Below are 102,454 nucleotides of genomic sequence, written 5' to 3'. Positions count from 1 at the left end.
CCCCCCAATGAGCCGATTCCTCAATCAGGAAAAGGGCTTCGCGACGCCGCAGCCGCGGCGTCACCATGGAACTTCGGGCTAGCGTCAAGCGAGCGCCCGCCCTCTCCCCCGGCCCCTCTCCCACTGCGTGGGAGAGGGGGAGCAAACCGAGCGATCCGCAAGCGTATAGCCTCAATCTCTCGCAGGCTTAGCTCCCCTCTCCCGCGTGCAGGAGAGGGGTTGGGGGAGAGCGCGGGCGCGAGCCGAAGCCGGCAGCGTTTACCACCACCTCAGCCCCCGTCAACCGGAAACACCGGCTCCCCCAGGTTCAGCATCAACCGGTTCGCCCACGCAAAGATCGCGATCGAGTGAATCAGGTCGAGGATCTCTGCGTCGCTCACGCCCACCTCGCGCAGCGCGCGCAAGGTGTCGGCGTTGACCGCATCCGGCCGCTCGGTCAGCGCGATCGAGAACTTCGAGATCGCCTGCTCGCGCGCGGTGGTGCCCGCCGTATGCGGGTCCTCGAAGACCTGGGTGATAACATCGTTGCGCTTGGCCAGTTGCTCGAAGCGCTGGGCATGCACCGACGCGCAGTACACGCAGCCGTTGATGCGCGACACCACCGTGCTGGCCAGCTCCCGCTCGGCGCGCGCCATGCCGCCGGGGGCGTACATGATGGCGTTGAAGGCCGTGGAGCGCTGGCGCAGGATCTCGGGCTGGTGCACCAGGAACAGGTAGTAGTCCGATACCTTGGCCTTGGGATGGCTTTCTTCCAGCACCGCGACCTGCTCGGGCGTGGCCTGGTCCACCTGTACCACGTCCAGCCAGGCCTTCCAGTCAAGTACTTCGTTGGTGAAGCCGTTTGCCTTGATGGGTGCGCTCATGCCGCGGCCTCCTGGGATTGCAGGGTTTTCAGGGCCTTCAGGCCGGCTACCAGGCGCACCTGGTAGGACAGGAATGCAATCAGCTGGGCCAGCGTCACCACGTCAGGCGTGGCCAGGCCGGCGGCGGGCAGGGCCTTGAGGGCGGCTTCGTCGCCGGCGACCGGGTTCTCGATCAGGGTGCGGGTGAAGGCGAGGATGGCGCGCAGGCGCGGATCGGCCAGCGATTCCGGATCGCCTTGCCCGGCCACGGCGACCAGGGCGGCATCGGCGCCGGCCTGCGCAAGGCGCGCGCTGTAATGCGCAACCAGTTCCGGCGCGGGTGTCAGGCGCGCGGCATAGAGCGCCACCAGCAGGCGCTCGGTCAGCGGCAGGCCGGGCAGGGCGGGATCGAACAGCGCGTCATAGCTGCCTTGCGTGGAGGCGGCGACTTTCTCGCGCTGATGGCGCAGTGCATGGGTGGCCGAGCCGGCGGCGAGGCCGGCTGCGTGGTCCACCACGTCGGCGGTGGCTGGGTTGGCTTGGGTCATGATGGGTTCTCGGTCTTGACTCAGTGATTTTGTTGTTCGGTCGTTCAGGCCTGGCCGGCATGGCTGGCGACCGCACGCGCCAGGAACTCGCGCACGCCGATCCACGATTGCTCATCCGCCACGGCATTCGCCGCCGGTGTGCCGCCCGTGGTGCTGATGCGCCTGGACACCGGATGCGCATAGACCATCTGCGTGGTCGGCACGTAGGGGAAGAGGATGGCATGGCCCGCCTCCTCGAAATCCAGGTGCCTGACCGCATGCGGATGCCCGGCCTCGGCCAGCTTGTCCGCCACCATGCGCGAATACAGGCTGGAAGGCCAGGAGCCGTCGTCGGTGCCCGACAGCAGCATCACCGGCCCGCGGATATCCTCGACCCGGATGCGGGCGCGCGCCACCGCGTCGGGGTCTTGCAGCGCGGTCAGGATGGCGCGTTCATGCCGGTGCGGCGCCGGGCCTTCGTCAAAGGGCGCCCAGCTTGCCGTACGGTTGTTCTCCCACACATGCGGCAGCGGCTTGCCGTGGTGCAGCCAGGCCGGGCCTTCGCGGCCGATGGCGGGGTCGGCGGCGTTCTGCGCGCTGTGCACCACCGCGCCGGGCACGTAGCCGATCACCGCCGAGACCAGTTCGGGGAAGGTCGCACCCAGCAGCAGCACAAGCTCGCCGCCGCGCGACTGGCCCGACAGCGCGATGAAATCGTGCGCCGGCCGGACGTGTTCGCGGATCCAGTGCAGGCCTCGCTCGAAGTATTCCAGAGGCGTATTGGAGATGTAGTCCGATAGCCCCGGCGCCTTGAAGTACGCCAATGCCAGCGCGGCGTACCCGCGCGAGGCATAGAGCGCGGCGCGCGGTTCGTTGATGCCGCCGCCCGAGCCGTTGAGCACCATCACCGCCGGATGCGGGCCGGGGCCCGCGGGCAAGTAAAGCGTGCCGACCAGGCCGTCCTCGCGTACTTCCCGGCGGGTCACACCGGCAGCCGCCAGGCGCTGCACCAGTTCGCCGTTTGTTTCGCCGCCGCCTGCCCGCACCGTGACCTCGGTCACGAGCGGCCGGGTGGCGTCGGCATGGAATTGCTCGCGGCTGTCGCTGTCGACCGGGCGCTGCGACCACAGCAGGCCCATGGCGCTCACGCCGGCGTAGCTGCCCGATAGCGGCGCGTCGCGCTCCAGGTCCACGGTGCCGGCGGCGTTTGCCACGAACACAGCTTCGCTGGCCCAGGGGATATCCCGGCCGCGCAGTGTGCGCGTGGCGATGGCGATGGTTTCGCCGGGGCGCAGGCCCGATACGGAAATCCGCCGCGCGACGTCGATCAGGTCGTCGGCCGGCGTGATGTGAAGCTGTGCCATGTTCGCTCCGCCTTACTTGCCGTCGCGCGTGACCATCATCGCCGCAGTGCGGTCGCTGGTCATCGGCGCAACCTTCAGGCCCTTCCTGGCGGCCCAGATGTTCTGGTAGTGGTAGAGCGGCAGCACGCCTACATCGTCCGACACCAGCTTGACCGAGCGGCGCAGGATGGCTTCGCGCTTGGGCACGTCGAACTCGGCGGTGGATTCGTCCAGCGTCTTGTCCACGGCCGGGTTGCTGTAGTGGCCCCAGTTGGAGGCGCCCAGGCCCTTCTTGGCATCCACGGTGGCCAGCACGTTGACCAGCGCATAGCTGGCCTCGCCGGTGCCGTTACCCCAGGCCAGCATGCTGACCGCGTATTCGTTCTTGTTGGCGCGGCCGGCGTAGACCGACCAGGGCACCACTTCCACCTGGGTCTTGACGCCGATGCGGGTCCAGAACTGGGCTACCGCCTGCGCGGTCTCGGGGCCTTGCGGATAGCGGTCGTTCGGCGCGTGGATGGTCAGCTTGAAGCCATCCTTGAACCCGGCCTCGGCCAGCAGCTTCTTGGCCTGCTCCGGATCGTAGGGAATGTCCTTGACCTCCGGGTTGTAGCCGAAAGTGCTCTTGGGCATCCACTGGTTGGCCACGCTGGCGGTGTTCTGCAGGATGCGGCCCACCACCGCCTGGCGGTTGATGGCCAGCGACAGCGCGCGGCGCACGCGCACGTCCAGCAGCGGGTTCTTGTCGAGCGGCTTGCCGGCGTTATCGGTGATGTACGGATTTGGGCCGGGCTTGAAGCTCGGTTGCAGCAGCATCACGCGCAGGCCGGCGTAGGGAAACACGCTGACGTTGGGCGATTGCTTGAGCTTGGCCAGGTCGGAGACCGACACCTTGTCGATCACATCGACGTCGCCGGACAGCAGCGCGGCGGTGCGGGCCGGGCCGTTGTTGATATAGCGGTAGTTGACCTGCTGCCAGGCCGGCTTGCCGTCCCAGTAGCCGTCATTGCGCGCCATCATCACGCGGTCGCCTGGCGTGTAGGAGATGAACTTGTACGGGCCGGTGCCGACCACGGCACGGCCGCTGTTGTAGTCCTCGGTGCTGGCCTTCTCGCCCACATGCTTGCTGACGATATGGATCGATGCCAGGTTCAGCGGCAGGTCCGGGTTCGGGATATTGGTCTTGATGACCAGGGTGTACGGGTCCTTGGCGTTCATCGACTCGATGGTGCGCAGGTAGCCCGCGTACGACGCCACGCTGCCCGGCACATTGCGCGCGCGCTGGTAGGAGAAGATGACGTCCTCCGCGCCGAAGGGCTTGCCATCCTGCCACTTCACATCGCGGCGCAGCTTGAATTCCCAGGTCTTGTCGTCCAGCGCCTTCCACGACAGGGCCAGCCCCGGTTGCAGCTTGTTGTCCTTGTTCTCGATCAGCAGGTCCCAGAAATGCAGGTCCACCGAACGGTCGCCGGCGTGGTTATTGAGCTGCGGGTCCAGCGACGAAAGCGGATCGGCAAAGGCGATCGACAAGGACTGCGCGCAGGCCGCGCCGGCGCAGAGCATGGCGGCAACGGTGGCGCTGATCGAGAGGGACAGCAGGCGTTTCATGGGCAGGTTTCCTCGGGGCGATGAGAGTGTTTGAGAAGCGTGGCGCGCATTAGCCAACCTCGTTCAGGTGGCAGGCGCTGAGATGGTTCACGGCGATGCCGCGCAGGCGCGGCACCTCGGTCCGGCAGCGCGCCATGGCATGCGGGCAGCGCGGATGGAAGTGGCAGCCCGGCGGCGGCGCCAGTGGGCTGGGAATCTCGCCCTTGATGGCGGTGAAGGTCTTGTGGCGCGAGTCCAGGCGCGGGATTTCCGCCAGCAGCGCTTGCGTGTACGGGTGGTTGGCCTGCCGGAAGATGTCTTGCGTCGGCGCGCTCTCCACCACGCGGCCCAGGTACATGATGACCACGCGGTCCGATACATGCTCCACCACGCCAAGATCGTGGCTGATAAAGAGATAGGTCAGGCCAAGCTGCTCGCGCAGGTCCATGAACAGGTTGAGCACCTGCGCCTGGATCGACACGTCCAGAGCAGCCACCGCCTCGTCGCACACCAGCAATTCGGGCTGCACGGCGAGCGCCCTGGCAATGCCGATGCGCTGGCGCTGCCCCCCGCTGAACTGGTGCGGGTAGCGCTGGCGCAGCGCCGGATCCAGCCCGGCGCGCTCCAGCTGCGCGCTAACGTAATCGTCGAAGCCGGCCGCGTCCACCAGCCCGTGCAGCCGCGCGCCTTCGCCGACGATGCGATCCACGCGCAAGCGGGGATTCAGGCTGGCGTACGGATCCTGGAACACCATCTGGATCTTCAGCCGCAGTGCGCGGCGCTCGCTCGCATCCAGGCCCTCGATGCTTTGGCCATCCACACGGATCTGCCCAGCAGACGGCTGCAGCAGGCCGGCCACCATGCGGCCAAGCGTGGATTTGCCGCAACCGGATTCGCCGACCAGGCCAACCACTTCGCCCCGGCGGATCTGCAGGTCCACGCCGTCCACCGCGTGAGTGACGGGCGCGGGCTCCGACCAGCCCATGCGCTGCAGCGCGCGGCCAAAACGGCCGGGATGCTGCTCGCCAAAGCGCTTGGCGAGACCATGAGCGTCGATCAGGGCGGGCAATTGTGGCGCCTCGCCGGCAGCGTGTTCAGTCGGCTTCATGCGAACTCCGCGGCAACGGCCGGCTGGCCCGGATGGAAACAGCGTACCTGGCGCATGGCTTGCGGCGAGGTGATGACGGGCGCCTGCCCGCAGGCACTGGACACGCGCGGGCAGCGTGCCGCAAAGGCGCAGCCCGGCGGCATCGTCAGCAGGTTGGGCGTCATGCCGGGAATCTGGCGCAGCCGCTGGCCGCGCTTGTTCAGGCTCGGCAGGCTGCCGATCAGGCCGGCGGTGTAGGGGTGCAGCGGATGGTCCAGCACGGCGTCGACCGGGCCCTGCTCCACGATGCGGCCGGCATACATCACGGCGACTTCATCGGCCAGGCCGGCTACGACGGACAGGTCGTGCGTGATCCAGATCAGCGCGGTGCCATGCTGGCGCGCCAGCTTCTGCACTTCGGACAGGATCTGCGCCTGGATGGTGACATCCAGCGCGGTGGTCGGCTCGTCGGCAATGATCAGGTCGGGCCGGTGCAGCATGGCGATGGCAATCGCCACGCGCTGGCGCATGCCGCCGGAGAGCTGGTGCGGGTAGGCGCGCAGGCGTTCCTCCGGGCTGGGGATGCCCATCATGCCCAGCGTGTCGCGTGCCAGTTCGCGGGCCTGCTTGTGGCTGGCGGGGCTGTGCGCGCGCACGGCCTCGATCATCTGCGCGTCCACCCGCATCACCGGATTGAGCGTCATCATCGGATCCTGGAAGATCATCGCGATGCGGTTGCCCTGCAGCTGGCGCAGCTCCGCTGGCCGCATGCTGGTCAGCTCCCGGCCCTGGAACAGGATCTCGCCGCCGACGATGCGTCCCGGCGCGTCGACCAGGCCCATGATGGAAAAGCCCGTGACCGATTTGCCGGAGCCGGATTCGCCCACCAGCCCGAGGATGCGGCCGCGCGGCACGGTGAAGGAGACGTCGTCCACTGCCGGCAGCACGCCCGCGCGGGTTTCGAAGTGCGTGCGCAGATGGCGGACTTCCAGCGTCGGCGCGGCGTTGTTGATGTCCGGCGTGGTCATTTCTGCAACCTCGGGTTGAGCACGTCGCGCAGGCGGTCGCCCACCAGGTTGATGGCCACCACCGTGACCAGCAGCGCGATGCCAGGGAAGAAGCTGATCCAGTATTCGTCGGACAGCATGAACTGGTAGCCGTTGGCAATCAGCAGGCCTAGGGAGGGCTCGGTCACCGGCACGCCCAGGCCGAGGAAGGACAGGGTAGCCTCCAGCGTGATGGCGCGCGCCACCTGCAGCGAGGCAATGACGATCAGCGGCGGCAGGCAGTTCGGCAGGATATGGCCCACCACGATGCGCCAGTTGGAAATGCCCTGGCCGCGCGCGGCTTCCACGTATTCCCGCCGGCTTTCCACCAGCGCCTGGCCACGCGCGGCGCGCGCATAGTAAGCCCACTCCAGGATCACCAGCGTCAGCACCACATTGGTCACGCCCTTGCCGAGGAAGGCCAGGATCATCATCGCGACCAGGATCGATGGGAACGACAGCAGCAGGTCCACGGTGCGCATGATCACGCTGTCCACGCGCCCGCCGGCATAAGCGGCCAGCAGGCCGAGCAGGGTACCGATGACGCCAGCGATCAGCGCCGAGCCCACGCCCACGCTCAGGCTGATGCGCAGGCCGTAGAGGATGCCGGAGAAAATGTCGCGCCCCTGGCCGTCGGTGCCGAGCCAGTAGCTGTAGGTGCCGGTGCCGCTCGGCGTGCCGGGCGCAAGGCGCGCGTCCATGACGTCGAGCTGGAGCAGGTCGTATGGATTCTGCGGCGTGACCAGCGGCGCGAAGACCGCGGCCAGCACCAGGATCACCAGCAGCACCAGGCCGAACACGGCGGTGCGCGAGGCGAAGAAATCCGCCGCCATGCGGCGCCACGGCGATTCGCGGCGCAGCGCCTGGGGCGCCGCCGCAGCGGCGGCAGCGGTGTTGTCGATGGCGCTCATGTGGCGGCCTCCAGCCGCACGCGCGGGTCGAGCAGCTTGTAGAGAATGTCCACTATCAGGTTCAGCGTGACGAACAGGCACACCACCACGATCAGGTAGGAAACGATCACCGGGCGGTCCAGCGCGTTGATGCTGTCGAGGATCAGCTTGCCGGCGCCGGGCCAGGCGAAGATGCTCTCGGTCACCACCGCAAACGCGATGGTCGAGCCGAACTCCAGGCCCAGCACGGTGACCAGCGGAATCATCGTGTTGCGCAGCACATGGCCCAGCACCACCCGGATCGGCGACAGGCCCTTGGCGCGCGCGAACTTGACCCAGTCCTGCGGCAGCACCTCGCGCACGCCGGCGCGGGTCAGCCGCAGCACCAGTGAGACCTTGAACAGCGACAGGTTGATGGCCGGCAGGATCAGGTGGCGCAGGCCGTCGGCGGTCAGCCACGACCACGGCACGCCCAGCCACTCGGCAGTGGCGCCGCGCCCGCCCGAGGGCAGCCAGCCGAGCCGCACGCTGAAGGCCATGATCAGCATCAGCCCGACCCAGAAGGTGGGCAGCGAGAAGCCGACGATGCTGCCGGTCATCAGCACACGCGAGACCGGATGCTCCGGGTACAGCCCGGCAAAGAGACCGCAGGGCACGCCCACCAGCACCGCCAGCAGCAGCGCCGCCACGGCGAGTTCCAGCGTGGCCGGCAGCCGCTGCAGGATGAGCTGGATGGCGGGCACGTTATAGACAAAGCTGTTGCCCAGGTTGCCGTGCAGGGCACCTTGCAGGAAGGCGAGATACTGGCGCCAGAGCGGCTGGTCCAGCCCCAGCCTGGCGATGATGCGCGCGCGCTCGACCTGGTCCACGTCCTGGCCGATCAGGGTATCGACCGGATTGCCGATCGCGTGCAGGCCGGCAAACACGATCACCGTCATCGCCAGCACTACCAGCAGCGATTGCGCCAGCCGCTTGGCCAGCCATCGGATCGGCCAGCGGCTCATGATGCGTTCGCCGCGTCGCTGGGCAGCGCCGGGGGCGGCCCGGCCGGAACCCACTCATCGCCGAATACTTCGGGCTCGGCGAAGGCTTCCATATTGGCGTAGTGCAGCGCCACGTCCTCCTGGTAGAGCAGGGCGGCGATGCCTTGGCCGAGGCGCCTGGCGCCGTCGCTGATGGCGGGGATGTCGCCGGATACGGTGCCATGCGTCAGCGCCGCCGGGTAGCAGAAGCAGTGGATGCGCGACAGGCCCGGGCACGCGTGTGTCGTCTTCTCGAGGAATTCGAAGGCTGGGCCAAGGTCCGGCGAGTCCGACAGCTCCTGGTCTTCCTGGCCCGCAGCCGGGGTGTAGCGGTCGCGCCAGTAGCGGATATGGCGGGCGAAGGCGCCGAACTCCTCCCGCGTGTCCAGCGCAATGCGAAAGCCCGTGGAAAAGATCAGGAAATCCAGCTCGAACGCGCCCTTGGGCGTCTGCACCAGCAGCGCGTCACCGGCTTGCTCGATGCGCTCGATCGGGCAGGCCAGGTTGAAGCGCGCGTTCTCGTGCTGGGAGACCCGCAGCGTGCTGCCGCGCGGCGGCGGCACCTGCTGGGCGTTGATGTAATGGCGGATGCGCCATTTCCAGTCATCCGGCAGGCCGGGATGGCCATGCGTGAGGCCGGGGTTGCCCGCGCCCTTGCCCTTGTTGACGCGGGGGATGTCGGCGCGCCGTATCAACAGGTCGACGCTGGCCGCGCCCGCTTCCAGCGCGGTGGCGGCGCTGTCCATGGCGGACGCGCCCGCGCCGATCACGCCTACGCGCTTGCCGCGCAAGGTGCTGTAGTCGAACACATCGCTCGAATGCGCCCAGCGCGAGCGCGGCAGGTCCTGCGCGAAGGGCGGCACGTGCGCGCCGCCCAGTCCGTCGCGGCCGGTGGCCAGCACCACGCGGCGCGCCAGCACGGTCTGCGCGCCGGCGGGCGAGCGGATTTCCAGCACCACCAGGCCATCGGGGCGGGGCACCACACGCTCGACCCCGTGTTCGTTGCGCACGTCCAGGTCCAGCACCCGGCGATACCAGCGCAGGTAATCCATCCATTGCAGGCGCGGGATCTTGTCCAGCGCTTCCCAGGCGTTGGCGCCGAACTGCGCCTCGAACCAGGCGCGGAAGGTCAGGGCGGGCAGGCCCAGCGCGGGGCCGGTGAGCTGCTTGGGCGAGCGCAGCGTTTCCATGCGCGCGGTGGTGGCCCAAGGGCCTTCGAAGCCTTCCGGCGAGCGATCGAAGATGCGCGCGTTGATGCCCAGGTGCTTGAGCGTGGCCGCCGCGGCCATGCCGGCCATGCCGCCGCCGATCACGGCCACGTCCAGCACCGGCTCGCCGTCGTGCGTGCGCGCCACGGTCCAGCTCTTGGCGGGCAGTTCCAGCCAGGACAGGTCCTGGCGCAGGCGCGCTTCCAGGGCGGCAAGGCCGGCGGCGTTGGCGGCGGCTGCCGGGAAGGTGTCAGCGGGCGATTTCATAGGTCGGTTTGTTCTGTGTCGTAGGGCGTGCCGGCGGCCGGCTCGGTGGCGGCGGCGTCGCCATACAGCGCTTGCAGCAGCGCGCCGTGCTGTTCCGGGCCGCGCTGGGTAAAGTCCGGCAGCAGCGCGCGGGCCGCGTCAGCCAGCGTGTCGATCAGCGCCAGCACCGCCGCGCTGGCGGGCCTGGCCTGCGGGGTGATCACGCCAAAGTAAAAGGGAATGTCGGCATCGATGGGGCGCACCACGATATCGGCCAGTGGCACGCCGCGCGCGGTCACCGGCTCCAGCACGGCAATGCCCAGCCCGGCGCGCACGGCCGTGAGCGCATTGAGCGAGGAGTTGGTGTCGATTAGCGCGGCCGGCTCCACCCCGGCGCGGGCAAACGCCTCGTCCAGGCGGCGGCGCAGCCGGTAGGGGTTCTGCATGGTGACGATGCGCCGGCCGCTGCAGGCGGCCAGAGGAATGGTGGCCAGCGCCGCCAGCGGATCGTCGGCGCGTACCGCGGCCACGCAGGCAGCCTGCCCGATCCAGTGCACGGTCACGCCGCGATGCTCCAGCGGCAGGCTGGTCAGCCCGATCTCGGCCGCGCCGGTGAGCACCGAATGCACGACTTTTTCGGGGGAAGCGCTATTGATATGGATGTGGCTGGCGCGGCCGGGGGAGCCTGCCTTCCCGGCCGTTGCGGCCGTCGCATGGTCCGGCTGGTGGCCGGCCAGGGCCAGGGGCAACAACCCGGCCGCCAGGGCCGGCGTGGCCGCGATCTGCAGCGAGCGGTTTTCCTCGCGGGCGATTTCGGCGGCGCGGGCGCGGATCTGCTGCAGGCCGACCAGCGCGTGCTCCACCTCCTCATACAGCAGGAAGCCACGCTCGGTAGGGCTCACGCGCGGCCCGCTACGGGCGAACAGCGCAAAGCCGATCTCGCTTTCCAGCTCCTGGATCAGGCGCGTGATGGCCGGCTGGGAGCGCCCCAGCAGGCGCCCGGCGGCGGTCACGCTGCCGCTGGTCATGACTGCCGCGAAGGCTTCCAGTTGCCGGATTTCCATGGGGGCCCGAGTTGCTGATGCTATGTATGTGTTTTGTGGATTCTCACCCCGCTAGCATTCGGATTGCAAATACTATTTTCATATGTGCTCATGCGGCACAAAGTGGGTGCGCGCCGGCGTCGCTGTCGAGGCCATGCAAGTATCATGTGATGAACCGGCCCGGCAGTCCGCGTGCCACGCACCATGCCCAGGAGAGCGCTTCATTTGACCTTGCAACCCGGAAGCCCGCGCCGTACCGAGCCTTGGCTGGCCATGCTCCTGTGCTGGGCGCTGGCCTGCCTGTCGCTGCTGGCCGCGGCCGGCACGGCCCGCGCCGATACCCTGCGGGTCGGCTCCAAGCGCTTCACCGAGTCCTACATCCTCGGGGAAATCCTCACCCAGGCCGCTGCCGCCCAGGGCAGCGCACAGCACACGCCGGGCCTTGGCAACACAGCGATCGTGTTCGAGGCGCTCAAGGCCGGCAGCATCGACCTGTATCCCGACTACACCGGCACCGTTTCCAGCGAAATCCTCAAGCTGCCCGCCGGCGCCAGCCTGGCGCAGATCAACCAGGCGCTGGCGCCGCTGGGCCTGGCGGCAGGGATTCCGCTTGGCTTCGAGAACACCTATGCGCTCGCCGTGGAGGCGCACAAGGCGCAGCAACTCGGGCTGGCGACGCTGGGCGACCTGGCCGCGCGGCCGCAGCTGCGCCTCGGGCTGTCGCATGAATTCCTGGGCCGGGCGGACGGCTGGCCCGGGCTGGCGCAGCGCTACGGCTTGCGCCAGCGGCCGCTCGGGCTGGACCACGGCGTGGCCTACGAAGCCCTGGCCAACGGGCAGGTCGACGGCATCGACATCTATTCCACCGACGCGAAGATCCGCAAATACGGGCTGCGCGTGCTGACGGATGACCGCCATTACTTCCCCCGCTATGACGCCGTGGTGCTCTACCGCCTGGACCTGCCGCAGCGCTTCCCGGCCGCCTGGCAGGCATTGACGGGGCTGGCCGGCAAGGTGAGCGCGGCGGACATGATCGCCATGAATGCCGCGGCGGAACTGGATGGGCAATCCTTTGCCGCCGTGGCGCGGTCTTTCCTGGCGCATGGCAATGCCGGCGCGACGGACGCAACGGCCGGCGCGCGCGCCGGCCTAGCCGGCACCTTGTTTGGCCGCGATACCTTGCGGCTGACCTGGCGCCACCTGGCCCTGGTGCTGGGAGCGGTTGGCGCGGCCACCTTGCTGGGCGTGCCGCTGGGCATCGTCGCCGCGCGCCGGCAGCGGCTGGGGCAGGCGCTGATGGCCGCGGTGAGCGTGCTGCAGACCGTGCCGTCGCTGGCCCTGCTGGCGATGCTGATCCCGCTGCTGGGGCGCATCGGCGTCTGGCCGGCGATGGTGGCGCTGTTCCTCTATGCGCTGCTGCCGATCGTGCGCAACACGCTGACCGGCCTGCAGCAGGTGCCAGCCGGCATGCGCGAGGCGGCGCGCGCCCTTGGCTTCACGCCCGGCCAGGTGCTGCGCTATGTGGAGCTCCCGCTGTCGATGCCGGTGCTGCTGGCCGGCATCAAGACGGCCGCCATCATCAGCGTGGGCACCGCCACCATTGCCGCCTTTGTCGGCGCTGGCGGCTATGGCGAGCGCATCGCCACCGGGCTGGCGCTGAACGACCATGTGCTGCTGATGGCGGGCGCCATCCCGGCCGCCGTGCTTGCGCTGCTGGTGCAGGCCGGGTTCGAGCTGGGGGAATGGTATCTGGGCAGGCATGCCCGGGGCGGGACGATAACCTGACGCGCCTTATTGCAATTGCGCCTTCGCCAGCTCGCCCAGCTTGGACACGGCGGCTTCCACCGCATCGCTCCACAGGTGGCCATAGTTCAGCCGGATGCAGTTGCGATAGCCTTGGCGCGCTGAAAAGATCGGGCCCGGCGCAATGCCGATGCCATGTTCCAGCGCCGCGCGATGCAGCGCCAGCGCATCGAATCCGGCGGCAAACTCCACCCACAGGAAGTACCCGCCGGCGGGCTGCGAGACCCGCACGTTCTCCGGGAAATGCCGGCCGATCGCCGCGATCAGCTGGCCCTGCTGCATCTCCAGCAGATGGCGCAGGCGCCGCAGGTGCTTGTCATAGCCGCCGTTCTGCAGGTACTCGGCCAGCGCCACCTGCGTGGGCACGCCCGCCGACAGCGTGGTCATCAGCCGCAGGCGCTTGATCGCCTCGCCATACCGCCCGGGCGCTACCCAGCCCACCCGGAAGCCCGGCGCCAGCGTCTTGGAAAACGAGCTGCAATGCATGACCAGCCCTTCCTGGTCGAAGGCCTTGGCGGGCAGGGGGCAGCGATTGCCGAAATACAGCTCGCCATAGACGTCATCCTCGATCAGTGGCACGCGGTGGCGTGCCAGCAAGGCCACCAGCGCCTGCTTCCTGGCCTCGGACATGCTCGCGCCCAGCGGATTCTGGAATTGCGTCATGAACCAGCAGGCCTTGATCGGATGGCGCTGGAGCGCGGCATCCAGTGCGTCCAGGTCGATGCCTTCGCGCGGGTCCACCGGGATCTCCACCGCGCGCAGGCGCAGCCGCTCCAGCGCCTGCAGCGCGGCATAGAAGCCGGGCGATTCGATCGCCACCACGTCGCCGGGCTGGGTCACCGCCATCAGGCACAGGTTGAGCGCTTCCAGCGCACCGTTGGTGACGATGATCTCGTCGGTGGGCTGCGGCGCACCCGCGCCGAGGTAGCGCAGGCCGATCTGCTGGCGCAGGGCCAGGTGGCCGGCGGGCATGTCGTTGACCGAATACCAGGGATCGAGCTCGCGTCCGGCCCGGGCCAGGGATTTGCCCAGCCGCTCCCAGGGGAACAACTCGGGCGAAGGGAAGGCCGAGCCAAGCTGGATGAGCTGCGGATCGCGCGCGGCGTCCAGCACCGAGAAGACCAGCTTGGAAATATCGACATCGGTCGAGACCTGGTGCGAGGGCCGCACGGCCGGTTGTGGCAGTGGCCGGCCGACCTGGCCGGTCACGTAGTAGCCGGAGCGCTCGCGTGCCCGCACCAGTCCGCGCTCCTCCAGCCGGTAGTACGCCTGGAACGCGGTGGCCGGGCTCACGCCGAACTGTGTCACGGTCTTGCGGATCGACGGCATCTTGGTGCCGGGCGGCAGGTTGCCGTTGCGAATGTCCTTGGCCAGCGTTTCCGCCAGTTCTTCGTAGCGCTTCATGGGGGCAGGGGGCGTTGCCGTGGAAAAGGATGGGCGCAGTATCAGGCGCTCAAACTGATACGCAAAATTATCGCAGATCTGATTCTGTTATTCCTTGTCAGCCGACGCCATAATCCCCCGTAACTACCAAAAGCCAAAGCGCCGCAAGGTCACGCGGCGGTTGGCAAGCATGTAAGGAAGAGCGAAATGAACCCCTTGAGATTGGTGCTGACGGTGTTGTGGGGATTTTTTGGCCTGCGCAAGGGCCAGGAACATATGCGCGACCTGCAGGCCGTGCGGCCGGTGCCGTTGATCCTGACCGGCGTGGCGCTGGCAGCGGGGCTGGTGCTGCTGCTCGTGTCGCTGGCCCATTGGGCGGTGACGCACGCCTGAAACGCGAGCCTGTCAATCCATCCCGTGCCCACGAGGCCATCCAGGCCCGCAACCACGAAGTACAGCCCGCCGCGTGCGGGCTGTGCACGTTCGCCGCACTGAACGCCAGCGCGGCGCTTAAAACGATAATCAGCCCCATGCGCTTTGCCATAAGGCGGTTTTCCGCTTCCGTTGCCTTTGCTGCCCTATTGCTGGCGCCATGCTTCGCGGCGGCGGCCGACGCCCCCGGCGCCGCGCAGATCGAGCGCGGCCGCTACCTGGCCAAGGTTGCCAACTGCGCGGCCTGCCACACCAGCGCCGGCGGCGCGCCCTTTGCCGGCGGCTTGCCAATGAAGACCGGCGTCGGCACCGTCTATTCGACCAACATCACGCCGGACGTGGACAGCGGCATTGGCGCTTACTCGTTCGAGGAATTCGACCGCGCGCTGCGCGAGGGCGTGGCCAGGCATGGCAAACGGCTATATCCCGCCATGCCTTACCCGTCCTACGCCAAACTCGCCGAGCCGGACGTGCAGGCGCTGTACGCCTACCTGCGCACCGAAGTGAAGGCCGTGCGGCAACACGCCGCCGAGCCCGAAATGCGCTGGCCGTTCGGCATGCGCTGGCTGCTGCGCGTCTGGAACTGGCTGTTCCTGGAGTCCGGCCCGGTTCGCACCGACGCGGGCCAGAGCGTCGAGTGGAATCGCGGCGCTTACCTGGTCCAGGCGGTGGCCCACTGCGGCGCCTGCCATACGCCGCGCGGCACGCTGATGGCCGAGAAGGGGCTGGATGAGCGCAGCCGGCACTTCCTGGCCGGCGCCAGCGTGGAGGGCTGGGCCTCCACCAACCTGCGCGGCGATCCGCGCACCGGGCTGGGCAACTGGTCGCGCGAGGACATTGCCGAATACCTGCAAACCGGCCGCAACGCGCACGCGACCTCCTTTGGACCGATGTCCGAGGTGATTGCGTCGTCCACGCAGTTCATGACACGACCGGACCTGGAGGCCGTTGCCGTGTACCTCAAGTCCGTGCCCGGCGCGCGCAGCGACGAAACGCCATATGTCTATGACGACAGCACCGCCGACACGCTCGCGCAGGGCCGTTTCGACGCCACCGGCGCGCGCCAGTACGCCGAGTTCTGCATGCCCTGCCATGGCGCCAACGGCAAGGGCTTTGCCCGCGTTTTCCCGCCGCTGGCGGGCAATCCTACCGTGGTGGATCCCGATCCGTCCTCGCTGGCCAACCTGCTGCTCGACGGCGCCGTGACCGCGCACGTGGGCACTGCGGCCACCGATTACCACATGCCCGGCTATGGCTGGACGCTGGACAACCAGGAACTGGCGAACGTGCTGACCTTTATCCGTACCGGCTGGGGCAACCAGGCCAGCCCGGTCAAGGAATCGACTGTCGCTGCCCGCCGCGCCGCGCTCGGCCGCCAGCGGGACGCCGCCGCATCCCGTTGAGCCCGCGCGCCACCCAAATCAAGCGAATCCTATTGCCATGACCATCACGCGCAGAGATTTCCTCAACGGCGCCGCACTCACCATCGCCGCGGGGCTGGCGCCTTCCCAGCTATTGCAGGCCGCCGAACGCGGCGCCGGCTACCCGCCGGCGCTGACCGGGCTGCGCGGCAACCATGCGGGCACCTACACGCTCGCGCACAGCCTGGCCCGCGAGGGCGCCAAATATCCCGCCGTGATGGCGCGCGAAGTCTTCGACCTGGTGGTGGTGGGTGGCGGGCTCAGCGGGCTGGCGGCCGCGTGGTTCTACCAGCGCCGCTTTGGCGCCGGCAAGCGCATCCTGATCCTGGACAACCACGACGATTTCGGCGGGCACGCCAAGCGCAACGAGTTCACTGTGCGCGGGCAGAAACTGGTGACATACGGCGGCAGCGCCGAGATGCCATCGACCGCGCTGGACAGCCGCGCGGTGGCCACGCTGCTGGCCGGCCTCGGTGTGGACGCGAAGCGCCATCAGGCCGCCGAGCGCGACCCGTACCGCGAGCTGGGCATGGGCCGCTCGGTGTTCTTCGACCAGGAGCATTTTGGCCGTGACCAGCTGCTTGCCGGCGATCCGTTTGCGGGCCTGATCGATGCCCGCAATGGCATGGGCGCGCAGCCTGCGGATGCCGCCGCCTTCAAGGCCTTCCTCGACCAGACACCGCTGCCGCAGCAGGACCGCGCCGCGCTGGCGCGGCTGGCCGATGGCGGCACGGATTACCTGGCCGGCACGAGCGACGGCGAGCGGCTGGCCTACCTGAAGCGCACCAGCTACGCGGCCTTCCTGCGCGAGAAGGCCGGCCTGGGACTGGACGGCCAGCGCTTGTTCCGCAGCCGCAGCAACGATGCCTATGCGCTCGACGCCGACGGCGTGTCCGTGTTCGACGCCTTGGCCATCGGCTTGCCGGCCGGCAAGAGCATGCCAGCGCCCGGCCTCAACCAGCGCCTTGGCAAGTCGCCCGCGTCCAAGCTCTGGTTTGCCGATGGCAATGCCACGCTGGCGCGGCTGCTGGTGCAGAACCTGATCCCGGGCGTGGCAAGCATCGCCAGCCCCGACGCGATCGGCGCGGCCAGCTTCGACTACAGCCGGCTCGATAGCGAGGATGCAAAGGTGAAGGTGCGGCTGAACAGCACGGCCATCGCCGTCGAACCCGACCAGCGCATCACGCGCGTGACCTACGGCTGGAAGGGCAACCTGCACAGGGTCGAAGCCGCGCACGTGGTGCTGGCCGGCTACAACATGATGATCCCGTTCATCATGCCCGGCCTGCCGGATGCGCAAAAGCAAGCGTTGCGATCCGACGTGAAGGCGCCCGTGGTCTACACCAAGGTGGCGCTGGACAACTGGCGTGCCTTCGAGGCGCTCAAGACCAGCCGCATCCACGCGCCCGCCATGGCCTACACCGACCTGTGGCTGGAGAAGCCGGCCGGCGCGCGTCCGGCCGATCCGGTGGTGCTGCATATGCTCTATGTGCCCACCGTGCCGGACAGCGGCATGCAGGCGCGCGAGCGCTTTCGCGCGGGGCGCGCCTTCTTGCTGGGAACGCCGTTCAGCGAGCTGGAGAAGGGCGTGCGCAGCCAGCTCGATCGCATGCTGGCGCCAGGCGGCTTTGCCGCCAAGGACGTCATCCGTGGCATCACGGTCAACCGCTGGGCGCACGGCTACAGCTACATGCCCAACAGCTTGTTCGAGGAAGAAGCGGCGGCGCAGGCCGTGCTGGAGCGCTCGCGCGCCCGCGCGGGCAACGTGGTGATCGCCAATAGCGACAGCGCCGGCAGCCCGTCGTTGACGTCCGCCATTGATCAGGCGTGGAGGGCGGTGGGCGAGCTGGCTGGCTGATCGACGGCCTCGCCGTCCAGGTTTTCGCAGATAAAGCGGCGCTCACGCTGGTCGTGCACGTGGCGGTCGTATAGCTGCAACAGCTCGGTGAAGGTTTCGTACGGTTCCTCGAACTAGTAACGCATGATCTTGGCGTCGTTGTTCAGGCTGTGGACGAAATGCAGGTGGCTGCGCTCCAGCGGGCGCAGGAGCGGGTTTGAGGCAGGGCGCCTCATGCCGCAATGCCAAACAGGCGGCGGCTGTTGCGGGTGCACTGCTCCGCCACTTCGCGCGTGGTCAGTCCCTTCAATTCGGCGACCGCCTGTGCGATCCAGGGGAGATTGGCGGGCTCGTTGTAGGGCCGCCGGTTCTTGTGGTTCTTAGGACCGAGATAGGGGGCATCCGTCTCCAGGTGCAGCCGCTCGAGCGGGATGGCCTGCACGGCTTCTCGCAGCGCCTGGCCGCGCTTGAGATCCGTGACCCAGCCGGTGATGCCGATGTCCAGGCCTAGCGCTACGAAGGCGGCGGCTTCATCGGCTGCGCCAGTGAAGCAGTGCACCACGCCGTGGGCGCCCGCGCGCACGGCGGGTGCCACCATGGCGTAGAAATCGTCGAAGGCGTCCCGGCAATGGAGGAACAGCGGCTTCTTCCAGCGCGCCGCGGCCTCAAGCTGTGCCTCGAAGGCATGGCGCTGGTCGGCGGGCGTCGAGAAGTTGCGGTTGTAGTCGAGCCCGCATTCCCCGATTGCCACCACGCCAGGGCTCTCCCAAAGGGCCTGGAGGGACTGCAGGACGGTTGGCAACCAATCCTTGGCGCCGTGCGGGTGGACGCCGGCCGTGGCAAAGAGGAGATGGGGATGCCGGCTGGCCAGGTCGCGAGCCTTCCGGCTCGATTCCAGCGAGGTGCCGGTGGCGAGGATGCCGACCACGCCCGCTGCGGTGGCCCTCTCAAGGATCGCGTCGGTGTGCGGGGCGATCTGGGAGGAGTGGAAGTTCACGCCAATGTCGATCAGGTGCATGTTTCTGGCTAAGGGAGTGGGGTGGCTGGCGATACACAGGCGTGCAGTCTAACCAGGACTGCGAGGCGGTTGTTTGCGCTGTTGCTCGTGAACTATGCATTGCGCAATGCAGGCACTTGAAAAACTTCGCAGTGGTCTATATCTCCCTAGAGGAAGTGGGAAGTGCGGCTGGCGCCGGTGTGCAACATTGTCACGGTGACGGCCTACCCCGAGTACCAGGCGGATATCCCGTGGTTGCCGCTGGCCGGCAAGCGGACCTGGGCATCCGGGCAGGGAAATCGGCATCCGCCCCGCCAAGAGAAGAAGTCGGCCTTTCCGGGCCTGGTAGCCTGGCTGGCAAGAAAAAAACAAATGTGTATGTAAATCCTGACGGTGCTTTCGGCCATAAATCTCGATGGGGCCATATCTGCCCTTTGCGTCACATTTGACGGGTAATTTGCCCGTTTTGTGCGTAAAGATGGGGCTATTGCCTAGCATGGAGTGGCCTGGCAACGCAAATTTAAGAGGGGCTGAAGGACCTCGGTGATGCGGTAAAACACTTTTAGCACGTGCTGCGTCGCACCAACGAAGGTAGAATATCGCCCTTTGGCCTAAACGAGCGCAGACCACCATACTGGGAGAACCCGGTAGTGGTGGCGTCAGCCATGCATCTTTCGACAGGTACCCATCCTGTGATGGGTCACAGCCAGAGGTGCGTTGGGTGTACCCTCGTACGGGCAACAGCAACAGTTAAGAAGTAATTCAGCAAGGGAGCAGCAGTTAATGGCGAGTGGCGCACAACGGACGGTGGCAGAAACAAAGACAGCATTGACCGGCAAAAAGCCTGTCGGCAGGGGTGCGGCGTCCACGACTCAAGCTGATCCCGCAACCGAAGCAACGGAGCGCAGCCAGCAACTGCGCGCACTGATCCAGCTGGGCAGGGAGCGAGGCTACCTGACGCACGCGGACATCAGCGACCATTTGCAGGGCAATTTCACGGACACCGCGGCGATGGAAAGCATCGTCAGCACGTTCGCCGAAATGGGCGTGACAATCTACGAGCAGACGCCGGATGCCGAAGCGCTGCTGCTGCGCGACAGCGCGGTCGCCGCCTCGGATGACCAGGCCGATGAAGAGGCGGAAGTCGCGCTCTCGACGGTCGACTCGGAATTCGGCCGCACCACCGATCCGGTGCGGATGTACATGCGGGAAATGAGCTCGGCAACGCTGCTGACCCGCAAGCAGGAAGTCGAGATCGCCAAGCGCATCGAGGATGGCCTGAACCGCATGGTGCACGCCATCGCTGCCTGCCCGTCCACCATTGCGACGATTCTTGAGCTGTCGGAGCGTGTCGCCCGCGACGAAACGCGTATCGATGAACTCGTCGACGGCCTGATCGAAGGCGAGGGCGAAGTCGCCGAAGCCGAAGACGACACCAGCCGCGACGAAGTCGTCGCCGAGGATGAAAGCGCCTCGGACGAGCCCGTCGACGAAGGTGCGGCTGCGCAAGCCAACGAAACCGCCAGCCTGGCCAAGCTGCGTGACGATTGCCTGACCCGCTTTGCTCGTGTCGCCAATCATTTCGAAGCCATGCGCAAGGCCTACACCGCGCACGGCGTGGAGTCGGAAGGCTTCCTCATGGCACAGCTCGCGGTTCGGGAAGAACTCAAGTCGATCCGCTTTACCGCAAAGACCATCGAGCGCCTGTGCGCCGATGTGCAGACGGTGGTGGAAGAAGTGCGCGTGGTCGAGCGCCAGATCCTGCAGCTGATGGTCGAGCGTTGCGGCATGCCCCGTGAGGAGTTCATCGAACGCTTCCCCGGCAACGAGACCAATCTCGCCTGGGGCCGCGGGATCGCCGGCGAGTCGCGTTCGTACAGCGACTCCGTCTCCCGTAGCCTGCCGGACCTCGAAGCGCATCAGCAAAAGCTGATCGACATCCACGCCCGCGTGGTGCTGCCGCTGTCGGAGCTGAAGCTGGTGAATCGCCAGATGCTGGCGGCCGAGCGGCAGATGCGCCAGGCCAAGCACGAGATGACGCAAGCCAACCTGCGCCTGGTGATCTCGATCGCCAAGAAGTACGTGAATCGCGGCATGCAGTTCCTGGACCTGATCCAGGAAGGCAACATCGGCTTGATGAAGGCAGTCGACAAGTTCGAGTACCGTCGTGGCTGGAAATTCTCCACCTATGCAACCTGGTGGGTTCGCCAGGCCGTGACGCGCGCGATCGCCGACCAGGCCCGGACGATCCGGGTGCCGGTGCACATGATCGAGACGATCAACAAGCTCAACCGGATCTCGCGCGAAATCATGCAGCGCACCGGCAAGGCAGCGGATCCCGCGGCCCTGGCCGAGCGCATGGAAATGCCGGAAGAGAAGGTCCGTTCGATCATGAAGATCGCGAAGGAACCGGTTTCGATGGAGACGCCGGTTGGCGAAGACGGCGACACGAGCCTGGGCGACATGATTGCCGACTCCGACACCGCGTCTCCCGCCGAAGCCGCGTTGCACGCAAGCCTGCGCGCCACCGTGCGCGAGATGCTCGACGACCTGACGCCGCGCGAAGCCAAGGTGCTGCGCATGCGTTTTGGCATCGACATGTCTACCGACTACACGCTGGAAGAAGTCGGCAAGCAGTTCGATGTGACCCGCGAACGGATTCGCCAGATCGAGAGCAAGGCGATGAAGAAGATGCGGCATCCCAGCCGCGCGGACCATCTGAAGGCGTTCCTGAAGGAAGGCTAAGCAGGGTTCTGGTCCTGGCGCGCAGGCCGCGCCAGGCGAAGAGAAGGCAAAGGGGGTTACGGCGAAGTAAAAAGCCGTAACCCCCTTCGTTGTTTCAGCCAGGCAAATACGTCTTCCACATGACGAGGGCGCCAAGGTTCAAGACAACGGTGCCCCAGAAAACCAGCTGGAACGGCTGCTTCCGATTCTTGTGGCGAAGCAGGCGCTGCGCGGCAAGCGCGCCCGGCCAGCCGCCGCACAGCGACAGGAAGTGCAGCCTGGCCTCGGGCGTGCGCCATGCATCGCGTTTGCCGCTGTTCTTGTCGAACGCGTAGGCAAGGAACGCAACGGCACTCATCACAAGGCTGACGAGGCCGGCATATCGTGGCAGGTATCCCCAAAGGGCGCCCCCCGCAATCGCCATCAACGCCACTGCCGCCATGAAGGCAGGCAACAGGGTCGCCCGGCTCGCCTGGCTCTGCCCCTTCGGCGCGCCCAGTATCGAGACGCTGGTAGCTTGCATGCGGCCGTCCTTGCCCTTGCCCAATTCAAACGTCACGCGGTCGCCAGGCTTGGGCTGGACGGCACGGCTGTGCAGCGCGGTGATGTGAAAGAAGATGTCTTTCAAGTCGGCATGGATGTCGATGAACCCATAGCCCTTGTCGGCATGCCAGGATTTGACGCGGCCCGCTTTTTTCATTTTTGTTTGTAGGTCTCTCGGCGGCGCACATTTTAACGCCACCCTTCTAACGCCAGCCTTCCAGCGCCACGCTTCGATGCGCAGGTCATCGCCCATGCTTTGTGCTCCAGCCCAGCCGGTGGCGCTCCTGCGTGCCCTGGTGCCACGCATCGTCCTCAGTATGTAGGTGGCTGCGTATGCGGCTGCAGGTATCAGGCGCGAAAGCGCTCAAAAAAACGCATGCCTAGCCTTGCAAATACGGGTGGGGCGATATTGAATGGATCGGGTCCGCCATGAACTGGCAATTCCCCCTCCTTGTCGAGAACGTCCGGGATCTCACGTCACTCATTCACGCTGATCTGGACCCTTGGCAATCGCACAAGCATGGCCGTCCGACGGCAGGTGCCGCGCACCCGGCCAATTTCAGGAGTGCATGATGAACCCATCTTCCCCCGAACAATTCACCGCCACACAACAGGCCAACGTCGCTGTGATGTTCGGCCTGGTGAACAAGGCCTTCGATAGCTTCGAGAGACTGGTTGAGCTGAATCTGCAAGTCATGAAGTCGACGATCGTAGAGGCGCAGGAGAACTTGCAGATGGCATTGTCCGCCAAGGGCCCGCAGGAGTGGCTCGCGCTGCAGGCCGGCCTGATGAAGCCCGTCGGCGAGAAGGTGCTCTCCTACAGCCAACGCCTGTGCGAGATCGGGGCGGCCACCCAGGCCGAGTTCACCAAGGTGAGCGAGGCGCAGTTCGAAGCGTACACGCGCCGCATGCAGGAGTTGGTCGATGATCTCGCCAGCAGCGCCCCGGCCGGCTCGGAAGGCGCAGTGGGCACCCTCACCGCGGTGATCGACGCAACCAATAAATTGTGCGAGTCGATGTACCAAACCGCGAAGCAAGCGGTCGAGGCCGCAGAGCAGAACTTCAGCACTGCGAGCCACACGGCATCCAAAACGGCTAAACAGGCCGTCGAGCACGCGTCGCGCACCGCCAAGGCTTGACCGCGAAGCAAGCCACCCGCAGCGGCTGATCTGCGCCCGTGCGATGCGGGGGAGGTGGCGCCTGCTTTCCTTGCCCAGCCTCGAACGCGTATTGGACGGTCGGCCCGGCGGGGAATTGCAGGCAAATGGCATGCATGGGCTGGCGCTGCTCTGATGTGGGACGGGAAGGGCGGGCCTCTCGCGCGCGTTGCCATCAGCCGTGCACCGGCTGGGCGGCCTCCACGCAGCGCTGTTCCGTTTCGTGGATGAGCTTGCGCAGCAGTGGATAGATCTGCGTCGCCCAGCGCCGGCCGGCGAACACGCCGTAGTGCCCGACGCCGGTCTGGACATAGTGGGATTTCAGGTTGGGCCGTAACGCGCTGCACAACTCCTGCGCCGCCTCGGTCTGCCCAACCGCGCAGATATCGTCGTTTTCCCCCTCGACCGTCAGCAGCGCCGTGTGGCGGATGGCGCGCAGGTCCACGCGCCGCCCAGCGACCGTCAAACAGCCTCGCGGCAGGGCATGCTGCTGGAACACCCGGCTCACGGTCTCGAGATAAAACTCGGCCGGCAGGTCCATCGTCGAAAAATAGTCGGTGTAGAAGGCCCGGATCGCCTCGGCCTTGGCCGTCTCGCCATCCAGCTTGTACTGGTAAGCCTGGATCAGCGAGGCAATATGCCGATCCAGGTTCATGGACAGGAAGGCGCACACCTGCACGAAGCCGGGGTAGACGCGCCGCATCGCTCCCTCGAAGCGTGCCGGCACGGTGTCGATCAGGTTGGCCTCGAACCACGCGAGCGGGGTGCGTACCGCCAGTGCATTGATGCGGGTCGGATTGATGCGCGTGTCGATCGGCCCGGCCATCAGCGTCATGCTGCGCGGTAGCGCAGGATCGCGGTCTTCGGCCATCAGCGCGACGGCGGCCAGGGTGGCCACCGCCGGCTGGCAGACCGCCACTACGTGCGTTCCTGGGCCGAGCCAGCCGAGCAAGCTGATCAATTGGGCGACGAAGTCGTCAAAGCCGAAGGACCCGCAGGACAACGGAATGTCGCGCGCGTTATGCCAGTCGGTGAGATAGACATCATGGTCTGCCAGCATTGTGGCCGTCGTGGCGCGCAGCAAACTGGCGAAATGGCCCGCCAGAGGCGCGATCAGCAGCACACGTGGTTGTCCGGGCGTAGTGTCCCGCCTAAAATGCAAAAGGGAGCAAAACGGCGTGGCGAGCACCACCTCTTCGCTCACCGCAACCCTGGCACCGCTGGCACCGCTGGCACCGTTACCTCGGACCGCGGGGATGTCAAAAGGGGGGCGCTCGTGGCGCAGGCGCACTAGCGAACTCCATTCCAGGAGCGCGCACCACTCCCGCGCGAATGCCGGCCCGGACGCAAGCATTGGCGACGCAGCGCAGGACGCGGCTGCATCGTCGGTCGCCGCCTGCAGTGGAGCTATCAGGTCGGCCAGCATCTGGTACGCCTGGTAAATCATGGGGTGACTCACAAAACGCACATCGGCAGCCACGCTGCGATACGCATGACGTTGCGTCGATATTACTAAGTCACTCCTTTATATCTCAGAGTTCGCCATGTCAAGGACAACCCTGACCATCAACAGCAGGAACTATGGCGCGTGGTCGCTGCGCGGCTGGCTGCTGGCGAAATTCAGTGGGCTGGGATTTGAGGAGATCCTGGTGCCGGTGACGGACGCGGCCAGCCGCGCGGAACTCTTGCTGCTGTCGCCCTCGACCCTTGTGCCGCGACTGGAACACGAGGGTGTCACGATCTGGGATACCCTGGCCATTGCCGAGTATCTGAACGAAGTGCGGCCGGAGGCTCGGCTTTTGCCCGAGGACCGCATTGCCCGAGCCCACTGCCGGGCGATTTGCGGCGAAATGCATTCGGGATTCAGCGCCATGCGCGCAGCCTTGCCGATGAACCTGCGCGTCCACCGCTCCGGTTTCAAGGTCTGGTCGCGCGCCCAGAGCGATATCGATCGGATCACCGCCATCTGGCGCGAATGCCTGTCGGCTTATGGCGGGCCCTATCTGTTCGGAGCGCGCACCATGGCCGATGCCATGTATGCGCCAGTTGTCACCCGGTTTCGCACCTATGAGGTCAAGCTCGATGTGGTATCGGAAGGCTATTGCCGCACGATCATGGCGTTGCCGGAGATGCTGGAATGGATGGAGGCGGCAGGGCGGGAGCCCGAAGAGATCAACGAGCTGGATATGGAGTTCTGAGCGGCCAGGATACCTGCCAGGCAAAGAAGGCCGAGAATCGCAGCACACGAGCGCAGCATGTGCGTGGAGTGCTGCGTCGAGGGACACGCCGACGTGGTCGGCGCGATCAATGTTTTAAGGGCGGGGCACGCCCAGTTTGCTTGTCGAGATACTTCGCCTGCCGTTGGGGCGTCGGCGCAGGAACCCACTGATGCGACTAGCCATCACATCGGGTTGTGCAGTAGGAATCTCCGGCCTCTTCAGGCGGGAGAAGAAGTCAAGCGCTCAGAGTTTAAACAGGCGCAGGCGCCCGGCGCGCGCCTCAATCTCCTTCGGTGCTACTTTCCAGTGTTGGCCCAGCGCCGCCCAGCCGCTGAAGACATCGACGGTGCGCTCGATCACGGCCTTGGGATTGGCCACATCGAATTTCTTGCCGAAGTCGACCAGGTCGTCCACGGTGAAATTGTCCGCCTTGCCGCCGATGGTCATCTGGTGCTGCAGCGTGTAACCAGCGCCTGCGGAGAACGTCAGGTCATAGGCGGGTGACAGGCTCCATTCGCCGGTGGGTGACATCAGGAAAGCGAAGTTCTTCACATGGTCGTCCTGGTTGCGTCCCACTACGTTGAAGATCATTCGGCGGTAGGCTTCCTCGATCGCTGTATGGGGCATCTGGAAGGCCCGGATCCAGCGGAAGTACTGGTCGTAGCTGTAGGCGCGCGGGATGTTGTAGTCGATGTGCGTGAGACCGGCCAGGCTGTGCATATGCACTCGGCCACCGCCTTCGCTGCGATCGAATCGCTTGGTCAGGAAGTGGAAGCGGCCGTTATCCTCTTCGATGAAGTCGACCGGCGCCATGTCGATGTCGAGTTCCTTCGTCAGGAGAGCGTAGGTGTACTCAACTCGATTGAAAGGCTGGGCGTGATGGTCATTCGGGTTGGCCGACTCGACGCCGCCGAACTTGATCAGCCAGCTTTCCTCGCCCTTGCGCGGTTTGACGAACGCGGAACGGATCTGCTTATCCCGACGGTTCCAAAGAATCAGCGCCTTGGCCCGCGCGCCGCCGGCGCTTGCACCAATCCGCATCAGTTCCTGGATCGCGCCATCCTGTTCCCCGGCCACGAGCTTGCGCGCGGCCTCCACGAGCGTGCCAACCTCAAGGGCTTCGCTCTCACCAGCCGTCGCCCGCCGGTCGATCCTTGGCCGGAACTCGAGCGCCCCCATTGCGCGGTCGCCGATATAGAGCAGGCGCTGCACGGGGCTCATCGCCTTGTCAGGCTCGCCTCGGTCCTCGAAATACTTCTTGATGATCAGGTTGCCGAAGGTGTCCGGCAGCGCGTCCGCCAGGGCGCCGGGCAGACCCAGAAACGCGTCGACCCGCCGCAGTTCGGGAAACTCGAACGTGCCTGACTGGGATGGCAGGAACTCAGGGGAAATGCTCGGTCCCCCGGTGCCCAGGTACTCCGGGTCATAGTTGAAGCCAATCCGGCCGTTATCGAACTCAGTGACGGCACCGACGGTCTGGCCGTGCATGAGGACATGGGCGCTCGCGAGAACGCCTTGTGCCGGACGGGCACGCTGCGGCGAGCGCGACTTCCTTTGCGTCACCAAACTATCGCTCCTTGGGTTTATAGGCGCGCTTGCGGACTTCGCCTCGCGCAGACAGCGCTTCGCTTGATGGCAAGGTATCCGGGAAGGCCGCATCTAGGCTGCCGATCATGCTCAGCGCTCGCATCACCTTCACCAGCGTGGATACGCGGACATCCCGTCCGGCCTCTAGATCGCCTAGAGCGGTCCGGCCGATCCCGGCGCGCTTCGCCAGGTCTTCGATCGTGAAGTTGCGTTCTAGGCGCTTGGAGCGCAGTCGCGCACCGATTTCAGCAGCGATTTCATCACCTGTCGATGTGCTTCGGATAGCAGGCATAACGTAGGTTGCTCGGCAAGTACGTCCGGAAAGGCGGATATACCGTATGGTCCGGTATCTATGTCGGTATGTCAATATAGACGTTGATATACACGCTATAGCAGGCGTATTATGCTATTATATAACATAACTACCGGAAAGGAAGGCGTAACGATGCCATAATGACAGTATGGCGTGGGTCAGCTGAGTTTCTGCGCGGTTGTTCTGTTCAAGGAACAGCGGGCAGAAGCCTGAACCGGCGCTTCGCCGGCTGATTCAAATCCTGTCGAAAAGCCCACCCGATGGCGGGCTACGATTTACTGGGTCGCGAAGCAGTGAATCCTTCGGCCTTGGCGCAAATTGTCCTGACCGCGCCACCAAACGCTCATTGTTTCTCGGGCAACTGTTCGTCGCACCACGGACATTGCGGAAGTACCCGTTCTTCGGCTGGTTGCCTACGTCACGCCACGTTCGCAGAATTAGTGGTCGCCATTCGCAGAATTAACGATCCTCGACAACCGCACTCGAAGATGGGCCCGGGCGTCTCCCTCCGCTTACGTTAGCTCCTCGATCAGCGCGTGGGCCTGTTGCAAGTCAGCGGTGTCGAAGCCTTCCGTGAAGGCGCCATAGATATCGGCCAGCCTCTGTCGGGCTGTCTCCGTCTTGCCCTGTCGTTGCCATCGCCGAGCCAGGCTCAGCGCCGCGCGCAGCTCCAGCGACTTGGCGCCCTGGTGGCGGGCTACCGCGATCGCCTTGTGAAAACACGCTTCAGCGTCTTCGTGGCCCGTGGATGCGTGGGTCTGGACGCTCGACGGATGGAGCAGCAGTTCTCCCTTGAGCCGATGCAACTCCGCTTCGTAGCAACGTTCTCCTGTTTTGTCCACCATCGCCAGCGCCTCGGCCAGCACGATCAGTCCCGCCTTGGCTTGCCCCGCGTTCCCATAGGATTCGGCCAGCAGCGCCAGAAAATACGACCGTGCCCGCTCAGCCCCCGTGGCCTCGTAGGCGGTCAGGCCTTGGCGTATCTGGGCGATTCCCTCCTCGCTGCTTCCCTGCTCGGCCAGCGCCCAGCCCCGAAGGATGGTTCCCCAAGCCAACCAGAACGGAAACCCTTGCTCGGTCGAGAGCGTGATAACGGCCTCGGCGCATGCTTGGGTTAGTTGCGCCTCCCGTCGAAGCTGATGGAGCTCGGCGGCAAACACCAGGGCGTGCGCCAGGCTATGGGGGTGAGACACCTCCTGGGCCAGGGTAAGCGCCTCCTGGCTTCGCTTGCGGGCCTGATCCGAATAGCCCAGATACCACAGGATCCAGGCCAAAAACGTAAGCCCACGTATGCCCGGGTCCAGCCCATACAGATAAGCATGGGCGTGATGCTGCTCCCGATCATAGAGGGCCAGCACCTGCTCCAGGTGGGCACGGGCGACTCTGAACTCGCCCAGAAAGAACAACGTCGTCCCCAATAAATTATGAGCCTCCACGAGGAACTCCGGGTCTTGCGCGTCCTGAGCCAAGCTGAGCAGCCGCTCACCCAGCTCATGTGCCGTTTCGTACTGCGCACGCAATTGATAAAACATCCGCAGTCCCAACAGCACTGAGAAGCGCTGCGGCGTCTCCCCAACCTGCTCGCACAATGCCAGCGCGCGGGTATAGGTCACCTCCACCTCCGGGGCGGCATAACCTCTGGCGGCCATCCAGGCCGGACCGAGGGTAAGCTGCAATGTGAGTTCCTGGCCAGCGCGTTCTGGTGTGTCGGGCAGGTGCTTGAGCAGCTCCAGGGCCGCGCCGAGGTGCCGGATCGCTTCGAGATTGGCGGAGCGCTGGAGGGCCTGTTGCCCCGCACAGCGCAGGTACTCCACCGCTTTCGGGATGTTGCCGCTGAGGCTGTAGTGGTGTGCCAGCTCGCCGCAGTGGTCCTTCAGCCTAGTGTGGAAGAGCGCCTCGATGGCCTGCGCCGTGCGTTCATGCAGCACGCTGCGTTGTTCCGTGAGCAGGGAGTTGCCGGCGACTTCTTGGGTGAGGGCATGCTTGAATGTATATTCCACCTCCGGGAATGCTGGCCGCTCGTAAATGAACTCTGCGGCCTGCAGGCCGGACAGAAGACGGCGCAGGTCGTCCTCAGGCTGCGCGACGACCTGCTGGATCAGGCCCAAAGGAAACTCCTTGCCGATCACGGCAAGGCTCTGCAGCAGCTCCTTCTGCGCGATGGGGAGCCGATCCATGCGGGCGGCAAGTACGCCGTGTACGGTGGTCGGGATATGCAGCGCAGGCGGGGTCTTCTCGATCCGGTAATGTCCGGGCTCGCCGAGCAGTGCTTTCTCCTCGGCCAGGGTTTGAACCACCTCCTCCATGAAAAAGGGGTTGCCCTCCGTCTTCTTGAGGATGAGCAGTTTGAGGGACATGAGTCCGGGATCATTGCCCAGCAGAGCAGTGAGTAATCCTTGGGCTTCGACCTGGCCCAAGGGATCCAGCCGCAGTTGGGTGTAGTCGTTTCGGTGGCCCCAGCCAGGCTGATATTCGGGCCGGTAGTTCACTAGGAGGAGAATCCGCCCGCTCGCCACGCGGTCGATGAGAAACGCGAGGAAAGCCTCGGTCTCGCTGTCGAGCCATTGCAGGTCCTCGAACAGGAGTTCGACGGGCTGCTTGAGGCTCTCGCGCACCAGCAGTCGCTTGATTGCCTCGAAAGTGCGTTGGCGCCGGATCTGGGGGTCCATGTGCGGCAATGCCGAACTCGGCGCGCTGATCCCCAGCAGATAGAGCAGGTAGGGCAACAAGTCTTCCAGACTGCGCTCCAGGGTCAGCACCTGGCCGGTGATTTTCTCGCGGCACCCTCGCTCATCGTCCTGGGCGGTGATCTGAAAATAGTTCTTCAAGAGCTCGATCAACGGCAAATAGGCAAAGGCTTTGCCGTGCGAAACCGAGAAGGTCTCCAGCACCAGACAGCCTCGCTGTGAGTGCGCCTTGAACTCATGGAAGAGCCGCGACTTCCCGACCCCGGCGTCGCCCACCACCCCGACGATTTGCCCGTGCCCCGCCTTGGCTTGTTCCAACGCCCCGCGCAATTGCTCTAGTTCGGCCTCCCGGCCCACAAACCGTGCCAAGCCGCGGCGCTCTGCCACTTGCAAGCGCGTGCGCGACGCCCCGAGGCCGAGGAGCTCATAGACGGCGAGCGGCGCGGGAATTCCCTTGACCTGGGTGGCCCCCAGGGCCTTGAACTCGAAATACCCCTCGGCCAGCTTATGGGTGGATTCGCTCATGAGGACGGAGCCGGGCGTGGCCATCGATTCCATCCGGGAGGCGATGTGGATCGTGTGCCCCACCGGGTCGTAGTCCGTGCGCAGGTCGTCCTTGCGGATCGAGCGCACCACCACCTCTCCGGTGTGGATTCCTACCCGGATCTGAAGCGGTATGCCTTGCTCCAGACGGATCCGGCCACCGTGGCGGCGCATCGCGTCCTGCATGCGCAGCGCCGCATACAACGCCCGCTGGGGATGGTCCTCGTGGGCAATGGGGGCACCGAACAAGGCCAGTATCCCGTCGCCCAGGGACTTGGCCACGTAGCCCTCATAGTGGTGCACGGCCTCCATCATCAGGGCGATGACGGGGTCGATCAGGCGGCGGGCCTCTTCCGGGTCCAGGTCGTGGATCAACGCCGTGGAGCCGGCCATGTCGGCGAACAGGGCCGTGATGGTCTTGCGCTCGCCGGCCGTTGCGCCCCTGGCTTCCAGGGCCGCCTGCTCGGCCAGGATGCGCTCGGCCAAGTAGGCAGGGGTGTAGTGAATGGGCGCGGGAACGGCGGGATGGGGGAGGGCGGACGACGTTTGGGATGACTCGTTCAGGGGCGAGCCGCATTCGCTGCAGAACTTGGCGGTGGGACTCAGTTCGTAGCCACAATTCGGGCAGATCCGTGCAAGCTTGGTCCCGCACGCCTCGCAGAATCTGGCTCTCATGGCACTCTCGAACCCGCAATTTGCACAGCGCATATAGCCTCTCGACTTCCTCGGCCTGCTTCTGAGCAATTAGACGCCTTATCGATTTCCGCATCAAGATCGGCGGCTTGCCGTGCACCCCGGTCCGAGCTCGGCCATCATTTTGACCACATCGCGGTACCACTGCTTATGGCGACAGTACCAGCGCACACACAGAATAGTGCTCTCGTTCTCCCTGCCGGCCGGATTCGACAAGGATGAACAGCGTGCGATCATTCAGAATTTCAATCTCGCCTTGCTGCTTGTGACCATGGCCATCTGAATGCGTCCTCGGGGCATGACCTGGCCGCTTTATCTTCGATACAGGCCGATCAGGTGGATCGAAAGATAGTCTTGAAAAAGGCCTTCGTCGCGAAGGCGATCAAGAGTCAAGGGCTCGCTCCGAAAACCATCACACTGGACGGTTAAGCGGCGTCTCATCGCGCGTGACGTTGCTGCCCGAGGACACGATGTTGCGATCATCGAAGTGCTTGAACAACTTGATCGAGCAGGATCATCGCAACATCAAGTCCAGGGTCAATGCGATGCTCGGTTGCAAACGCTTCAGGAATGCAGCCGTTACGATCTCCGGCATCGAGTTGATGCATCGCATTCGCAAAGGTCAATTCAACTTCACAGAGTTGCGCCTCAAAGATTCCACTGCGCCTGCTGTTAGGGAGGCCGTCCTTTCAGCACGACGATGTAACGGTGAAGACGCCGTTCTTCGCACGAGCCCGTAATTTGCAGCAGAGCCCTCCGCGCCAGGCATTATTTTTGGTTCGCCAAACAGCATTGCGACGATCCGGCGAGTCCAGCGTAATGCACCACATTGCTGTCGCCAAAATAAATGCCTTGGTGGCTGTAGCCATGCCGCGGGGTGACAGATGGGCGCCGAGCGGTGGTTCTGTGCCGACACCGGGATGCCACACCAAGTCGCGGCCCAGGCCGAGGGCCTGAATATGCTCTCGAGGCGGCGACGCGCCACGCCGGCGACACAGCAAGATTCATACAGCAAGCTCGACGGCCCTCTCCTGTAGCTGCCGTTGGTACATTCACCGTGCCCTTGCCCCGCATGAGGTGCCGATGGCACGACGGCCGCCTCAGATTGTGGTTGTGGCCTCCCGCGATGAAATATAGTATGTGATATATCAATACGAACCAGCGGGAGACAGCAATATGAAAGTGTGCATCTATGGTGCCGGCGCCATCGGCGGGTATATCGGCGCACAACTGGCGCGCGCGGGGGCCGAGGTGAGCTTCGTGGCGCGGGGTCCACACCTGGCGGCCATGCAGGCCAACGGTGTCACGCTGCAGATCGACGGTGAGCAGCGAGTGGCGAAGGTCAACTGCACCAGCGATCCAGGCGAACTGGGGCCACAGGATTACGTCTTCATCACGCTGAAGGCACATTCGGTGCCGGGGGTGGTGGATCTGATGCAGCCTCTGCTGGGGCCGGATACGGCGGTGGTAACTGGCGTCAACGGCATTCCCTACTGGTACTTCTATCAACACGGGGGCCAGTACGCCAGCACCACGCTGCAAAGCGTTGACCCGGGTGGCCGCCAGTGGCGGGGCCTGGGGCCGGAGCGGGCGATCGGCTGCGTGCTCTATCCGGCTGCGGAAATCGTCGCGCCCGGCGTCATCCGCCACGTCTACGGCAAGAAATTCCCGCTCGGGGAGCCGGACGGCTCGAAGTCCGAGCGGGTGCGGCGCCTGAGCGAGATGATGGTGGCCGCCGACCTCGATGCACCCATCCGAGACAGTATCCGCGACGAGATCTGGCTCAAGCTTTGGGGCAATCTGTGCTTCAACCCGATCAGCGCGCTCACCCATGCGACCCTGGATGTGATTACCTCGGACCCCGGCACGCGAGCGCTTTCGCGCGAGATGATGCTGGAAGCCAAGCAGATTGCAGAACGCTTTGGCGTGCACTTCCGTGTCGACGTGGAGCGGCGTATCGACGGCGCAGGGGCTGTAGGGGCACACAAGACCTCGATGCTGCAGGACCTGGAAGGGGGGCGGGCCATGGAGATCGATCCGCTCCTGACGGTGGTGCAGGAAATGGGCCATCTGGTCGGGCAGCGCACGCCGATGATCGACGCGGTGCTTGCCCTGATCAAGCAGCGCGAGCGGATGGCGCAGGCGGCCTAGCAAGCGGGAGCCAAGCGAGCTGCCGGATGCCGTTGTGCCGGCCGCGAGTGAGTGACTCATGCGGCGCGGTGGCTGCCGCGACATCACCCCGACGGCACGGAGGGCCGCGTCGTCGGGCCGACATTGCAGTCGTTGTGATATTCCCATGTTGAAACTCGCCCATGCCCCGACTTCGTGATTCATGACAAAGGCGGATTGCGCTGTGCTTTGCGCTGATGAGGCGTTGTTCTTGGGTAAGTTGTGCGGGCTCGTCGGGGGCAGTCATTCCGATTGCCACGGCCCCGGTCCGAAACAAGTTCATTCATGTCTGCGCAAAGCCAAATCGAGGTTCAACCCGCTGCCCTGACCCTGTCGCTGCAGCCCATCAATGCCGGGGCTAGCTTGCGTGACCGGGCCTACGCGATGCTGCGGCAGGCCATTGCCGACGCCGACATCTACCAGTCACACGAGGAGATCCGGCTCGACGAACGGGTCCTCAGCGAGGCACTGGGCGTGAGCCGCACGCCGATTCGAGAAGCCATGACGCTGCTGGAGCAGGCGGGCTTCCTGCGTACCGTGCCGCGGCGCGGCATCTACATTGTGCGCAAGACCAAGCGCGAAATCATCGAGATGATCCAGGTGTGGGCGGCGCTCGAGAGCATGGCGGCCCGCCTGGCCACGCTGCGCGCCACCGACGACGAGATCGCCTGGCTTCGGCATATGTTCGACCGTTTCCGCGATGCCACCCCGGCCGAGCATATCGAGGAATACTCGGACGCCAATATAGTCTTCCATCAGGCGATCGTGCAGTTGTCGAAGTCCCAAGCCATCATGGACGCGATCAAGAACATCTTCATCCACGTGCGCGCGATCCGGAAGATGACCCTCTCGCAGAGCGAACGCGGAGTGCGCTCGATCATGGACCACCTGCGCATCATCGAGGCGCTGGAAAAGCGCGATACCGAGCTGGCCGAGAAACTGGTACGGCAGCACTCGCTCAACCTGGCGGAATACGTCGAGAAGCACGCCGATTTCCTGTAATGAGCTGGGCGGGCTGAAGCAGAAGCGGCAGACCTGTCCGCCGCTTCTGCTTACTTAGCGATGGCTTTCTTGCCGCTCGCGCGGGCGTCGTTCAGGGACCGGGCCGCATCTTCCTCGGCCGAGTCGCCGATCTTGCCGAGCATGAAGATGCCCCTTGGTGCCGTGGTCGGCCTGGAACACCTTCAGGCGATCGATGAAATTCGTGCCACTGACCGGATCGCCGCCGATGCAGGTGCAGGTGCAGGTCCGCAGGTCCCCTTGTCCTGATCCGTGAATGTTCACAGTCTCCTCGCTTTTGGTGCTGCCGGGCGCAGCCGAGCCGCGAAACCGGATAACCCGGACGATTTGTGAAATGTTGTATGTAATATATATAAAGCGGATAAAGTGATTTTAAAAACGCTTCTTTGGTTACCTGAAATCTTGTGCGGAACTGGAATGAATCGGTCAAATTCAGTGATTTCGCTCAGTTAACGGCACAAAACAGCTATCTGCTGCACCGCATCGTGAATTTTTAGATCAAAGATGCAAATTTTTCTTGTGGCCTTTTGATATATCACATACTGTATGTCAACAAGGCGGTCAGCAGATGATCGAAGCCACGAGACCGGCAGCAATTGCCAGTAGGCGAACAAAGGGCGAAAGGGCATCGAGATACCAGTAACGCTGGTTCACCCCAGTCGCAAAAGTCAACGAGGAGACCAAAACATGTCTGCAGTCGTATCCACGGGGCCCGAGACCACCACGGCCGAAGACACTCTCAAGCAGAAGACGCGCGATGCCGGCGTCGTTTCCGGCGGCCACCTGGTGGCGCGCGCGCTCAAGAACGAGGGGGTGGACACCATCTTCACCCTGTGCGGCGGCCACATCATCGATATCTATGATGGCTGCGTGGACGAAGGCATCCGCATCATCGACGTGCGCCACGAGCAGATCGCCGCGCATGCGGCCGACGGCTATGCACGCCAGACCGGCAAGCTCGGCTGCGTGGTGACCACGGCCGGCCCCGGCTGCACCAATGCCGTCACCGGGGTGGCCACCGCCTTCCGTTCGGAAAGCCCGATCATCCATATTGGCGGGCAGGGCGCTTTGTCCCAGCACAAAATGGGCTCGCTGCAGGACCTGCCGCACGTCGACATGATGTCGCCCATCACCAAGTTCGCGGCCACCATTCCGAGCACGGAGCGGGTGGCCGACATGATTTCGATGGCCGCGCGCGAATGTTTCAATGGCGCGCCCGGCCCGGCCTACCTGGAGATCCCGCGCGACGTGCTCGACCGCGAAGTCGACCTCGCGCGGGCGGTGATTCCGCGCCCGGGCCACTATCGTGCTTCCACCAGGTCGATCGGCGACCCGCGGGACATCGAGCGCCTGGCCGACATGCTGGTCAATTCGGAGCGGCCGGCCATCCTGTACGGCCAGCAGGTCTGGACCGCGCGCGGCCATGAGGAAGCGGTCGCGCTGCTGCGCGGGCTCGACATCCCCGGCTACTTCAACGGCGCCAGCCGCGGCCTGCTGCCGCCGGGCGACCCGCATCACTTCGATCGCACCCGTTCGCAAGCATTCGCCAAAGCCGACCTGATCATTATCGTCGGCACGCCCTTCGACTTCCGGATGGGCTATGGCAAACGCATCAGCAAGGATCTCAAGCTGGTGCAGATCGATATGGATTACCGCACGGTCGGCAAGAACCGCGACATCGACCTGGGCCTGGTCGGCGATCCGGGCGCGATCCTGGGCGCGGTGCTGCAGGCCGCCAGCGGCCGCATCAAGCACGACAAGCGCCAGGTTCGCCAGGCCTGGATGCGCGATCTGGCCACAGCCGAAGAAGTGGCAACGGCCAAGCTGATGCCACTGTTCAAGTCCGACAGCACGCCAATTCACCCGTACCGGGTCGCTTATGAGATCAACGAATTCCTCGCCGACGACACCATCTATATCGGCGACGGCGGCGACGTGGTGACGATCTCGGCGCAGGCAGTGCGACCGCGTCGTCCGGGCCAATGGATGGACCCGGGAGCGCTGGGTTCGCTCGGCGTCGGTACCGGTTTTGCGATCGCGGCCGGGCTCGCCAATCCCGAAAAGGAAGTGTTGTGCTACTACGGCGACGGCGCTTTCAGCATGACGGCGTTTGACATGGAGTCCGCCAACCGTTTCAACGTCCCGTACATCGCGGTCATCGGCAACAACTCGGCAATGAACCAGATTCGCTACGGCCAGCTTGCCAAGTACGGTGACGAACGCGGCAACGTCGGCAACCTGCTCAGCGACGTGCCGTTCGGCAAGTTCGCCGAGATGCTTGGCGGCTATGGCGAGGAAGTCCGCGACCCGGCGAAGATCGCCGGCGCACTGCAGCGCGCCCGCGAGTCGGTGCAAAAGACGCGCAAGAGCGCGGTCATCAACATCTGGGTCGATCCCTCGGTCTACGCGCCGGGGACGATGGCACAGACCATGTACAAGTAAGGCGTGGTGCCCGGAACGGGGCGCAGCGAACATTTCTGCATCAGCGCATAACCAACGATAGCTATTCAGGAGTCACCGATCATGAGCATGCCACTCGAAGGGATCAGAATCATCGACTTTACGCACGTGCAAGCCGGTCCCGCTTGCACGCAACTGCTGGCCTGGTTCGGCGCCGACGTGATCAAGGTCGAACGTCCCGGTTCGGGCGATGTGACGCGCAGCCAGTTGCGTGACATCCCGGATGTCGACGCGCTGTATTTCACGATGCTCAACAGCAATAAGAAGTCGCTGACCCTGGACACCAAGAAACCCGAAGGCAAGGAAGTGCTGGAAAAGCTGGTGCGGGAATCCGACGTGCTGGTGGAGAACTTCGGCCCGGGCGCGCTCGACCGGATGGGTTTCTCCTGGGAGCGCCTCAAGGAACTCAACCCGAAGCTGATCGTGGCTTCGGTCAAGGGCTTCAGCGACGGGCACCACTACGACGATTTGAAGGTCTATGAGAATGTCGCGCAGTGCGCCGGCGGCGCGGCTTCCACCACCGGCTTCTGGGACGGCCCGCCGACCATCAGCGCCGCGGCGCTGGGCGACAGCAATACCGGCATGCACCTGGCGATCGGCATCCTGACCGCCCTGATCGGGCGCGATAAAACCGGCAACGGCCAGAAGGTGGCGGTGTCGATGCAGGACAGTGTGCTGAACCTGTGCCGCGTCAAATTGCGCGACCAGCAGCGCCTGGACCGGCTGGGCTACCTGGAGGAGTATCCGCAATATCCGCATGGCACATTCAGCGATGTGGTGCCGCGTGGCGGCAATGCCGGCGGCGGCGGCCAGCCGGGCTGGGTGCTGAAGTGCAAGGGCTGGGAAACCGATCCGAACGCGTACATCTACTTCACCATCCAGGGTCACGCATGGGCGCCGATTTGCAAGGCGCTGGGCAAGCCCGAATGGATCGAGGACCCGGCCTACAGCACGGCCCAGGCGCGCCAGCCGCACATCTTCGAGATTTTCAAGACCATCGAAGACTGGCTGGCCGACAAGACCAAGTTCGAAGCGGTGGATATTCTGCGCAAGTTCGATATTCCGTGCGCGCCGGTGCTGACCATGAAAGAACTCGCTAACGACCCGTCGTTGCGCGCGAGCGGCAGCATCACGGAAGTCCCCCACAAGGAGCGCGGCACCTATCTCACGGTAGGCAGCCCGATCAAATTCTCCGACCTGAAGCCAGAGATCACCGCTTCGCCGTTGCTGGGCGAGCACACCGAGGATGTGCTGGCCAGCCTCGGTTATAGCAAGGCGCAAATCGAGCGCTTGCGCGACCTCCAGGCTGTTTGAAGACGGCAACCGCGGATCCGGAGCTTCGGCTTCGGCGCTGCCAGGTACGGCGGCCCGTCCGAGCGCTGTACTGAGTCGGTTCATCGCTTGAACAGCAGTTTTTCAAACGCCCGGCGGAACTGGAGGCCACCTCCAGCGCATGACTCGCGCGCGTATGGGCCGGGCGCGAACCAGCAGACGATATATAAGTTAAGCCGGGAGACTGAAGTGGGCAAAGCATTGGATGGTGTTCGCATCCTTGATTTCACGCATGTGCAATCCGGGCCGACCTGTACGCAGTTGCTGGCGTGGTTCGGAGCGGATGTGATCAAGGTCGAACGGGCGGGCGTGGGGGACGTTACGCGTGAGCAATTGCGCGACATCCCGGATGTCGACAGTCTTTACTTCACGATGCTCAACCACAACAAGCGCTCGGTCACGATCGACACCAAGCATCCGGAAGGCAAAAAGGTGCTCGAGGCGCTCGTGAAGGGGTGCGACGTGCTGGTCGAGAACTTCGCGCCTGGCGCGCTGGATCGGATGGGCTTCACCTGGGAGCGCATCCAGGAACTGAACCCGGCGATGATCGTCGCGTCGGTCAAGGGCTTCGGCCCGGGCCCCTATGAGGATTGCAAGGTCTACGAGAATGTCGCGCAGTGCGCAGGCGGCGCCGCGTCGACCACCGGCTTCGACGACGGCCCGCCGATGGTCTCGGGCGCGCAAATCGGCGACAGCGGCACCGGTCTGCATCTCGCGCTCGGCATCGTCACCGCGCTGTACCAGCGCAAGACCACCGGCCGTGGCCAAAAGGTGCTTGCCGCCATGCAGGACGGCGTGCTGAACCTGTGCCGCGTGAAGCTGCGCGACCAGCAGCGGCTCGAGCGCACCGGCGTAATGAAGGAGTATCCGCAGTATCCGAACGGCACCTTCGGTGATGTGGTGCCGCGTGCCGGCAACGCATCGGGCGGCGGCCAGCCAGGCTGGATCCTCAAGTGCAAGGGCTGGGAGACGGATCCCAACGCGTACATCTATTTCATCACGCAGGCGCCGGTATGGGGCGCGATCTGCAAGGTGATAGGCCGCGAGGCGTGGGTCGACGACCCCGAGTACAAGACGCCGGCCGCGCGCTTGCCGAAGCTGCAAGAGATCTTCGCCGAGATCGAGCGCTGGACGATGTCGAAGACCAAATTCCAGGCGATGGAGATCCTGAACAAGTACGACATCCCGTGCGGCCCGATCCTGTCGATGACGGAGATCGCCGCGGAGCCGTCACTGCGCAAGACCGGCACCGTCGTCGAGGTCGACCACCCGACCCGCGGCAAGTACCTGACGGTCGGCAACCCGATCAAGCTGTCCGACAGCCCGACCGACGTTACGCGCTCGCCGCTGTTGGGCGAACACACCGACGAAGTGATGGCCGAACTTGGCTATACCCCGGATCAGATTGCTCAATTGCGCGCCGCCGGTGCCATTTGACCGCGCACTAAACGGTGATCAACCGCGTGTTTAGCATGCGGGACAAGATGCGACGGCCCGCACCCTCTCGGCACGGCCCGAGCGCACCCCATAATCGTGAAGGAGACATTGCGATGAAATCGTGGATACGCTTTCGGCTCGCCGATGGCAATATCGGCTTCGGCGTGCTGGAGAACGATCGCGTCACCGAATACGGCGGAGACATGTTCGGTGAGCCGGTCCCAACCGGCATCGTGCTGGACTTGGGCGAGGTGACGCCGCTCAGCCCCTGCGAGCCAGGCAAGCTGGTAGCGCTGTGGAACAATTTTCATGCGCTGGCCAAAAAGCTGGAAAAGCCCGTGCCGCTACATCCGCTGTTCCTGATCAAGCCCGCCAGCTCGGTGGCGGGGCCCGGCGATGCGATCGTGCGGCCCAAAAGCTATGCCGGCAAGATCGTCTATGAAGGCGAACTGGGCATCGTGATCGGCAGCAAGTGCTGCAATGTCTCGCCGGCCGAGGCTGCCGACCATATCTTCGGCTACACCATCGTCAACGATGTGACGGCGGCCGACCTGATCGCGGCGGACCCCAGCTTCCCGCAATGGTGCCGCGCCAAGGGCTTCGATACCTTCGGCTGCCTGGGGCCCGTCATCGTCGCCGATTTCGACTGGCGCTCGGCCAGCGTGGTGACGCGGCTCGATGGCGTGGAGCGGCAGAACTACCCGCTCGCCGACATGATCTTTTCCCCGCAGGAGCAGGTCAGTCGGATCTCGCAGGACCTCTCGCTGATGCCCGGCGACGTGATCGCCTGCGGTACCTCGCTCGGCGTCGGCTCGATGAAGGACGGCGCGGTGGTGGAGGTGGCGATCGAAGGGATCGGCGCGCTGGTGAACCATTTGCGCGGCTAGGCAGCCGGCGCGGCAGGGTCTCAAGCCCCGGCAGGCCGCGCACATCCAGGGAACGGTGAACAAGATGGCAATGACAATCGGTGTGCCCCTCGAAGTACACGCCGGGGAGCGGCGGGTCGCCGCGACGCCCGATTCGGTCAGGGAGCTGATCAAGCTCGGCTATAGGGTGGTGGTCGAGAGCGGCGCCGGTGCACAGGCGGCGTGCCCCGACCAGGCCTATCGTGCGGCTGGTGCTGACATCGTCGATGCCGCCAGCCTGTGGGCCACGGTCGACGTCGTAATCAAGGTGCGGCCGCCACAGGCCCACCCCACGCTCGGGGTGGAAGAGGCGGCCCTGCTCAAGAAGGGTGCGACCCTGATCGGCTTCATCTGGCCGGCGCAGCAGGCCGCGCTGCTGCAACGCCTGTCGCAGCGCTGCGCCACCGTGCTGGCGATGGATTGCGTGCCGCGCATCTCGCGCGCGCAGAAGCTCGATGCGCTCAGTTCGATGGCCAATATGGCGGGTTATCGCGCGGTGATCGAGGCCGCTCATGCCTTTGGCCGGCCATTTGCCGGGCAGATCACCGCCGCCGGCAAGATCCCGCCGGCGCGGGTTCTGGTGATCGGCGCCGGCGTGGCCGGGCTGGCTGCGATCGGCGCCGCGCGTAGCCTGGGCGCGGTCGTGCGCGCCTTCGATACGCGCCCGGTAGTGCGGCAGCAGATCGAAAGCCTGGGCGCCGAGTTCCTCTCGGTGGAAGTGGAAGAAGACGGCAGCGGCAGCGGCGGCTACGCCAAGGAGATGAGCACGGCCTTCATCGAGGCGGAGATGCAGCTGTTCGCCGAGCAGGCATGCGAAGTGGACATCATCATCACCACCGCGCTGATCCCCGGCAAGCCCGCGCCACGGCTGATCACGGCGGCCATGGTGGAGAGCATGCGCCAGGGTAGCGTAGTCGTCGACATGGCGGCGGAGCAGGGCGGCAATTGCGAGCTGACTGCGCCCGGCGAGATCGTGCAGCGCGCGGGGGCGACGGTGATCGGCTACACCGACCTGCCCAGCCGCATGGCCGCCCAGGCCAGCCAGCTTTATGCCACCAATCTGCGCCACCTGCTGGCGGAGCTGACGCCAGGCAAGGATGGCGAACTGGCGGTCGACATGGACGACGACATGATCCGCGGCGCCACCGTGCTCCATCGTGGCGGCATGTCGTGGCCGCCGCCGAAGACGGTGGAAATTGCTCCTGCTGCGCCGGCTGAAACGCCGGCGCCCACCGCGGCCGCGGCCACGGAAAGCGGCAAACGCACCGGCTGGAAGGTCGCGCTGCTGGTGCTGGGGGCAGTGGCGCTGCTGGCGCTCGGCGCGGTGTCGCCGCCGGCCTTCCTGGCGCACTTCACGGTGTTCGTGCTCGCCATCTTCGTCGGCTACCAGGTGGTGTGGAATGTCACTGCGTCGCTGCATACGCCGCTGATGAGCGTGACCAATGCCATCAGCGGCATTATCGTGGTCGGCGCGCTGGTGCAACTGGGCAGTCCTTCGGCGGTTAGCAGCGTGATCGCGGGCATCGCGGTGCTGATTGCCACCATCAACATCGCCGGGGGCTTCCTGGTGACCCAGCGGATGCTGAAGATGTTCCGGCGCGATTGAGGAGAAGGCCATGCCATCGGGAATCAGTGAGATCGCCTACGTGAGCGCCAGTGCGCTTTTCATCCTGAGCCTGGGCGGGCTCAGCCACCCGGCCACGGCGCGCCGGGGCAACCTGCTCGGCATCGCTGGCATGGTGATCGCCATCGTGACCACCGTGCTGGTGTCGGGCCGCGACGGCATCGGCGTGGTGCTGGCGGCGATGACCGTGGGCGCGGCGGCCGGCGCGCTGCTGGCACGCCGCGTCGAGATGACGCAGATGCCGCAGCTGGTGGCCGTGCTGCACAGTTTCGTCGGCCTGGCGGCGGTGCTGGTGGGCTATGCCAACTATCTCGGCGCGGCGCCGCTGGCCGGTGCGGAGAAGAGCATCCACGAGATCGAGACCTATCTGGGCATTCTGATCGGCGCGGTAACCTTCACGGGCTCCCTCATTGCCTTTCTCAAGCTGCAGGGCACGCTGGGCGGCAGGCCGCTGCTACTGCCGGGCCGGCACTTGCTGAACGCCGCCGCCCTGGGCGCCTGCGTGTGGTTGGGCTACGCCTTTCTGGCGGCGCCGTCGGCGCAGGAGGGCCTGGTCCCGCTCACCGCCATGACGGCGATCGCGCTGCTGGCCGGAGCGCACCTGGTAATGGCCATCGGCGGCGCAGACATGCCGGTGGTGGTGTCGATGCTCAACAGCTACTCGGGTTGGGCCGCGGCGGCCACCGGCTTCATGCTGGGCAATGATCTGCTGATCATCACCGGCGCGCTGGTGGGGTCGAGCGGCGCCATTCTCAGCTACATCATGTGCAAGGCAATGAACCGGAAATTCCTCTCGGTGATCCTGGGCGGCTTCGGCACCGCGCCGGCGCAGGCTGGCGCCGCCGTGGAAGGCGAGGTGGTGCCAGTGTCAAGTGAAGAGGTCGGGGCGCTACTGCGCGACGCGGCCGATGTGATCATCGTGCCAGGCTACGGCATGGCGGTGGCGCAGGCGCAGGGCACCATCAGCGAGATCACGCGGCGTCTGCGCGCGCAGGGCGTCAAGGTGCGCTTCGGCATCCATCCGGTGGCGGGGCGCCTACCCGGCCATATGAACGTGCTGCTGGCCGAGGCAAAGGTACCGTACGACATCGTGCTGGAGATGGATGAGATCAACGAGGATTTCGACAAGGCCGATGTGGTGCTGGTGGTGGGTGCCAACGACATCGTCAACCCCGGCGCGCTGGAAGATCCGGGCAGCGCGATTGCCGGCATGCCGGTCCTCGAGGTATGGAAGGCGAAGACAGTGGTGGTGTCCAAGCGCAGCATGGCTGCAGGATATGCGGGGGTGGACAATCCGCTGTTCTACAAGGACAACACGCGGATGTGGTTTGGGGATGCGAAGGGCAGTGTGGATTCGTTGTTGAGGCAGCTGGAGACAGTCCAGGCCTGAGCCGGGTACGACGGCTGGCGCCATCGCTGCCACGTCTGCCTGGTCCGAATGCGCGCGAAGTTGTGAGAATCCACAGCTTCGCGACCTGATCTATCAGCACGTATCGCACGATTGCCGACGCGGGAAACCAACGCCCAGACGAGAGTCCAATGTACGGCAAAAAAGCGCCTGTCAGCGCCCCTCTCACCGACGTGAAACCGCAGCCTCAGTTGGCTTGCCGCCCCCTCGCCCGCAGGTACTCGTTCTTCTTGTCGAAGATTAGCTGGCTGAGGAAGTCCGCGTCGTAGGCCTTCAGAAAATGGGCGTGGTATTCCTCGTTTAGCGGGCGACGCGCGTCTTCTCGCATTCGATCCCGCACAGCCAGTGGTACATCCCGGCGTCCCAGCGAAAGCGCAGGCCGAGTTCGGTGAAGGCCGCGTTGTAGGCGGTCAAATGGTCCTCGTCATCGCTGCGCGAGGCCGTGGTGCCGGCCGGCAGGGTGTTGTGCGTTTCGGACTGGACCTGGTTCGTGATCGGATTCCTTGCTCTCCGGAAGAGGTGGGCTTGAGCGCAGCATAGGTGTGCCGAACGAATTACGATAATTAAAGTTATATAGAAAGACCATAAATCATCGCTTATGTTTTATCAGGCCCTCCACACTCTTCGCCGCCCGGGAGAAGCTCAGGTGGCGCGCGACTGTCTCGAAAACCTTCAGCTGACGCAGCGTGGCGTTCCTCATCGTGCCGTCCTGTGCAATATATAAATGATCAGTAATGATAATGGTAAAAAACTTTATGTTTTGCTGATACCGAGATGGGCTAGCATCAATTCACGTGCCGCAATGTCTGGCGCGCCCAATAGACCAAGGGCTCCCCCCCGCAAGAGAAGCCCCGCTATCCGTGCCATAGAGCGCCAAACGCACCATCCAGGAGACTACACATGGCGCACTTTAACGCGGCAGGCCCTGCCGTGAGTCACGGCGGCTGGCTGCACAACCGATGGTTCCAGCTTTGTATCGGTGTGGTCTGCATGGGACTGGTGGCGAACCTCCAGTACGGCTGGACGCTGTTTGTCACCCCCATGAATGCCAAGCATCACTGGGGCGAATCCGCTATCCAGGTCGCCTTTTCCATCTTCATCGTGACCGAGACCTGGCTGGTGCCGCTGGAGGGCTGGCTGGTCGACAAGCTAGGGCCGCGCCCCGTGGTGGCGGGCGGCGCGCTTTGCGTCGGACTAGCCTGGGTGATCAACGCCTATGCCACCAGCCTGCCCCAGTTGTACTTCGCCGCAGTGGTGGCCGGCATCGGCGCCGGGGGCGTCTATGGCACCTGTGTGGGCAACGCGCTCAAATGGTTTCCCGACAAGCGGGGCCTCGCCGCCGGCCTTACCGCGGCGGGCTTCGGTGCGGGATCGGCGCTGACGGTGATTCCGATCGCCAATATGATCCAGCGCGCCGGCTACGAGCAGGCCTTCCTCACCTTCGGCATCCTGCAGGGCGTGTGCATCTTCCTGATGGCGCTGCTGCTGGTGAAGCCGCGACCGCCCAAGGGTGTAGTCGCAGCCAAGGCTGTGCTGACCAACCCGGTCGAGTTCACGCCAGGGCAAATGGTGAAGACGCCGGTGTTCTGGATCATCTATGCGTCATTCGTCGCGGTGGCGGCCGGCGGCATCATGGCCACCGCGCAGTTGGGGCCCATTGCCAAGGACTTCGGCTTCGCCTCGATGCCAGTGACCATGCTGGGCTTCACGCTGCCGCTGCTCACCATGACGCTGTCGATCGACAACCTCTGCAATGGCTTCACGCGCCCGCTGTGCGGTTTCATCTCCGACCGCATTGGCCGCGAGAACACCATGTTTTTCATCTTCATTGGCGAGGGCCTGGCGCTACTGGGCCTGATGACGTTCGGCCACAACCCTTACTGGTTCATGGGCTTCGCGGCGTTGACCTTTCTCTTCTGGGGCGAGATCTTCTCGATTTTCCCGGCCCTGTGCGCGGACACCTTCGGCAGCAAGTTCGCGGCCGCCAATGCCGGCACGCTCTATACCGCAAAGGGCACCGCGGCGATCCTGGTGCCGCTGGCTTCGGTACTATCGGCGCGGGGCAGCTGGGACGCGGTGTTCACGGTGGCGGCACTGGTCACCATTGCCGCCGGCCTGTCCGCCAAGTTCGTGCTGGCGCCGATACGAAGGCGCTTCATTACCGGCCATGCCGCAGCGCTCACGCCCGTCACCGACAGCCAGGCCTGCTTGGCCCGGTTATCCGCGCGCAAGGGGAAGTAAAGGCAGCAGAAATGGACCGGCCCGTGCGACGCGGGCGGCCTTTCGTGACGCCACCGGGCGAGTTCGCCGCAGCCGCAAGAGGAGACAGCCCTTGCCCATGCCCATGCCCATCCCGCTGAAGCAAGTGCATAGCCAACCCGGCGAAAGGGAGGGCCAACCATGAATATCTCACAGCGAGCCGGCAAGCTATAACGCTCGAAATTCGTCTGCAACGGCTTTCCAATGGCACCAGACATTGGTTTGCGGATAGTAGGTGCCGATACAGCGAGTGGTCCGCGTTCTTGTCCGTTCTTAAAGAAACGAACGACGAGCACCGCCTGGTCCTGTGCAATCACATTCACGCGATCTCTAACCCGAAGATGGTTGTTTGCACTCGCGTTGATACCGGCGTCGACCTGGCAAGCGCGATTCGGCACATCAACGCATTAGTTAATCAATTTATTAAGGGGGTTTTATGCCAGGCCCGGTTTCTCGATCAACGCCCAGGCGGGAAACCACACCAGATCCTCGACGGCACCATCGCCCTCGAAGCGAGAGTCGAACGTCTTGCGCGCAGATGTTCGCCCCGGTAGATGAAGTAAGGCACCGGAAACATGAAGTTGGCGCGTTCGTCGCGATCCGCGCTAGTGCGGCAACGTGATGCCCCCGACGCCAAGGCCGGCTTCCCATAGCGGCCGCTCGATGTCATCGAAATCCTGCGCCGCGCACGTCGTCCCGAACGTCGCGGCCGCGACCGCCAATGCACCGCAGCGCTTGCGGAACCTCATATCGCCTCGGGCACGGAATGCCGAAGCCCGTGGCAGGCGTCGCGGCTCCTCCTCTCGATGCGCATGCGTCTTATCCCTTCGTGAAGATTTCCAGAAAATGCTTGCTCGGATCCTCGAAATAGATTCTGCGGCAGCCATCGTCCGTGCTGACCTCGCCGGGGCGGCGGCGGTATGGGTCCGACCAGTACATCAGGTTGCGCGCGCGGATTCGGGCGAGGCTTTGCTCGAATTCGACGTCGCTGATCAGGAAGGCATAGTGCTGCAGGGCAACATCGCCTTGCGCATCCATGAAGTCCAGGGTGACATCGTTGTCCAGCCTTACGGCAAGAAACGGCCCGAACGGCACGGCCGCGGGACGTCCGAGGATCTCGCAGAAGAAGTCGGCGGACACCTTCTTGTCATGAGAAAAGACGATGGTGTGGTTGAGCTGGATGGCCATGTCGCAATCTCCTGGAAGGGGCATGTGCAAGGACCGGCATGCGAGCCGGCCGGGAACGGCCAACCGGCCGTCACGCAGAGGCTGACGTGCGCCACCCTCGCAGGGTACATGGATTTCGGCGCGCCGGGCGGGCGTCACCGGCCAGCCTCCATGCGGTCGAAGTCTCCGTGATGCCGGCGTGAACCGGCGGCGAGGTAACGCTGGATGCCAGAAGCAGTATGCCCGTCGCCTCGCGCCCTGGGGCGTCGACCACGCCCACGCCTTCCCTCTCACGCAGGCAAAAAAAAAGCGCACATCCGGGTACTGGCGACTTCGGCCGCCCGCAAGCCACCGAGATACAACACGGTCAGCAGCCAGCGGCACCGCGCCGCGTGAAGCCTGTCGCGCTCGGTCCAGTCCGGGAGCGAGGTGCCGTCTTGCGCCACGCCCGGCTTTTGCCATTGGCTTTCCGCGCTCTGGAGAGAGGGCCGCGCGCTAGGAAATGCGGCGCACACGATCCTCAGCATGTACCTGTATCCCGGCCTGAATGTGACGGTAGCGTGTTGCGGCCAGCGTTACAAAGCCCGCCGGGACTATCGCCCGGTCCGGGCCTATCCTTTTTACATCCCTACTGCCGCGACGAAAGGAGTTAGAAATGACGACAATCTGGACGCTTACCGCAGATGGCAGCCGAGCCCGGATCTTCCAGGCGCACGGGATGGAGCGGGATCTCGAGGAGATCAAGGGCTTCGTCAATCCACTGGGACGTGCCAAGGATGGCGAGTTGCGCGACGATGCGCAGGGACGCTTTGCCGGCAAGGGCGAACCGATGCATTCGATGGCGCCGCGGATCGATCAGGCCGAAAAAGAACGTGTCGAGTTTGCCCGCATGCTGAGCCAATATCTCGGACAGGCGCGCGTGGAGCAGCGCTACGACAAGCTCCGCCTCGCCGCCGCGCCGAAGTTCCTAGGCATGCTGCGCGAGCACCTTGACAAGGAAGTGCAGAAGGTGGTGTTCGAGGAGCTCAACGAGGATATCTCCAGGCTGGGCGCGCGCGAGGTGCAAAGCCGTCTCGCCGCCCGCTGAGCTTGGCCCCGGCTTCGGCTGCGCCGGCAGCCTCAACGCCGTAGATGTGCGATTCATGGCCGCAGATCATTTCGTCACCCGGACGGGTATGCGCCAGGATGGCGACGAGATTGCACATCGTGCCGGACGGCATGAAGACACCCGTCTGTGCAGGCATGGCATCAGAACCCGGCGACGTCTTCCAGCGGCAGGTCGGCCGCGCGGGGCGCCGCCGGCGGCGCCATCAAGGAGCGGGCTCGAGAGCTGTGCGATTCACTTGCAGGCGGAATACAGCGAAGCGGTTGTAGTAGCCAACGACATCGTGAAACGGCTTGGTGTCCCGGATGCAGCCGACGCCAACCTTGGACGCTTCGTTGATGCCGACCGACACTACGATATCTTGTTGACGCGCGACGCGCCGGATCCGCTCGGTGGCGGGGTGGTCAATGGTGACGGCACTCTAGGCTATGCGCACAAAGAAATCGCGGTTCTCGACCTGCGCGCGAACACCGGACCATACCGGGAAGGCGCAGATGTGGGCCTCCGGGAAGGCGACAATCCTCGCGCCGTTTTGGGCCGCCTCCGCAATGAGCGCGCAAGTCTTGTCAATGGTCCGCCTCAAGATCGAAGTGGATCGGAGAAACATGGCATGCGCCGGCTTTGCATCGTGTAACTGACATAGTGATTGGTTTCCATTGAAAGATCTCAGTTTGCATAGGCACAGCCATGCGTGAGTAGAGGCAGTTGCAAGGATTTTCAAGCCGCTGCTTGACCGTTCCGTACACCATTAGCCACAAACAGCGCAATATCAACCTCATCGATCTGTTCCGGGCGCATGAAGCGCTCGGCATAGCGGCGATAGACGCAAGAGGTCAGGAACAGAGCGAACAAGTCCGGATCAAGATGGTGCTGCGCCGTGGCCATCGACATGATGCGCACCGACTCGGACAGGGTCTTCGCCTTCTTGTACGGGCGGTCCGCCGCCGCGCCGTTGCGATCAAACGCCACGGCGGCGTTCAACGTTTCGCCATCCGCCAGGTACAGCACGCCTGCGTCTCCCCCGGCCGCGTTGAGCAATTTCCGCAGGAGCACAGGCGGGAGCTGATCGAGCCGGCTTTCAGCAGAGATTGCCTGCACGATGATCAGGAAGCGTTGGATGTTCTGCCGCATCTGTTCCGCGGCGATGCCGAGCGCGCTCACCTCGCTGATCCGGGACCGGACGGCAATGGGCTGCAGGAAGTCGAACCGACGGTGCCGAGGAAATTGAAATGGCAACAATGATTGTATGCCGAACGAGCCGAAACTAAGCGAGAGATCCGGCTTGACGTACGCTGGCGATCGGGGGGGGGGCTGGCCTGTCAGTCCTTGCGCGGTTCCTGCCCGGACAGTTCGGCTAGCTCCCTAAGCAACGACTCGGCACGTGGCCACTCGCCATATCCCGAGGCGGGGTTGAGATGACCTACGTTACCCAGGTCGACCAGCTGGCTGCCCCATGCACGGGCGAGGCCTGCGGCTTCCTCGAAGCGGCTGAGCGGATCGTTGCGGCTGGCCGCTACGATGCTCGGGAAGCGCAATGTTGTGCGCGGTGCCGGCGTCCAGCCGTTCAGGCGCAGCGCATCCTGGTCCGGATAGCCGTCGGGCAGCGGATGATCGAAGTCGGGCGGCGCGGCCAGCAAGGCGCCGCGTACCGGGCGCGCGGAACGGCGCGCCCAGTGCACCGTAATCATGACGCCGGCACTGTGGGCCACCAGCAAGGCCGGCTCCCGCAGGCTCGCCAGCGTGCGTTCCAGGGCCGCGACGCGCACGGCGCAGTCAAGTTTGTCGTGCTCCAGCGGGGGCACGATGCAGACCTGCCGCCCGGCGGTGCGCAGTTTCTCGGCCAGCAAGGTCTGCCAGTGTTCCGGCACGTGCTCGCGCAGTCCGGGAACGATGACGATCGGGGGCATTTCCATGTGATGCATCTTGTCTACTCAACGGATAAAGGAATTGTCGGAGGGCTCAGGTTCCGGCGTTGTCCGCTTCATTGCGCGACTCGGCAAGCCGCAGGTCCCGCAGGTAGCGCGACCGGGCAATGAAGAACACCGCCGCAGCGCCCAGGGACATCAGCGGAATCCACTGCAGGGCACCCAGCAAGCCGATCCTGTCGGCGAGCACGCCCGTCAGGTAGGGCGCAGGCGCGGCACCAAGGAGGTTGTTGGCCAGCGTCAGCATCGCCAGCGCGGTTGCGTGGGTCGTGGGGCGGGTGAGATTCGCCACCATGGCGCCGGCCGGGCCCCAGGTACCCATTGCCAGCAGCAAGCCGCAAGCGATCAGCAGCAACTGCGCGCTACCCGGCGGCAGGCGGAAGCCCGCCAACAGCAGCACGCACGATACGAGGCAGAAGGTGATCGCGAGCGTTAGCTTGCGGCCCGGTGCCTTGCGGCTTGCCCAGTCCGTCAGCATCCCGCACAAGGTCATGCCAACGCCGCTGACGATCAGCAGCCCCGCGGCGAGCAGAGCGGCCTTGTCGGCTGGCATGTCGTAGTAACGGTTCAGGTAGCTTGGCATCCAGGCCATGATCGCGTAAGCGATGAACAACTGCAGGCCGCTGCCGACATAGGCGCATACCAGCGATGGTGCCCAGAAGAGCCCACGCAATGTCGCCAGCAAGGGCGTACGCGCATGGCCTGGCACCGCGGCACGGCGCGTGGCCGGTGCCCCCGCCGCACGGCGCGCGAGCCTGCCTTCGGTAACGGTCACGCAGTAGATCAGCACGACGACCAGGCCGAATACGGCCATGGCCATAAACGCCGTGCGCCAGCCGAAGCGCGCCGCCACGACGCCGCCCAGCCCCATGCCGAGCACCGCGCCGAACATGCCGCCGGAAGTAAAGGCGCCGGTCAGGGTGGCACGCATGGACGGCGGGAAGATGCTCAGGATCACGGCCAGCCCGACGCTGCCATAGGCAGCCTCGCCAATGCCGACGAAAAAGCGGGCGGCCAGCATATGCCCGTAGCTGGCGGAGAGCGCGCATGCCAGCGTGCCGCAGCTCCAGAGCAGCGCCATCAGGGCCAGGCTCTTGACGCGGCCCCAGCGATCGGCCACCAGCGAGAACGGGACCGTGAACAGCCCGACCATCAGCGCGACGATGCCGCTGAGGGAGCCGAGCTTGGCGTCGGACAGGCCCCACTCGAGCCGCAGGTGAGGAAAGACGGCATTCAGCACCTGCCGCGACATGTAGTCGGACAGCAGGAGCGCAAAGATAAGGGCGAATACCAGCCACGCGTAGGCATGCGAGCGTGCCGGCTTGGCGGTGAGATCCGTGTCCGCGGGGGCGGTCTCGGAAAGGTACTGTCCCATGAAAGTCTCCTGCGGTCTGATGCCGCTATGGTGTCGCGAATGAGGCGCAGATTCTGCGGTCTGTGGCAAGCGGACGGGCATCTTCGCCCACCCGCTTGCCCAGGCTGGCGTCAGGCTGCGCGCAAGGGCAGGTTCACCTGGCCCGGTTTGCGGTTGGGCGCCATGCCATGCACTGCCAGGGTTTCGTCGGCATCCTTGTACTGCACGCCGATCTTGTAGATCTCGCGCGCTTCCTTGCCGTTGGCCACTTCGCGGCCGAGTTCGCGGGCGACGCGCACGCACTGCTCGATCTGCTGCACCGAGGTCATGCGCTTGCCATGCTGGTCGATGATGGTGTCCTCGATGCCGCAGCGCGGGTGCAGGCCCATCGCCATGGCCATCATGTTGAACGGCAGGACGTTCTTCAACAGCGATTCGGCGGTCAGCGTGCAACCATCCGGCGCGCGATGGACGAAGTTGATGAAATTGAACGGATTCGGACCGTCGAAGCCGCCACCGATACCGATCCAGGTCAGGTTCAGCGGTCCCGTGTATACGCCCTTGCGCACCAGGCGCTCAAGCGTTTCGAGCGCATGGATGCCCGTCAACTGGAAATGCGGCTGGATGCCGGAGGCCTGCAGGCGCCTCAGGTGCTCCTCGACCCAGGCAGGGCCGGCCGGCACGGTCATTTCGCTGTAGGCGGCCTGGAAAGCCGGGTTGGCCAGCGAGGTGCCCTCCAGGTATTCCGGATAGAGCAGCTCCATGATGTTCATTTGCGTCGTATTGATGGCTACCGTCACTTGATCCGGCTTGGGGTCAAGGTCAGCCAGCATGTGGCGCGTATCGTCCGACAGCCACTTGGCGGCCTGGCCGTCGTCTTCCGGCGCAAACGAGATCGAGCCACCGACCTGGATGATCATGTCGGGCACCGCGGCGCGCACGCCGGCGATCAGCTCATTGAACTTGGACAGGCGCTTGGAGCCCTTGCCATCGAGTTCGCGTACGTGCAGGTGCAGCACCGTGGCCCCCGCGTTGTAGCAGTCAACGGCCTTCTGCACCTGTTCTTCCATGGTCACCGGAATGTCTTCGGGGAAATCCGCCGGCATCCACTCGGGGCCGTAGGGCGCCACGGTGATGACTACTTTGTCCTGGTTTTCGGGATGCAGGGAATCGTCGAGAAATTGCATTTGTTACTCCTTGTCGGATTGGGGCAGATTCAATTGCGCTAAGCCTGTTGACTGCCTAAAACGTGGTGTTGCCAATAATTCCGGCGCGCTCCATCTTGCGATGGCAGGGCGGGTAATCCATGACGGCGTAGTGCTGGGTCGAGCGGTTGTCCCAGATCGCCACGCTATTGGGCTGCCAGCGCCAGCGCACCTGGTACTCGGGGATATTGGCCTGGCTGATCAGGTAGTTGAGCAGCAGGCTAGCGCCCGGATTTCCGTCCTGGCCGTAGCGAACACGCTGCGGCGTGTGGAAGTTGGCGAAGTGCGTGGTGAAGCCATTCACGAACAGCACCTTCTCGCCGGTCTCCGGGTGGGTGCGCACGACCGGGTGCTCGGCATCCGGGAACTGGGCCTTCAGCGCAAGGCGCTTCTCGATCGGCATGGCGGCGCCGAAGCTGGCTTCGATGCTGTGGCGCGCGCGCAGGTCGGCGATCTGGCTCTTGATGTGGTCGGGCAGGTTTTCATAGGCCAGGACCATGTTCGCCCACATGGTGTCGCCGCCTACCGGTGGGCACTCCACGCAGCGCAGTACGCAGCCGAGGGGCGGGGCTGGGCGCCAGGTGGCATCCGAGTGCCACGCGTTCTCGTAGCGATCGTTCGGCTGATCCGGATTCTTGTAGATCCGCACCAGGCCGGGATGATCGGGGTCGCTGCCGGCTACCGGGTGGTCTTCCAGCTCGCCAAAGAGGCGCGCAAAGGCGACGTGTTCGGCGCGCGTCATGTCCTGGCCGCGCAGGAACACCACGCGGTGCCGGATGAGCGCAGACCGGATCTGCGCAAACAGGTCGCCATCGTGGATGGCATCGGCCAGCTTGACGCCGGTCAACTCGGCGCCGATGGCGCAAGTCAATTGTTCGACACGCATGATGCCCTCCTAGACCGCGAAAATCGAGGATCCGGTGGTCTTGCGCGACTCCAGGTCCCGATGGGCTTGTGCCGCGTCCTGCAGGGCGTAGCGCTGGTTGATTTCAATCCGGATGCGGCCGGCCGCGACATGGGCGAACAGTTCATCCGCCAGTTCTTTCTTTTCGGCGGGATCGGCGATGTAGTCGGCCAGTGCCGGGCGGGTCAGGTAGAGCGACCCTTTCATTGCCAGCAATTGCGGGTTGAACGGCGGGATCGGGCCCGAGGCGGTGCCCACGCAGACCATCAGGCCGCGGCGCTTGAGCGAATCCAGCGAAGCCTCGAAGGTGTCCTTGCCGACGCTGTCGAAGACCACGTTGACGCCGACGCCGTCGGTCAGTTCGCGCACGCGCTTGGCCACGTCCTCACGGCTGTAGTCGATGATGTGGTCGCAGCCGTGGGCGCGGGCGACGGCCGCCTTGGCCTCGCTCGACACGGTGCCGATCACGGTGAGGCCGAGCAGCTTCGCCCATTGCGAGACGATCAGGCCGACCCCGCCGGCGGCGGCGTGCAGCAGGATGGTGTCGTTGGGCTTGAAAGCGTAGATGCGGCGCATCAGGTAGGCGCAAGTCAGGCCGCGCATGGTCATGGCGGCTGCTGTCTCGCAGGCGATGCCGGCGGGCAGCTTGATCAGCGCCGCAGCCGGGATCAGGCGTTCGGTGCTGTACGCGCCGAGCGTATTCAGAAAGCCCGTATAGGTGACGCGATCGCCCACCGCGACCTGGCTGACGCCGGCCCCGACGGCCTCGACCACGCCGGCGGCTTCAACGCCCATGCCGGCCGGCAGTGGCATCGGGTACAAGCCCGAGCGAAAGTAGGTGTCCGCAAAGTTCAGGCCAACGGCTTCATGGCGCAAGCGCACCTGCCCGGGACCCGGATCACCCACGGCGACCTCTTCCCATTGCAAGACTTCCGGGCCGCCGGTTTCATGGATTCGAATGGCGTGTGGCATGTTGACTCCTCCTCGTTATATTCAGTATGTGGTTGATTCGGTTTAGCGGTGATCCGCCGGGATGCGTTCAGGCATCCGGCGGTGCGGCTGGGGCAAGCGCGGCCAGCAGCTGTGCAAACGTGGCGTCGGAGCGAATCCCGGCGCGGTGATCGACGGCCTGGGTCAGCGCGACATGCAGCGCATCCCAATCGGCCTGAGTGAGGTAGTGGCGCGCCGCCGGCAATACCACGCCTTCTTCGCGGCCCCTGTACTCCCATACCAGGCGGGCATACTGCTCGACCACCCGGGCGAGCGCGGTAAATGCGGACGCGCTGGCAGCGGCTTGCTCCACTTGCACGGCAAGGTCGTCAAGCAGATTCTCTTGGCGCAAATGCTGGCGGGACAGCTCTTCCAGTTCTGCGCGCAGGGCTTCGCTGCGCTGGCTCAGGCGGCGAAACAACGTGGCCTCCTTGCGCCGTTGCAGCGGATGAATCGTCTGGTGCACATATTCGACGGCTGCCAGCATGGGAGCCGCGACAATCGGCGCGCCCGCCACCGGCGGCGCCTCGACGAGGCGCAGCCAGGCGTCCAGCAGCGTGGCCAGGCGGCTGTACGCGTTGTGCAGCAAATCGATTGCTGCAATGGGCGCGGGTGTGCATGCAGCCCCGATCGATAGCACCGGAATGCGGGCTTGCATCAGTATGTCCCTGGCAGGTGACGCCGGCTCGGCGAGATCCCCCGTGCGATGGGCGAGGACAATCGCGTCGCAACCGGCCTGGTCCGCCGCGGCCAGCAAGGCCCGCGCCGGATGTTCGGCAACGAGACTGGCGAACGTGCTCGCTACGCCCTGCGCACGTGCCGCCGCATCTGCCCGGACCAGCGCCTCGCGGACCTGCGACTGGCCGCGCGTACAGCTATCCTGCGCATGCCGGAAGCTGATGCGCGCACCGTGGCTGCGGGCCAGTGCGATCGCTTGCAGCGTTGCTTTGGCGTCGTGGTCGCGGGGGTCGACAGGGACGAACAGATGGCGGAACATGGTCTGGGCCGGTTTCGGGTTAGAGCGGGGCAGGGCGGGTTAGGGCGACGTTGGTGCATGGACGCCGGGCGTCGTAGCGATTGGGTTGTCGGCTGCAGGCATTGCGTCCCTTGTTTGATCGTCCTGATTGTGGATTGAATGGTAGGAGCGCGCCGGTGGGGGGCTCCCCCCAGCAGCGGGGGGGATAGGGCACAGGGATATCCCTGAGAGCGACCAGCAATGCACCCGGCGTGGCTATAATCCGCGGCATTGGCCGTGCGCTTCGGCTGACCCGCCGGATACGCTCAACCCACTTGATCGGCATAGCCTGCCGGGCTTACTTGATGACAAATCCCACCAGTGGCACTGGCATCACAGCATCGGAACTGCTGCTCAAGACCAGTCCACCGCGCGCACCGCGCCACCTGCTAGCGCGGTCGCGCCTGCGTTCGGATAGCGAGCGGTTCGTTGACCGGCCCGTGACGATCGTGCAAGCGCCTGCCGGCTTCGGCAAGACATCCCTGCTGATCCAGTGGCACCGCGAATACATCATGCGCGGCAGCGCCGTGGCCTGGGTGTCTCTGGATGAGGGCAACGATCCCCGCCGGTTGCTGATGAGCCTCACGAGCGCGATTCGCTCAGGCTGCGGGCGTGCTGCATTCGGCGGACGGCTGCTGGAAGGAGAGAGGGCGACCGATGGACCGTTGGAGGGGTTCACGGCATGGCTGGGCGAGGTTGCCCACCTTGCGCTGGATGTCGTTCTCATACTGGATGAGGCCGAGCGGCTGCCGGACGCCAGCCGCGATGCGCTGATCTACCTGCTTAACAACTTGCCATCCAACCTGCGCATCGTGGTGGCGGCCCGCGGCGGCTTCGACACGGTCGTGGAGCGGCTGGGCCCATATGGCCAGTGCGTGAAAGTCGATACCGGCTTGCTGCGTTTCCGCCTGGACGAGACGATCGCGCTGATCGGCAGGCATTTTGAGACTAGCGTGGAGGCCGACGCCTGCGCCAGGTTGCATGACGTGACCGAGGGCTGGCCGCTCGGCCTGCAACTCGCGCTGGCGGCAATCACCCATGCTCCTGATCCCGTTGCCGCCATTGATGCCTTCGCCAGCAGTACCGGAGGCATGCGAGAACACTTCGTTACCGCGCTGCTCGCCAGGCTCTCCGATGCGGATACCGGGTTCCTGACGCGCATCTCGATCGTTGAGCTGCTGCATGCCGATCTTTGCCACGCCGTGACGGGGTTGCCGGATGCGCAGGAGCGCTTGCAGCGTCTGATGCGTGACACGCCGCTGTTTGTCGTCTCGGACCAGCATGGCGAGTGGTTCCGCCTGCATGCGATGGCACGCGATGCGCTGCGCACCCGGCTGGCGGACCTCCCGGCTCAGGAACTCGCCGGGATGCACGATCGTGCGATGCACTGGCTTGCCGATCATGGCATGACCGAGGCTGCCGCGCGCCACGCGCTCGCCAGCGGCCAGCGCGAGACTGCCTATGGGCTGGCGCAGCGCTGCCTGCATGACGCCGCCACGCGCGGCCAGTTGTCCGCCGTGCTCGAATGGCTCGAATGGCTGCCCGAGCCCGAGCTGGACCGGCATCCACGCCTGCGCCTGGCGGCGGCATGGGCGCTGGCGCTGAGCGAGCGCCACCAGCAGGCCGAGGCGCAAGTGCGGCAAATCCTGCGCCATGCGACGCCGGACGATGCCATGCGCTACGAGATCGACCTGATCCTGAGCGCCGCGGCCTACTACGCGGACGAGCCGGACCGCGTCGCGGCACTGTTTGATCGCTGGGGGGAGGCACCACCCGTCAACGATGCGTGGCTGCAGCAGGCGCATGCCAACCGCCTGGCCGTGCGCGCGCTGACGGCAGGGGAGTATGCCAAGGCGCGCCGTTACGAACAGAACGCGCCGCGCGGCGACGCCAGTCTTGCCTACCGTTATGTGATCCGCTGGCGCGATTACATCATCGGGCTGGGGTACCTGTTCGAGGGACAGGTGCTATTGGCGGAGCGCACGCTGCGCCCGGCACTGGCCCGCGCCGACGAAGAGTTGGGCCGGCGCCACCCGTTTTCCTGCATGATCGCCGGCTTGCTGGCCGCCGCCGCTTATGCGCGGGACCAGATAGACGAAGCGGCAGCGCTGCTGGCCAATCGCCTGGATGTCCTGGAGCGTGGCGGGACGCCGGACACGGTGCTGCTGGCTTACCGCACGGCGGCCCGCATCGCCGCCGCCAGGGGCGTCGAGCATCGCGCTCTCGACCTGCTCGAGACCATGTATGCGGTTGGCATTGCCCGCAACCTGCCCAGGCTGTGCGTGGCCAGCCTGACAGAGCAGTTGCGGCTGCATAGCGGGCGTTTTCGCTCCGAGACGTGCCGGACCCTGCGGCGGCGCATCGATGAGATCGTTGCAGACAACGCCGCGCCCGAGTCTCCGATCCGGCAGCGCAACCTGGTCCTGCTCCAGGATCTGGCGCATGCCTATACGTGCATTGCCGAGCAGGACTGGCGCGCGGCGCAGCAGCAGCTGACGCGGGCGGAGGCAGGGGCCGAGGCGATGAAGCGCGAGGTCGTGCGCATCGAGATCATGGCGCTGCGGGCGCTGGCCATGGACCGCAGCGGGGAGAAGAGCCTTGCCTTGCTGCGTGAAGCCATGAACCTGCTGGAGGCATACGGGGTGACGCGCGGCGTACGCGACGTCCATCCCGCGCTGGCGGACTGGGCGCGCGATATCGAGACTGAATCCACAGCTGCCCGGCGTCTTGATCCCGCCACGCCGGCGCCGGCGGCACGTCCCCTCGCCGCGACTGGCGCAGACGGGCCGCGCGCGGCGCCCAGCATGGTGCTGACGCCGAAAGAGCGCAATGTCCTGGAACTGCTGGCCCGGCACCTTGCCAACAAGGAAATCGCGCTTGCCATGGGCATCGGGCAAGAGACCGTCAAATGGCACCTGAAGAATCTGTCCGCCAAGCTCGATGCCGGCACGCGCAAGCAGATCGTGCGCAGGGCGCAACTGCTAGGCCTGCTGCGCGACGTGTAGCGGGAATGACAGCACGATTGTCAGGCTCGGCATCAAGATCCATGCTTGTGTTTGGCGTGTTCATGGGCAAGCGTTCCTGGCTAGCGGTATTGTGTACGAGCGGCTGTGGCTAGTCAGGCTTGAAGTCAATCGCCTTTAGCAGTGCGCCCTGACGATCGTGCGCCGTGCGCAGCGAGGCGCCCAGTTCAGCCTGGCTCCTGGGAACCCCAACGTCCAGGCCGAGTTCGGCAATGCGATCCCGTACCGATGCCGATTCGAGCACCTTGCGGGTTGCCGCACGCAAGCGGTCCTGGATCGCTTCGGGCACGTCAGGTGCTACCCAGACGCCGATCCATGCGAGCTGGTTAAGCGCAGGGTAGCCAAGTTCGGTGAACGTAGGTACCTGCGGGAGCGTCGCAAGGCGCTTCGGCGAACTGACGGCGAAGGCGCGGAGTTTGCCAGCCTTGATGAGCGGCAGCGAAGTCGCTGTCCCATCGAACATCAGGGGGACATGCCCTCCCATCACATCCTGCAACGCCGGCGGAGATCCCTTGTAGCCCACATGGCTCATGTCGATGCCGGCAAGCTGATTCAACTGCAGACCCATGGTATGCCCGAGCATGCCTGTGCTGTAGGACGCATAGTTGACCGAGGCGGGATGGGCTTTGACATAGGAGATCAGTTCGCCAAGAGTCTTGGCGGGCAAGGCGGGATTGCCGACGAGCACTAATCCGCCGCGCGCCAGTTCCGCAACCGGCTTGATGTCCTTGAAGGGGTCGAACCGCTGCTTGGCCAGGAAAGGGGCTTCGGATGCAATACCGTCCTGGATGACCAGTAGCGTATAGCCGTCATGCGGCGCTGCCAGCATGTCTTGCACTGCAATGGCGCCGAAGCCACCCGGCTTGGAGTCGACGATAAAGGGTTGGCCAAGTTGCCTGGTCAGCCCGTCAGCCAGGCTACGGGCGAGCATGTCGGCGGTGCCGCCCGCGGGCGCAGCTGTGACGATGCGAACCGGCTTGGCAGGCCAGGTTTCGGCGCCGGCCTGCTGGCCAGCGAGGCACAGGACCACGGTGCCTGCGGCCATGAGTGCACGACCGCCCCGGTCAAACCACTTGATGCATTCCACGAGTGTCTCCTTGTTGTTGATAGCGGCCCTGGCTTGGTGGCTGCGTACTGCAAGAAACGCAAAAACGTGCGCAACGCACACCAAGCCCAACAGCCGCTTGCCAGCATTCTTACCCTGGCGCCCGTGGCATCGCCCCCCTGCCTTGGGGGGGGATGCGGAGTGGGACTAGGGCAGAATCCAGCGCATCAGGCCGGCGCGCGACGTTCACAAAGGACGGACGTCGCATCGCTGGCGGAGCATGCTACTCACAAACACTACACGGAGACTTCCTATGCAAGCATTTGAACCGTCCGCGCGCCATGCGTCGGCAACTCCATCCGCCTATGACTATCCGTTGCTTGTTGGGCAACTGCTTCTGAATTCGGTCAGCCTCTATGGCAGCCAGGAGATCAATTACTGCGGGGAGCGGCGCTTTACCTTCAGCGAGTTCCGCCAGCGTGTCGGGCGGCTTGCCTGCGCACTGGATGCACAGGGCGTCGTACAAGGGTCGACCGTTGCGGTCATGGATTGGGACAGCCACCGCTACCTGGAGAGCTATTTCGCCATCCCTATGATGGGCGCGAGGCTCTTCACGGTTAACGTGCGCATCTCTCCCAAGCAGATTGCCTATACGCTGAACGACTCGGGTGCCGATCTAGCCCTGGTCCATGCCGACTTCCTGCCCCTGGTGGAGCAGATACGCTCGGAATTGCGCTACCTTCGCAAGATCATCGTGATAGCAGATGGTCAGGCGCTGAGGGAGATCAGCCTGCCGGTCGCGGGGGAATACGAGGCACTGATCGACCAGGCACCGGCCGAGTTTGCATTCCGGGATTTCGACGAGAGGACCACGGCGGCTATCTTCTATACGACGGGCACCACTGGCGATCCGAAAGGCGTGAGCTACAGCCACCGCCAGATTGTCTTGCATACGCTCGCCACGGCGACCACGCTGTGTGCTCCGCGCGATGGCCAGCGGCTTCACCGTGAAGACGTCTATATGCCCATCACGCCCATGTTCCATGTGCTGGCGTGGGGCATGCCCTACGTTGCCGTCATGCTCGGACTCAAGATCGTGCTCCCAGGGCGCTACTTGCCGGAGAACCTGCTACGCCTGCGCAAGGCGGAGAAGGTGACCTTTTCCCATTGCGTGCCCACCATTCTCCAGATGCTGCTGCAAAAGGCCGGCGAGCAGCAGACGGATCTTAGCGGATGGAAGATGATCATCGGCGGCTCCGCGCTATCGGCCTCGCTTTGCAAAGCCGCTGTCACGCAAGGCATCGATGTGTTCGCCGGCTATGGCATGTCGGAGACGGGGCCAATTGTCGCGCTGTCGCAATTCCCGCCCGGAGGCGCTCCCGACGATATCGATGAGAGCGTTCGCATGCGCTGCATGACCGGCAGGCCGATTCCCCTGGTGGATTTCCGCGTGGTCGACAACGAGATGCGCGATGTGCCGCGCGACGGCAAGACGCAAGGGGAAATCGTGCTGCGCTCGCCGTACCTGACGCTGTCCTACCTTGGCCAGCCCGACGCATCGGAGGCACTCTGGGCCGGTGGATACCTGCATACCCAGGATGTGGCGGTCATGCGCCCGGACGGCTACGTACAGGTGGTGGATCGTCTCAAGGACGTCATCAAGACCGGCGGCGAGTGGGTGTCCTCGATCGAGGTCGAAAACCTGATCTGCGAGATGCCCGGCGTGCGTGAATGCGCGGTGATCGGGGTGCCGGACGACAAATGGGGCGAGCGGCCAATGGCCGCGGTATGCGTCGACGACAGCGCACTGACTGTCGAGCAGATTCGCCGTCACCTGGAGCGCCACGTGGAAACCAGGCGCATCAGCCGGTATGCCGTGCCGGATCCGCAGCGGATCGTCTTTGTTTCCGAGATCCCGAAGACCAGTGTCGGGAAAATCGACAAGAAGCAGCTTCGACTGGATCTGCTGCAGGGGGAGAGTGAATAGGGGTAAAGGGCAGGCAAGGGAAGTGGGCAGCCGCGTGATTGCAAAATAACGTCATTGCCGTTTCCCTTGCCTTTTCCGTTGCCTTCTGTGTGCTAGCGCCTATTGCTGCAGACACACTGGGCTTCCTCGCGGGTAATCTTCAATCTAGCTTCAGGCCAGTCTGTCCGACCGGGAAATCAATATGCTTTACCAGTTGCATGAATTTCAGCGCTCGTTGTTACAGCCACTCACCGCGTGGGCGCAGGCAACGGCCAAGACCTTGACCAATCCGTCGAGTCCGCTTTCCCTTCTACCCGGCGCTACTCGGCTGGCGGCCGGCTACGAACTGCTGTACCGGCTCGGCAAGGCCTATGAGAAACCGGCCTTCGATATCAAGTCGGTCCGCTCCAATGGCCGCGAGATCCCTATCATCGAGCAGACGATTCTCGAGAAGCCATTCTGCAGGCTGGTGCGCTTCAAGCGCTATGCGGACGATCCTGAGATCATCAGGCAGCTCAAGAACGAGCCGGTGGTGCTGGTGTGCGCGCCGTTATCGGGCCACCACGCCACGCTGCTGCGCGACACCGTGAAGACCTTGCTGCAGGACCATAAGGTCTATGTGACCGACTGGATCGATGCCCGCATGGTGCCGCTTGAGCACGGCGCCTTCCATCTGGCTGACTACATCCATTACATCCAGGCATTCATCCGCCACGTCGGCGCCGAGAACCTGCATGTGGTGTCGGTGAGCCAACCCACGGTGCCGGTGCTCGCGGCCATTTCCCTTCTGGCCTCCGCTGGCGAGAAGACGCCCAAGACCATGACCATGATGGGTGGCCCGATCGACGCGCGCCGCAGTCCCACCGCAGTGAATTCCCTGGCCAGGGAGAGGTCGTTCGCGTGGTTCGAGAATCATCTGATCCACACGGTGCCGGCGAACTACCCAGGACACGGCCGCAAGGTCTATCCGGGCTTCCTGCAGCATGCTGGCTTTGTGGCGATGAATCCCGACCGTCACCTGATGTCGCACTACGACTATTACCTAAGCCTGGTCGAGGGCGCCGCAGACGACGCGCAAGCGCACGTGCGCTTCTACGATGAATACAACGCGGTGCTCGATATGGCCGCCGAGTATTACCTCGATTCGATTCGTGACGTCTTTCAGGAGTTCCGGCTCGCAAACGGCAACTGGGAGATCGACGGCATGCCGGTTCGGCCGCAGGACATCACGGCCACCTCCCTGCTGACCATCGAAGGCGAACTGGACGACATTTCAGGGGCTGGCCAGACCGCGGCCGCGCACGAACTGTGCACCGGTATCGCGGACGGGCGCAAGCAACATATTGTCGCTGCAGGCTGCGGGCACTATGGCATCTTTGCCGGCAGCCGTTGGCGCGAGAGCATATACCCGCAAGTGCGTGCATTCATTCGTAGCGCCTAGCGCCCGCCAGGCGGTTCGGCAGGCAGGGGAGCGGTCAGTCTGCGCGTGCGCTGGCTGCGTATCGGCATCGAACCCCCATGAACCCAGCGCGTTCGCATTCGACCCGGTACTGGCCGGACGCAATAGGAGGATGCCGTGGTGCCAGATGCGCCGCGCATCGCCCCCCCCCCTCGCAAGCCAGGAGTAGAGCGTGACCAAGCATGTTGTCCATGTCGGTGATCTGTCCGATAACCCGCGCAGGCTTGTTGCTACTGTGTGAGCACCCAGCTTGCCAGGGTTTTCAATTCGGCCTCGCTTAGCTGCGGGAACCCGGGCATGGGAACGGCGCCCCATTTCCCGCTTCCGCCGGCACGGATGCTCTGCATCAATTGCGTGGTGGCATCCGCTTTTCCGACGTACTTCGCCGCGACATCGTGCAGCGCTGGCCCGACCAGCTTCTTGTCGACAGTGTGGCAAGCGGTGCAGTTGTTCGCACTGAGCAGGCTCCTGGCATCCTGCGGCGCTGGGGATGCTTGCACGGCCGGATGCGCGCCGGCGGTTCCCGGGCTGTCCTTGCCCCGTTCGGCGCCGTAGGTTTTGACCAGATAATCGATCATGGCCGGCATGTCCTCGTCCTTCAGCGGTGCGCCAAAGGGCTTCTTCATCTTCTTCACCGTGGCATCCCAATAGGCGCGCGTAGAAGAAGGCGGCTGGCTTTGCACGTACTGAGCGGAGTGGCAGGTCATGCAGTTCTGCTGCACCAGGCGGTATCCGGGGAGTTCGCTAGCGCGATAGCTGGCGGTTTCCGCGGGTAGCGTGACTTCCAGTGCAAAGGCAGCGGGAATGCCGCTCACGACTGCCATTGCGGCGGCGAGGCTGGCGCGTACCAGTTTAGGAGACATCATGCTGTACCTCATATTGCGCTGACGCGGGTGGTTTCCACCACGTTGCGCATATAGCCAGCCGGATTCCAGAGCGCATTGAGCGGCTGGCTTTGGCCGATTCGATTGGTGGCGCGTACGCGCAGATCGTAGCTGCCCTTGCGCGAGGGGCGGAAGGCCACGCTCCACTCCCGGAAGGAGTAGCGGCCGAGATCCTTGCCCATGCGCGCTGCGTTCCAGGTCTGCCCGCCATCGGAGGAGAAGGCCACCTCGGAAACACCGTACCCGCCGTCAAATGCGATGCCGCGCACGACCGTCTCATGGCCGGCCAGAACCTTGCTGCCGGTCTGCAGGCTGGTGATGAAGGAGCGCACGTTGAAGCGGCCGATCGGCGTTGTACGCGCGGGCGCCGTGCCCGGCGCCACACAAGCGCAGCCATTGTCGGGCGTACGATATGCGGCGCTCATCCAGAAACCATCGAAGACGCTGTCAAGTACCTGGATCTTCGAAAGGTGCTTCACCCAATAGGTGCCGTAGTGGCCCGGCACCACCAGCCGAAGCGGGTAGCCGTTGAGTAGGGGAAGATCCGCGCCGTTCATACCCCACGCCAGCATCACCTCGCCATCCAGCGCGTGATCGATCGGCAGCGCTTTCACAAAGTCCGGACTGCTGTCCAGCGGCGGGTGATCCAGTCCGTCAAAGCTGACCTGCACGGCGCCGGGTTGCACGCCAGCCTTTTCCAGTACCTTTTTCAGCGGAATCCCCATCCATCTGGCATTGCCCATGGCACCGTTTGCCAGCTGGCCGCCGTTGACGCGCGGGGTGAGAAAGCCACGGCTATTCCCCGAGCACTGATTGACCGCCACCAGTTCGACCGGGTCGGCCATCTGCTTCAGGTCCGCAAGCGACAACGCCAACGGGTTGGCAACCTTGCCGCCCACTTGCAGCCGGTAGCTGTCTGCATCGATGGACGTGGGAATGCCGCTCCAGTGGTATCGCACAAAGAACGCATCGTTTGGCGTGACGGCGCCTTCATTGAATACGCTGAAGGGCGTCTCGAGTTGCGGGGGACGGCTGGTCAGAAGGATCAGGGGGCGTTTCTGGGGGAATGCCACCAGTTCGCGCGTGCCGTTATCGAAAGGCAAGTCCACCGTGCTTGCGCTTGCGGCTGCCATTGCGTCGAACGCGAAGCCGCCAAGCGCGGCGTGTGCGCCAATTGCAGCCGCACCCCGCAGGAATGTGCGCCTCGCAGGCAATATCTGATCAGGGTTCTGATGGTTCTCCACTGCTTCTCCTCTGGGGTTGGTCTTTTTATCTGCCGGCGCTCAGGCGGCGAACCAGCACAAGGCCGCTCCGCCTGCGATCAGGAACACGAACAACATGCCCGCCAGGATCATCGGCGCGCGGCCGGTGCGGACCAGGTCGATCAAGCGTGTTTGCAGGCCGATCGCGAGCATGGCGGTGGCAAGCAGCCAGTTGTCCAGTGCGATCAATCCGGGTTTCCAGGCATGTGGCACCATGCCGGCGGAGTTGATGGCCATCACGGCAACAAAGCCAAGGGCAAACCACGGTACCGAGCGCAGGAGACCGGACCAGCCGGCGGCCCCGGTATCGAGGCCTTGCTTGCGCTCGCTTGTGCGGGTCCACAGAGCCATGATCAGCAGCAGGGGGCCGAGCGCCAGCACGCGCACCATCTTGGCGACGACGGCGGCATCGGCCGTCGCATCGCTGACCATCTTGCCGGACGCGATGACCTGCGCTACCTCATGCAGGGTGGCGCCGGTGAAGATGCCGAAAGTGCGTTCGCTGACCGCCATGTGCATGTGACCCACGGCGAGGTCGAACAGGTAAGGGTAGAGCACCATGCCGACCGTCCCGAACAGCACGACCGTAGCCACGGCAACGGCGGTCTGGCGATTGTCGGTCTTTACCACGGAGGCCATGGCAATGGCGGCAGCGGCACCGCATACGGCGCTGCCCGCGCTGACCACAAGCGCTTCGCGCCGCTCTAGCCCCAGCAGCTTGACGCCGATCCAGGTGCCCAATAGCAGGGTCGAGACCAGCATGGCAAGTGGAATCAGGACGCCGGCCAGACCCAGCGCAACGATCGCGTCGAACGTCAGGCGCAGGCCGTACAACGCCACGCCCAGGCGCAGCATGTGATGCCGCGCGACTTGCATGCCGGACGCCAGCGGCGTGAGCCAGCCGCGCGGCAACGTGTTGCCGGCGAACATGCCTGCGAACATGGCAAGTGTCAGGGCGCTCAGGCCCGTCTTGGCGATGGCTGGGTGCTCTGAAAGCTGCAGCGCTAGCCAGGCGATAAATCCAAGGGGCAAAAGCGTAAGCAGCCGGTTCCACCAGTTCAGGGCGGTGGAGAGGGTGGGGCTGCTGGCTTGAGCGATCGAAGACATGGAGGGGGCTTTCCTGTGTGGATGAGCGAGCGTAGAGCGCTCGGCCTAATCGGCATAACGGGAAATTTGGATATCCCTTACCAGTTATGTCGATAGGTGGTAGGAATGTGGCATCGCCGTTCCGTAGTTCGCGTGCCTTGAATTGACCAGGGACGTTCGGGCCACCGAGAGTACGAGCATCGGAAACCCCAATGCGAGCCTGAATGCCAAGATCCCGACGCCGAGTCTAGCTTCCGCAAGGTCGATGAATGCCCCCCACTGCGGGGGGCACAGGTTGCTTAGTCTGCGCGGCTCAAGTGCCGGCACGTCGCTTGCGGGCACGGACACACAAAGCGGGCCCGCTGGCGGCCGCTGCGCGGGATTAGCGCGCCCATGCCCCTGGCCGCGTTGCCCCGTAGCGGGTCGCATACTCCCAGCCCAGTTCTGCAAGCGGTTTCGCCTTGCGGCCGGTTTCCAGCGCATCTGCTGCTGCCGCATTGCCGCCTTCCGCGCGCCGCGCGATACCGTTCATGATGGCCGCCAGCCGGAAGAAGTTATAGGCGAGGTAGAAGTCCCAATGTTCCATCTCCTGCATGCCGTTGGCGTTGCCGTACCACTGGATGTAGGTGGCCTCGTCCGGAATGCCCAGAGCATGCAGGTCCAGCCCGCCGATGCCGCGCCAGAGCGACGCCGGGATGTGCCAGCCCATGCACTGGTAGGCAAGGTCGGCCACCGGGTGGCCTAGCGTCGACAATTCCCAGTCCAGGACCCCGAGTACGCGCGGCTCGGTCGGATGAAAGAGCAGGTTGTCCATGCGGAAGTCGCCGTGCACAAGGCTTGTCTGGTGTTCCGGCGGAAGATGGCGCGCAAGCCAGTCCGCCAGGGCTGCCAGCGCGGTATTGCCGTCCGTACCGGTTTCTTCGCACTGCCGCGACCAGCGGCTCACTTGCCGTGCGATGTAGTTTCCGCTTTTGCCATAGTCGGCGAGGCCTACCTTGTGATAGTCCACCCGATGCAAGGCGGCGATCACGCGATTCATTTCCCGATAAATCGCCGTGCGTTCTGCGCGCGACAGGCCGGGCAGCGACTGGTCGAACATCACCCTGCCTTGCAGGAACTCCATGACGTAGAAGGGGCTGCCCAGGATCGACGTATCCTCGCTGTAGAGGAAGAGCCGCGGGACGGGTACTTCGCTGCCCTGCAGGGCACGCATCACGCGATATTCGCGGTCGATGGCATGGGCGGACGATAGCAGCTTGCCCGGCGGCTTGGTGCGCAGCACATATTGTTGCGCTTCGCACCAGATCCGATAAGTGGGATTGGACTGGCCGCCGGCCAGCCGTTCGGCCGTCAGCGAGGGCAGCTCGATCAGGCCCTGTCCGTGCAGCAAGACTGCCAGTCTGGTGCAATCCAGGTCCAGCGTGTGTTCATCCGCCGGGGCGGTCTCGCTTTGCGCGCAGGCATGCGTCATTGTGTCTGTCTCCTGGATCCCCGATCCACTACGAGGTCTCTTCGATTGGTTGTGTCGTGCGTTTCGTGCTAAAGCCTGCTAAAGCGTGCTGACCATGTGCCCGCCATCCACGGGCAAGACGGCGCCGGTGATGTAATCCGAGGCGTCCGACGCCAGCAGGAGCAGCGCGCCATCGAGTTGCTCCGGTTGCCCGAGCCGGCGTTGCGGGATCCGCTTTACCAGCGCCTGGCCGCTATCGGTCTCGAAAAAGCTCCGATTGATGTCGGTTTCAAAATACCCCGGCGCCAGCGCATTGACGCGGATGCCATGACGCGCCCATTCCAGCGCAAGCGACCGTGTCAGGTGAATGAGGCCAGCCTTGGCCGCGGTATAGGCGGGCACTTGCTGGGCGACGCGCATACCAAGGATCGAGGCGATGTTGACGATGCTGCCGCCTTTGCCCCCATCGCGCATCATTTTCGCCGCCTGTTGTGCCACCCGCCACGCGCCGCTCAGATTGGTGTCGATCACGCTCTGCCATTCGTCCTCCGCCACCTCGATGGCGGGACGCGTGACAGCAATGCCCGCGCTGTTGACCACGATATTGACCGTGCCCAACGCGCTGGCCGCACCCGCGAAGGCCGACGCCACCGAGGCCGGGTTCCTGACGTCGAGCGAAACCACGCAGCCTTGACCACCTTCGTCGCGGAGCGCGGCAAGCAATGCCTCGCCTTCGCCGACGCGCCGTCCGGCCAGTGCAACCCGGCATCCGGCACGCGCCAGGGTCAGGGCGAAGTGCCGGCCCAGGCCGCCGAAGGCGCCGGTCACCAGCGCTACCTTGCCTTCCAGGTCGGCAAACGGGTTAGGGGCGGGATGCGCTTTCATGCAAAATCTCCTTTGATTGCCAGAATGGATGCGGGTGTTTCCCGGCCACCGCTCGCCAATGGGCGCAGGCGGCCAGCCAAAGCTGCCTCAGGCCGCCTTGCCCATGTCTTCGACCACCTTTTTGGCGTCGCCGAACACCATCATGGTCTTGTCCATGTAGAACAGTTCGTTATCCAGGCCCGCGTAGCCCGCCGCCATCGAACGCTTGTTCACGATGATGGTCTTGGCCTTGTAGGCTTCCAGGATCGGCATGCCGGCAATCGGCGAGTTGGGATCGGTCTTGGCCGCCGGGTTCACCACGTCGTTGGCGCCCAGCACCAGCACCACGTCCGCCTGGCCGAACTCACTGTTGATGTCTTCCATTTCGAAGACCTGGTCGTAAGGGACCTCGGCCTCTGCCAGCAGCACGTTCATATGGCCCGGCATGCGGCCGGCCACCGGGTGGATGGCGTACTTCACCGTCACGCCCTTCTCGACCAGCTTCTCGGTGAGTTCCTTGAGCGCATGCTGCGCGCGGGCCACCGCCAGGCCGTAGCCCGGGACAATGATCACGGTCTCGGCGTTGCCCATCAGGAAGGCCGCGTCGTCCGCCGAGCCGGCTTTGACATTGCGCTGTTCCGCACCGCCGGCCGTGGCGGCTGTCGCTGTGTTGCCGAAGCCGCCCAGCAGCACGTTGAAGAACGAACGGTTCATCGCGCGGCACATGATGTACGAGAGGATGGCACCGCTCGATCCCACCAGCGAGCCCGCGATGATCAGCATCGGGTTGTTGAGCGAGAAGCCGATGCCGGCCGCCGCCCAGCCCGAGTACGAGTTCAGCATCGATACCACCACCGGCATGTCCGCGCCGCCGATCGGGATGATGATCAGCACGCCCAGCACGAAGGCAATTGCCAGCATCAGCAGGAACGGCGACCAGTCCTGCGACAGGAAGAAGAGCACGCCGAAGCCGATCATGGCCACCGCCAGCAGCAGGTTCAGCATATGCTGCCCGGCGAACGACACCGGCGCGCCCTGGAACAGGCGGAACTTGTAGCGCCCGGCCAGTTTGCCGAAGGCGATCACCGAACCGGAGAAGGTGATGGCGCCGACGAAGCAGCCGATGAACAGCTCGATCCGGTTGCCCAGTGGGATGTCGTGCGATCCCGTTGGCGCAATGCCGAAGGCGGCCGGCTCAGCCACCGCGGCCACCGCGATGAAGACCGCGGCCAGGCCGATCAGCGAATGCATGGCGGCCACCAGTTCAGGCATCTTGGTCATCTCGACCTTCTTCGCCACATAGGCGCCGATGCCGCCGCCGACCACCAGCGCGCCGAAGATCAACGCCAGGCCTTCGGCGACCGACGACTGGCCAGCGCTTGCAGCCACGAAGTCGTTCTTCAGTTTGGCGATCAACACCAGCGTGGTCACCACCGCGATGGCCATGCCGGCCATGCCGAAGGCGTTGCCGCGCCGTGCGGAACTGGGATGCGAGAGGCCCTTGAGCGCCTGGATGAAACACACCGAGGCCAGCAGGTAGAGCAGGGTGACGAGGTTCATGCTCACGAGATTGCTCATGCCGTGGCCTCCTTGCCATGGGCACCCGCCGGCTTGGCCTTGGGTTCCTTCTTCTTGAACATCTCCAGCATGCGCTGCGTTACCAGGAAGCCGCCGAACACGTTGACCGCGGCCAGCGCCACCGCCAGCGCGCCCATGGTGCGGCCGACGGGGCCCTCGGTCAGGCCGGCCGCCAGCATGGCGCCGACGATGATGATGGCCGAGATTGCGTTGGTCACCGCCATCAGGGGGGTGTGCAGGGCGGGCGTGACCGTCCAGACCACGTGGTAGCCCACGTAGATCGCCAGTACGAAGATGATCAGGTTGATCACCGTGTGGTTCACCATTTCCATCGACTTCTCCTCAGCTTGTCAATTCCAGTTCACGGCGCTTGGTCATCAGGCATGCCGCTACGATGTCGTCTTTCATATCGATGGCGAGCTTGCCATCCTTGCCGATGATCAGTTTGAGGAAGTCGAGCACGTTGCGCGCGTAGAGCGCGGACGCGTCGGCCGCAACCATGCCGGCCAGGTTGGTGTGGCCGATCAGCGTGACGCCATGGCGCTCCACCACTTCGTCGGCCACCGTGAGCGGGCAGTTGCCGCCCTGCGCCGCGGCCAGGTCAACCACCACCGATCCCGGCTTCATCGCCTGCACGGTCTGTTCCTTGAGCAGCACCGGCGCCTGGCGGCCAGGGATCAGCGCGGTGGTGATGACGATGTCGGCGGCCTTGGCGCGCTCATGCACCAGTTCGGCCTGGCGCCGCATCCAGTCCGCCGGCATCGGCCGGGCATAGCCGCCCACCCCTTGGGCGATCTCGCGCTCTTCGTCGGTGACGAAGGGCACATCGAGGAATTTGGCGCCCAGCGATTCGATCTGCTCCTTGACGGCGGGGCGCACGTCGGAGGCTTCGATGACGGCGCCCAGGCGCTTGGCAGTGGCGATGGCCTGCAGGCCCGCCACGCCGGCGCCGAGGATCAGCACGCGCGCCGCCTTGACGGTACCGGCGGCGGTCATCAGCATCGGCATGAAGCGCTGGTAATGGTGGGCGGCAACCAGCACCGCCTTGTAGCCCGCGATATTGGCCTGGGAGGAGAGCACGTCCATGCTCTGCGCGCGGGTAGTGCGCGGCGCCGCCTCGAGCGCGAAGCCGATAATGCCGGCGGCGGCCATGCGGGCCTTGTTCTCGGCATCGAAGGGGTTGAGCATGCCGACCAGCACCGAGCCCTCGTTCATCCGGGCCAGCTCGGCCGGGGTCGGGGCGCGGACCTTGAGCACCAACTGCGCGCCCAAGGCGTCGGCGGCGCTGCCGATGCGGGCGCCGACCGCCTCGTAGGCGGCGTCGGGCTGGCTGGCGAGCAATCCCGCACCGGCTTGCACGGTAACCTGGTGGCCCTGTGCAACATATTTCTTGACTGTCTCCGGGGTGGCGGCAACGCGTGCTTCGCCTGCCCGAACTTCTGTCGGGATACCCATCTGCATTGTGTATTCTCCTATGCTCTTGTCTTGTCTTGTCTTGTCTTGTCTTGTCGCCCGGCGGCCTCGTGACCGGGCTGCCGGGCACCTTCAGTTCAAGAAGCGCTTCCCCACGCGGGGCCTTGGCGGGGCACTGGAAACCCGCGTAGCGCGCGTGAAGCCGTGACTAGCATCTGGGGACAGGGATTCGATCCGGACCGGCGGGAAGGAAGCCGCCGGCAACCAGGGCACCGGCCGCGCATGTTCCGCAGCCGGGCCCGCTGCTTGTCAGCAGGGGACTTCGCCTTCCAGCGTCACCCGGTTCAGGATGCGCTCGGCCTCGCCGTAGTCGTGCACGGCATAGTGCATGGTGCAACGGTTGTCCCACATCACGACATCGCCCTGCTGCCACATATGGCGGTAGACGTTATCGGGGCTGGTCGAGTGTTCGTAGAGAAAGTCGAGCAGCGGACGGCTTTCGGCGGGCGTCATGCCTTCGATGGAGTGCGCCGTGTCGGGATGCCCCACATAGAGCGCCTTGCGGTGTGTCTCCGGATGGGTGCGAACAAGCGGGTGGACCGCCGAGGGCACCGAATCCGACCCCGTCATCCTGGCGAGCCGCAATCCCGTGAAGCGCACGCGCAGGCCTTCGAGCATGCGTTGCATTGCGGGAGACAGGCGCTCATAGGCCAGATATTGATTGCACCACATCGTGTCTCCGCCGCGCGGTACCACGACCGCGGAGAGAATCGAGATCTTGGGTGGCACCTCGGTATAGATGGAGTCGGAGTGCCAGGCCTCGGTAGATGCCGTCTCCTTGGGAATCTTGGTGACCTGGGCGAGTTCCGGGAAGTCCGACAGCCCTCTCAGCAGCGGATTGTTTTGCACCGGTTTACCCCAGCGCCTGGCAAATGCGATCTGGGCCTCGGGCTGGAGCCTTTGGCCGCGGTAGACCAGCACGCCATATTCAAGGAACGCCTGATGCAACACTTCGAAGGCCGCATCGTCAATCGGTTGGTTCAAATCGATGCCTTCCACCGACCCGCCAACCGAGCCGGTGAGCGGTGTGACCTGGATACCCATGAATGTCTCCTGTTCGTTTTTGAAAACTCAAAAGGATGAATTAGTCCGCGACCAGAACGATCTTGCCGACGTGCTGGTCAAGCTGCATATAGGCGTGCGCTTCGCCAATGGCGTCCATTGCAAAGGTGCGGTCGATCGGCAGACGGATCCGCCCAGCCGCCAGGAAGGGCAGCATGTCGCGCGCGCAAGCCTGGATGCACTCCAGCCGTTCCTGCTCCGAGCGCGTGCGGAATGTCACGCCAACCAGCGTCAGCCGCTTGAGCCAGAGCAGGCTCAGGTCGATCTGCGCCGTGCTCGAACCCAGCCGGGCAATATTGACCAGCCGTCCCTTGACCGCGAGGCTCTGCATATTTGCCTCGAAGACCGGGCCGCCCACGGTGTCGATAATGAGATCGACGCCATGATTGCCTGTGGCAGCCATGACGGCATCGACCTGCGATTCGCTCGATGCATTGATGCCCACGTCCACACCGAACTGGCTCAGGCGATCGAGTTTGGCGGCCGAGCGTGAAGTGGCGATCACTGGTTTGGCGCCAAACAGCGACGCGATCTGGATCGCGGCCATGGCCACGCCGCCTGATGCGCCGTTGATCAGTACCGCTTCGCCGGCACGCAGGCGGCCATTGGTCATCACCGCGTCGTGGGCCGTGATGAAGACATTGGGGAATGCCGCGGCGTCGATCCAGGAAAGACCATCGGGCACCGCCATCAGCGCCAGTGGATCGGCAATCACATACTCGGCCTGGCACGCACGACCGTGGCCCATGACCCGATCCCCCTTGCGCCATCCGCTCACGCCGTCGCCGACTGCTGCCACCTCCCCGGCAAACTCGACGCCCGCGGTGATCGTATTGCCTGTGCGCAACTCACGCGCCTGGTTGATTTCGCCCCGGTTGAGACCGGCGGCTCGCACCCTGACCAGAACCTGGCCGGCGCCAGCGACTGGAACGGGGATGTCCTGTATTTCCACTTTGCCGCCAGTAGGGCTCGGTACGACACGTACTGCTTTCACTGCTGTCTCCTTTTCATATGGTGCTGCAGTAGTTTGATCACTCGCTGGCGAGGGCCTTCGTACGGATCCGCGCCAGCAATTCGAGGGCGCGCTCGGCGGCGCGCTCGCCGCCCGCCAGGTTGCCGCGGACAAAGGGCGGCCGGATATCCTCGATTTCGGCCAGCATCTGCATCAACTCGCCGTCCGCGATGCTGAGCCGTCGGAACTCGTTGATGGTCAGCAGGTAAGTGTGAAAGACGTCGCTATCCGGCCGGTTCGCACGCACGCGATGGAGCGCAGCGTTCAACCAGTGCGTGCCCGCCAGCATGGCGGCCTCGATCTTGATCTCGTAGTCGGCTGGGCCGCACTTCTGCAGCGAGCGCTCGATCCGGCGCGCGATGGCGATGTGGGCGTCAACGTGCATCTTTGCCTCCATTCATCCGGCAGGCCAATAGCTGCAGGCAACGGCCAAGGGCAGCATCGCATTCCCCGGCAATGGCCGCCGTCGGCGCCAGCCCCTCGCGCAGGCACGGATCCCGATGGCGTTCGACGATCTCCATCTCATGCATCATCGCCGCCACATCGTCCGGGACGGGGGCGTCGATCTTGGGCCTGCCCACGTGCAGCACATCGCCGAGCGGGCGGAATGCCGCACGCAGCGAGCCGTCCGGTTGCGGCACCAGGTAGGCGCCTGGCTGCGTCGGGAACACGTCGTCGTCCAGCGTGACGGCGGCATGATGGAGTGCCGCATTGACGGCGTGCGTGCCAGCCGTCATCCCGGTCCAGAACCACAGTTCGAAGTCCTGAAGAGGATCGAGGCGTTCGCGCAATGCTTCCAGCTTCGCAATTTTCTCCATGTGGGAAGCCACCTTCATTCTCTGTCTCCTGAATTCGCGGGCACTGCTGTGCCGCCCTTGTTGTGAAGATAGGCACAGTGCGTGTCGCTGTCAAGAACTTCTATATAGGACTTACGTTGTCGAGTAGTGGATTGCCCCAGTAAACCTTGACATTCTTGCTTTCGATTAACTACAGTACATCAAACACCTATATAGGAATCCAGCAAATGCCACGTGCCATCGTACTCAACCAGGCGGACAACGTCGCCACGCTGCTCGATGCCGGCCGTGCCGGCGAGCCCTGCACCCTTCAAGGAGAGGCATCGGGACAGATGACGCTGCTCCAGGATGTGCCATTCGGCCATAAGGTCTGTATCGCGGATACCCCGCTGAGCGCCAGTGTCCTGAAGTACGGGCAGGTCATCGGGCGGGCCAGCCGGAACCTGAAGGTTGGCGAACACATGCACGTGCACAACATCGAGTCGACCCGCGCCCGCGGCGATCTGGAAAAGAGGTAAGCAAATGGCAATGACATTCCTTGGCTACCGCCGCGAGAACGACACAGTTGGCGTACGCAACTGGGTGGCGGTGATTTCCGTGATGGACAACTGCAACCCGGTTACGCGCACCATTGCGCAGACCGTGAGCGGCTGCATCCCGGTCACCACGTTGTTTGTGCGTGGGCAGTTCGGCGCCGACCTGGATTTCGCTTATGAGTCGCTGGCAGGACTGGGACGCAATCCCAATGTCGCCGCAGTCCTGCTGGTGGGGCTCGAAGATTCGTCGACGGAGGAGGTGGCGCGCCGTATCAGGACCACGGGGAAACCCGTGGAAACGGTGCATCTGCAACCGAACGGCACGATCGACTGCATTGCCGCCGGCACCCGCAAGGCCTTGAGGCTTTCACTTGCGGCCTCGCGTGCAAGGCGCGAACCCTGCCCGGTGTCGTCGCTGGTCCTGGGCGTCGAGTGCGGCGGTTCGGATACCACCTCCGGCCTGAGCTGCAATCCGACGATCGGCCGTCTGGCCGACCGGGTGATCGAAGAGGGGGGCACCATCATCATTTCCGAGACCTCCGAGTTCATTGGCGCGGAGCACCTCTTTGCCGAACGCGCCGTCGACGATGCGGTCAGGGATGCCTTCGTCAGGGCGGTCCGCGGCATGGAGAGCCTCGCGATTACCCGTGGCGTGGATATGCGCGAATCCCAGCCCTCGCCCGACAATAAGCGCGGCGGGCTGACCACGGTCGAGGAGAAAGCCCTGGGCGCGATGGCCAAGGCTGGCTCGAGCCCACTGGTTGGTGTGCTGCGCTATGGCGAAGCCCCGGGGAAAAAAGGCCTGCATTTCATGGACGCTCCGGCGGCGGCAGTGGAAAATCTCAGTGCACTTGCCGCCGGCGGTTGCCAGCTCACCTTCTTTGGCACGGGGGTGGGCAATCCGATCGGCAGCATGGTCGCTCCGACGGTCAAGGTCTGCGGCAACGTCAATACGCTGGAGTCCATGGCCGATAACATTGATTTCGACGCAAGCGGGATCCTCGAGAAGGGACAAAAGATCTCTGATGTCGGCGATCGGCTGTATGCCTACGCCATGGATGTGGCGTCCGGCACCCGTCTCAGCAGCGAGGTACTGGACATCAGGGAAACCGCAATCAGTCGATTTGCACTTAGCCTCTGAGCCAACATGACAAAGCTGATCAGCGTCTCCGACGCCATTATCCGTTCCATTGAATCCGGCGCGCTGCGCGAGGGTGACAGGTTGCCTTCCGAGGGAGAGCTTGCCACGGCGCACGGCGTCAGCGTGGGCACCATTCAGAAGGCGCTGGCGCGTCTTTCGCACTCCGGACTGATCACCCGCGAGCAGGGCCGCGGCACCTTCGTCTCGGGCGCCAGGGTCGCGCCTGCCGATGTGCGCTACCTGCGCTTTCGCGATGCCGAGGGCAACGAGCTGCCTTCCTACGTCCATGCGCGCTCGGTCAAGCGGCTCAAGCGCAAAGGGCCGTGGTCGGAGTTTCTCGAGGGCGAAGCCTTCGTTCGCATTGAACGCATCATCAATGTGGGCGGGCGCTTCGACCTGTACAGCGAGTTCTGGCTGCGCGAGGAGGACTTCGCGCAACTGGGCGGTGTTGAACGCGATGATCTCGAGAAGAATCTGCGGGAGCTGCTCGGGCAGCGCCTGGCGCTCCCGACGTTGCGCGTGGACCAGTGGATCCGATTCGACGAAATCCCGTCGGTAGCGGCCCGCGAGCTTGGTCTCGAAGCCGGGCAGCCGGGCTTCGTCATGGAACTGCGCGGCTATACGCTGCGCGACCGGCCGCTGTACTACCAGACGGTTTATTCCGGCCCGTTTTCCGAGCGCCTGATGGTGGTGCGGGAGAAGGCCTCATGAGCACGCATTGGAACGTTCAGGCGCTTGAGCAGTGGACGACCCGGGTTTTCGAAGGCTGCGGCGTGCCGCCTGGGCAAGCGGCCGAAGCCGCCGCCATCCTGGTGCGTAGCGAGTTGCGGGGCTATAAGACGCACGGCATGACTCGCCTGGCGTCTTATGTGGAGCGGCTGCGGGCGAACGAGTTCAATCCCAGGCCGGAGATGGCATATCGATCCTTCCCCGGCGGCATCGTGCTGCAGGCCGATGGCGCCATGGGGCAGATCGCCGGTCCTTATGCGGTGCGCCTGGGACTGGAAGCCCTGGAGACCAGCGCTTCCGTACTGATCGTGCTGCAATCGTGCGGCCATCTGGGAGCGCTCGGCATCCACGCCCTGCTGGCGGCGGAGGCCGGTGCTTTCTCCATGATCGGGCAACGCACGCCGCCGGCGCTCGCCATGGAGGGATTCCCGCGCGCGGCAATCGGGCACAACCCGATTGCGTTCGGTTGCCCGCTGCCGGGGCAGGCCCCGATCGTATTCGATGTGGCGTGCAGCGTGGCCGCACGTGGCCATATCTTGCTCGCGGCACGCGAGGGAAAGCCGATCCCGCAAGGGTGGGCGCTGGATGCGGACGGCCGGCCAACCACCGATGCAAAGCGCGCGCTGGGCGGGTCACTGTTGCCCATGGGCGGCCACAAGGGCATCGGCATTGCCATGATGGTGGAGTGCCTCGCCGGTGCCCTGGCGGCCACCGCGGCGTCTCACGCACCGGCGCCGGGCAATCTCCTGCCTGGCCGTGCCGCCGCCATGCAGGACGGGTTCCTCTGGATGGTAAAGCCGGAATCCTTCGCCGGGCAGGCGCCCTTTGGCGAGTATATGAGTCAATGGACCGAGACCTACCTTTGCGCAGGCGGCGATGAAGCGCGGCTGCCCGGCAATCGTGGCGACGCACTGGAGCGCGAGGCACGCGAGCACGGGATTGCGCTGCCTGCCGCGATCGCGCAGGAGTTAAGCGTGCTTGGCGAACGGCTCGGCGTGCGATTTCCGACATCAGCACCAGAATAAGCACCGAAGCGCCACACGTACCGGGTCCTTGCGAGCCCGGCGGACGCTGGTCGCCCTCCCCACAACACAATTGGCGAGTACCTGCCCTATGAATGCCCCTCTCTCAGACGCCTCACGCAAGGCCATGGAAATCGTCACGCTCGACGACAAGTACGCACTGGACACGGGGCGTGCTTTCATGAGCGGCGTCCAGGCACTGGTGCGCCTGCCGCTGCTGCAGCGCAAACGCGATGCACTGGCCGGCCATAATACCGCCGCGTTCATTTCCGGCTACCGGGGTTCTCCGCTCGGCGGATACGACCAGGCGCTGTGGCAGGCCAAGAAGCACCTCGCGGACAATCATGTCGTCTTCAAGCCCGGCGTCAACGAGGAACTCGGCGTGACCGCGGTGTGGGGCTCGCAGCAGCTCGAGTTCGATGCCGAGAGCAAGAAGTACGACGGGGTGTTTGGTATCTGGTACGGCAAGGGCCCGGGGGTGGACCGCAGCGGCGACGCGCTCAAGCACGCCAATCTGGCGGGCACAGCGCCGCTGGGTGGTGTGATCGCACTGGCCGGAGACGACCACGTGTCCAAGAGCAGCACGCTCGCGCACCAGAGCGACCATACGTTTATCGCCTGCGGGCTGCCGGTGTTCTTTCCCGCCAGCGTGCAGGACATTCTGGATCTGGGTGTGCATGCCTTTGCCATGAGCCGCTTCAGTGGCTTGTGGGCCGGCATGAAGACCGTGCAGGAGGTGGTGGAGGCGGGCGCGTCGGTGGTCACCGATGCCGACCGGGTGCGCATCCTGCTGCCCGAAGATTTCGCCACGCCGCAGGGCGGCTTGCATATCCGCTGGCCCGACGATCCGCTGGCGGCGGAAGCGCGGATGATGGAGATCAAGTGGCCGGCGGCGCTTGCCTATGTCCGCGCAAACCGGCTCAACCGCAACGTGATTGAAGGGTCGAATGACCGTCTCGGCATCATCGCCAGCGGCAAGGCCTACAGCGATACCCGGCAGGCGCTGGCCGACCTTGGCCTGGACGATGCCTTGTGCCGCGCGATTGGCGTGCGGCTACATAAGGTGAGCGTGGTGTGGCCGCTCGAGCCGACGAGCGTGCGCGAATTCGCGCACGGCCTGCGCGAAATCCTCGTAGTCGAGGAGAAGCGCCCGATCATCGAGCAGCAGGTGAAGGATGAGCTGTACCACTATCGCGCCGACGCACGGCCTGCCGTGATCGGCAAGTACGAGCCGGCCGACGGTGAAGGCGCCGGCGGTGAATGGAGCCACCGCAAGCCGGCAGAAGACTGGCTGCTGCGCGCCAAGGCCGACCTGACCCCCGCGCTGATCGCCAAGGCCATCGCGGGCCGCCTGAAGAAGCTGGGCGTGCCCCCGGATGTCGCCGCGCGGATGGACGTGCGCCTGGCGCAAATCGAGGCCAAGGATCGCCAGTTCCCCTCCGGCGACAGCCGCGGCACCGACCGTCTGCCGTGGTTCTGCCCAGGTTGCCCGCACAACACCAGCACCCGTGTGCCGGACGGATCCATTGCCATGGCCGGGATCGGATGCCACGGCATGGTGGTCTGGATGGACCGTTCGACCACGTCGTGGACACAGATGGGCGGCGAGGGCGTGCCCTGGATGGGGCAAGCGCCGTTCAGCAAGCGCGCGCACATGTTCGCCAATCTGGGCGACGGCACGTACAACCACTCCGGGTCGCTGGCGGTGCGGCAATCGATCAATGCCGGCGTCAATATCACCTACAAGATCCTCTACAACAGCGCCGTTGCCATGACGGGCGGGCAACCGGTCGACGGGCAGCTGGACGTGCCGGGCATGACGCGCGAACTGGCGTCGGAGGGGGCGAAGCGCATTGTCGTGGTGACCGACGACCCGCAGAAATATGCCGTCGTCAAAGACCTGGCGCCCGGCGTCACTGTACGCCACCGGGATGAGCTGGATGCCGTGCAGCGCGAGTTGCGGGTGGTCGAGGGTGCCACCGTGATCATCTATGACCAGGCGTGCGCTACCAAGAAGCGGCGGGAACGCAAGCGCGGCACCATGTCCGATCCGGACAAGCGCGTCATCATCAACGAACTGGTTTGCGAAGGTTGCGGGGATTGTTCGGTCGAGAGCAACTGCGTAGCAGTACAGCCGCTCGAAACCGAGTTCGGCCGCAAGCGGGAGATCAACCAGAACACCTGCAACAAGGACTTTTCCTGCGTCAAGGGCTTCTGCCCGAGTTTCGTCACGGTGGAGGGTGGAAAGCTCAAGAAGCCGGAGGCGGCGCGCAAGACGAAGCTCTCCGATATGCCGGCGCTTCCCGAGCCGAAGCTGCCGGATGCCGCCAAGGCGCAGCGCATCGTGGTGGCGGGCGTGGGCGGGACGGGGATTGTGACCATCGGCCAGGTACTCGGCATGGCGGCCCACCTGGAAGGCAAGAGCGTGATCACGCAGGATGCCACCGGCATGGCGCAAATGGGTGGCGCCACCTGGAGCCACATCCAGATTGCCAACGAAGCCGACGCCCTGCACGCAACGCGCGTCGATGTTGCCATGGCGGACCTGGTGATCGCCTCCGATACGGTGGTCGGTGCCAGCAAGGCAACGCTGGCGACCATGTCGCACGGCCGCACCTTCGTCGTGCTCAACAGCCACGTGACGCCGACATCGGCCTTTGTCCGCGATCCGGACTGGCAGTCTCACAGCGATCAGGCCATTGCGGCGATCGCGCAAGGCGTCGAGGCCGGCCAGATCGGCATCTTCGATGCCGAACAAGTGGCGACGCAGTTGCTCGGGCAGTCGATCTACTCCAACCTGATGCTGCTCGGCTACGCCTGGCAGAAGGGCAGGGTGCCGCTGTCGCGTGAAGCGCTGATGCGCGCGATCGAACTCAATGCCGTGCAGGTCGACAACAACAAGGCGGCCTTTGAGTGGGGCCGGCACTGCGCGCACGATCTGGCCAAGGTGCCCGTGCGGTCCGCCGATGCCCAGGTGGTTCAGTTCGTCAGGAAGCCTTCGATCGGCGATGTCATCGGCAAGCGCGCCGAGTTCCTCACCAGCTACCAGAACCGCGCCTATGCCGCGCAGTATGAGGACTTTGTTGCCAAGGTCCAGGCTGTGGAGTCGCGCTTTGGCAGCAGCAAGGTCACCGAAGCGGTCGCACGCTACCTGTTCAAGCTGATGGCCTACAAGGACGAGTACGAAGTGGCGCGGCTGCATACCGACCCGGCCTTCATCGGCAAGGTCGCCGCGATGTTCGAGGGCGACTTCAAGCTGGTCCACCATCTGGCGCCGCCTTTGATGGCAAGGAAGAACGAGAAGGGCGAACTCGTCAAACGGCCATTCGGCCCGTGGATGCGCACCGCATTCCGGGTGATGGCCAAGCTCAAAGGCCTGCGTGGTACCCCGTTCGATGCGTTCGGCTACACCGAGGAACGCAAGGTGGAGAGGGCACTGATCGGGGAGTACTGCAAGAGTATCGAAGAGCTTCTGCAAACGCTGTCGCAACGGAATCTCGACCTGGCATTGGAAATCGCGCGCCTGCCGGAAGACGTTCGCGGCTACGGCCACGTCAAGGCGCGAAATTTGGCCGCAGTCCGGGCCAGATGGGAGCGCTTGATGACCGAGTGGCGTAGCGCCCTTGGTGCCCAGAGCGAAGACGGGCCGAAGCGCAAGGCCAAGGCTTGAGCCAGAGGCAACATACCGGCGCGCACTCGGGGCGAAGCAAGCAAGTTTGTGTGTAGAGCATCTTCAAACTATAAAGACTGGAGACCGTGATGAACTTCGTACTGCGCCGTGCAGGCCTGTTTCTGTCTGCCATTGCACTGGCTGCTACCGTCCCCTGCGCGTGGGCGCAGGGTGGGTACCCAAACAAGCCGATCCGTATCATCGTACCGTGGCCGGCCGGCGGCGGCGTCGACTCCGTCACCCGTACCGTGGCGGAGAAACTCTCCATCAGCCTTGGCCAGCAGGTCCTCGTGGACAACCGGCCCGGCGCCACCGGCAATATCGGTGCGGGCATGGGCGCGAAGGCAGCACCGGACGGCTATACGCTGCTGGTGGCAAGCGCACCGATGACGATCAACCCAAGCCTCTACAGCAACCTGCCCTTCGACACGAGCAAGGATTTTGCACCGCTGAGCCTGCTGGCCAGTTCACCCTATGTGCTGGTGGTGAATCCGACGGTGGCGAAATCGGTGAAGGAACTGGTGGCCAGCGCTAAATCGGTGCCGGGGCGCATGAGCTATGCGTCGCCAGGGCCGGGAACCCAACAGCACCTGATCGGCGAGTCGTTCAAGGAAGCAGCCCACATCAACGTCATCCATGCCCCTTACAAGGGCGGACCGCAGGCACTGACCGACATGGTCGGCGGCCATATCCAGATGATGTTTCACGGCCTTCCCGCGGTGCTGCCGTTCGTGAAATCCGGCCAGATCAGAGCCATCGCGGTAGCCAGCAAGCAGCGCCTGAGCATGCTGCCGGATGTGCCAACCATGGCGGAAGCGGGATTCCCCGGGATCGAGGCGAGCGAATGGTATGGCCTGGTGGCACCTGCCGGGACGCCGAAGGAGATCGTGGTTCGCCTCAGCACGGAGATCGCGAAAGCCCTGAACATGCCAAGTGTCCGCGATCAGTTGGTCGGCAGAGGCTATGAACCGGCCGGCAGCACACCCGAGCAGTTCAGCACGTTTATTGCCGCTGAGCAGAAGAAGTGGGCCATCGTGGTCAAGCAATCGGGGGTGCGCCTGGACTAGCGGATACCGGTGCGGATGCGTAAATCCCATCCCCTTAGTAACGACTACCGGCAGCGAGCCATGTACTTGCTGATCCACCGCCGCAAGGCAGGAGACACCAATGCCCTCTGATCCGACTGCGATGGGAGCCACATCCCCACGCGCCATGCCGAACACCTCCGCGCCCAAGCCGCTATCCAAGGTTTCGGCCGTTTCCGCCATTACCATCGGTGGCGCACTGGAGCTGTATGACTCAGGTGTCTACAACTTCTTCGCCCTCCTGATCGTTCCCCTGTATTTTCCAGTCGGCAATCCTCTCGGCCAGTTGCTGCTGTCCTTCGGCACATTTGGGGCAGGCTATCTGATGCGGCCTTTGGGCGGTCTGGTTATCGGTGCGTATGCCGACCGCGTAGGGCGCAAGCCGGCAGTGGTGCTCTCGATGTGGCTGATGGCCTTCAGTGCGCTGATTCTGGTGGTGACGCCACCCTATGCGGAACTTGGCGTCCTTGCCCCCGTGCTGATGATTCTTGCCCGCCTGATCCAGGGCTTCGCCATCGGCGGCGAGATGGGCTCTGCCAGCGCGATGCTGCTCGAGTATGCGGATGAGCGATCGCGGGGCTTCTACACCAGCTGGCAGGCGTCCAGCCAGGGCGTTGCCGCTGTCTTCGCTGCCTTGGTTGCACTGGTGCTCAGTCATGCGCTGCCGCCTTCCGCACTCGAGTCCTGGGGGTGGCGCGTCGCCTTCCTGATTGGCATCCTGGTCATTCCGATCGGTCAGATCATCCGGCGCCGTCTGGAAGAGACGCTGGTGCTGGAGCCGAAGAAGGCCACGAAGAAGGACGGCGGCCGCAAGTTGCTGAAGGCACATTGGCGTGAACTGCTGGCGAGCGTGCTGCTGATGATCGGCCTAGCGGCCTCGGTCCACGTCATCGCCTTCTACCTGGCCAACTACGCCACCTTCCAGTTGCGTATCTCGCGCGGTGACGCCATCTGGGCAGGCTTCGTCGCCTCGCTGGTGCTGGCGGTGTTCGCACCGCTGTCCGGCTGGCTCTGCGATCGCATCGGGCGCCGGAAAGTGGTCTGGTGGTCCCGGGTGGCGCTGCTCGTCATGATCTATCCTGCCTTCTCGCTCCTGAACCGCTTTCCATCCCTAACGTGCTTGCTAGTCGTGGTAGGGCTGCTGGCCGTACCGATGGCGATGACCTCTCCCGCCACGATGGTACTGGTCAGCGAGGTGCTGCCGCAGCGGCTACGCGCAACGGGCATGTCGGTCACGTACTACGTGGCGATCGCGGTGTTCGGGGGCTTCGCGCAGTTGTTCTCGACGATGCTGATCCAGGTCACGGGGAACCCTAACGCGCCGGCTCTCTATGTCATTGGCTGCGGCGTTGTCTCGCTGATCGGGCTCGCCATGGTGCCCGAGACGTTGGGGCGGCGTTTGTCGTGAGCAGGGGGTCTTTTCGACCCGGTAGTTGCACAGTGATCTGTGTCGGCTGCGTCAGTGCAAAAAAAAATGCCGCCGAGGCGGCACAAAGAGCATGAGCGGGGGCTGCATGCATGTAAGCGTATCGGCAGGCCTGCCAGGACCGCTGCGCAAACAAGACCTTGTCACAGCCGTTGGGCTGCCTTTAGAACTTGTGGCGAATACCTACGGCGACACCGAGCATATTGCTTTGGCCGCTGGCAAGCGTGTAGCTATTGCCAAGGGATAGGCTGTTGGCAAAGCCGATCATCGGGGAGTCCAGTCCCAGACCCGCATTCTTTGCATATGCCGTGGTCAGGTAGATGTCAGTCCGCTTGGAAAGCGTGTAGTCCGCGATAAACGCAACTTGCCATGGGTTCGGCACCGACGTGCTGGCGAGGAAGTTCTTGACGTTGTCGTAGTTGTACTCGAGCGTCAGGCCAAGCGCCGGCGTCACCTGGTAGGTGGCGCCGATCCAGTAGAAGTCGTCGCGCTCGATCAGGCTGCCATTCTGGTCCTTGTTCTGGCCCCAGCGATAGCCGCCCATGATCTTTGCCGGGCCGAACGCATAGCTTGCCGCGACCGTCGCCTTCTTGAAGCTGCCGCTACCGAGGGCAGCAGCGGTCAATGGGTTGGAAATCGTCGGGTTGAACTGGTCGTAAGCAAGGGCCACACCGACAGGGCCGGAAATGTAGGTCAGAGCCGCGCCATAGGCGGTGTCGCGGCGGAACTGGCCCGGCACCTCGCCGTTGCCACCGAGCAACGGACCGTTGGCCACCGTCGTGGGCAATGCCAGGCCGGTACCGAAGGACCAGTGTGCCAGGGCGGACACGGCACCGAACTGGCCGGAGTACTTGATGGTATTGTCCTCGCGGAAGTTCGCGCCGGTCAGCATCACGATCGGTTCGTACTGGGTGGCAAAGGCAGCCGGCACGAAGTTCGCGATACTCTCGAACATCGAGGTGTACTGACGGCCGAAAGTCACCTGGCCAAACTGCGTGCTTTGGATGCCCACGTAGGCCTGGCGACCGAACAGGCGGCCGCCTTGCTGCGACGTGCCGGTATCCAGGTTAAAGCCGCTTTCCAGTACAAAAACGGATTTCAGGCCGTTGCCAAGATCCTCCGCGCCGCGCAAGCCCCAACGCGAGCCGGACAGGCCGCCGGAGTTCATGCGGTAAACATGGTTGGACGGGCCGGCATTGAATTTGTTGGCGGCGGTGGGAACGGCGCCAACATGGTTGGCGTATTCCACGTTCATGTCCGCCACGCCGTACAGCGTCACGCTGCTCTGTGCGTGTGCGCCGCCGGCACAAATTGCACCCACAGCGGCGAGTGCAAGATTAAGCTTGCTCAGCTTGCTGGATGATTTCACTACCTTTTCTCCTCGTGTCTATTTTATTTACGGCCATCACTACGCCGCCATCATGCTCAGAGCCAGGCACCGTGTGCCCCCCAATGGCAGGGGGGCGGGATTGTCCGGATTGCAGGAAGTTCTCAGCGCATGGATGCCAAGTGACCTCGGAGGTGCCGCAGCAAGCCAACGCGGAAAGAGGAAGCACAGGGAAGGCGAAGGAGGCGGGCAGGGTCCTCTACGCCACGCAGGCCCCAGCGGGAACCGGCCAGGCCGCCGGAGTCCATGCGGTAGACCCTGTTGCCCGACCCCGGATTGAATCCATTGGCGGCCGACGGTACCACGCAGGTTTCACCGGACCGCTGAAGCCCTCCCTGCTGCTTGCAACTCCTGAATCAACACCTCGGCCATCGGCCACGTGCCATAACCATCAGCCGGCGAAAGATGACCGACGTCGCCGGCGTCGACGAAGCGGCTGCCCCAGGTGTCCCCGAGCTCGCGGATTCGCTCGAAGTTGCCGATCGGGTCATTGCGGCTGCCGACGACGATGCTTGGAAACGGCAGGCGCTCGCGCGGCACCGGCGTCCAGCCGTTCCTTGCCAGCGTCTGCGGATCGGAGTAGCCGGCCGGCAACGGCGCGTCGAAATCGGGGGGCGCGGCTAGCAGCGCGCCCTCGATTTCGCGCTTCGTTTGCTGCGCCCAGTGAACGGTGATCAGGACTCCGACGCTGTGGGCAACCAGGATGATCGGGCCATCGATTCCGTTCGCGGCCCGATCAAGGTTGGCCACCCGTGCGCTGCGCAGGATCTTGTCCTGGTCAATCTGGGGCACGATGTGTACCGCTCTTCCGATTTTTCGCAAACGCTCAGCCAGCAGCGTTTGCCAGTGATCCGGCATGTGATCGCGAAGGCCAGGGACAATCACAACCGTTGGCGGCTTTCTAGTGGGCATGGAATTCGAGTTCCTCGTTAGCATTGAATGTCTTGCCGAAGCGGTCATCCAGCAGTGGCGAGCCGTTGAGCGTGAGGACGCACTGGCTGGCCTTGGCGCGGCGACGGGTTGCCGTGCCTGGTCAGCGTCTGGTGGCAACGCGGTTGCGCCCGGCAGCGTCCGCGCAGTGCCTGGCGCGCACCGTCCTTGGGAGGCTCAGAAGGGACGGTCGCCCATGATGGTCGCGCGCTCCATCCTGCGCGGCGCCGGCCAGTAGTCGCTCACGGCGTAGTGCTGTGTCGCCACGTTGTCCCAGATCGCTACGCTGTTCGGCTTCCAGCGGAAGCGCACCTGGTATTCCGGAATCGCCGCCTGGCTGAGCAGGTAGTTCAGCAGCAGGCTCGCGCCGGGGGTCTTGTCCTGCCCGACGCGCACATTCTCCGGCGTGTGGTAGTTGATGAAGTGTGTCGAGAATGGCCCCACGTACAGGATCTTTTCTCCCGTCTCAGGGTGCGTCCTGACCACCGGGTGGTCCACCAGCGGGTTATTCCTCACCAGCTTCTCGCGCTCCTCCGTCGTCATGATCGCGCCAAACGAATGCTCGATCCCGTGCTTCGCACGCAGGCCGGCAATCTTCCGCTTGATCTCTTCCGGCAAGTTCTTGTACGCGTCCACCATGTTCACCCAAATGGTGTCGCCACCCACCTCCGGACAGGAAATGCAGCGCAGCACTGCGCCCTTGGGCGGAGTCGCCCGCCACGACGCATCGGTGTGGTAGGTATTCTCGAAGTGGTCCCGCTTGTCACTCTTGTAGATCTCGATCAGGCCCGGATAGCCCGGCACCGTATTGTTGACAGGATGGTCTTCCAGGTCACCGAAGCGCCTGGCGAACGCAACATGGTCGGCGCGCGTAATGTCCTGGTCGCGGAAGAACAGCACCCGGTGTTTCAACAGTAGTGCCTTGATCTCGGTGAACAGCGAATCGTTGCGCGCCACATCGGCGAGATTCACACCCGACAGTTCGGCACCAATCGAGCAGGTGAGGGGGTTGATTTGCATAGCGACTTTTCCTTTGACGTAGGAAGTTGACAGGCCCGCCAGCGGGTAGCGGATAGCTTGGATTCCATTGTCGGCACTAGCCTCCCCATGCGCTTGACCCATCGCGCCACAATTTGGCGGGTCACGCCAAACCGCTCCACGGGTGCAAGCCCGCGCACCGGACTTGTCATCAAACCTCTGATCGCTGCTCGGCGTTGCGTCGCAACGAGACTGGCCACGGTTCGCACGGGTGGGGAGGATTCCGGGTGCGAGATGTCGTGGCCGGGTTGTCGGATGCAGCGGGTCAGCTTCAGCAGTTAGTCGGCAACGAGCACGATCTTGCCCATGTGCTGGCTGCTCGCGATGTACGCATAGGCCTCGGCGATCGAATCCATCGGGAAGGTGCGGTCGATCGGGAGGCGGCCGCATCGATCCATGAGACATCCTTCGGGACCGGCATCAGCGCCAGCGGGGCAGCGACAACATATTGGGCATGGCAGCCGCGGCCATGGCCCATGACCCGGTCGCCTTGGCGCCAGCCGCTGACTTGCTCGCCGACGCGGACGACTTCGCCTGCAAACTCGACGCCAGCGGTCATCGGGTTGCCGGCCCGGTGCTCCCGCATGTACTTGATCTCGCCAAAGTTGATGCCCGACACAAAAATTCGGACCAACACTTCGTTGGGACCCGGATTTGGATCGGGAAGATCCTGCACCTCAAGCCGGCCACCGTCGGCGCCTGGTATAACGCGTACTGCCTTCATCCTGTCTCCTGTTTAATGGCTCAGGAGATCTGACAAATGGACGACCGGTGCTCCTGAGCCGTGACGCTTAGGGATTCTCGGCAGTTCCACCCGCCGCCGCTTGGCAGGGCACGCCACAACTTGGCCAATCGCGTCAGGCACGAATGCATTGGTCGGAATCGAGCGAACGGCGCGCTACGGTCAGGTGCCGGCAGACGAAGGATGCCGGCAACAGCCGTGAATGAGGCCGCCGTCAGTCAGACTGGGGGTATTGATGGGTTGTGCCGGGCCCTGGATATCGATGCGGATCGCCCGGTCGGGGCGAGGGCCGTGGTATTGATGAGGCCAGCCCACTCACTGGAGCAGGTCACCTCGCCAGCGAGTCGGCGACTTGCCAAATTGCGCGCTGAACCAGCGGGAGAAGGTGCTTACCTCGGAGAACCCAACCAGGATCGCGACCTGGGACACGGGATATCGATGATCCCCAAGGTAGCGGCTGGCCAAGCCACGCCGGACGTCATTCACCAGGGAGGAGAACTCTTCGCCTTCCTGCTCAAGCCGTCGTTGCAGCGTGCGGGCGCTCAGTCCGAGCTTCTCGCCAACCTGGTCGATACCGCTTCGCCCCCGCGGCAAAAGCAAGTGGACCGTGCGACGCACATTGGAGGCCATGGAAACCTGCCTGCCGACCGAGCTATGGTCAAGAAACTCCTTGGCGTAGCGCGAGAGGCTCACGTCGCCCAGCGGATTGGGCCGGTCAAGGTCCTGGCGGTCCAATACGATGCCGTCAAAGTCGCAGCCAAATTCGACCCTTGTGCCAAACAGTCGATGGTGAATATGGAGACTTGCGGGCGCAGGATGCGAGAAGTGTACGCTCCGCGGCTTCCACCGTCCCCCAAGCATCGATTTCATCAGCGACAGAAGCGCGCCGACCGAAAGCTCGACAGGCTGCCGTCCCGGATTCGGCCTCTCCGTAATCAGCTGCTGATGGACGACGGCGATCTCATCGCTTTCTTCAACGTGGACAGTGACGGACTCGCTGAGGAGATGACGGTATGTCTCCACCTGCCCCAGTGCATGACGCAGCGTCGGCTGGTGCTGGAGCAGCAGGCTGATGGGGCCGAAATCGGACAGCCGCCACGCCTCAGCCATCAGCAGGCCTACGGAAGAGCAGCTGGACGCCTGCTCGGTGGATTCAAGCACCTTCGCCAGCCATGATTCCGGAACATGCAGGTCCGGCGAAAGGATGCATGTCCGGTCGGCACCGACGTGGTGGATCATGCGCTCCGGGTCGACGCCCAGGGTCCGGGCAATCTCGGAGTACTTGACCAGGAGGGCGCTGCGAATCAGGGTACTCATATAATCACTCGGGCGAATCTTTTGGCAACTGAATCCATCGCCGCGTCGGCGAGGAGCAACGGCGCATGCAATTCGTCACTGGGCGGCGGCGTTGCTGAAGCTGAAGGTATTTAAGAGCACGGGCTGTGTCAAGACTCCTATATAGAAGTTGGGGTAAACACCTGCGCCTGGCAGATGTCACCTGCTTCGCCCGGTCTGCGTTCCACCGCCAGTTGGCAACGCCCGTCGCCCGTCGCCCGGATCAGCGCTCAGAACGTCTTGCGCAGGAAGCCCTGGTTGCCGCCGTTGCGATTGGGCGCGAAGCCGTTCTCCTGCAGAGATTCCTCCACCGTGTCGAAGAAAACGCCGATCCTGGAGATCTCGCGCGCCTGCTTTGCGGTGGCGATCTCGCGGCCGAATTCGCGCGAGATGCCCACCAGCTGCTCGATCTGCTTCACGGTGCTCATCTTCTCCGTGCGCGACTGGTTCCACAGACAATCCTCGGTGCCGCAGCGCACGTGCAAGCCCATGGCAATGCCCATCATGTTGACCGGCAGTACGTTGCGCACGTTGCTTTCCACCGTGACCACCGCGCTATCGGGCACTGCGCGAATGAAGTTGGCGAGACTGTAGACACTGGGCGTGTCCATGCCGCCGGCAATTGCTACCCAGTTCATGACCAGCGGGCCTTTGTAGAAGCCGCGGCGCATCAGCCGCTCGACCGACTCAAAGCTGTTGAGGTTGTAGCACTGGAATGCACTCTGAATGCCCTTGGCCGTCAGGCGGCGGACGTGCTCCTCTACCCACCCTGGCTGCGCAGGCACTGTCATTTCCTTGTAGGCGTCGAAGATGGCGGGATTCGCGCGCGACGTGCCCCTGAAATCCGCATCTTCGGCCTGATCGGTGACGTTCATCTGCGAGGTGTTGACGGTCACCGTGACCTGGTCCGGCGTCGGTTCCAGCTCGGCAAGCATGTGGCGGGTATCGTCAGCCAGCCACTTGGCGGCCTGGCCTTCGTTCTCGGGGGCGAAGGAGATGGAACCGCCGACCTGAATGATCATTTCAGGCACCGCCTTGCGTACGCCGGCGATCAGTTCGTTGAACATGGACAGGCGCTTGCTGCCCCGGCCATCGAGTTCGCGCACATGCAGGTGCAGCACCGTGGCACCCGCGTTGTAGCAGTCCACCGCCTTCTGGATCTGGTCTTCCATCGTGACCGGGATGTCCTCAGGAAAGTCAGCAGGCAACCAACCAGGTGCATAGGGCGCAGCCGTAATGATCAGCGGTTGCTGGTTTTCGGGAAAGAGGTGGCCGTCGAGGAAATTCATGGTGGTTCTCCAAGGGGAAGGGCTGTTGTCGGTTCGGTAGGAGATGTCGCCCGGCTGGTATTCGCCGGGCGCCTTGGCGGGGCCCGGCCCGCCAGCGTCATGCAGGCGCCGGCCATCCGCTTCATGCGTATGTCTGCGTCATCCGGCTTTGATCCGGTGGCTTGAGTATCTGGGGCAGCCGCAATCAACGCTTGCTAATCCGGGACATTCATTTGCTTATTCGGGACAAGGTGCCAGCGCCAGCGATGGAGCCATCCCTGGCTACGATGCCCAAGGTCTGGGCGATCTCGGCGTACCAGATCAGAGGCGCGCTGCGCGCCAACGCGCCCATGAAGTCACCTTGTGAAGTCTGGACCGGGTGGTGCCGGGCACCTCAATTGTCGCGATCCGCAAGATTCTGTCGTGCGAAGCAAAGCGCCCGGAGGAGTGAGCCCACAGAATCTGGTCGAAGGCCATTTCAGAGCCGGGCCGCTGCATCAAAGCAAGTTGGCCCTGGAACCAGGAAACGCAATCAACACCTGGAGTGAGACATGCAGCTTCCCGACGACTCTCTGCTGCCCCGTGCGCGCCGTTGTTCCCACCCCGGCTGACGCACCTGTTCGCCCCGGGCTGATCCCGGGGGCATTGCCGCCCGAAGTACCCAGTCGCCACCACAGCCGGCAAGCCGCTGGCACCACGAAAGGAACTGCGATGAAGCGCGTCCCCCTGATTGCACGCCAGACCCTGGCGCTCACGATTGCATTTGTTCCACTGTTGTCGACCGCGCAAGCGGCGAATGCCGCCGAATGGCCGACCAGGCCCGTGCGGATCATCGTTGGTGCCCCTCCGGGCGGCACGGCCGATATCGTGGCGCGCCTCTTTGCGCATGAGTTGCAACGCCCGCTTGGACAGGCTGTGATCGTCGACAACAAGGCCGGCGCAGCGGGAACCATCGGCGTCCATGGCCTGCTGTCGGCGCCACGGGACGGATACACATTCCTGTTGATTCAAAAGGGTATTGCCTCGGAAGTGCCCCACACCATGCAGACGTCTTACGATCCGTTCAAGGACATAGTTCCAATTACACAGCTTACCCGGCAGGGCCTCGTACTCGTCGGCAATCCTGGCCTGCCCGCGAAAAACCTGGGCGAACTGATCACGTATGTCAAGGCGAACCCGGGTAAGGTCGACTATGCGAATTTCGGTGTCGGCTTGCGTGGCCAGACCATCGGTGTGCAATTCAATCGTCTTGCCGGACTGACTACGGGCACCGTGAGCTACAAGGGATCGCCACCTGCGCTGCAAGACGTAATGGGGGGACACGTTCCGCTCATGTTCGACGGTCCGGCAACTTCGCTTCCATTCATCAAGGCAGGGAAGCTCAAGGCATTTGCCATTGCCTACCCCAAGCGGATCTCCGCGCTTCCTGATCTACCGACCTTTGCCGAGCTGGGATTTCCCGCCCTCAAGGAAGTCAGCTGGATGGGGCTCTGGTCAGCGCCAGGCGTACCGTCAGCCGTGGTGGCCAGGATGCGCGACGCCACGCTCAAGGTGATGCAATCGCCCGACATCCGGAAGAAGATCGAAGACCTCGGTATGGAGATCGGTTCGCCGGCAACCAGCGAAGAGCTTTCCGCAGACGTGCGTGAATCCTCCGAACGTCAGGGCGAGCTGTTGCGCTCGATCAACTTCAAGCCCGAATGATGATTCAGACGCCGAAGCGATGGCCGGGGCTCAGACAGAGCGCCAAGGACGTGGGGGAGCAAGCGATGTTGCACACAAGGCAGGACTTTCCGCCGGCGCACGTAGATTCCGGCAAGGGATCCACCGGGATTGTGTCGCCGGAAACGTCCCTCTGGTACAACCTGGAAGTCACTGCGCAGCGTTTCCCGCACAAGACCGCAATTCACTGCTATGGCTATGCGCTCAGCTTTCGCGATCTGCATGCGCAAGCCTTGGCGATTGCCGGATGGCTTCAGCATGAAGCCGGCGTCGGGAAAGGCGATCGGGTGTTGCTGTATATGCAGAACTGCCCGCAGTTCATCGTTGCCTACTACGCAATCCTGCGCGCCGGGGCGGTTGTTGTGCCGGTCAACCCAATGAACAAGGCCGACGAGTTCCATCATTACGTGACGGACAGCGAGGCTCGGATGGTCGTGTGTGCAGCGGACGCCTTCGAAACGGGCATTAGCGCGGACCTGCTGTCGGCTGGCCATCTTCAACGCGTGCTGGTGACCCGCTATGCGGACGAACTACCCGATGTCGATGCTGTGCCCGGGCCTTCGCTGCCGGCGTGGATGACGCAGGCGTATGAGCTGCCTGTGTGGGCTGCCGGCAAGGTATCGCTTTGGTCCGATGCGCTTGCGGCTCGGTATGTCCCTGCACGGCATGACGCCGAAGTCGATGACATGGCTGTCATGCCCTATACCTCCGGCACCACGGGCGCTCCCAAAGGTTGCATCCATACGCATCGATCCGTCATGCATAACGCGATCGGCAACTGCCTCTGGTCGGCATGCGGGGCCGAATCGGTTGTGCTTTCGGTACTGCCGTTGTTTCACGTGAGCGGCATGCAACATGGCATGAACGCACCGATCTACTGCGGGGCCACGATTGTGATGCTGCCCCGCTGGGACCGCGACGCTGCGGGCCAGCTCATCTCGCAGCATGGGGTTACCCACTGGATGGGCAATCCGACCATGGTGATCGACCTCCTTGCCAGCGCGAATCTTGAGCGATTCAATTTCACGACCCTGCGCCACGTTGGCGGGGGAGGGGCGGCCATGCCGCAAGCGGTTGCGGAACGTCTGAAACAACAGTTCGGGCTCAGTTACCTGGAAGGATACGGCCTGTCGGAAACAATGGCCGCCACACACAACAATCCGAGCCATCGGCCTAAGCAGCAATGTCTCGGTCTGCCGACCTTCAACACTGAAGCCCGCGTGGTCGACCCGACGACGCTCACGGTACTGCCGGTCGGGGAAGTCGGTGAAATCATCGTCAGCGGACCGCAGGTATTCAAGGGTTATTGGGGCAAGCCAGATGCTACCCGGGACGCTTTCATCGAACTGGAAGGACGGAGCTACTTCCGGACAGGCGATCTGGGCACCGTGGATGAGGACGGCTACTACTTCATCACTGATCGCCTGAAGCGGATGATCAACGTGTCCGGCTTCAAGGTATGGCCCTCCGAAGTCGAGAACCTGCTTTACAAGCACCCCGCCGTGCAGGATGCCTGCATCATCGGCTCGCGCGACACCTACCGCGGGGAGACTGTGAAAGCCTTGGTGGTGCTCAAGTCCACCGCGAAGGAAACCACACCGGAAGAGATCATCAATTGGGCCAGGAGCAACATGGCGGCCTACAAGTACCCACGGGTGGTGGAATTCGTCGACGCATTGCCCAAGTCCAGCACGGGCAAGGTGATGTGGCGACAGCTGCAAGATCTGGAAAACAGCCGTGCCGCGGCCAATCTAAAGTCATAACGGAATTGCTCTGATTTGCAGCCCGAATCGCAAACGCATTCCGCTTGCCTCCATGCCCGCCTCGATGGGCGGAAACGTCCGCGTAGGGCTCGAGGACTCGCTCTGGGATGGGCCGGGTCGGCTCGCCACGGGCAACGCGCAGCAAGTGCAGCGCATTGTCTCGATCCTGAGATCGCTGAATCTGGAAGTCGCGACGCCTGATGAAACGCGCGACATGCTGCAACTGAAAGGAAAACATGCCGTCGCGTTTTGACCCGCCTGTGTGCGTGCCCGCGCACCGTTCCTCGTCCTCGCTCCCAGTCGTCGTGGTGCTCCGGGGCGTTCGCGGAACCTATGCAACACGTCGGTAAACTGATTCGCAGTGCGAGCCTGAACGGCTACATCGAGTTGATGGAGTCGCTCGGGCGCGATCCCTGCGCTTTCCTGCGAGCAGTGGGGCTGTCAGCACGGCTGCTCGAAGACCCTGAGACGCTCATCCCCAGCCACGCCGTGCGCGAATTGCTCGAAGTCACCGTGCGCGCTACCGGCGTGGAAGACCTTGCCCTGCGGCTGGCGGCGCGGCGCACCTTCTCTAACCTGGGGCCCATCAGCCTGGTGCTGAAGGAAGAGCCTACCCCACGGCAGGCGCTCGATACCTTGCGCCGCTACCTGAAGCTGCTTAGCGCCACGCTGATCACCAGCATCGAAGATGCCGGGCAGGCCGTCATCATCCGCGAAGATCTTCTGCCCAGCCCGGGGCTGGCCACGCGGCAGGCAATGGAATTGGTGGTCGGCGTGAAGTTCCGCACCCTGCGCGAGCTGATCGGACCCCGGTGGCGGCCGCTGGAGGTTTGCTTCACGCATCGCCCGCCGGTCGACGTGTCGGCGCACCGCGCCTTCTTCGGCCGCAGCCCGAAGTTCAATCAGCCATTCAACGGGCTGGTCTGCGTGGCGGCCGATCTGCAGTTGCCGCGCACGCCTGACAATCCGGGCGCCGCGCGTTTCGCGCGGGACTACCTTGAGGCGGCGCTGCGGCGCCGCGACGAAGGCCTCCGCGAATCATGCCGGGAACTGATCCTGGCCTTGCTCCCGGGAGGACGCTGCACTACTCAGCAGGTGGCACTTCTTCTTCGCATCGATCGCCGCACGCTGCACCGCTACCTCAGTGCGGAAGGGCTGACATTCTCAGCCCTGCTTAGCGAGGTGCGCTCGGAACTGGTGATGCGCCACCTGAAAGAGAGCGACCTGCCGGTCGCCGAGGTCGCCAGCCTGCTGGGTTTTTCGGCGCAAAGCAGCTTCAGCCACTGGTTCCACACCGCTTTTGGCTGCAGCGCCACGGACTGGCGCAAGCGGATGGCATGCCAGGCTGCACCACCCTTGATGGACCGTGACGGAGCATGAAGAGAAATGGGCATATGCGCTGGACGATGCCGGGAGCCAATGCTTGGCTGCAGGTGAAAAGTGCCGTCTCAGTGGTGGCCCGGGGGCAGCACTAGCGCTTCCCCCCTATTCTGTAATCAGGATGCCCGCGCGCCAGCGCAGACGTACGAGTTCAATGAGGCTGTCATCGAACATGGCCGCTATCTGTAAGCGATTGTTAGGCAGCCCCCATGATGGCGTTTGAAACAAAAAAAGCCCTTACATGCGAAGGGCTTTTCTGGATTGTTGCTTATGCGCGCGAGCGACTAAAGGGCACGAATCTTGGAAGCCTGTAGACCTTTCGGACCCTCTTTGACTTCGAACTCGACTCTGGCGCCTTCTTCCAGCGATTTGAATCCAGTGCCCAGGATTTCCGTGTGATGTGCAAACAAATCCTTGCCGCCACCATCCGGCGTGATGAAGCCAAAGCCCTTTTCGTTGTTGAACCACTTCACGATTCCCGTCGCCATCTCATCCTCGCATCGCTGAATAGAAGCCATTGCAGAACGTGAGAATAATGTGAGCAACATTACTCTTCCGAGTGCGTTCTGCGACGACAAGCATAACTGAATCTGGCGACTATAGCCAAGATGCGCTTGCTGGGGTTTTCCACGAGAGTCGCGCGCTTCGTGGTCCAAGAGGACGAGGCAAGAGCGAAATGTTTGGCCGCGGGTGTCCTGGCTGGTTGCCTTCGAACCCATCCCGCCCAATCAGCACTGGGTTCATTCGAGAGCGTAGGTGGTGGTCCTCGTGTCAGGCGGCGCAATGACGTCTCTCTCCTCGGATTTGGGGTGTATCACACTGTGATAGCTATGCGGGCACTTGGGAACGCGCGTCCCGTGTACGGCAGATGGACGAGAAACTACCTTAGGTATTTTCATATGTGATTTCGAGGTATATTGAACCTAATGTGGTGTACAGGTAAGATTGCCTTTCGACGCGCGATGACAAGCGTCGCACCAGCCAGAACTCGCGTTCGCGAGATAAGAGAGTCGGGGCACAAGCCAGGCTTGCTGCCACAGACTGCAGTCGTAGTCCCCAGGAAACATAGACGTTTGTCTAGGAGACGATGATGCTGAGTCCCCATGAGTTCGCCACACTCGTACTGGTAAACGAGACCCCCGACCAAGTCGACCTGGATGTCGAAGACGTGGCGGCGCTGCTGGAAAATCAGCTCGTCACCCTCGAGAAGCTTGGCCCAAGCTGCAGACGGCCGCGAGTTGCCCTCCAAGGGTATGTTGTCCTCAAGGCCTTCGGGCGTTCCCGTGGAAGAACTTGTCAGACAGCGCCTGCCTCACGATGAGACCTGACGCGGCGCTCGTCGGAGGTGCCTGCCGAAACGGTCGCGCTTTCAAGCTTTAGGTAGTCGAGATGCATCACAAGACCGCCTACCATGCAGCGGTCGTTTTTACCGAACTCGGTCTCAAATGTGCTGTCGTCGGACGGCGCAGGGCTGGGGTCGCACTAAGGAGATGAAAGATGAATCAGTTTTCCCCAGAGAAAATCGTGGAAGCGCAAAAGGCAAGTCTCGAAACCTTCGTTGGTCTGACGAGCAAGGCCTTCGATGGCTTTGAGAGATTGCTTGAGCTGAATCTCCAAACCATGAGGTCCACGTTAGCAGAGACACGGGAAGGCATGAAGCGGGCCTTGTCGGTCAAAGACCCACAGGAGTTGATGGCATTGCAAATCGAGCTGCTGCAACCCGTGGCCGAAAAGTCCTTGTCGTATCGCCGCCATTTTCTTGAGATCGCGGCGTCTACAAGGGCCGAGTTCGACAAGGTCGCCGAAGCCCACTACGAGGCCAACAAGCGTGGAGTCCAGAGCCTAGTGGAAAGCGTTGGAAACGCCGGGCCCGCGGGCTCCGAGGCGGTGTTCGCTGCCGTGCAAACCGCTATCAATGCAACTACTACGTTGTACGAAACCGTGCAGTCGACGACCAAGCAAGCGGTGCAGGTTGCTGAGAACAGTTTCGATACCGCCGCAGATGCAGCGGCCAAGGTCGTGCAGCATCGCATGGCGCAGACATCCCGGGCAGCTAAGGCGTAACTCGCTATGGAAGCCGCAGTGCCGTGCATCATTGCGGTGCTGCGGAACAATAAAAGACTTGCGACACGCTGTTGGCTGGCCGCGCGGCGGGCAACGTCGCAAGCGACATAGAGGGATGGAGATGACTAAGAGGATTGCCGTGGTAACGGGAGGCATGGGTGGGCTGGGCGAGGCTATCAGTACCAAACTACAGGACGCAGGTTGTACGGTGGTTGTGACCCATTCCCCGAGCAACGCCGGCGTCGCAAGCTGGCTGGAGCGGATGGCGGCGGAAGAGCGCCGATTCCATGCCTATCCTGTTGACGTTGCGGATCATGAGTCGTGTCAGGAATGTGTCGGGCAGATTCGAGAGGAGATAGGTCCAATCGATATTCTGATTAACAACGCAGGGATTACGCGAGACGCGAGTTTCAGAAAGATGGAGAAAGTCGATTGGGATGCGGTCATGCGGACCAATCTCGATTCGGTGTTCAATATGACAAAGCCGGTGTGCGATGAGATGGTCAAGCGCGGCTGGGGGCGCATCATCAATGTGTCATCCATCATCGGCTCGAAGGGCGGTTTTGGCCAAACCAACTACGCTGCAGCCAAGGCCGGCATGCATGGCTTCACGAAGTCGTTGGCGCTCGAGGTCGCCAAGAATGGTGTGACCGTCAACACCGTTTCGCCCGGATTCATCGCAACAAGGATGGTGATGGCTGTACCCTAGGAGATCCTGGACACCAAAGTTATTCCACACATCCCAGTTGGCCGCTTGGGTGAGCCTGAGGAGGTCGCAGCGTTGGTCGTGTATTTGTGCTCGCGCGAAGCAGCTTTCTTGACCGGCGCAAACATTGCCATCAACGGTGGGCAGCATCTCCAGTAAGCTGGTTTGCCCGGGCCCAAACAGGGCCGGGCATCATTGCATCGCCGCGCCGATCGCTGCTTAGGTTGCTATCGCGCTAGGCCAATTGCTCCGCGCCCTGGTTGCGCGAGGGAATTGTGCGACCCAACCCTATCGGGTGCTTATGTATGCAGCAAATAGCGCCGGCTGCAAACCGCGCAATTCCTTGCGCCGTTCAACGAGCTCATGGTGGCGACCGTGCCGCTCCAGGTTCAGCAGTTCGAGCAGCAGGCGCATCGCACGCTCAGGCGAGCTTTGAGTCGACTGTTGTGTCTGACGCAGCAGGTTCGCGAGGCCAGGCTTCTCGATCAACGCCCAGGCGGGAAACCACACCAGATCCTCGACGGCACCATCGCCCTCAAAGCGAGAGTCGAACGTCTTGCGCAGCATAGTCAGACAGGAGTCCTTTAGGCGGTGCACCAGTCCGTCAAGACGGCTTGCCGAAAGCCACGCGAGCTCGGCCAACAGCGGCCAGATGGCTTCCAGTCCGTGCTGGTGATATTGCGCCTCTGCCATCCAGCAAAGCGTCGTTGGAATGCGGCGCCACGATGCAATACGTGCGACGGCTTCTTGTGCCCCGACCCAGTCCCCGACCTTGATCCACAAGGGCGCTGCATGGGCATCGTGCTCGTTGCGGCACAACGGCAAGTGCTCAGCTGCGTGCGCGAGCGCTCGCCAAAGCGGCACGAGCCATGCGCTGCCGGCAGTGTCACCAAACACGCGGGCAGCAGCCGGCACGACCTCGCGGGTTATCTCGCCATGCGCACGTCGTAGTGCATCGTGGTCGCTAAAACGCGCTGGCCTTTGATCCTCGAGGGCCCGAGTCAGCGTACTAAGGGCAGGGAGAAGATCGTCGGAAGGACACTCGCTGAGCAATAGCTGCAACGCACCACGCGCAGCAACCGCATCGCGGCGCTGCAGGGCGTCGGCAACATCATTGCGTAGCATCACATCGCGGCTGTGAGCAAAGATATCGAGTTGCATCGACTTCAACACCCAGAATAATGTGACCGTTCACGGCATGAGGAGGAATTCTAATCCATCCGGCGGCTCAGGAGCAGGTGGGGAGTGGCCGCATCAGCGGCGACCAGGCGGAAACCTCGCCGGCGCGGCCAATGTATGGATACGCGCTGGGGTAGCCAATGGGATGCCAGGGGGGTGTTTACTCTGTCCATACCGAATCCACTTCCCGCATCAAGCGCCCGGCGAGAATATAGTCGCCCAGCTTGGATGCCTTTGCCTCGAGGGTCTTCCTCATTCTGCACTTGGTAACTCGCATTGATTTCACCCATTCAGCTGCTATCGCGCCTTTCGTGACGGGAGAAGAATAGGCCGGGAGGGTTGTATTCACAGAAGCTATCTCTGTTCCGGCTAAGATCATCCGGGAGTCGTATCTGGGTTTTCCCGCTATCCACTAGCTTGGCGGAAGTGTTATCCTAGAAGCCGCAATCTTTAGGAATCGAATTGCTAAACGTTTTCTGCGTTCAGCTCGCGTACGACACGAGGAGATGCCGGAAATGATGAGAAGCGTGCAGATTCGAGTGGCAGGAGAAACGGATTGGCCTGCTATCGTGGATGTTCTTGAGTGTTGTGGATTGCCTAACGATGTCGTCGATCAAGCATTGCGCTTCTTTCATCTCGCCGTATTAGATGAGCGGGTAGTCGGTTGTGCTTGCGCCGAGCAATATGGAGAGACGGTTGTTGTGCGGTCCGTTGGTGTGCTTCAAGAGTATCGTGGTCATCAAATTGCGACGCACCTTGTCGGCAGCATACTGACGCGCGCTCGCGCGGATGGATGTACCAAGGCGGTACTCATCACCGCTGGCCGGCTCGGCCTCTCTAATCACTGCGATTTTTCGCTCGCGGAGCTCGAATCCATGCCGGAGGAAGTTCGGCTATCCAAGACGTTCGTGGGAAGATTTGGCGGGGGGAGGACATTCAAGATTTCCATGGGCTAGCTTCGTGCACGACTTGCCGGGAGGAGTCAATATCTCGCGCAAGTCAGCGCGGATGGTTAGCCAGGAAGCCGCACACTCAAGCGAGATCCACCACGTCGCCAAGCACCACGCGCAAAGCGGGGCCGGCTTCGAAGTCAGCTCGGCTTTGCCTCTGAATATCAGGACCCAAGTCCGACGCTCGGCGGACGGGCTGCAGTGACTGAAAGCGAAGCGGGCGCTGGAGAGCGATTCGTCCACCACCAGTCCAGTCTCGCGAGCGCTTGTGTGCGGGGCTTAGTGGGCGGGTTCCTGAAACTGGGATCGGAACGTCAGAGCGTGAGTCTTGCGGCTGCAAGCCCAGGGCCGTCGAAGGTTAGGATCGTTCCGAGGGCATTCAGCATAGAAAGAAGTGCGGGCGACAAAAGCCAGGCGGGCTTCTCTGGGCCAAGGCTTGGATCGCGATCAGGTTGGTTCCAACTCGACCGTGACTCGCTTTCCAGCTGCCCTTGCTGCGCTAATCAAGGGCTCGCGTTAGGCGGGGGCCAAAAACAGGAGACAAAGCAACTGCTCTATCGGAAGAGCCGAGTATCCCTTGCGAGCGTCTGCCTGATTGTTAAAATGCAATTAATCGCCAAATTTCTGCCCCAACAAGAAACCGGCGCTTGGCAACCCAGGGGCGCAGGCCGGCCAGCGCGCGCTGCAGGCACTTGGTGGTCGTCGGGTCGTTGACCCGGTGGTCTGCCGTCGACGGGTTGAGCATGATGAAGCCCAGGGCTGGCTGCGTACGGTCCCACTCGCGCCAGAGGCGATAGCGGTACTGCTCGCAGTCGGAGAGAATCGCGCCGGCCTCGCCGTCGATGGTCTGCGTGGTCAGGTGCTTCATGCTAGGATTTCCTCCATATGGCTCTCCGACATCCATACAGGGAGGCGGAAATGGCGATAGTCGAGGACGACAACCAAGAAACCGAGTTTTGGGAGGCCGTGCGCATAGCGGCGGACGCTCGTTACCAGGCAGAGCAGGCTGCGAAGATGCGACGGACTATCGGCTGGGCCTTGGGACTTTCTATCGCAGGTCTGTGCTTGGCGCTTGTAGCTCTCCGACGACACCAGAACACTGTGCGGCTGTTTGGCTTGGGTGAGGGAAAGGAGAATGAATAGCGGCTTTCTGCTCACTCCACGATCCATCTGAAACGATGGGAGGTTGCTATGTCGAGCCATATCTTCGTCGAAGAAGGGGATTACCACTGCCATTGCACGGTCTGGGAGTCGCATACCGGCATCTGGCAGGCATCGGTATTGTTCGAGCGGAAGATCGATCACACGAATGAGTTCATCCCTGGCTTGCGGCACAAGATCAAAGCCCAATTCAGTAGCAGGGAAGAGGCGATGCGCGAAGCCATTGCCTACGCAAAGGCTTGCGTCGAGAACACTCAGACAGGGCTGTAATATGGTGTCGCCGCTCATTGCAGGACCTCCTTGGCAGCAGCGGGGCGGCGCAATACGGCCGGGAGCCAGCGACGGCCCTCCAGATGCTGCTCAGCAGCTGAGACCATGGCCTCTTTCTTCATCGTGGCAATGCTTGCGGCGGGTTCCTGGTTGACCGCCTCGCGAACCGCCTCCATCCGTCGAGCCTTGGGTACGTTGGCCAAGTAGGAGCCGGCGGTGGGTTGCCACCAGTCCCCCATGTCCAATTCGACGGCCGCAGCGAGCTGATGCGCATTCTCGTGCACGGCCGATTCTTCGCGCGTGGCCTGGTGATCCAGAATCAGACTGCCAAGGAGATGGGAAAAGTCCTTGGCATTAGCTCTCGAACTGTCGAGGTCCTTCTGAGCAAAGCTTTTGAAAAAGCTCAACGCCCCGTCGACAGCTGTTCTGATCAAGTATCTTCCCGCTTAGGCGCAATACTGTTAACAAATTCGAATTTGTGTTAACTTTCAAGCCTCTGCAACAACAAGAAGAGCTTGAAGGATGGCAAG

General features: G+C 63.9%; 86 protein-coding genes and 8 pseudogenes. 37 read left to right on the top strand and 57 right to left on the bottom strand.

Going from position 1 to position 102,454, the window contains the following annotated elements:
- Positions 1-269: 269 nt before the first annotated feature.
- From ACGLHR_RS09450 to ACGLHR_RS09405, 10 genes are read right to left on the bottom strand one after another with little or no spacing between them, the layout of a single operon-like run.
- On the bottom strand, positions 270-863 hold the full coding sequence (locus ACGLHR_RS09450; protein ID WP_400093419.1) for a peroxidase-related enzyme: 594 nt from the start codon (positions 861-863) through the stop codon (positions 270-272).
- Positions 860-1,390, bottom strand: a complete 531-nt coding sequence (locus ACGLHR_RS09445; protein ID WP_267603058.1) for a CMD domain protein — start codon at positions 1,388-1,390, stop codon at positions 860-862. Before ACGLHR_RS09445 ends, ACGLHR_RS09450 begins: the two co-directional genes overlap by 4 nt.
- Positions 1,391-1,434: 44 nt before the next feature.
- Entirely contained in the window at positions 1,435-2,733 is a 1,299-nt protein-coding gene (locus tag ACGLHR_RS09440; protein ID WP_400093418.1) for an acyl-CoA thioester hydrolase/BAAT C-terminal domain-containing protein, read from the bottom strand.
- 12 nt (positions 2,734-2,745) lie between these two features.
- On the bottom strand, positions 2,746-4,320 hold the full coding sequence (locus tag ACGLHR_RS09435) for an ABC transporter substrate-binding protein (protein WP_400093417.1): 1,575 nt from the start codon (positions 4,318-4,320) through the stop codon (positions 2,746-2,748).
- 49 nt (positions 4,321-4,369) lie between these two features.
- Positions 4,370-5,407 (bottom strand): ABC transporter ATP-binding protein, encoded by a 1,038-nt coding sequence (locus tag ACGLHR_RS09430; RefSeq protein WP_400093416.1) that lies wholly within the window; start codon positions 5,405-5,407, stop codon positions 4,370-4,372.
- Positions 5,404-6,414, bottom strand: coding sequence for an ABC transporter ATP-binding protein (locus ACGLHR_RS09425; RefSeq protein ID WP_400093415.1), 1,011 nt, complete (start codon positions 6,412-6,414; stop codon positions 5,404-5,406). The genes ACGLHR_RS09430 and ACGLHR_RS09425 overlap by 4 nt, the downstream gene beginning before the upstream one ends.
- Positions 6,411-7,343: an ABC transporter permease gene (locus ACGLHR_RS09420; RefSeq protein WP_318236115.1), complete on the bottom strand. Its 933-nt coding sequence runs from the start codon at positions 7,341-7,343 to the stop codon at positions 6,411-6,413. Before ACGLHR_RS09420 ends, ACGLHR_RS09425 begins: the two co-directional genes overlap by 4 nt.
- The gene (locus ACGLHR_RS09415) at positions 7,340-8,326 is read right to left on the bottom strand and encodes an ABC transporter permease (protein WP_400093413.1); all 987 of its coding nucleotides are present in this window, start codon (positions 8,324-8,326) and stop codon (positions 7,340-7,342) included. The genes ACGLHR_RS09420 and ACGLHR_RS09415 overlap by 4 nt, the downstream gene beginning before the upstream one ends.
- Positions 8,323-9,819, bottom strand: a complete 1,497-nt coding sequence (locus ACGLHR_RS09410; RefSeq protein WP_400093411.1) for an NAD(P)-binding domain-containing protein — start codon at positions 9,817-9,819, stop codon at positions 8,323-8,325. The genes ACGLHR_RS09415 and ACGLHR_RS09410 overlap by 4 nt, the downstream gene beginning before the upstream one ends.
- The gene (locus tag ACGLHR_RS09405; protein WP_400093410.1) at positions 9,816-10,862 is read right to left on the bottom strand and encodes a LysR family transcriptional regulator; all 1,047 of its coding nucleotides are present in this window, start codon (positions 10,860-10,862) and stop codon (positions 9,816-9,818) included. Before ACGLHR_RS09405 ends, ACGLHR_RS09410 begins: the two co-directional genes overlap by 4 nt.
- A gap of 252 nt (positions 10,863-11,114) precedes the next feature.
- Between ACGLHR_RS09405 and ACGLHR_RS09400 the strand changes: the two genes are divergently transcribed.
- Positions 11,115-12,626, top strand: coding sequence for a glycine betaine ABC transporter substrate-binding protein (locus ACGLHR_RS09400; RefSeq protein WP_400093430.1), 1,512 nt, complete (start codon positions 11,115-11,117; stop codon positions 12,624-12,626).
- A 6-nt stretch (positions 12,627-12,632) separates the two neighbouring features.
- On the opposite strand, the gene ACGLHR_RS09395 is transcribed toward ACGLHR_RS09400, so the two are convergent.
- Positions 12,633-14,048, bottom strand: a complete 1,416-nt coding sequence (locus tag ACGLHR_RS09395; protein ID WP_400093408.1) for a PLP-dependent aminotransferase family protein — start codon at positions 14,046-14,048, stop codon at positions 12,633-12,635.
- 186 nt (positions 14,049-14,234) lie between these two features.
- Here ACGLHR_RS09395 and ACGLHR_RS09390 point away from each other — a divergent pair, with 186 nt between their 5' ends.
- From ACGLHR_RS09390 to ACGLHR_RS09380, 3 genes are all read left to right on the top strand, one after another.
- Positions 14,235-14,420 (top strand): DUF2970 domain-containing protein, encoded by a 186-nt coding sequence (locus ACGLHR_RS09390; protein WP_150990214.1) that lies wholly within the window; start codon positions 14,235-14,237, stop codon positions 14,418-14,420.
- 137 nt (positions 14,421-14,557) lie between these two features.
- Positions 14,558-15,862, top strand: a complete 1,305-nt coding sequence (locus ACGLHR_RS09385) for a c-type cytochrome (protein WP_400093406.1) — start codon at positions 14,558-14,560, stop codon at positions 15,860-15,862.
- Positions 15,863-15,899: 37 nt separating this feature from the next.
- A complete protein-coding gene (locus tag ACGLHR_RS09380) occupies positions 15,900-17,738 on the top strand; it encodes an NAD(P)-binding protein (protein ID WP_400093404.1) in 1,839 nt (612 codons plus the stop codon).
- Between the two features lie 2 nt (positions 17,739-17,740).
- Here the strand turns inward: ACGLHR_RS09380 and ACGLHR_RS09375 are convergent.
- Both ACGLHR_RS09375 and ACGLHR_RS09370 read right to left on the bottom strand, forming a co-directional pair.
- Positions 17,741-17,953, bottom strand: a pseudogene (locus ACGLHR_RS09375) (hypothetical protein); the annotation flags it as partial.
- Positions 17,950-18,735 carry a TatD family hydrolase gene (locus tag ACGLHR_RS09370; protein ID WP_400093403.1) on the bottom strand — a complete coding sequence of 262 codons (786 nt, stop codon included), beginning with the start codon at positions 18,733-18,735 and terminating at the stop codon, positions 17,950-17,952. The pseudogene ACGLHR_RS09375 and the gene ACGLHR_RS09370, both read right to left, overlap by 4 nt.
- Positions 18,736-19,497: 762 nt before the next feature.
- Between ACGLHR_RS09370 and rpoD the strand changes: the two genes are divergently transcribed.
- Positions 19,498-21,459, top strand: a complete 1,962-nt coding sequence (rpoD, locus tag ACGLHR_RS09365) for an RNA polymerase sigma factor RpoD (protein WP_318236123.1) — start codon at positions 19,498-19,500, stop codon at positions 21,457-21,459.
- A 94-nt stretch (positions 21,460-21,553) separates the two neighbouring features.
- Here rpoD and ACGLHR_RS09360 read toward each other — a convergent pair whose 3' ends face one another.
- The gene (locus tag ACGLHR_RS09360; protein WP_400093401.1) at positions 21,554-22,234 is read right to left on the bottom strand and encodes a DUF1294 domain-containing protein; all 681 of its coding nucleotides are present in this window, start codon (positions 22,232-22,234) and stop codon (positions 21,554-21,556) included.
- 319 nt (positions 22,235-22,553) lie between these two features.
- Here ACGLHR_RS09360 and ACGLHR_RS09355 point away from each other — a divergent pair, with 319 nt between their 5' ends.
- The gene (locus ACGLHR_RS09355; RefSeq protein WP_400093428.1) at positions 22,554-23,120 is read left to right on the top strand and encodes a phasin family protein; all 567 of its coding nucleotides are present in this window, start codon (positions 22,554-22,556) and stop codon (positions 23,118-23,120) included.
- 193 nt (positions 23,121-23,313) lie between these two features.
- Here ACGLHR_RS09355 and phaZ read toward each other — a convergent pair whose 3' ends face one another.
- Positions 23,314-24,585 carry a polyhydroxyalkanoate depolymerase gene (gene phaZ, locus ACGLHR_RS09350; RefSeq protein WP_400093399.1) on the bottom strand — a complete coding sequence of 424 codons (1,272 nt, stop codon included), beginning with the start codon at positions 24,583-24,585 and terminating at the stop codon, positions 23,314-23,316.
- Between the two features lie 97 nt (positions 24,586-24,682).
- On the opposite strand from phaZ, the gene ACGLHR_RS09345 reads away from it, so the two are divergent.
- Positions 24,683-25,336: a glutathione S-transferase family protein gene (locus ACGLHR_RS09345; protein WP_400093398.1), complete on the top strand. Its 654-nt coding sequence runs from the start codon at positions 24,683-24,685 to the stop codon at positions 25,334-25,336.
- A 264-nt stretch (positions 25,337-25,600) separates the two neighbouring features.
- Here ACGLHR_RS09345 and ACGLHR_RS09340 read toward each other — a convergent pair whose 3' ends face one another.
- From ACGLHR_RS09340 to ACGLHR_RS09330, 3 genes are all read right to left on the bottom strand, one after another.
- Complete coding sequence (locus ACGLHR_RS09340) at positions 25,601-26,920, bottom strand: type II toxin-antitoxin system HipA family toxin (RefSeq protein WP_400093396.1); 1,320 nt, start codon at positions 26,918-26,920, stop codon at positions 25,601-25,603.
- Between the two features lie 4 nt (positions 26,921-26,924).
- Positions 26,925-27,236, bottom strand: coding sequence for a helix-turn-helix transcriptional regulator (locus ACGLHR_RS09335; RefSeq protein ID WP_318236126.1), 312 nt, complete (start codon positions 27,234-27,236; stop codon positions 26,925-26,927).
- A gap of 533 nt (positions 27,237-27,769) precedes the next feature.
- Entirely contained in the window at positions 27,770-31,195 is a 3,426-nt protein-coding gene (locus tag ACGLHR_RS09330) for an adenylate/guanylate cyclase domain-containing protein (protein WP_400093394.1), read from the bottom strand.
- Between the two features lie 470 nt (positions 31,196-31,665).
- Here ACGLHR_RS09330 and ACGLHR_RS09325 point away from each other — a divergent pair.
- The 10 genes and pseudogenes from ACGLHR_RS09325 to ACGLHR_RS09280 form a co-directional block, all read left to right on the top strand.
- Positions 31,666-31,920: pseudogene (locus tag ACGLHR_RS09325) on the top strand (DDE-type integrase/transposase/recombinase); the annotation flags it as partial.
- A 436-nt stretch (positions 31,921-32,356) separates the two neighbouring features.
- Positions 32,357-33,331, top strand: coding sequence for a 2-dehydropantoate 2-reductase (locus tag ACGLHR_RS09320; protein ID WP_400093392.1), 975 nt, complete (start codon positions 32,357-32,359; stop codon positions 33,329-33,331).
- 303 nt (positions 33,332-33,634) lie between these two features.
- Entirely contained in the window at positions 33,635-34,351 is a 717-nt protein-coding gene (locus ACGLHR_RS09315) for a GntR family transcriptional regulator (RefSeq protein WP_400093390.1), read from the top strand.
- Positions 34,352-34,492: 141 nt separating this feature from the next.
- A complete protein-coding gene (locus ACGLHR_RS09310; protein ID WP_400093388.1) occupies positions 34,493-34,618 on the top strand; it encodes a hypothetical protein in 126 nt (41 codons plus the stop codon).
- A 438-nt stretch (positions 34,619-35,056) separates the two neighbouring features.
- Positions 35,057-36,811: a thiamine pyrophosphate-binding protein gene (locus tag ACGLHR_RS09305; RefSeq protein ID WP_400093386.1), complete on the top strand. Its 1,755-nt coding sequence runs from the start codon at positions 35,057-35,059 to the stop codon at positions 36,809-36,811.
- Positions 36,812-36,892: 81 nt separating this feature from the next.
- A complete protein-coding gene (gene frc / locus ACGLHR_RS09300; protein WP_400093384.1) occupies positions 36,893-38,143 on the top strand; it encodes a formyl-CoA transferase in 1,251 nt (416 codons plus the stop codon).
- A gap of 207 nt (positions 38,144-38,350) precedes the next feature.
- Complete coding sequence (gene frc / locus ACGLHR_RS09295) at positions 38,351-39,598, top strand: formyl-CoA transferase (protein ID WP_400093383.1); 1,248 nt, start codon at positions 38,351-38,353, stop codon at positions 39,596-39,598.
- A gap of 113 nt (positions 39,599-39,711) precedes the next feature.
- Entirely contained in the window at positions 39,712-40,485 is a 774-nt protein-coding gene (locus ACGLHR_RS09290; protein WP_400093381.1) for a fumarylacetoacetate hydrolase family protein, read from the top strand.
- Between the two features lie 64 nt (positions 40,486-40,549).
- Positions 40,550-42,109 carry a Re/Si-specific NAD(P)(+) transhydrogenase subunit alpha gene (locus ACGLHR_RS09285; protein ID WP_400093379.1) on the top strand — a complete coding sequence of 520 codons (1,560 nt, stop codon included), beginning with the start codon at positions 40,550-40,552 and terminating at the stop codon, positions 42,107-42,109.
- A gap of 10 nt (positions 42,110-42,119) precedes the next feature.
- Positions 42,120-43,517: an NAD(P)(+) transhydrogenase (Re/Si-specific) subunit beta gene (locus tag ACGLHR_RS09280; protein WP_400093377.1), complete on the top strand. Its 1,398-nt coding sequence runs from the start codon at positions 42,120-42,122 to the stop codon at positions 43,515-43,517.
- A gap of 205 nt (positions 43,518-43,722) precedes the next feature.
- On the opposite strand, the pseudogene ACGLHR_RS09275 reads toward ACGLHR_RS09280, so the two are convergent.
- Positions 43,723-43,994, bottom strand: a pseudogene (locus tag ACGLHR_RS09275) (LysR family transcriptional regulator).
- Between the two features lie 157 nt (positions 43,995-44,151).
- Positions 44,152-44,235 (bottom strand): annotated as a pseudogene (locus ACGLHR_RS09270) (LysR family transcriptional regulator); the annotation flags it as partial.
- Positions 44,236-44,435: 200 nt separating this feature from the next.
- On the opposite strand from ACGLHR_RS09270, the gene oxlT reads away from it, so the two are divergent.
- Positions 44,436-45,776, top strand: coding sequence for an oxalate/formate MFS antiporter (gene oxlT, locus ACGLHR_RS09265; protein ID WP_400093376.1), 1,341 nt, complete (start codon positions 44,436-44,438; stop codon positions 45,774-45,776).
- 623 nt (positions 45,777-46,399) lie between these two features.
- Here oxlT and ACGLHR_RS09260 read toward each other — a convergent pair.
- The gene (locus tag ACGLHR_RS09260; RefSeq protein WP_400093374.1) at positions 46,400-46,543 is read right to left on the bottom strand and encodes a hypothetical protein; all 144 of its coding nucleotides are present in this window, start codon (positions 46,541-46,543) and stop codon (positions 46,400-46,402) included.
- Positions 46,544-46,613: 70 nt separating this feature from the next.
- Entirely contained in the window at positions 46,614-46,982 is a 369-nt protein-coding gene (locus tag ACGLHR_RS09255) for a VOC family protein (RefSeq protein WP_267603031.1), read from the bottom strand.
- A gap of 634 nt (positions 46,983-47,616) precedes the next feature.
- Here ACGLHR_RS09255 and ACGLHR_RS09250 point away from each other — a divergent pair.
- Positions 47,617-48,048, top strand: a complete 432-nt coding sequence (locus ACGLHR_RS09250; protein ID WP_400093372.1) for a host attachment protein — start codon at positions 47,617-47,619, stop codon at positions 48,046-48,048.
- On the opposite strand, the gene ACGLHR_RS09245 is transcribed toward ACGLHR_RS09250, so the two are convergent.
- On the bottom strand, positions 47,987-48,166 hold the full coding sequence (locus ACGLHR_RS09245) for a beta-eliminating lyase-related protein (protein WP_400093427.1): 180 nt from the start codon (positions 48,164-48,166) through the stop codon (positions 47,987-47,989). The two genes, ACGLHR_RS09250 and ACGLHR_RS09245, sit on opposite strands and share 62 nt — an antisense overlap.
- On the opposite strand from ACGLHR_RS09245, the gene ACGLHR_RS09240 reads away from it, so the two are divergent.
- Positions 48,104-48,700, top strand: coding sequence for a hypothetical protein (locus ACGLHR_RS09240; protein WP_400093431.1), 597 nt, complete (start codon positions 48,104-48,106; stop codon positions 48,698-48,700). The genes ACGLHR_RS09245 and ACGLHR_RS09240 overlap by 63 nt on opposite strands.
- Positions 48,701-48,783: 83 nt before the next feature.
- Here ACGLHR_RS09240 and ACGLHR_RS09235 read toward each other — a convergent pair whose 3' ends face one another.
- The 7 genes from ACGLHR_RS09235 to ACGLHR_RS09205 form a co-directional block, all read right to left on the bottom strand.
- Positions 48,784-49,227, bottom strand: coding sequence for a hypothetical protein (locus ACGLHR_RS09235; protein WP_400093370.1), 444 nt, complete (start codon positions 49,225-49,227; stop codon positions 48,784-48,786).
- Positions 49,228-49,385: 158 nt separating this feature from the next.
- Positions 49,386-49,988, bottom strand: a complete 603-nt coding sequence (locus tag ACGLHR_RS09230; RefSeq protein WP_400093368.1) for an RBBP9/YdeN family alpha/beta hydrolase — start codon at positions 49,986-49,988, stop codon at positions 49,386-49,388.
- A gap of 37 nt (positions 49,989-50,025) precedes the next feature.
- The gene (locus ACGLHR_RS09225; RefSeq protein ID WP_400093367.1) at positions 50,026-51,366 is read right to left on the bottom strand and encodes an MFS transporter; all 1,341 of its coding nucleotides are present in this window, start codon (positions 51,364-51,366) and stop codon (positions 50,026-50,028) included.
- A gap of 110 nt (positions 51,367-51,476) precedes the next feature.
- Entirely contained in the window at positions 51,477-52,532 is a 1,056-nt protein-coding gene (locus ACGLHR_RS09220; protein WP_400093365.1) for a 3-keto-5-aminohexanoate cleavage protein, read from the bottom strand.
- 55 nt (positions 52,533-52,587) lie between these two features.
- Positions 52,588-53,436 carry a TauD/TfdA dioxygenase family protein gene (locus ACGLHR_RS09215; RefSeq protein WP_400093364.1) on the bottom strand — a complete coding sequence of 283 codons (849 nt, stop codon included), beginning with the start codon at positions 53,434-53,436 and terminating at the stop codon, positions 52,588-52,590.
- A gap of 9 nt (positions 53,437-53,445) precedes the next feature.
- Complete coding sequence (locus tag ACGLHR_RS09210; RefSeq protein ID WP_318233812.1) at positions 53,446-54,426, bottom strand: quinone oxidoreductase; 981 nt, start codon at positions 54,424-54,426, stop codon at positions 53,446-53,448.
- 67 nt (positions 54,427-54,493) lie between these two features.
- Positions 54,494-55,441: a universal stress protein gene (locus ACGLHR_RS09205; protein ID WP_400093362.1), complete on the bottom strand. Its 948-nt coding sequence runs from the start codon at positions 55,439-55,441 to the stop codon at positions 54,494-54,496.
- A gap of 323 nt (positions 55,442-55,764) precedes the next feature.
- Between ACGLHR_RS09205 and ACGLHR_RS09200 the strand changes: the two genes are divergently transcribed.
- On the top strand, positions 55,765-58,464 hold the full coding sequence (locus ACGLHR_RS09200) for a LuxR C-terminal-related transcriptional regulator (RefSeq protein ID WP_400093360.1): 2,700 nt from the start codon (positions 55,765-55,767) through the stop codon (positions 58,462-58,464).
- Between the two features lie 109 nt (positions 58,465-58,573).
- On the opposite strand, the gene ACGLHR_RS09195 is transcribed toward ACGLHR_RS09200, so the two are convergent.
- The gene (locus ACGLHR_RS09195) at positions 58,574-59,569 is read right to left on the bottom strand and encodes a Bug family tripartite tricarboxylate transporter substrate binding protein (protein WP_400093358.1); all 996 of its coding nucleotides are present in this window, start codon (positions 59,567-59,569) and stop codon (positions 58,574-58,576) included.
- A 271-nt stretch (positions 59,570-59,840) separates the two neighbouring features.
- Here ACGLHR_RS09195 and ACGLHR_RS09190 point away from each other — a divergent pair, with 271 nt between their 5' ends.
- Both ACGLHR_RS09190 and ACGLHR_RS09185 read left to right on the top strand, forming a co-directional pair.
- Positions 59,841-61,514, top strand: coding sequence for a fatty acid--CoA ligase (locus ACGLHR_RS09190; protein WP_400093356.1), 1,674 nt, complete (start codon positions 59,841-59,843; stop codon positions 61,512-61,514).
- 181 nt (positions 61,515-61,695) lie between these two features.
- Complete coding sequence (locus tag ACGLHR_RS09185; protein ID WP_400093354.1) at positions 61,696-62,934, top strand: polyhydroxyalkanoate depolymerase; 1,239 nt, start codon at positions 61,696-61,698, stop codon at positions 62,932-62,934.
- Positions 62,935-63,182: 248 nt separating this feature from the next.
- Here the strand turns inward: ACGLHR_RS09185 and ACGLHR_RS09180 are convergent, their stop codons facing one another.
- The 12 genes from ACGLHR_RS09180 to ACGLHR_RS09125 form a co-directional block, all read right to left on the bottom strand.
- Positions 63,183-63,818, bottom strand: coding sequence for a c-type cytochrome (locus ACGLHR_RS09180; protein ID WP_400093353.1), 636 nt, complete (start codon positions 63,816-63,818; stop codon positions 63,183-63,185).
- 8 nt (positions 63,819-63,826) lie between these two features.
- On the bottom strand, positions 63,827-65,053 hold the full coding sequence (locus ACGLHR_RS09175; protein ID WP_400093426.1) for a molybdopterin-dependent oxidoreductase: 1,227 nt from the start codon (positions 65,051-65,053) through the stop codon (positions 63,827-63,829).
- Between the two features lie 66 nt (positions 65,054-65,119).
- Positions 65,120-66,205 carry a YeiH family protein gene (locus ACGLHR_RS09170; RefSeq protein ID WP_400093351.1) on the bottom strand — a complete coding sequence of 362 codons (1,086 nt, stop codon included), beginning with the start codon at positions 66,203-66,205 and terminating at the stop codon, positions 65,120-65,122.
- Between the two features lie 361 nt (positions 66,206-66,566).
- Positions 66,567-67,655, bottom strand: coding sequence for a phosphotransferase family protein (locus tag ACGLHR_RS09165; RefSeq protein WP_400093350.1), 1,089 nt, complete (start codon positions 67,653-67,655; stop codon positions 66,567-66,569).
- A gap of 78 nt (positions 67,656-67,733) precedes the next feature.
- A complete protein-coding gene (locus ACGLHR_RS09160) occupies positions 67,734-68,519 on the bottom strand; it encodes an SDR family NAD(P)-dependent oxidoreductase (protein WP_400093348.1) in 786 nt (261 codons plus the stop codon).
- A gap of 87 nt (positions 68,520-68,606) precedes the next feature.
- Positions 68,607-70,076, bottom strand: coding sequence for an NAD(P)(+) transhydrogenase (Re/Si-specific) subunit beta (locus tag ACGLHR_RS09155; protein WP_400093346.1), 1,470 nt, complete (start codon positions 70,074-70,076; stop codon positions 68,607-68,609).
- Positions 70,073-70,408 (bottom strand): NAD(P) transhydrogenase subunit alpha, encoded by a 336-nt coding sequence (locus ACGLHR_RS09150; RefSeq protein WP_267602989.1) that lies wholly within the window; start codon positions 70,406-70,408, stop codon positions 70,073-70,075. Before ACGLHR_RS09150 ends, ACGLHR_RS09155 begins: the two co-directional genes overlap by 4 nt.
- 10 nt (positions 70,409-70,418) lie before the next feature.
- Positions 70,419-71,537 carry a Re/Si-specific NAD(P)(+) transhydrogenase subunit alpha gene (locus ACGLHR_RS09145; RefSeq protein ID WP_400093345.1) on the bottom strand — a complete coding sequence of 373 codons (1,119 nt, stop codon included), beginning with the start codon at positions 71,535-71,537 and terminating at the stop codon, positions 70,419-70,421.
- Positions 71,538-71,798: 261 nt separating this feature from the next.
- A complete protein-coding gene (locus ACGLHR_RS09140; protein ID WP_318237265.1) occupies positions 71,799-72,593 on the bottom strand; it encodes a TauD/TfdA family dioxygenase in 795 nt (264 codons plus the stop codon).
- 40 nt (positions 72,594-72,633) lie between these two features.
- Positions 72,634-73,605 (bottom strand): zinc-binding dehydrogenase, encoded by a 972-nt coding sequence (locus ACGLHR_RS09135; protein ID WP_400093344.1) that lies wholly within the window; start codon positions 73,603-73,605, stop codon positions 72,634-72,636.
- Between the two features lie 37 nt (positions 73,606-73,642).
- Complete coding sequence (locus ACGLHR_RS09130; RefSeq protein WP_400093343.1) at positions 73,643-74,008, bottom strand: hypothetical protein; 366 nt, start codon at positions 74,006-74,008, stop codon at positions 73,643-73,645.
- Positions 73,998-74,459 (bottom strand): hypothetical protein, encoded by a 462-nt coding sequence (locus ACGLHR_RS09125; protein ID WP_400093341.1) that lies wholly within the window; start codon positions 74,457-74,459, stop codon positions 73,998-74,000. The genes ACGLHR_RS09130 and ACGLHR_RS09125 overlap by 11 nt, the downstream gene beginning before the upstream one ends.
- A 188-nt stretch (positions 74,460-74,647) precedes the next feature.
- On the opposite strand from ACGLHR_RS09125, the gene ACGLHR_RS09120 reads away from it, so the two are divergent.
- The 7 genes from ACGLHR_RS09120 (at position 74,648) to ACGLHR_RS09090 (ending at position 84,011) form a co-directional block, all read left to right on the top strand.
- Positions 74,648-74,938 (top strand): UxaA family hydrolase, encoded by a 291-nt coding sequence (locus ACGLHR_RS09120; protein WP_267602983.1) that lies wholly within the window; start codon positions 74,648-74,650, stop codon positions 74,936-74,938.
- A gap of 4 nt (positions 74,939-74,942) precedes the next feature.
- On the top strand, positions 74,943-76,097 hold the full coding sequence (locus tag ACGLHR_RS09115; protein ID WP_400093340.1) for a UxaA family hydrolase: 1,155 nt from the start codon (positions 74,943-74,945) through the stop codon (positions 76,095-76,097).
- Between the two features lie 6 nt (positions 76,098-76,103).
- Complete coding sequence (locus ACGLHR_RS09110; RefSeq protein ID WP_400093338.1) at positions 76,104-76,808, top strand: GntR family transcriptional regulator; 705 nt, start codon at positions 76,104-76,106, stop codon at positions 76,806-76,808.
- Positions 76,805-77,851, top strand: coding sequence for an Ldh family oxidoreductase (locus ACGLHR_RS09105; protein ID WP_400093337.1), 1,047 nt, complete (start codon positions 76,805-76,807; stop codon positions 77,849-77,851). The genes ACGLHR_RS09110 and ACGLHR_RS09105 overlap by 4 nt, the downstream gene beginning before the upstream one ends.
- Before the next feature lie 88 nt (positions 77,852-77,939).
- Positions 77,940-81,518, top strand: coding sequence for an indolepyruvate ferredoxin oxidoreductase family protein (locus ACGLHR_RS09100; protein ID WP_400093336.1), 3,579 nt, complete (start codon positions 77,940-77,942; stop codon positions 81,516-81,518).
- An 89-nt stretch (positions 81,519-81,607) separates the two neighbouring features.
- Positions 81,608-82,585: a tripartite tricarboxylate transporter substrate binding protein gene (locus tag ACGLHR_RS09095; protein ID WP_400093334.1), complete on the top strand. Its 978-nt coding sequence runs from the start codon at positions 81,608-81,610 to the stop codon at positions 82,583-82,585.
- 100 nt (positions 82,586-82,685) lie between these two features.
- Positions 82,686-84,011: an MFS transporter gene (locus ACGLHR_RS09090; protein ID WP_400093332.1), complete on the top strand. Its 1,326-nt coding sequence runs from the start codon at positions 82,686-82,688 to the stop codon at positions 84,009-84,011.
- Between the two features lie 181 nt (positions 84,012-84,192).
- Here ACGLHR_RS09090 and ACGLHR_RS09085 read toward each other — a convergent pair whose 3' ends face one another.
- The 8 genes and pseudogenes from ACGLHR_RS09085 to ACGLHR_RS09050 form a co-directional block, all read right to left on the bottom strand.
- Positions 84,193-85,398 carry a porin gene (locus ACGLHR_RS09085; protein ID WP_400093331.1) on the bottom strand — a complete coding sequence of 402 codons (1,206 nt, stop codon included), beginning with the start codon at positions 85,396-85,398 and terminating at the stop codon, positions 84,193-84,195.
- Positions 85,399-85,610: 212 nt separating this feature from the next.
- A pseudogene (locus ACGLHR_RS09080) lies at positions 85,611-85,721 on the bottom strand (porin); the annotation flags it as partial.
- A gap of 7 nt (positions 85,722-85,728) precedes the next feature.
- The gene (locus ACGLHR_RS09075) at positions 85,729-86,328 is read right to left on the bottom strand and encodes an RBBP9/YdeN family alpha/beta hydrolase (RefSeq protein WP_400093329.1); all 600 of its coding nucleotides are present in this window, start codon (positions 86,326-86,328) and stop codon (positions 85,729-85,731) included.
- A gap of 195 nt (positions 86,329-86,523) precedes the next feature.
- The gene (locus ACGLHR_RS09070) at positions 86,524-87,366 is read right to left on the bottom strand and encodes a TauD/TfdA dioxygenase family protein (RefSeq protein WP_400093328.1); all 843 of its coding nucleotides are present in this window, start codon (positions 87,364-87,366) and stop codon (positions 86,524-86,526) included.
- A gap of 296 nt (positions 87,367-87,662) precedes the next feature.
- Positions 87,663-87,740: a hypothetical protein gene (locus ACGLHR_RS09065; RefSeq protein WP_400093424.1), complete on the bottom strand. Its 78-nt coding sequence runs from the start codon at positions 87,738-87,740 to the stop codon at positions 87,663-87,665.
- A 23-nt stretch (positions 87,741-87,763) separates the two neighbouring features.
- Positions 87,764-88,108, bottom strand: a pseudogene (locus ACGLHR_RS09060) (alcohol dehydrogenase catalytic domain-containing protein); the annotation flags it as partial.
- A gap of 333 nt (positions 88,109-88,441) precedes the next feature.
- Positions 88,442-89,443 carry an AraC family transcriptional regulator gene (locus tag ACGLHR_RS09055; protein ID WP_400093327.1) on the bottom strand — a complete coding sequence of 334 codons (1,002 nt, stop codon included), beginning with the start codon at positions 89,441-89,443 and terminating at the stop codon, positions 88,442-88,444.
- Between the two features lie 248 nt (positions 89,444-89,691).
- Positions 89,692-90,750, bottom strand: coding sequence for a 3-keto-5-aminohexanoate cleavage protein (locus ACGLHR_RS09050; protein WP_400093325.1), 1,059 nt, complete (start codon positions 90,748-90,750; stop codon positions 89,692-89,694).
- 690 nt (positions 90,751-91,440) lie between these two features.
- On the opposite strand from ACGLHR_RS09050, the gene ACGLHR_RS09045 reads away from it, so the two are divergent.
- The 4 genes from ACGLHR_RS09045 (at position 91,441) to ACGLHR_RS09030 (ending at position 95,594) form a co-directional block, all read left to right on the top strand.
- Positions 91,441-92,433, top strand: a complete 993-nt coding sequence (locus tag ACGLHR_RS09045) for a Bug family tripartite tricarboxylate transporter substrate binding protein (RefSeq protein WP_400093323.1) — start codon at positions 91,441-91,443, stop codon at positions 92,431-92,433.
- Positions 92,434-92,498: 65 nt separating this feature from the next.
- Positions 92,499-94,214: a long-chain fatty acid--CoA ligase gene (locus ACGLHR_RS09040; protein ID WP_400093423.1), complete on the top strand. Its 1,716-nt coding sequence runs from the start codon at positions 92,499-92,501 to the stop codon at positions 94,212-94,214.
- Between the two features lie 4 nt (positions 94,215-94,218).
- Positions 94,219-94,467 (top strand): 3-keto-5-aminohexanoate cleavage protein, encoded by a 249-nt coding sequence (locus ACGLHR_RS09035; RefSeq protein ID WP_400093422.1) that lies wholly within the window; start codon positions 94,219-94,221, stop codon positions 94,465-94,467.
- Between the two features lie 80 nt (positions 94,468-94,547).
- Positions 94,548-95,594 carry an AraC family transcriptional regulator gene (locus ACGLHR_RS09030; RefSeq protein WP_400093322.1) on the top strand — a complete coding sequence of 349 codons (1,047 nt, stop codon included), beginning with the start codon at positions 94,548-94,550 and terminating at the stop codon, positions 95,592-95,594.
- 284 nt (positions 95,595-95,878) lie between these two features.
- On the opposite strand, the gene ACGLHR_RS09025 is transcribed toward ACGLHR_RS09030, so the two are convergent.
- Positions 95,879-96,082 (bottom strand): cold-shock protein, encoded by a 204-nt coding sequence (locus ACGLHR_RS09025; RefSeq protein ID WP_400093421.1) that lies wholly within the window; start codon positions 96,080-96,082, stop codon positions 95,879-95,881.
- A 1,009-nt stretch (positions 96,083-97,091) separates the two neighbouring features.
- Here ACGLHR_RS09025 and ACGLHR_RS09020 point away from each other — a divergent pair.
- On the top strand, positions 97,092-97,658 hold the full coding sequence (locus ACGLHR_RS09020) for a phasin family protein (RefSeq protein WP_400093320.1): 567 nt from the start codon (positions 97,092-97,094) through the stop codon (positions 97,656-97,658).
- 121 nt (positions 97,659-97,779) lie between these two features.
- Positions 97,780-98,523 (top strand): annotated as a pseudogene (phbB, locus tag ACGLHR_RS09015) (acetoacetyl-CoA reductase).
- Positions 98,524-98,652: 129 nt separating this feature from the next.
- On the opposite strand, the gene ACGLHR_RS09010 reads toward phbB, so the two are convergent.
- Both ACGLHR_RS09010 and ACGLHR_RS09005 read right to left on the bottom strand, forming a co-directional pair.
- On the bottom strand, positions 98,653-99,525 hold the full coding sequence (locus ACGLHR_RS09010) for a hypothetical protein (RefSeq protein ID WP_400093319.1): 873 nt from the start codon (positions 99,523-99,525) through the stop codon (positions 98,653-98,655).
- Positions 99,526-99,703: 178 nt separating this feature from the next.
- A pseudogene (locus ACGLHR_RS09005) lies at positions 99,704-99,787 on the bottom strand (PHA-granule associated protein 4); the annotation flags it as partial.
- 271 nt (positions 99,788-100,058) lie between these two features.
- On the opposite strand from ACGLHR_RS09005, the gene ACGLHR_RS09000 reads away from it, so the two are divergent.
- A complete protein-coding gene (locus ACGLHR_RS09000) occupies positions 100,059-100,499 on the top strand; it encodes a GNAT family N-acetyltransferase (protein ID WP_400093318.1) in 441 nt (146 codons plus the stop codon).
- 592 nt (positions 100,500-101,091) lie between these two features.
- On the opposite strand, the gene ACGLHR_RS08995 is transcribed toward ACGLHR_RS09000, so the two are convergent.
- Genes ACGLHR_RS08995 through ACGLHR_RS08985 form a run of 3 tightly spaced genes read right to left on the bottom strand, consistent with a single transcriptional unit; the run spans position 101,092 to position 102,358 of the window.
- Positions 101,092-101,361 carry a DUF1643 domain-containing protein gene (locus ACGLHR_RS08995; protein WP_400093317.1) on the bottom strand — a complete coding sequence of 90 codons (270 nt, stop codon included), beginning with the start codon at positions 101,359-101,361 and terminating at the stop codon, positions 101,092-101,094.
- Complete coding sequence (locus ACGLHR_RS08990; RefSeq protein WP_400093316.1) at positions 101,358-101,942, bottom strand: hypothetical protein; 585 nt, start codon at positions 101,940-101,942, stop codon at positions 101,358-101,360. The genes ACGLHR_RS08995 and ACGLHR_RS08990 overlap by 4 nt, the downstream gene beginning before the upstream one ends.
- A complete protein-coding gene (locus tag ACGLHR_RS08985; protein ID WP_400093315.1) occupies positions 101,939-102,358 on the bottom strand; it encodes a hypothetical protein in 420 nt (139 codons plus the stop codon). Before ACGLHR_RS08985 ends, ACGLHR_RS08990 begins: the two co-directional genes overlap by 4 nt.
- Positions 102,359-102,454: the final 96 nt, after the last annotated feature.

Origin of the sequence: Cupriavidus sp. CuC1 (genome assembly GCF_044627735.1) — a bacterium.
In the GTDB taxonomy this organism is placed as follows: Bacteria; Pseudomonadota; Gammaproteobacteria; order Burkholderiales; family Burkholderiaceae; genus Cupriavidus; species Cupriavidus ulmosensis.
The sequence above is the reverse complement of the archived record's forward strand: the minus strand, read 5'-3'. Positions and strand labels throughout refer to the sequence as shown.

Excerpts from the sequence above, each read along its gene's own strand:
- ACGLHR_RS09020 (WP_400093320.1), top strand. The coding sequence starts at position 97,092 with ATGAATCAGTTTTCCCCAGAGAAAATCGTGGAAGCGCAAAAGGCAAGT.
- ACGLHR_RS09320 (WP_400093392.1), top strand. The coding sequence starts at position 32,357 with ATGAAAGTGTGCATCTATGGTGCCGGCGCCATCGGCGGGTATATCGGC.
- ACGLHR_RS09090 (WP_400093332.1), top strand. The coding sequence starts at position 82,686 with ATGCCCTCTGATCCGACTGCGATGGGAGCCACATCCCCACGCGCCATG.
- ACGLHR_RS09030 (WP_400093322.1), top strand. The coding sequence starts at position 94,548 with ATGCAACACGTCGGTAAACTGATTCGCAGTGCGAGCCTGAACGGCTAC.
- ACGLHR_RS09190 (WP_400093356.1), top strand. The coding sequence starts at position 59,841 with ATGCAAGCATTTGAACCGTCCGCGCGCCATGCGTCGGCAACTCCATCC.
- ACGLHR_RS09155 (WP_400093346.1), bottom strand. The coding sequence starts at position 70,076 with ATGAGCAATCTCGTGAGCATGAACCTCGTCACCCTGCTCTACCTGCTG.
- ACGLHR_RS09335 (WP_318236126.1), bottom strand. The coding sequence starts at position 27,236 with ATGCCTGCTATCCGAAGCACATCGACAGGTGATGAAATCGCTGCTGAA.
- ACGLHR_RS09280 (WP_400093377.1), top strand. The coding sequence starts at position 42,120 with ATGCCATCGGGAATCAGTGAGATCGCCTACGTGAGCGCCAGTGCGCTT.
- ACGLHR_RS09115 (WP_400093340.1), top strand. The coding sequence starts at position 74,943 with ATGGCAATGACATTCCTTGGCTACCGCCGCGAGAACGACACAGTTGGC.
- ACGLHR_RS09210 (WP_318233812.1), bottom strand. The coding sequence starts at position 54,426 with ATGCCACACGCCATTCGAATCCATGAAACCGGCGGCCCGGAAGTCTTG.
- ACGLHR_RS09225 (WP_400093367.1), bottom strand. The coding sequence starts at position 51,366 with ATGGGACAGTACCTTTCCGAGACCGCCCCCGCGGACACGGATCTCACC.
- ACGLHR_RS09140 (WP_318237265.1), bottom strand. The coding sequence starts at position 72,593 with ATGGGTATCCAGGTCACACCGCTCACCGGCTCGGTTGGCGGGTCGGTG.
- ACGLHR_RS09050 (WP_400093325.1), bottom strand. The coding sequence starts at position 90,750 with ATGAATTTCCTCGACGGCCACCTCTTTCCCGAAAACCAGCAACCGCTG.
- ACGLHR_RS09355 (WP_400093428.1), top strand. The coding sequence starts at position 22,554 with ATGAACCCATCTTCCCCCGAACAATTCACCGCCACACAACAGGCCAAC.
- ACGLHR_RS09400 (WP_400093430.1), top strand. The coding sequence starts at position 11,115 with ATGCTCCTGTGCTGGGCGCTGGCCTGCCTGTCGCTGCTGGCCGCGGCC.
- ACGLHR_RS09130 (WP_400093343.1), bottom strand. The coding sequence starts at position 74,008 with ATGCACGTTGACGCCCACATCGCCATCGCGCGCCGGATCGAGCGCTCG.
- ACGLHR_RS09065 (WP_400093424.1), bottom strand. The coding sequence starts at position 87,740 with ATGGATTCGATCGCCGAGGCCTATGCGTACATCGCGAGCAGCCAGCAC.
- ACGLHR_RS09370 (WP_400093403.1), bottom strand. The coding sequence starts at position 18,735 with ATGCACCTGATCGACATTGGCGTGAACTTCCACTCCTCCCAGATCGCC.
- ACGLHR_RS09125 (WP_400093341.1), bottom strand. The coding sequence starts at position 74,459 with ATGAAGGTGGCTTCCCACATGGAGAAAATTGCGAAGCTGGAAGCATTG.
- ACGLHR_RS09040 (WP_400093423.1), top strand. The coding sequence starts at position 92,499 with ATGTTGCACACAAGGCAGGACTTTCCGCCGGCGCACGTAGATTCCGGC.
- ACGLHR_RS09415 (WP_400093413.1), bottom strand. The coding sequence starts at position 8,326 with ATGAGCCGCTGGCCGATCCGATGGCTGGCCAAGCGGCTGGCGCAATCG.
- ACGLHR_RS09240 (WP_400093431.1), top strand. The coding sequence starts at position 48,104 with ATGGCCGCAGATCATTTCGTCACCCGGACGGGTATGCGCCAGGATGGC.
- ACGLHR_RS09420 (WP_318236115.1), bottom strand. The coding sequence starts at position 7,343 with ATGAGCGCCATCGACAACACCGCTGCCGCCGCTGCGGCGGCGCCCCAG.
- ACGLHR_RS09440 (WP_400093418.1), bottom strand. The coding sequence starts at position 2,733 with ATGGCACAGCTTCACATCACGCCGGCCGACGACCTGATCGACGTCGCG.
- ACGLHR_RS09000 (WP_400093318.1), top strand. The coding sequence starts at position 100,059 with ATGATGAGAAGCGTGCAGATTCGAGTGGCAGGAGAAACGGATTGGCCT.
- ACGLHR_RS09105 (WP_400093337.1), top strand. The coding sequence starts at position 76,805 with ATGAGCACGCATTGGAACGTTCAGGCGCTTGAGCAGTGGACGACCCGG.
- ACGLHR_RS09435 (WP_400093417.1), bottom strand. The coding sequence starts at position 4,320 with ATGAAACGCCTGCTGTCCCTCTCGATCAGCGCCACCGTTGCCGCCATG.
- ACGLHR_RS09100 (WP_400093336.1), top strand. The coding sequence starts at position 77,940 with ATGAATGCCCCTCTCTCAGACGCCTCACGCAAGGCCATGGAAATCGTC.
- ACGLHR_RS09160 (WP_400093348.1), bottom strand. The coding sequence starts at position 68,519 with ATGAAAGCGCATCCCGCCCCTAACCCGTTTGCCGACCTGGAAGGCAAG.
- ACGLHR_RS09120 (WP_267602983.1), top strand. The coding sequence starts at position 74,648 with ATGCCACGTGCCATCGTACTCAACCAGGCGGACAACGTCGCCACGCTG.
- oxlT (WP_400093376.1), top strand. The coding sequence starts at position 44,436 with ATGGCGCACTTTAACGCGGCAGGCCCTGCCGTGAGTCACGGCGGCTGG.
- ACGLHR_RS09170 (WP_400093351.1), bottom strand. The coding sequence starts at position 66,205 with ATGTCTTCGATCGCTCAAGCCAGCAGCCCCACCCTCTCCACCGCCCTG.
- ACGLHR_RS09150 (WP_267602989.1), bottom strand. The coding sequence starts at position 70,408 with ATGGAAATGGTGAACCACACGGTGATCAACCTGATCATCTTCGTACTG.
- ACGLHR_RS09055 (WP_400093327.1), bottom strand. The coding sequence starts at position 89,443 with ATGAGTACCCTGATTCGCAGCGCCCTCCTGGTCAAGTACTCCGAGATT.
- ACGLHR_RS09070 (WP_400093328.1), bottom strand. The coding sequence starts at position 87,366 with ATGCAAATCAACCCCCTCACCTGCTCGATTGGTGCCGAACTGTCGGGT.
- ACGLHR_RS09110 (WP_400093338.1), top strand. The coding sequence starts at position 76,104 with ATGACAAAGCTGATCAGCGTCTCCGACGCCATTATCCGTTCCATTGAA.
- rpoD (WP_318236123.1), top strand. The coding sequence starts at position 19,498 with ATGGCGAGTGGCGCACAACGGACGGTGGCAGAAACAAAGACAGCATTG.
- ACGLHR_RS09410 (WP_400093411.1), bottom strand. The coding sequence starts at position 9,819 with ATGAAATCGCCCGCTGACACCTTCCCGGCAGCCGCCGCCAACGCCGCC.
- ACGLHR_RS08995 (WP_400093317.1), bottom strand. The coding sequence starts at position 101,361 with ATGAAGCACCTGACCACGCAGACCATCGACGGCGAGGCCGGCGCGATT.
- ACGLHR_RS09310 (WP_400093388.1), top strand. The coding sequence starts at position 34,493 with ATGAAGATGCCCCTTGGTGCCGTGGTCGGCCTGGAACACCTTCAGGCG.
- ACGLHR_RS09305 (WP_400093386.1), top strand. The coding sequence starts at position 35,057 with ATGTCTGCAGTCGTATCCACGGGGCCCGAGACCACCACGGCCGAAGAC.
- ACGLHR_RS09075 (WP_400093329.1), bottom strand. The coding sequence starts at position 86,328 with ATGCCCACTAGAAAGCCGCCAACGGTTGTGATTGTCCCTGGCCTTCGC.
- ACGLHR_RS09095 (WP_400093334.1), top strand. The coding sequence starts at position 81,608 with ATGAACTTCGTACTGCGCCGTGCAGGCCTGTTTCTGTCTGCCATTGCA.
- ACGLHR_RS09390 (WP_150990214.1), top strand. The coding sequence starts at position 14,235 with ATGAACCCCTTGAGATTGGTGCTGACGGTGTTGTGGGGATTTTTTGGC.
- ACGLHR_RS09385 (WP_400093406.1), top strand. The coding sequence starts at position 14,558 with ATGCGCTTTGCCATAAGGCGGTTTTCCGCTTCCGTTGCCTTTGCTGCC.
- ACGLHR_RS08990 (WP_400093316.1), bottom strand. The coding sequence starts at position 101,942 with ATGAGCGGCGACACCATATTACAGCCCTGTCTGAGTGTTCTCGACGCA.
- ACGLHR_RS09345 (WP_400093398.1), top strand. The coding sequence starts at position 24,683 with ATGTCAAGGACAACCCTGACCATCAACAGCAGGAACTATGGCGCGTGG.
- ACGLHR_RS09405 (WP_400093410.1), bottom strand. The coding sequence starts at position 10,862 with ATGGAAATCCGGCAACTGGAAGCCTTCGCGGCAGTCATGACCAGCGGC.
- ACGLHR_RS09200 (WP_400093360.1), top strand. The coding sequence starts at position 55,765 with ATGACAAATCCCACCAGTGGCACTGGCATCACAGCATCGGAACTGCTG.
- ACGLHR_RS09010 (WP_400093319.1), bottom strand. The coding sequence starts at position 99,525 with ATGCAACTCGATATCTTTGCTCACAGCCGCGATGTGATGCTACGCAAT.
- ACGLHR_RS09445 (WP_267603058.1), bottom strand. The coding sequence starts at position 1,390 with ATGACCCAAGCCAACCCAGCCACCGCCGACGTGGTGGACCACGCAGCC.
- frc (WP_400093384.1), top strand. The coding sequence starts at position 36,893 with ATGAGCATGCCACTCGAAGGGATCAGAATCATCGACTTTACGCACGTG.
- ACGLHR_RS09215 (WP_400093364.1), bottom strand. The coding sequence starts at position 53,436 with ATGCGTGTCGAACAATTGACTTGCGCCATCGGCGCCGAGTTGACCGGC.
- phaZ (WP_400093399.1), bottom strand. The coding sequence starts at position 24,585 with ATGATTTACCAGGCGTACCAGATGCTGGCCGACCTGATAGCTCCACTG.
- ACGLHR_RS09025 (WP_400093421.1), bottom strand. The coding sequence starts at position 96,082 with ATGGCGACGGGAATCGTGAAGTGGTTCAACAACGAAAAGGGCTTTGGC.
- ACGLHR_RS09450 (WP_400093419.1), bottom strand. The coding sequence starts at position 863 with ATGAGCGCACCCATCAAGGCAAACGGCTTCACCAACGAAGTACTTGAC.
- ACGLHR_RS09245 (WP_400093427.1), bottom strand. The coding sequence starts at position 48,166 with ATGTGCAATCTCGTCGCCATCCTGGCGCATACCCGTCCGGGTGACGAA.
- ACGLHR_RS09330 (WP_400093394.1), bottom strand. The coding sequence starts at position 31,195 with ATGCGCTGTGCAAATTGCGGGTTCGAGAGTGCCATGAGAGCCAGATTC.
- ACGLHR_RS09145 (WP_400093345.1), bottom strand. The coding sequence starts at position 71,537 with ATGCAGATGGGTATCCCGACAGAAGTTCGGGCAGGCGAAGCACGCGTT.
- ACGLHR_RS09380 (WP_400093404.1), top strand. The coding sequence starts at position 15,900 with ATGACCATCACGCGCAGAGATTTCCTCAACGGCGCCGCACTCACCATC.
- ACGLHR_RS09230 (WP_400093368.1), bottom strand. The coding sequence starts at position 49,988 with ATGCATCACATGGAAATGCCCCCGATCGTCATCGTTCCCGGACTGCGC.
- ACGLHR_RS09220 (WP_400093365.1), bottom strand. The coding sequence starts at position 52,532 with ATGCAATTTCTCGACGATTCCCTGCATCCCGAAAACCAGGACAAAGTA.
- ACGLHR_RS09165 (WP_400093350.1), bottom strand. The coding sequence starts at position 67,655 with ATGACGCATGCCTGCGCGCAAAGCGAGACCGCCCCGGCGGATGAACAC.
- ACGLHR_RS09250 (WP_400093372.1), top strand. The coding sequence starts at position 47,617 with ATGACGACAATCTGGACGCTTACCGCAGATGGCAGCCGAGCCCGGATC.
- ACGLHR_RS09185 (WP_400093354.1), top strand. The coding sequence starts at position 61,696 with ATGCTTTACCAGTTGCATGAATTTCAGCGCTCGTTGTTACAGCCACTC.
- ACGLHR_RS09315 (WP_400093390.1), top strand. The coding sequence starts at position 33,635 with ATGTCTGCGCAAAGCCAAATCGAGGTTCAACCCGCTGCCCTGACCCTG.
- ACGLHR_RS09360 (WP_400093401.1), bottom strand. The coding sequence starts at position 22,234 with ATGGGCGATGACCTGCGCATCGAAGCGTGGCGCTGGAAGGCTGGCGTT.
- ACGLHR_RS09430 (WP_400093416.1), bottom strand. The coding sequence starts at position 5,407 with ATGAAGCCGACTGAACACGCTGCCGGCGAGGCGCCACAATTGCCCGCC.
- ACGLHR_RS09205 (WP_400093362.1), bottom strand. The coding sequence starts at position 55,441 with ATGTTCCGCCATCTGTTCGTCCCTGTCGACCCCCGCGACCACGACGCC.
- ACGLHR_RS09290 (WP_400093381.1), top strand. The coding sequence starts at position 39,712 with ATGAAATCGTGGATACGCTTTCGGCTCGCCGATGGCAATATCGGCTTC.
- ACGLHR_RS09180 (WP_400093353.1), bottom strand. The coding sequence starts at position 63,818 with ATGATGTCTCCTAAACTGGTACGCGCCAGCCTCGCCGCCGCAATGGCA.
- ACGLHR_RS09395 (WP_400093408.1), bottom strand. The coding sequence starts at position 14,048 with ATGAAGCGCTACGAAGAACTGGCGGAAACGCTGGCCAAGGACATTCGC.
- ACGLHR_RS09425 (WP_400093415.1), bottom strand. The coding sequence starts at position 6,414 with ATGACCACGCCGGACATCAACAACGCCGCGCCGACGCTGGAAGTCCGC.
- ACGLHR_RS09255 (WP_267603031.1), bottom strand. The coding sequence starts at position 46,982 with ATGGCCATCCAGCTCAACCACACCATCGTCTTTTCTCATGACAAGAAG.
- ACGLHR_RS09260 (WP_400093374.1), bottom strand. The coding sequence starts at position 46,543 with ATGAGGTTCCGCAAGCGCTGCGGTGCATTGGCGGTCGCGGCCGCGACG.
- ACGLHR_RS09045 (WP_400093323.1), top strand. The coding sequence starts at position 91,441 with ATGAAGCGCGTCCCCCTGATTGCACGCCAGACCCTGGCGCTCACGATT.
- ACGLHR_RS09285 (WP_400093379.1), top strand. The coding sequence starts at position 40,550 with ATGGCAATGACAATCGGTGTGCCCCTCGAAGTACACGCCGGGGAGCGG.